Source organism: Paraburkholderia sp. J11-2 (assembly GCF_905220185.1).
In the GTDB taxonomy this organism is placed as follows: Bacteria; Pseudomonadota; Gammaproteobacteria; order Burkholderiales; family Burkholderiaceae; genus Paraburkholderia.
The window spans coordinates 1-115,343 of sequence record NZ_CAJMYY010000019.1 but is presented as its reverse complement, the minus strand read 5'-3'; the positions used below and the strand labels follow the sequence as shown (position 1 = coordinate 115,343).

General features: G+C 64.3%; 89 protein-coding genes and 1 pseudogene (1 of these 90 running past the window's edge). 60 read left to right on the top strand and 30 right to left on the bottom strand.

Annotation, left to right across the window (positions count from 1 at the left end; translation table 11 throughout):
* On the bottom strand, positions 1–707 hold the 5' portion of the coding sequence (locus tag U5A57_RS25525) for a DNA-binding transcriptional regulator (protein ID WP_321914408.1). It extends 97 nt beyond the left edge of the window; only the first 707 of its 804 coding nucleotides appear in the window; it begins with the start codon at positions 705–707; the stop codon falls past the left edge of the window.
* Positions 708–899: 192 nt separating this feature from the next.
* Between U5A57_RS25525 and U5A57_RS25520 the strand changes: the two genes are divergently transcribed.
* From U5A57_RS25520 to U5A57_RS25470, 11 genes are all read left to right on the top strand, one after another.
* Positions 900–2,750: a bifunctional 3-(3-hydroxy-phenyl)propionate/3-hydroxycinnamic acid hydroxylase gene (locus U5A57_RS25520; protein ID WP_321914407.1), complete on the top strand. Its 1,851-nt coding sequence runs from the start codon at positions 900–902 to the stop codon at positions 2,748–2,750.
* Positions 2,751–2,752: 2 nt separating this feature from the next.
* A complete protein-coding gene (locus tag U5A57_RS25515; RefSeq protein ID WP_321914406.1) occupies positions 2,753–3,697 on the top strand; it encodes a 3-carboxyethylcatechol 2,3-dioxygenase in 945 nt (314 codons plus the stop codon).
* A 29-nt stretch (positions 3,698–3,726) separates the two neighbouring features.
* Entirely contained in the window at positions 3,727–4,515 is a 789-nt protein-coding gene (mhpD, locus tag U5A57_RS25510) for a 2-keto-4-pentenoate hydratase (protein ID WP_321914405.1), read from the top strand.
* A gap of 13 nt (positions 4,516–4,528) precedes the next feature.
* Positions 4,529–5,479, top strand: a complete 951-nt coding sequence (locus tag U5A57_RS25505) for an acetaldehyde dehydrogenase (acetylating) (protein WP_321914404.1) — start codon at positions 4,529–4,531, stop codon at positions 5,477–5,479.
* 4 nt (positions 5,480–5,483) lie between these two features.
* A complete protein-coding gene (dmpG, locus tag U5A57_RS25500) occupies positions 5,484–6,509 on the top strand; it encodes a 4-hydroxy-2-oxovalerate aldolase (RefSeq protein ID WP_321914403.1) in 1,026 nt (341 codons plus the stop codon).
* A gap of 95 nt (positions 6,510–6,604) precedes the next feature.
* Positions 6,605–7,852, top strand: a complete 1,248-nt coding sequence (gene mhpT / locus U5A57_RS25495) for a 3-(3-hydroxy-phenyl)propionate transporter MhpT (protein ID WP_321914402.1) — start codon at positions 6,605–6,607, stop codon at positions 7,850–7,852.
* A 65-nt stretch (positions 7,853–7,917) separates the two neighbouring features.
* Entirely contained in the window at positions 7,918–8,787 is an 870-nt protein-coding gene (locus U5A57_RS25490) for an alpha/beta fold hydrolase (protein WP_321914401.1), read from the top strand.
* 296 nt (positions 8,788–9,083) lie between these two features.
* Positions 9,084–10,964 (top strand): alkaline phosphatase family protein, encoded by a 1,881-nt coding sequence (locus tag U5A57_RS25485; protein ID WP_321914400.1) that lies wholly within the window; start codon positions 9,084–9,086, stop codon positions 10,962–10,964.
* 75 nt (positions 10,965–11,039) lie between these two features.
* Complete coding sequence (locus tag U5A57_RS25480; RefSeq protein WP_321914399.1) at positions 11,040–12,281, top strand: cytochrome-c peroxidase; 1,242 nt, start codon at positions 11,040–11,042, stop codon at positions 12,279–12,281.
* Positions 12,282–12,582: 301 nt separating this feature from the next.
* Positions 12,583–13,929, top strand: coding sequence for an MFS transporter (locus tag U5A57_RS25475; RefSeq protein ID WP_321914398.1), 1,347 nt, complete (start codon positions 12,583–12,585; stop codon positions 13,927–13,929).
* Between the two features lie 80 nt (positions 13,930–14,009).
* A complete protein-coding gene (locus U5A57_RS25470) occupies positions 14,010–15,563 on the top strand; it encodes a tetratricopeptide repeat-containing glycosyltransferase family protein (RefSeq protein WP_321914397.1) in 1,554 nt (517 codons plus the stop codon).
* Here the strand turns inward: U5A57_RS25470 and U5A57_RS25465 are convergent.
* The 3 genes from U5A57_RS25465 to U5A57_RS25455 form a co-directional block, all read right to left on the bottom strand.
* Positions 15,550–16,452, bottom strand: coding sequence for an NAD(P)-dependent oxidoreductase (locus tag U5A57_RS25465; protein ID WP_321914396.1), 903 nt, complete (start codon positions 16,450–16,452; stop codon positions 15,550–15,552). The two genes, U5A57_RS25470 and U5A57_RS25465, sit on opposite strands and share 14 nt — an antisense overlap.
* Before the next feature lie 48 nt (positions 16,453–16,500).
* Positions 16,501–17,802, bottom strand: coding sequence for a cation:dicarboxylate symporter family transporter (locus U5A57_RS25460; protein WP_321914394.1), 1,302 nt, complete (start codon positions 17,800–17,802; stop codon positions 16,501–16,503).
* Positions 17,803–17,948: 146 nt separating this feature from the next.
* Positions 17,949–18,866, bottom strand: coding sequence for a LysR substrate-binding domain-containing protein (locus U5A57_RS25455; RefSeq protein WP_321914393.1), 918 nt, complete (start codon positions 18,864–18,866; stop codon positions 17,949–17,951).
* A 115-nt stretch (positions 18,867–18,981) separates the two neighbouring features.
* Between U5A57_RS25455 and U5A57_RS25450 the strand changes: the two genes are divergently transcribed.
* Positions 18,982–22,044: an FAD-binding and (Fe-S)-binding domain-containing protein gene (locus tag U5A57_RS25450; RefSeq protein ID WP_321914392.1), complete on the top strand. Its 3,063-nt coding sequence runs from the start codon at positions 18,982–18,984 to the stop codon at positions 22,042–22,044.
* A 6-nt stretch (positions 22,045–22,050) separates the two neighbouring features.
* Here U5A57_RS25450 and U5A57_RS25445 read toward each other — a convergent pair whose 3' ends face one another.
* Entirely contained in the window at positions 22,051–22,326 is a 276-nt protein-coding gene (locus tag U5A57_RS25445) for a hypothetical protein (protein ID WP_321914391.1), read from the bottom strand.
* 277 nt (positions 22,327–22,603) lie between these two features.
* On the opposite strand from U5A57_RS25445, the gene U5A57_RS25440 reads away from it, so the two are divergent.
* Positions 22,604–22,939 (top strand): response regulator, encoded by a 336-nt coding sequence (locus U5A57_RS25440; RefSeq protein WP_321914390.1) that lies wholly within the window; start codon positions 22,604–22,606, stop codon positions 22,937–22,939.
* A gap of 152 nt (positions 22,940–23,091) precedes the next feature.
* Positions 23,092–24,828 (top strand): ATP-binding protein, encoded by a 1,737-nt coding sequence (locus U5A57_RS25435; protein ID WP_321914389.1) that lies wholly within the window; start codon positions 23,092–23,094, stop codon positions 24,826–24,828.
* Between the two features lie 17 nt (positions 24,829–24,845).
* Here the strand turns inward: U5A57_RS25435 and U5A57_RS25430 are convergent, their stop codons facing one another.
* Positions 24,846–26,090, bottom strand: coding sequence for a DUF1479 domain-containing protein (locus U5A57_RS25430; RefSeq protein ID WP_321914388.1), 1,245 nt, complete (start codon positions 26,088–26,090; stop codon positions 24,846–24,848).
* Positions 26,091–26,189: 99 nt separating this feature from the next.
* Here U5A57_RS25430 and U5A57_RS25425 point away from each other — a divergent pair, with 99 nt between their 5' ends.
* From U5A57_RS25425 to U5A57_RS25400, 6 genes are all read left to right on the top strand, one after another.
* Positions 26,190–27,161, top strand: coding sequence for a helix-turn-helix domain-containing protein (locus U5A57_RS25425; RefSeq protein WP_321914387.1), 972 nt, complete (start codon positions 26,190–26,192; stop codon positions 27,159–27,161).
* Between the two features lie 256 nt (positions 27,162–27,417).
* Positions 27,418–28,662 carry a branched-chain amino acid ABC transporter substrate-binding protein gene (locus U5A57_RS25420; RefSeq protein WP_321914386.1) on the top strand — a complete coding sequence of 415 codons (1,245 nt, stop codon included), beginning with the start codon at positions 27,418–27,420 and terminating at the stop codon, positions 28,660–28,662.
* Between the two features lie 40 nt (positions 28,663–28,702).
* The gene (locus U5A57_RS25415) at positions 28,703–29,650 is read left to right on the top strand and encodes a branched-chain amino acid ABC transporter permease (protein ID WP_321914385.1); all 948 of its coding nucleotides are present in this window, start codon (positions 28,703–28,705) and stop codon (positions 29,648–29,650) included.
* Positions 29,651–29,689: 39 nt separating this feature from the next.
* Entirely contained in the window at positions 29,690–30,964 is a 1,275-nt protein-coding gene (locus tag U5A57_RS25410; protein ID WP_321914471.1) for a branched-chain amino acid ABC transporter permease, read from the top strand.
* The gene (locus tag U5A57_RS25405) at positions 30,961–31,728 is read left to right on the top strand and encodes an ABC transporter ATP-binding protein (protein WP_321914384.1); all 768 of its coding nucleotides are present in this window, start codon (positions 30,961–30,963) and stop codon (positions 31,726–31,728) included. The genes U5A57_RS25410 and U5A57_RS25405 overlap by 4 nt, the downstream gene beginning before the upstream one ends.
* The gene (locus tag U5A57_RS25400; protein ID WP_321914383.1) at positions 31,728–32,447 is read left to right on the top strand and encodes an ABC transporter ATP-binding protein; all 720 of its coding nucleotides are present in this window, start codon (positions 31,728–31,730) and stop codon (positions 32,445–32,447) included. The genes U5A57_RS25405 and U5A57_RS25400 overlap by 1 nt, the downstream gene beginning before the upstream one ends.
* A gap of 39 nt (positions 32,448–32,486) precedes the next feature.
* On the opposite strand, the gene U5A57_RS25395 is transcribed toward U5A57_RS25400, so the two are convergent.
* The gene (locus U5A57_RS25395) at positions 32,487–33,674 is read right to left on the bottom strand and encodes a DUF2235 domain-containing protein (protein ID WP_321914382.1); all 1,188 of its coding nucleotides are present in this window, start codon (positions 33,672–33,674) and stop codon (positions 32,487–32,489) included.
* A 449-nt stretch (positions 33,675–34,123) separates the two neighbouring features.
* On the opposite strand from U5A57_RS25395, the gene U5A57_RS25390 reads away from it, so the two are divergent.
* The 7 genes from U5A57_RS25390 to U5A57_RS25360 all read left to right on the top strand — a co-directional run bounded on the left by U5A57_RS25390 (position 34,124) and on the right by U5A57_RS25360 (position 42,785).
* Positions 34,124–34,315: a hypothetical protein gene (locus U5A57_RS25390; protein WP_321914381.1), complete on the top strand. Its 192-nt coding sequence runs from the start codon at positions 34,124–34,126 to the stop codon at positions 34,313–34,315.
* Between the two features lie 458 nt (positions 34,316–34,773).
* Positions 34,774–35,820 (top strand): ABC transporter substrate-binding protein, encoded by a 1,047-nt coding sequence (locus U5A57_RS25385; protein WP_415774663.1) that lies wholly within the window; start codon positions 34,774–34,776, stop codon positions 35,818–35,820.
* Between the two features lie 45 nt (positions 35,821–35,865).
* Complete coding sequence (locus U5A57_RS25380) at positions 35,866–36,759, top strand: branched-chain amino acid ABC transporter permease (RefSeq protein WP_321914379.1); 894 nt, start codon at positions 35,866–35,868, stop codon at positions 36,757–36,759.
* Positions 36,752–37,639 carry a branched-chain amino acid ABC transporter permease gene (locus U5A57_RS25375; protein ID WP_321914378.1) on the top strand — a complete coding sequence of 296 codons (888 nt, stop codon included), beginning with the start codon at positions 36,752–36,754 and terminating at the stop codon, positions 37,637–37,639. Before U5A57_RS25380 ends, U5A57_RS25375 begins: the two co-directional genes overlap by 8 nt.
* Positions 37,636–38,427, top strand: a complete 792-nt coding sequence (locus U5A57_RS25370) for an ABC transporter ATP-binding protein (RefSeq protein WP_321914377.1) — start codon at positions 37,636–37,638, stop codon at positions 38,425–38,427. Before U5A57_RS25375 ends, U5A57_RS25370 begins: the two co-directional genes overlap by 4 nt.
* A complete protein-coding gene (locus tag U5A57_RS25365; protein ID WP_321914376.1) occupies positions 38,424–39,143 on the top strand; it encodes an ABC transporter ATP-binding protein in 720 nt (239 codons plus the stop codon). The genes U5A57_RS25370 and U5A57_RS25365 overlap by 4 nt, the downstream gene beginning before the upstream one ends.
* 168 nt (positions 39,144–39,311) lie before the next feature.
* Positions 39,312–42,785: an indolepyruvate ferredoxin oxidoreductase family protein gene (locus U5A57_RS25360; RefSeq protein ID WP_321914375.1), complete on the top strand. Its 3,474-nt coding sequence runs from the start codon at positions 39,312–39,314 to the stop codon at positions 42,783–42,785.
* A gap of 131 nt (positions 42,786–42,916) precedes the next feature.
* On the opposite strand, the gene U5A57_RS25355 is transcribed toward U5A57_RS25360, so the two are convergent.
* Both U5A57_RS25355 and U5A57_RS25350 read right to left on the bottom strand, forming a co-directional pair.
* On the bottom strand, positions 42,917–43,561 hold the full coding sequence (locus tag U5A57_RS25355) for a GntR family transcriptional regulator (RefSeq protein ID WP_321914374.1): 645 nt from the start codon (positions 43,559–43,561) through the stop codon (positions 42,917–42,919).
* A gap of 370 nt (positions 43,562–43,931) precedes the next feature.
* On the bottom strand, positions 43,932–45,173 hold the full coding sequence (locus U5A57_RS25350; protein ID WP_321914373.1) for a D-amino acid dehydrogenase: 1,242 nt from the start codon (positions 45,171–45,173) through the stop codon (positions 43,932–43,934).
* 215 nt (positions 45,174–45,388) lie between these two features.
* Between U5A57_RS25350 and U5A57_RS25345 the strand changes: the two genes are divergently transcribed.
* A complete protein-coding gene (locus tag U5A57_RS25345) occupies positions 45,389–45,736 on the top strand; it encodes a RidA family protein (protein ID WP_158760630.1) in 348 nt (115 codons plus the stop codon).
* A gap of 85 nt (positions 45,737–45,821) precedes the next feature.
* A complete protein-coding gene (locus U5A57_RS25340) occupies positions 45,822–46,610 on the top strand; it encodes an Asp/Glu racemase (protein ID WP_321914372.1) in 789 nt (262 codons plus the stop codon).
* Positions 46,611–46,743: 133 nt separating this feature from the next.
* Here the strand turns inward: U5A57_RS25340 and U5A57_RS25335 are convergent, their stop codons facing one another.
* Entirely contained in the window at positions 46,744–48,144 is a 1,401-nt protein-coding gene (locus U5A57_RS25335; protein WP_321914371.1) for a GntP family permease, read from the bottom strand.
* A gap of 172 nt (positions 48,145–48,316) precedes the next feature.
* Between U5A57_RS25335 and U5A57_RS25330 the strand changes: the two genes are divergently transcribed.
* Positions 48,317–48,916, top strand: a complete 600-nt coding sequence (locus U5A57_RS25330) for a BON domain-containing protein (RefSeq protein WP_321914370.1) — start codon at positions 48,317–48,319, stop codon at positions 48,914–48,916.
* A gap of 391 nt (positions 48,917–49,307) precedes the next feature.
* Here the strand turns inward: U5A57_RS25330 and U5A57_RS25325 are convergent, their stop codons facing one another.
* A complete protein-coding gene (locus U5A57_RS25325) occupies positions 49,308–50,822 on the bottom strand; it encodes a helix-turn-helix transcriptional regulator (RefSeq protein ID WP_321914369.1) in 1,515 nt (504 codons plus the stop codon).
* Positions 50,823–50,954: 132 nt separating this feature from the next.
* On the opposite strand from U5A57_RS25325, the gene U5A57_RS25320 reads away from it, so the two are divergent.
* From U5A57_RS25320 to U5A57_RS25305, 4 genes are all read left to right on the top strand, one after another.
* Positions 50,955–51,182: a hypothetical protein gene (locus U5A57_RS25320; protein ID WP_321914368.1), complete on the top strand. Its 228-nt coding sequence runs from the start codon at positions 50,955–50,957 to the stop codon at positions 51,180–51,182.
* Positions 51,183–51,287: 105 nt separating this feature from the next.
* The gene (locus tag U5A57_RS25315) at positions 51,288–51,581 is read left to right on the top strand and encodes an H-NS histone family protein (protein WP_321914367.1); all 294 of its coding nucleotides are present in this window, start codon (positions 51,288–51,290) and stop codon (positions 51,579–51,581) included.
* 575 nt (positions 51,582–52,156) lie between these two features.
* On the top strand, positions 52,157–53,758 hold the full coding sequence (locus U5A57_RS25310) for a peptide chain release factor 3 (RefSeq protein ID WP_321914366.1): 1,602 nt from the start codon (positions 52,157–52,159) through the stop codon (positions 53,756–53,758).
* A gap of 237 nt (positions 53,759–53,995) precedes the next feature.
* Entirely contained in the window at positions 53,996–56,359 is a 2,364-nt protein-coding gene (locus U5A57_RS25305) for a GNAT family N-acetyltransferase (RefSeq protein ID WP_321914365.1), read from the top strand.
* Between the two features lie 20 nt (positions 56,360–56,379).
* Here the strand turns inward: U5A57_RS25305 and U5A57_RS25300 are convergent, their stop codons facing one another.
* The gene (locus U5A57_RS25300; RefSeq protein WP_321914364.1) at positions 56,380–56,925 is read right to left on the bottom strand and encodes a hypothetical protein; all 546 of its coding nucleotides are present in this window, start codon (positions 56,923–56,925) and stop codon (positions 56,380–56,382) included.
* A gap of 224 nt (positions 56,926–57,149) precedes the next feature.
* Here U5A57_RS25300 and U5A57_RS25295 point away from each other — a divergent pair, with 224 nt between their 5' ends.
* Complete coding sequence (locus tag U5A57_RS25295; protein ID WP_321914363.1) at positions 57,150–59,141, top strand: tetratricopeptide repeat protein; 1,992 nt, start codon at positions 57,150–57,152, stop codon at positions 59,139–59,141.
* A gap of 56 nt (positions 59,142–59,197) precedes the next feature.
* Here the strand turns inward: U5A57_RS25295 and U5A57_RS25290 are convergent, their stop codons facing one another.
* Complete coding sequence (locus U5A57_RS25290) at positions 59,198–60,031, bottom strand: IclR family transcriptional regulator (protein WP_321914362.1); 834 nt, start codon at positions 60,029–60,031, stop codon at positions 59,198–59,200.
* 264 nt (positions 60,032–60,295) lie between these two features.
* On the opposite strand from U5A57_RS25290, the gene U5A57_RS25285 reads away from it, so the two are divergent.
* From U5A57_RS25285 to U5A57_RS25245, 9 genes are all read left to right on the top strand, one after another.
* Positions 60,296–61,378: a sugar ABC transporter substrate-binding protein gene (locus tag U5A57_RS25285; protein ID WP_321914361.1), complete on the top strand. Its 1,083-nt coding sequence runs from the start codon at positions 60,296–60,298 to the stop codon at positions 61,376–61,378.
* Positions 61,375–62,973, top strand: a complete 1,599-nt coding sequence (locus U5A57_RS25280) for a sugar ABC transporter ATP-binding protein (protein WP_321914360.1) — start codon at positions 61,375–61,377, stop codon at positions 62,971–62,973. Before U5A57_RS25285 ends, U5A57_RS25280 begins: the two co-directional genes overlap by 4 nt.
* Positions 62,963–64,003, top strand: a complete 1,041-nt coding sequence (locus U5A57_RS25275; RefSeq protein ID WP_321914359.1) for an ABC transporter permease — start codon at positions 62,963–62,965, stop codon at positions 64,001–64,003. The genes U5A57_RS25280 and U5A57_RS25275 overlap by 11 nt, the downstream gene beginning before the upstream one ends.
* A 15-nt stretch (positions 64,004–64,018) precedes the next feature.
* Entirely contained in the window at positions 64,019–64,351 is a 333-nt protein-coding gene (locus tag U5A57_RS25270; RefSeq protein WP_321914358.1) for a UxaA family hydrolase, read from the top strand.
* Positions 64,352–64,390: 39 nt separating this feature from the next.
* Positions 64,391–65,695, top strand: a complete 1,305-nt coding sequence (locus tag U5A57_RS25265) for a UxaA family hydrolase (RefSeq protein ID WP_321914357.1) — start codon at positions 64,391–64,393, stop codon at positions 65,693–65,695.
* 57 nt (positions 65,696–65,752) lie between these two features.
* Positions 65,753–66,790, top strand: coding sequence for an aldo/keto reductase (locus tag U5A57_RS25260; protein WP_321914356.1), 1,038 nt, complete (start codon positions 65,753–65,755; stop codon positions 66,788–66,790).
* Positions 66,791–66,793: 3 nt separating this feature from the next.
* Entirely contained in the window at positions 66,794–67,681 is an 888-nt protein-coding gene (locus tag U5A57_RS25255; protein ID WP_321914355.1) for an amidohydrolase family protein, read from the top strand.
* A 157-nt stretch (positions 67,682–67,838) separates the two neighbouring features.
* On the top strand, positions 67,839–68,582 hold the full coding sequence (locus tag U5A57_RS25250) for an SDR family oxidoreductase (protein ID WP_321914354.1): 744 nt from the start codon (positions 67,839–67,841) through the stop codon (positions 68,580–68,582).
* 68 nt (positions 68,583–68,650) lie between these two features.
* Positions 68,651–69,499 carry an ureidoglycolate lyase gene (locus tag U5A57_RS25245; protein WP_321914353.1) on the top strand — a complete coding sequence of 283 codons (849 nt, stop codon included), beginning with the start codon at positions 68,651–68,653 and terminating at the stop codon, positions 69,497–69,499.
* A gap of 93 nt (positions 69,500–69,592) precedes the next feature.
* Here the strand turns inward: U5A57_RS25245 and U5A57_RS25240 are convergent, their stop codons facing one another.
* Entirely contained in the window at positions 69,593–70,027 is a 435-nt protein-coding gene (locus U5A57_RS25240; RefSeq protein WP_321914352.1) for a PaaI family thioesterase, read from the bottom strand.
* 279 nt (positions 70,028–70,306) lie between these two features.
* On the opposite strand from U5A57_RS25240, the pseudogene U5A57_RS25235 reads away from it, so the two are divergent.
* Positions 70,307–71,865 (top strand): annotated as a pseudogene (locus tag U5A57_RS25235) (methyl-accepting chemotaxis protein).
* 91 nt (positions 71,866–71,956) lie between these two features.
* On the opposite strand, the gene U5A57_RS25230 reads toward U5A57_RS25235, so the two are convergent.
* Complete coding sequence (locus U5A57_RS25230) at positions 71,957–73,042, bottom strand: AGE family epimerase/isomerase (RefSeq protein ID WP_321914351.1); 1,086 nt, start codon at positions 73,040–73,042, stop codon at positions 71,957–71,959.
* Between the two features lie 137 nt (positions 73,043–73,179).
* Here U5A57_RS25230 and U5A57_RS25225 point away from each other — a divergent pair, with 137 nt between their 5' ends.
* From U5A57_RS25225 to U5A57_RS25205, 5 genes are all read left to right on the top strand, one after another.
* Positions 73,180–73,866, top strand: a complete 687-nt coding sequence (locus tag U5A57_RS25225) for an MgtC/SapB family protein (protein WP_321914349.1) — start codon at positions 73,180–73,182, stop codon at positions 73,864–73,866.
* A 186-nt stretch (positions 73,867–74,052) separates the two neighbouring features.
* The gene (locus U5A57_RS25220) at positions 74,053–74,964 is read left to right on the top strand and encodes a hypothetical protein (RefSeq protein ID WP_321914348.1); all 912 of its coding nucleotides are present in this window, start codon (positions 74,053–74,055) and stop codon (positions 74,962–74,964) included.
* Between the two features lie 200 nt (positions 74,965–75,164).
* Positions 75,165–75,320, top strand: coding sequence for a hypothetical protein (locus U5A57_RS25215; RefSeq protein ID WP_199272121.1), 156 nt, complete (start codon positions 75,165–75,167; stop codon positions 75,318–75,320).
* Positions 75,321–75,576: 256 nt separating this feature from the next.
* Entirely contained in the window at positions 75,577–76,191 is a 615-nt protein-coding gene (locus tag U5A57_RS25210) for a flavin reductase family protein (protein WP_321914347.1), read from the top strand.
* Positions 76,192–76,311: 120 nt separating this feature from the next.
* Positions 76,312–76,608, top strand: a complete 297-nt coding sequence (locus U5A57_RS25205) for a hypothetical protein (RefSeq protein WP_321914346.1) — start codon at positions 76,312–76,314, stop codon at positions 76,606–76,608.
* Here the strand turns inward: U5A57_RS25205 and U5A57_RS25200 are convergent, their stop codons facing one another.
* Positions 76,609–77,781 carry a porin gene (locus U5A57_RS25200; protein ID WP_321914345.1) on the bottom strand — a complete coding sequence of 391 codons (1,173 nt, stop codon included), beginning with the start codon at positions 77,779–77,781 and terminating at the stop codon, positions 76,609–76,611.
* A gap of 281 nt (positions 77,782–78,062) precedes the next feature.
* Between U5A57_RS25200 and U5A57_RS25195 the strand changes: the two genes are divergently transcribed.
* The gene (locus U5A57_RS25195) at positions 78,063–80,594 is read left to right on the top strand and encodes a penicillin-binding protein 1A (RefSeq protein WP_321914344.1); all 2,532 of its coding nucleotides are present in this window, start codon (positions 78,063–78,065) and stop codon (positions 80,592–80,594) included.
* Between the two features lie 223 nt (positions 80,595–80,817).
* On the top strand, positions 80,818–81,702 hold the full coding sequence (locus U5A57_RS25190) for a peptidylprolyl isomerase (RefSeq protein ID WP_321914343.1): 885 nt from the start codon (positions 80,818–80,820) through the stop codon (positions 81,700–81,702).
* 124 nt (positions 81,703–81,826) lie between these two features.
* On the opposite strand, the gene U5A57_RS25185 is transcribed toward U5A57_RS25190, so the two are convergent.
* A complete protein-coding gene (locus U5A57_RS25185) occupies positions 81,827–83,821 on the bottom strand; it encodes a Cache 3/Cache 2 fusion domain-containing protein (protein WP_321914342.1) in 1,995 nt (664 codons plus the stop codon).
* A 265-nt stretch (positions 83,822–84,086) separates the two neighbouring features.
* Complete coding sequence (locus U5A57_RS25180) at positions 84,087–86,579, bottom strand: heavy metal translocating P-type ATPase (RefSeq protein WP_321914341.1); 2,493 nt, start codon at positions 86,577–86,579, stop codon at positions 84,087–84,089.
* 305 nt (positions 86,580–86,884) lie between these two features.
* On the opposite strand from U5A57_RS25180, the gene U5A57_RS25175 reads away from it, so the two are divergent.
* Positions 86,885–88,348, top strand: coding sequence for a DUF1254 domain-containing protein (locus tag U5A57_RS25175; protein WP_321914340.1), 1,464 nt, complete (start codon positions 86,885–86,887; stop codon positions 88,346–88,348).
* Between the two features lie 329 nt (positions 88,349–88,677).
* Complete coding sequence (locus tag U5A57_RS25170; protein ID WP_321914339.1) at positions 88,678–92,472, top strand: DUF748 domain-containing protein; 3,795 nt, start codon at positions 88,678–88,680, stop codon at positions 92,470–92,472.
* A 38-nt stretch (positions 92,473–92,510) separates the two neighbouring features.
* Here U5A57_RS25170 and U5A57_RS25165 read toward each other — a convergent pair whose 3' ends face one another.
* Positions 92,511–94,046: a PLP-dependent aminotransferase family protein gene (locus tag U5A57_RS25165; protein WP_321914338.1), complete on the bottom strand. Its 1,536-nt coding sequence runs from the start codon at positions 94,044–94,046 to the stop codon at positions 92,511–92,513.
* A gap of 159 nt (positions 94,047–94,205) precedes the next feature.
* Here U5A57_RS25165 and U5A57_RS25160 point away from each other — a divergent pair, with 159 nt between their 5' ends.
* The 4 genes from U5A57_RS25160 to U5A57_RS25145 all read left to right on the top strand — a co-directional run bounded on the left by U5A57_RS25160 (position 94,206) and on the right by U5A57_RS25145 (position 98,688).
* Positions 94,206–95,297 (top strand): ABC transporter ATP-binding protein, encoded by a 1,092-nt coding sequence (locus U5A57_RS25160; protein ID WP_321914337.1) that lies wholly within the window; start codon positions 94,206–94,208, stop codon positions 95,295–95,297.
* A 127-nt stretch (positions 95,298–95,424) separates the two neighbouring features.
* The gene (locus U5A57_RS25155; protein WP_415764486.1) at positions 95,425–96,468 is read left to right on the top strand and encodes an ABC transporter substrate-binding protein; all 1,044 of its coding nucleotides are present in this window, start codon (positions 95,425–95,427) and stop codon (positions 96,466–96,468) included.
* An 89-nt stretch (positions 96,469–96,557) separates the two neighbouring features.
* On the top strand, positions 96,558–97,835 hold the full coding sequence (locus tag U5A57_RS25150; protein ID WP_321914469.1) for an ABC transporter permease: 1,278 nt from the start codon (positions 96,558–96,560) through the stop codon (positions 97,833–97,835).
* 13 nt (positions 97,836–97,848) lie between these two features.
* Positions 97,849–98,688 (top strand): ABC transporter permease, encoded by an 840-nt coding sequence (locus U5A57_RS25145; protein WP_028202887.1) that lies wholly within the window; start codon positions 97,849–97,851, stop codon positions 98,686–98,688.
* Positions 98,689–98,750: 62 nt separating this feature from the next.
* Here the strand turns inward: U5A57_RS25145 and U5A57_RS25140 are convergent, their stop codons facing one another.
* The 6 genes from U5A57_RS25140 to U5A57_RS25115 form a co-directional block, all read right to left on the bottom strand.
* Positions 98,751–100,226 (bottom strand): amidase, encoded by a 1,476-nt coding sequence (locus tag U5A57_RS25140; protein WP_321914336.1) that lies wholly within the window; start codon positions 100,224–100,226, stop codon positions 98,751–98,753.
* Positions 100,227–100,346: 120 nt separating this feature from the next.
* Positions 100,347–101,858, bottom strand: a complete 1,512-nt coding sequence (locus U5A57_RS25135) for an efflux transporter outer membrane subunit (protein WP_321914335.1) — start codon at positions 101,856–101,858, stop codon at positions 100,347–100,349.
* A gap of 16 nt (positions 101,859–101,874) precedes the next feature.
* On the bottom strand, positions 101,875–103,017 hold the full coding sequence (locus tag U5A57_RS25130) for an ABC transporter permease (RefSeq protein WP_321914334.1): 1,143 nt from the start codon (positions 103,015–103,017) through the stop codon (positions 101,875–101,877).
* Positions 103,014–103,967, bottom strand: coding sequence for an ABC transporter ATP-binding protein (locus tag U5A57_RS25125; RefSeq protein ID WP_321914333.1), 954 nt, complete (start codon positions 103,965–103,967; stop codon positions 103,014–103,016). The genes U5A57_RS25130 and U5A57_RS25125 overlap by 4 nt, the downstream gene beginning before the upstream one ends.
* Positions 103,964–104,914: an HlyD family secretion protein gene (locus U5A57_RS25120; protein WP_321914332.1), complete on the bottom strand. Its 951-nt coding sequence runs from the start codon at positions 104,912–104,914 to the stop codon at positions 103,964–103,966. Before U5A57_RS25120 ends, U5A57_RS25125 begins: the two co-directional genes overlap by 4 nt.
* Positions 104,911–105,630 (bottom strand): TetR/AcrR family transcriptional regulator, encoded by a 720-nt coding sequence (locus U5A57_RS25115; RefSeq protein ID WP_321914331.1) that lies wholly within the window; start codon positions 105,628–105,630, stop codon positions 104,911–104,913. The genes U5A57_RS25120 and U5A57_RS25115 overlap by 4 nt, the downstream gene beginning before the upstream one ends.
* Positions 105,631–105,807: 177 nt before the next feature.
* Here U5A57_RS25115 and U5A57_RS25110 point away from each other — a divergent pair, with 177 nt between their 5' ends.
* Positions 105,808–106,410, top strand: a complete 603-nt coding sequence (locus U5A57_RS25110) for a response regulator transcription factor (protein ID WP_321914330.1) — start codon at positions 105,808–105,810, stop codon at positions 106,408–106,410.
* A gap of 100 nt (positions 106,411–106,510) precedes the next feature.
* Here the strand turns inward: U5A57_RS25110 and acnA are convergent, their stop codons facing one another.
* The 5 genes from acnA to U5A57_RS25085 form a co-directional block, all read right to left on the bottom strand.
* The gene (gene acnA / locus U5A57_RS25105) at positions 106,511–109,228 is read right to left on the bottom strand and encodes an aconitate hydratase AcnA (protein ID WP_321914329.1); all 2,718 of its coding nucleotides are present in this window, start codon (positions 109,226–109,228) and stop codon (positions 106,511–106,513) included.
* A 76-nt stretch (positions 109,229–109,304) separates the two neighbouring features.
* Entirely contained in the window at positions 109,305–110,756 is a 1,452-nt protein-coding gene (locus tag U5A57_RS25100) for a bifunctional 2-methylcitrate dehydratase/aconitate hydratase (protein ID WP_321914328.1), read from the bottom strand.
* Between the two features lie 22 nt (positions 110,757–110,778).
* Positions 110,779–111,297: a hypothetical protein gene (locus U5A57_RS25095; protein WP_321914327.1), complete on the bottom strand. Its 519-nt coding sequence runs from the start codon at positions 111,295–111,297 to the stop codon at positions 110,779–110,781.
* Positions 111,298–111,584: 287 nt separating this feature from the next.
* Positions 111,585–112,610 carry an HpcH/HpaI aldolase/citrate lyase family protein gene (locus tag U5A57_RS25090; RefSeq protein WP_321914326.1) on the bottom strand — a complete coding sequence of 342 codons (1,026 nt, stop codon included), beginning with the start codon at positions 112,608–112,610 and terminating at the stop codon, positions 111,585–111,587.
* A gap of 210 nt (positions 112,611–112,820) precedes the next feature.
* A complete protein-coding gene (locus U5A57_RS25085) occupies positions 112,821–113,807 on the bottom strand; it encodes a malate dehydrogenase (protein ID WP_158760585.1) in 987 nt (328 codons plus the stop codon).
* A gap of 601 nt (positions 113,808–114,408) precedes the next feature.
* Between U5A57_RS25085 and U5A57_RS25080 the strand changes: the two genes are divergently transcribed.
* The gene (locus tag U5A57_RS25080; protein WP_158760584.1) at positions 114,409–115,206 is read left to right on the top strand and encodes a GntR family transcriptional regulator; all 798 of its coding nucleotides are present in this window, start codon (positions 114,409–114,411) and stop codon (positions 115,204–115,206) included.
* The last annotated feature ends 137 nt before the right edge of the window (positions 115,207–115,343 follow it).

The following is a 115,343-nucleotide window of genomic DNA, read 5'->3' as shown; positions in this document are numbered from 1 at the left end:
GGATTGATGGCCTGTTCCAGGTAGATCACGTTCAGGCTCGCGAGTACGCGTCCGTGCGCCTCGATAGCCGTTGCGAGCGCACCGATCTTGCGCTGGTCCGCCCAGTCGCCATGGTTCGAGCCAAAGCCGTCCGCGCGGGTCTGGCGCACGAGATTGCGGATAAAGGCCTTGTCGCTGGCGAGTTTTTGCTGCTGTTCGCCGCCGGCACCGGCGCGCAATAGTTCGAGAATGTCTTCGCGCTCCGCCTCGGGGCACATGGCGAAGTACACGCGCCCCGCCGCTGTGAGCAGGATCGGCAAGCGGCGGCCCACCATCGCTCGGTGAAACGACAGCGGGCTGAAGCGGTGCGTGGTCTCGCGGATCACCATGGAGTCGCCATCGGGCGTCGTGAGGTCCGATGGCCACACGGTGCGCTGGAGCATTTGCGCCATGATCGGCGGCGCGATGGTCGCGATCAGCTCGTCGTCGGTGAAGCCTTCGCTCAGGCCGCGTACGTTCATCGTCAGACGAAAGCTGTCGTCGGAAGCGCTGCGGCGCACGAACTTCTCCTCTACCAGGGTTTCCAGCAGGCGCCTCACTGTCGTGCGGTGCAGACCGGTTGCCTCGCTCAGTTGCTGGCTCGTGGCGCGCCCGTTCTCCATGGCGTTGAGCGCCTGGAGCACCTGCAGGCCGCGCGCCAGACCCCGCACGTTTGCATACTTCGTCATCGAAAATGCCTTAAAAATCAACTGTGTGCATTCTATGCACATTTCTCTAAAAATGTTGAGCGCACATCGGGCGGAACCTAGACTCGCTTCCATTCACCGGACTGTGACAAAACGTCCAACCGGGTGATCCGTTTTCAGGCACCCCCTGTCAGCATCCGCAGCGGTTCCATAAGCCGCGCGAGAAGGAGACACATGAACACCCCCCTCGCCCACGCGGCGGATACCGTCCGCCCTCGCCAGATTGCCACCGACGTCGCCATCATCGGCGCGGGTCCGGTCGGCCTCATGATCGCCAACATTCTCGGCCTGCAAGGCGTGCGTGTCACGCTCGTCGAGAAGCTCGACCAGATCATCGACTACCCGCGCGCGATTGGTCTGGACGACGAAGCATTGCGCGTGTTCCAGTCGATCGGCCTGGCCGACGCGCTGCTGCCGCACACTACGCCCGACCACTGGATGCGCTTCGTCACGAAGGACGGCCATTGTTTCGCCTCGATCGAGCCGCGCACCGACGAGTTCGGCTGGCCGCGCCGCAACGCGTTCATTCAGCCGCTTGCAGACCGCGTGCTCTATGAAGGGCTCGCGCGCTTCGAGCATGTGAACGTGTTGTTCGGCCACGCCGTCAACGCATTCGAACAAGACACGCAGGGCGTGACGATCGATGTGAGCGATGCGAACGGCGAGCGCCGCTCGATCCGTGCGGCGTACCTCGTGGGCGCGGACGGCGGCAACAGCTTCGTGCGCCGCGCGCTCAATGTGCCGTTCGAAGGCCGCACGAAGCCGAATCAATGGATCGTGGTGGACGTGCGCAACGATCCGATCGGCTCGCCGCATATCTACATGCATTGCGATCATCAGCGCCCGTATGTGTCGGCTGCGCTGCCGCATGGCATTCGCCGCTTCGAATTCATGGTGATGCCGGGCGAGACGGAAGAAGAACTCTCGAAGCCCGAGAACATGGCCGCGCTGATCCGCAAGGTGGTGGCCGACCCCGACAAGGTCGACTACATCCGCAAGCGCGTGTACACGCACAACGCGCGCCTGGCCGAAACGTTCCGCGTGGACCGCGTTTTGCTCGCTGGCGACGCTGCGCACATCATGCCCGTGTGGCAGGGGCAGGGATACAACAGCGGCATTCGCGACGCGAACAACCTGGGCTGGAAGCTCGCGATGGTCGCGAAGGGCCAGGCCGACGGCCGCCTGCTCGACAGCTATACGGTGGAGCGCCGTGCGCATGCGCGCTCGATGATCCACCTCTCCGAAGTGGCGGGCGATATCTTCGCGCCCACCACGCGCTTTGGCGCGCGCTTTCGCGACACGTTCGTGCGCTGGATGAATGTATTCCCCTCGGTCAAGCGCTACTTCGTGGAAATGCGCTTCAAGCCGATGCCGCGCTATGAAGCGGGCGTCGTGCTGCTGCCGCCGCCGCAGAAAACGGGTGGCTGGCTCGCAAGCCTGCTGGAGCGCTCGGGCAACTCGGCGCCGGGCCGCCTGCTCGGCTTGATGAGCCAGAAGCGCGACTCGCTGATCGGCCGTCTCGCGTATGGTCGCGATCCGCTCGCGGCTTCGCCCGTGGGCCGCATGTTCATTCAGCCGCGCGTGCGTCTTGCCGATGGCCGCGTGGTGCGCCTCGACGACGCGATCGGCAACGGCTTTGCGGTGCTCGCCTGGGGCGCGGACCCGACTTTCGGCCTTACGCCGCAGGCTCGCGCGCTGTGGGAGCGACTGGGTGCGCGCTTTATCTTCGCGAAGCCCGACGTGCAGCTCGAATACGCCGACGACGTGCCCGAGGGTGTGCTCGCGCTCGGCGACGTGCAGGGCCGCCTGAAGGAGTGGTTCAGCCGCCTGCCCGAGTCTGTGGTGCTGCTGCGTCCGGACCGCTTCGTTGCGGGCGTGTGCACGCCGCAACAGGTATCGGACTCGATCGTCGAACTCGCGGGCAAGCTCGGCATGACCGAAGCCGCCTTTCATGAGGCGAGCGCCGCTGCCCCGCAAAACCGTCCCGTGCGCGGCGTAGCCGTAGCGCGCACAGCAGGAGCATGAGCATGCCGATTCACCTCGAATGTCTTTCGCACACGCCGTTGCACGGCTATTTCGATCCGCTGCCCGAAGTGGTGGAGGAGGTCGAACGCGTAGGCCGCGCCGCGCGCGAACGCGTGGAAGCGTTCAACCCCGACCTGATCGTTGCGTTCGCACCCGACCACTACAACGGCTTCTTCTATGACGTGATGCCGCCGTTCTGCATCGGCGCGCGTGCCGAGGCCATCGGCGACTTCAAGAGCATGGCCGGTACGCTGCCGGTGCCCGAAGACCTCGCGCACAAGCTCGCCGAAAACGTGCTCGAAGCCGATATCGACGTAGCGCTTTCGTACCGCATGCAAGTCGATCACGGCTGCGCGCAGGCGCTGGAAGTGCTCACCGGCGGCCTGGATCGCTACCCGGTCATTCCCGTGTTCATCAATTCCGTGGCGCCGCCCATGGCGACGCTGCGCCGCGCGCGTTTGCTCGGCGACGCGATTGGCCGCTTCTTCTCGCGCGGCGACAAGCGCGTGCTCGTGGTGGGCTCGGGCGGCATTTCGCATGAGCCGCCGGTGCCGGAACTGTGCGGCGCGACGCCCGAAGTGGCAGAACGTTTGATCGCGGGCCGCAACCCGACGGCCGACTCGCGTGCCGCGCGCCAGGCGCGCACCGTGGCCGCGGCGAAGTCGTTCACCGCGGGCGACAGCCATTTGCATCCGCTGAACCCCGAATGGGACCGCGCGTTCCTCGCGCGCCTTGAATCGGGCGAGTTGACGTCCGTGGACGGCATGACGAACGCGGCCATTACGCGTGATGGCGGCAAGTCGGCCCATGAAATCCGCACGTGGGTTGCGGCGTTCGGGTCACTGGCCGCCTACGGCCCGTATCGCGCGACGCTGGACTATTACCGCGAAATTCCCGAGTGGATCGCGGGCTTTGCCACCATGCACGCCACGCCCGACGCGGCTTGATCGATCAATACGGACTCCGGAGAATCAACATGTCAGATTCGAAACTCGCCGCGGCACTCGCTGCGCGCCTGCGCGAGGCGGAAGCGTCGCGCAACGTGATCGAGCCGGTGCGCGGCGAGATCGCGATCGATGATATCGCCACCGCTTATGCGGTGCAGCAAGCCAACGTCGACCTGCGCGTGGCGGCCGGCGAGCGCATTGTGGGCCGCAAGATCGGCCTCACGTCGCTTGCGGTGCAAAAGCAACTGGGCGTGGATCAGCCCGACTTCGGCGCGCTGTTCGCGTCGATGGCTTACGGCGACGCCGAAGCCATTCCCCTCTCGCAACTGATCCAGCCGAAGGTGGAAGCGGAAATCGCGCTCGTGCTGGAGTACGACCTCACGTTCGAAAAGCACACCTTCGTCGATATCCTGCGCGCGAGCGCCTATGCGCTGGCGGCTATCGAAGTGGTGGACAGCCGCATCCAGAACTGGGACATCCGCTTCGTCGACACGGTGGCCGACAACGCCTCGAGCGCGCGCTTCGTGGTGGGCAGCCGCCCGGTGCCGCTCTCGCAGATCGACCTGACCGCTTGCGCGATGGAGCTTTCGCGCGAGGGCGCTGTGCTCTCGCGCGGCAACGGCGCCGCGTGTCTCGGCAATCCGCTCAACGCCGCCGTGTGGCTCGCAGACCGCATGGTTCAACTCGGCACGCCGCTGCGTGCGGGCGACGTGGTGCTCACGGGTGCGCTTGGGCCCATGGTCGCCGTGAAGGAACCCGGCACCTATACCGCGCAGATCGAAGGCCTCGGCAGCGTTCGCGCGACTTTCTCCGCCTGATACAGGAATTCATATGGCTTCCGAAAAACTCAAGGCCGCGATCATCGGCTCCGGCAACATCGGCACGGATCTGATGATCAAGATCATGCGCAACAGCCAGCATCTGGAGATGGCGGCGATGGTCGGCATCGACCCGAACTCCGATGGCCTCGCACGCGCGGCGCGTCTGGGCGTCGCGACCACGCACGAAGGGGTGGTCGGCCTCACGCGCCTGCCGGTGTTCAACGACATCGACTTCGTGTTCGATGCGACCAGCGCTGGCGCACACGTGAAGAACGACGCGCTGCTGCGCACGCTCAAGCCGTCGATCCGCGTGATCGACCTCACGCCTGCCGCGATTGGCCCGTACTGCGTGCCGGTCGTGAACATCGATGCGCATATCGAAGCGCTCAACGTCAACATGGTCACGTGCGGCGGCCAGGCCACGATTCCGATGGTCGCCGCTGTGTCGCGCGTCGCGAAGGTCCACTACGCGGAGATCGTCGCTTCGATCAGCAGCAAGTCGGCTGGCCCCGGTACGCGCGCCAACATCGACGAGTTCACCGAAACGACTTCGAGAGCGATTGAAGTGGTGGGCGGCGCCGCGAAGGGCAAGGCCATCATCGTGCTGAATCCGGCCGAGCCGCCGGTCATGATGCGCGACACGGTGTATACGCTTTCCGAAATGGCCGACCGCGAGAAGGTCGAGCAATCCATCGAAGAGATGGCCGCGAAGGTGCACGCCTACGTGCCGGGCTATCGCCTGAAGCAAAAGGTGCAGTTCGACGAGATTCCCGCGAGCGCGCCGCTCAACATTCCGGGCCTTGGCAAGTTCAGCGGCCTGAAGACCTCGGTGTTTCTCGAAGTGGAAGGCGCCGCGCATTATCTGCCCGCTTATGCTGGCAATCTCGACATCATGACTTCCGCCGCGCTGGCCACCGCCGAACGCATGGCGCAAACGCTCTTGAGCGTACAAGGAGCGTAAAGCGATGAGCAAGAAACTCTATATCTCCGACGTGACGCTGCGCGACGGCAGTCATGCAATCCGCCACCAGTACTCGATCCAGAACGTGCAGGATATCGCTCGCGCGCTGGACAAGGCGAAAGTGGACAGCATTGAAGTCGCACACGGCGACGGCCTGCAAGGATCGAGCTTCAACTACGGCTTCGGCGCGCACAGCGACCTCGAGTGGATCGAGGCCGTGGCCGACGTCGTCACGCACGCCAGGATCGCGACGCTGCTCTTGCCCGGCATCGGCACGATTCACGACCTGACGGCCGCGTACAACGCGGGCGCGCGCGTGGTGCGCGTTGCCACGCATTGCACGGAAGCCGACATTTCGAAGCAGCACATCGAATACGCGCGCGAACTGGGCATGGACACGGTGGGCTTCCTGATGATGAGCCACATGACCACGCCGGAAAACCTCGCTGTCGAAGCGAAGAAAATGGAAAGCTACGGCGCGACCTGCATTTACGTGGTCGATTCGGGCGGCGCACTCACGATGAATGACGTGCGTGACCGCTTTCGCGCAGTGAAGGCCGTTTTGAAACCCGAAACGCAAACGGGCATGCACGCGCACCACAACCTCTCGCTGGGCGTGGCGAACTCGATCGTGGCCGTGGAAGAAGGTTGCGACCGCATCGATGCATCGCTTGCGGGCATGGGTGCGGGCGCGGGCAATGCGCCGCTCGAAGTGTTTATCGGCGCGGCGGAACGCATGGGCTGGAATCACGGCACCGATCTCTACACGTTGATGGATGCCGCCGACGACATCGTGCGCCCGCTGCAGGACCGCCCGGTCCGCGTAGACCGCGAAACGCTCGCGCTCGGCTATGCGGGGGTGTATTCGAGCTTCCTGCGCCACTCGGAAGTGGCCGCGAAGAAGTACGGCCTGAAGACGGTCGACATTCTCGTCGAACTGGGCAAGCGCCGGATGGTGGGCGGCCAGGAGGACATGATCGTCGACGTGGCGCTCGATCTGAAGAAGCGCCAGGAAGCATTGCAGTCCTGATCAAGCGCGCCGCGCATCGCCTTTCGGGTGATGTGCGGCGTTGCCACATATAGCCGCCGGAAAGAGTGGCTTGCTTATACATACGGAGACTTTTTATGACGTCGCGAAACAGTAGTGCTGGAGGAAGTGCAACGAGCAGCAAGGCAACCATTGCCCTGTGTCTGGCGGTTGCGCTGCTCGAAGGGCTGGACCTGCAATCGGCGGGTGTCGCGGGACCGCGCATGGCGAAGGAGTTTCATCTCGCCGTGGCGCAAATGGGCTGGGCGTTCAGCGCGGGTGCGATTGGCCTCTTGCCGGGCGCGGCGCTGGGCGGGCGGCTTGCCGACCGCTTCGGCCGCAAGCGCGTGCTCATGTGGTCGGTCACATTGTTCGGGCTGTTCTCGCTCGCCACGACCATGGTGTGGAATTTCGAAAGCCTGCTGGTCGCGCGTCTGCTCACGGGTCTCGGTCTCGGTGCGGCCATGCCGAACCTGATCGCCCTGTGCGCGGAGGCAGCGGGTGAGCAGCAGCGCAGCACGGCGGTGGGCGCGATGTACTGCGGCATGCCGTTCGGCGCGGCGATCGCCGCCGTGATCGGCATGCTCGGCACGGGGGACGCGAGTTGGCGCCACGTGTTCTACGTTGGCGGCCTCGGTCCGATCGTGATGGTGCCGTTGCTCGGCGCATTCCTGCGCGAGTCGCAGCAATTCGTGGCTACGCAGGCTTCGAAGATGGTGAAGGAAGGTGCGCCGAGCGTGGCGCAAGCGCTGTGGCGCGAGGGCCGCGCACGTACGACCATCGCGCTGTGGATCAGCTACCTCGGCACGCTGATCGTGCTGTACTTCCTGATGAACTGGCTGCCCTCGATGGTGCTGGCGCGCGGCCTCACGCGCGTGCAGTCGAACCTCGTGCTGATGCTGTTCAACATCGGCGGCGGTATTGGCGCTGTTGCGATCGCAACGATCATGGATCGCTTCGGCCGCCGCGGCACGGTGATCGGCATGTACATCGGCGTTGTGGTGGCGCTCACCGTCCTCGCGGGCGCGGGCGGTGCAGGCTCGACGGCCGTGGGCGGCCTGCTGTGCGGCTTCTTTATCGTGGGTGGCCAGTCGGTGCTTTACGCACTCGCAGGCCATGCCTATCCCACGGAAGTGCGCGGCACGGGCGTGGGCGCAGCCGTGGCCGTGGGACGTCTCGGTTCGATTCTCGGGCCGCTCGTGGCGGGCCAGTTGTTCGCACTCGGTCAGAGCCCGTCGATGCTGGTGGGCTCGAGCATTCCGCTCGTTGTGATCGCGGCGCTTGCCGCGCTGAGCGTGGTGGGCGCATTCAGGCAGCGCGGCGCATTGGGCGCTCAGGGCGCATGAATTTGAAGGGGAGAAGGCATACGCTTTCTCCGGCATGGGTTATCACGTTTTAAAGGATGGTCATCATGACTGGTACGGCACAAGCAATCACCGAAGCCTCGACGAGCCAGTTCGCCCGCGTGAAGGACGGCGAGGTCGAGTTCCAGATTCACTACAACGACGCAGGCGTTGGCGCCGAAACCGTTGTGATGCTGCACGGCTCGGGTCCGGGCGCGAGCGGCTGGGCCAACTTCAACCGAAACGTCGAGCCGCTCGTCGCGGCCGGCTACCGCGTGATCCTGATGGACTGCCCGGGCTGGAGCAAGAGCGACCCGATCGTTTGCACGAGCTCGCGCTCGGACCTGAACGGCCGCGTGCTCAAGGGGCTGCTCGACGTGCTCGACATCGAGCGCGTGCATATTCTCGGCAATTCGATGGGCGGTCACAGCGCCGTTGCCTTCGCGCTGGCGAACCCGCAACGCGTGGGCAAGCTCGTGCTGATGGGCGGCGGCACCGGCGGCCCGAGCAACTTCGTGCCGATGCCGACCGAAGGCATCAAGCTGCTGCAAGGTCTCTATCGCGATCCGACCATCGAGAACCTCAAGCGCATGATGAACGTGTTCGTGTACGACGCGAGCGCGCTCACCGACGAGCTGATGCAAACGCGGCTCGACAACATGCTCGCGCGCCGCGACCACCTGGAAAACTTCGTGAAGAGTCTCGCCGCGTTCCCGAAGCAGTTCAGCGACTACGGCGCGCGCCTTGGCGAAATCGCCGCGCCCACGCTCGTGATCTGGGGCCGCGACGACCGCTTCGTGCCGATGGATATCGGCCTGCGTCTGCTGGCCGGCATGCAGAACGCGCAACTGCATGTGTTCAACCGTTGTGGGCACTGGGCGCAGTGGGAGCACGCTGAAGCGTTCAACCGCATGGTGATCGACTTTTTGAAGCACTGAAGCACGCGTAAGCAGTTGCAGCAACGAAGCGGCGCACCTCATGGTGCGCCGTTTTTATTGGGGGGCTCTGACCTCCCGTGAGAAGCCATTCCAGCACGGTTGTGTCTTTGAAAGCATGCCGCACGTAGCCGAAGGTCTTTTCCTTTCTCGTCGAGCCTCAATTTGCCGGAGGGGCATCGAAGCCAACGTCGATCTGTTGCGCTCACAACATCTTAACAATCATGTAACACAACTTACATATACTTTCCGCGACTTAAAAACTGTCGGGTATACCCGGCATATAACAAGGAGAAGTTGTGAAAAATGCACGGTTGCGCAGGGGCACGCTCACGATACTGGCAAGTATCGGTGTAATGGCAGGGTTGTCTGCCTGCGGAAGCAACGACAGTGGCTCGAACGGGCCGAAGGTCACTGGCCAGGTGCTCGGCAGCTATATCCAGGGGGCGGCGGTCTGCCTCGATGTGAACAACAACGGCAAGTGCGACCAGGGCGAGCCTGTCGCGCGCTCGGATGCCCAAGGCAAGTTCTCGATCACCGATACGAGCAACGGAGCCTGGAAGTATGTCGTTGCTGACCTGAATGGTGCAGCGGAGAACGACGCATCGGGCAAGAACATGGGCACGACGTTCAACAGCACGGCTACGTTCCGTTCGCCGCGTGGTGTCAGTTCCGTGAGTGCGATCACCACGCAGCTTTCGCAACTGATTGACAGCGGCCTGTCGCAATCGGACGCTCAAACGCAACTGGCGAACAAGATCGGCACGACGCCGGACGCCCTGCTGGGCGACTTCAACACCAACGGCAACGTCGTGGTGAAGGCAGCGAGCGACCAGTACATTGCAACCGTCGCTTCGAGCAAGGCGATCAAGCACGTCTGGGTTATCGTGCTCGAAAACAAGAGCGCGGAATCGACGTACGGCACGACGGCCTCGGATTCGAACCAGGACCCGTATCTGAAATCGCTGATGCCGCAGGGCACGTTCCTCTCGAACTACTACGGCACCGGCCACGTTTCGCTGGACAATTACATCTCGATGGTCTCAGGTCAGCCGTCGACGCACGACACCGAAACGGACTGTTTCCAGTTGTGGTCCGATATTGTCGACGCCGGCAGCGACTCGGCGAACGCCAAAGTGCTCAAGGCAGGCACGGACGCAAACGGCCATCAAAGCGGCGGCTGCGTATTCCCGGCTCGCGTTCAGCATATTGGCAATCAGATGGAGCAAGCCAAGCTCACGTGGCGCAGCTACAACGAGGACATGGGCAACGACCTGAACCGTGACGGCACGAGAACCTGTTCGTTCCCGCGCCGAACCGCCCAGCTCGCGGGCGCCGACCCAACGAAGGCTGTGGATGGCACGCAGGCCGCGCAGGCTCCTTCGGCCTCGGGTGACAAGCCGGGCGATGAGTACGCGACGCGTCACAATCCGTTCCCGTATTTCCATTCGACCATCGATGATCTGGCGAACTGCGACGCGCACGTGGTCAACCTGCAAGACGACCTGGCAACGGATCTTCAGTCGATCGACACCACGCCGAACTTCTCCTTCATCACGCCGAACCTGTGTGACGACGGTCATGATGGTGACGGTACGGGGACTGCGGGCAAGGGCTGCGCGAACGGTCAGCCTGGCGGTTTGGCTTCGATCGACGCGTTCCTGAAGAAGACGATCCCGATGATCCAGGCTTCGCCCGCCTACAAGCAGGACGGCCTGATCATCATCACCACGGATGAAGGCGTCGTGACCGGACTGACACCGACAACGCAAGTCAGTGCGGATGGCAAGACGCTCTCCCTGCTGGAGCCGGAGATGGGCAACCAGTGCCCTGGCTGCAACCAGCAAACGGGTCCGAACGTGACGCGTCCGGAACAGGTCACGATGTCCACGCTGCCGGTGGCTGAAGCAAGCCTGCTCGGTATCAACCCGGCGACGCTGCCTGCATCCGTGCAGAACGTGTCGATTGCGTTGAACTACCTCGGAGTCGGTGGCGATCAGATTGGTACGCTTTTGCTGTCGCCGTTCATCAAGGGCGGTCACGTGGACAGCACGGGCTACAACCACTACGCGCTGCTGCGATCGCTCGAAGACAACTTCGGCATGGGCTCGTATCTCGGCTACGCCGATGATGCGTCGCTCAAGCCGATCTTCACGTCGGCCAACATCGATAACCGCTAATCCCTGGCGGTCTCACAAGAACTCTGTTGTCTTTGCCCGGTTCTCTGTTCGAACCGGGCTGTTTTTTTATCCGTCATGCGCCAATTTCCTTCAAAGGCTGTTTTCGCAACGGCCCTTTGCATTTTCCTTCTGTCCGCCTGCGACAAACATGCAGCGGACGCTCAAGCCGCCCCGGTCAAGGCTGCTGCCCCTGATCTGGCAGCGATCGGCAAGGCAGCGTTCTTCGATCCGTCGCTGTCGGCCTCCGGCAAGCAGTCGTGTGCCTCCTGTCACAGCCCCGCGAATGCCTATGGGCCGCCGAACGGTCTGCCTGTCCAGTTGGGCGGCCCAAACCTCGATCGAGCCGGACTGCGCGCGGTGCCGTCGCTGCGTTATCTGCGTGCGGTGCCTTACTGGACGTACACGCAGGCAAATAGCCTGAAAGAGCGTCTCGAGGATGGAGATAATCAGCCCATCGGCGGATACACCTGGGACGGGCGCTACAACACCCCCGCGGATCAGGCTGCATTCCCCCTGCTCAATCCGGATGAAATGGCCAATAGCAGCGCGGAGGACGTGGCGCAGAAGTTGAGCAAAAGCGCCTACGCACAGCCGTTCCGGGAAGCATTCGGCGAGGACATTTTCTCGCGACCGGCGCAGGCGCTGGCGGACCTTGGAAAGGTCTTGCAGGCGTTCCAGTTCAATGATCCGTCGTTCGCGCCGTACTCCAGCAAGTTCGACCGCGTGCTCGACGGCAAGGATCAATTCACGCCACAGGAAGCGCACGGATTGATGCTGTTCAGCGACCCGGACAAGGGCAACTGTGCAAGCTGTCATTTGATCAACAAAGGCGCTCACGGCTCGCATCCGGCACTGACGGATTACAACTTCCAGACGCTGGGCGTGCCGCGCAACATGGACATTCCGGCCAACCGCGATCCGAACTTCTTCGACATGGGGTTATGTGGGCCGCTGCGTGAAGACCAGACGAAGCAGCAGAAGTGGTTCTGTGGAATGTTCCGCACACCTACGCTTCGCAACGTCGCCACGCGACGCGTGTTCTTCCACAATGGCATGTTCCATACACTTGAAGACTCGATGCGCTTCTATGTTGAGCGCGACACGAACCCGGAGAAGTGGTATTCGAAAGACGCGCACGGCCATGTCGTGAAGTTTGACGACCTGCCGAAGAATCTGCGCAGTAACGTGGATATCAAGACGGAACCGCTGACGAATCACCGGGGCGGCAAACCGGTCTGGTCGGACTCGGATATCCGCGACGTGGTGGCGTTCCTGAATACCCTGACCGACGCGGACGCAAAGACAGTGCCTCGCTAACGTTGCGCAGAGAAAAGAAAAACCCGGTCAGCTTTTGAACCGGGTTTTTTTATATGCGATTCGCTACGGCTTTTGTGTGACGAAAGAGCGCCGCGCAACTAAAGACAAACCCGCATTAGCGTAAAACGAAACGATTCGCCATTGACAAATTAAACCTGCCCCACCTATGATCGGCTCACTGCCTGGAGACGCGCGCACCGCAAGCGTCCCGGCGAGCCGCGCAAGGCGCGCAAGACGCCGCGCATCAACGGTTTGCCCGGTTCCGACCGGGTGAGCCGCAGTCATGTTTGGAGACAGGCAGATGCCCCAATCGATTGCCACGGACCGCGGGTCCGAAGCCGCGCGCACGTATGCCGCGCCCGCGCTGAATCCTTCGCAGCAAGACGACGCGCTGTATCGCAAAGTGTCGGCGCGCGTCATCCCGTTCCTGTTCGTTTGCTATGTCGTATCGTTTCTAGACCGCATCAACATCGGCTTCGCGCAATTGCAGATGAAGCACGACCTGGGCTTCAGCGACGCGATGTACGGCCTTGGCGCCGCGGTGTTCTACGTGGGCTACGTGCTGTGCGAAGTGCCGAGCAACATGTTGCTCGCGCGCTTCGGCGCGCGCCGCACGTTCATGCGCATCATGCTGCTGTGGGGCGTTGCCTCGACCAGCATGATGTTCGTGGCGAGCCCCACGCAGTTTTACGCGCTGCGCTTCCTGCTGGGCGTGTTCGAGGCGGGCTTCTTTCCGGGCATCGTGCTCTATCTCACGTACTGGTATCCGGCGCGCCGCCGCGCGGCCGTGTTTTCGATCTTCTTCGCGGGCGTGGCGGTGGCGGGTGTACTGGGCGGCCTCATCTCGGGATGGATCATGCGCGACCTGGCCGGCGTGGCGGGTCTTGCGGGCTGGCGCTGGATGTTCCTGATCGAAGGTCTGCCGGCCGTGCTGCTTGGCCTCATGGCGGCGTTCTGGCTCGTGGACGGCCCCGAGAAGGCGAGGTGGCTGACCGATGCGGAGAAGGACCACCTCCTTGCGCAACGCGACGGCGAAGGCGGGCACGCGCATTCCACGCGGTCGTTTGGAGCGGCGTTGCGCAATCCGCGCGTGTATCTGTTCGCGTTCATCTATTTCTCGCTGACGTGTGCCTCGCTCACGTTGAACTTCTGGATGCCGCTCATGATTCGCGACTTCGGCGTGCACGACGTGCTGGCGATCAGCCTCTACACCGTCATTCCGAATGCGGTGGGCGCGGTGGGCCTCATGTGGATCGCACGCCGCTCGGACCGGCGTGGCGAACGGCGCTGGCATTTCGCGGCGTGCACGATAGGCGGCGGCATCGCATTGGCGCTGCTCACGCTGCATCTGGCGAGCTTCGCCGCGATGATGGCGATCCTCTCGATCGCAGCGGTGCTGATCTTCGCCGCGTTGCCGATCTTCTGGGCAGTGCCTTCGGCGTATCTCTCGGGCAAAGCCGCAGCAGCGGGGATCGCGCTCATCAGCAGCATTGGCATTACGAGCGGCATTGTGAGCCCGTGGGCGATCGGGCTCATCAAGACGCATACGGGCAGCATGGATAACGCGCTTTATCTGCTCGCGGCGTTGCTGGTGGTGAGTGGGGCCGCGTTGGTGGCGGGTGTGCCGGCTGTGAAGGCTGGCCGCTGAGGTGGGATGCCCTGCGTTGCGGGGCAGTTTGATTTGAGACGGCAGTATGGTCCGGGCAAACTCATTCATCGAGGATACCCGTGTCGTCCCCCATCAACCACACGCAGTCATATCTGGAAGGCGCCGATCGCGCCTACGCCGCAGGCGATTGGCAAAGCGCATTGGAGCTTGCCGACAAGGTCATCGAGGCGAATCCGCGCAACAGCGACGCGCTCCACAGGCGCGGGCTGCTCGCGCTCGCAATGGGCTCACCGGCCGAAGCACAACACTGGCTGAGGCGCGCCGTTCAGCTACGCCCGCACCCCGTGTACTGCAACAGCCTTTGCGTGACGCAAACGCGTCTAGGTGACTACGCGGCGGCGGCCGAAACGGCGCGTCTCGGCCTGCGGCGCGCCCGCGAACGCTTTCCGGCAGTCGATACATCGCTGCTTTCGTATAACCTCGGCGTCGCCCAGCAGCTCGACGATCAGCCCGCCGCGGCGGCGCAGAGCTACCGTCAAACCCTGGCGCGTCAACGCGATCACGCGGCGGCGCATAACAATCTCGGCACGGTCACGAAGGATCTTGGCGATCTCGCCACCGCCATCGCCCATTTCGAGCGTGCTATCGCACGCGATCCGCGCAATGTCGAAGCCCACAGCAATCTGGGTCACGCGTTGCTTGCAGCGGGCCGTTACGAAGAAGCATGGCCATACTTCGAGCAGCGCTGGGCGAGCTTTCAGGTGGGAGAGCGGCCAGCGGCGCAGGGCGCCCCCACGCTGCCAATTCCGCGTTGGCGAAGCGGCCCGCTCCCAGGCGAGCGCCGTTTGCTCGTGCTGCACGAGCAGGGCTTTGGCGACGCGCTGCAATTCTGCCGCTATCTGCCCATTGCGCTTGCGCGCGGCACGCGAGTTGGCTACATCTGCCCCAGGCCGTTGCGCCAGTTGCTCGAACAGTCGCTTTGCACGCGTTGGCCGAATATCGTGCTGCTCGACGAAGTGCCGTCAGACCTTGGCGCGTGGGACGCCTATTGCTCACTGCTCTCGCTGCCGATGCTGCTCGGCACGCGCCTCGACAACATTCCCGCGCCTATACCGTATCTACACGCCGAACCGCAGCGCGCGCGCATGTGGGCCGATCGGCTCCGCGCGTGTGGCGACGACATGAAGCCGCGCATTGGCCTTGTTTGGGCAGGCGGTCATACGGGCACGGCGGCCGATCGCCGACGCAGCATCGCGCCTGACGCGTTTGCGAAGCTGCTGTCCTGGCGAGGCGCGCACTGGATCAGCCTGCAAAAAGCCGAAGACGCATCGAAGCAATTGCCATCGGTATATCGCGTGCAAATTACCGACTGGATGCACGAAGCCGGCGACTTCGCCGATACCGCGGCGTTGATCGACGGCCTCGATCTCGTCATCTCGGTCGATACGTCGGTGGCGCATCTGGCTGCTGCAATGGGCAAGCCGGTATGGCTGCTCAATCGCTTTGCCGGCTGCTGGCGTTGGCTGCGCGATCGCGACGACAGCCCGTGGTATCCGGGCCTGCGTCTCTTCACGCAGAAAGAGCGAGGCAATTGGGACGACGTACTAAACCGCGTGCTCGACGCACTCGCCACACGCTATTCAGTGAACGGCAACCCCATCACGAAGGCTTGAGCAGCGTGCGCCACTCCGGCAGTCTGCCTTTTTCGTCTAGCGCCGCGACGAGCGGCGCAGCACGTTCGGCCAGCGCCTGCTGGACATTCGCAATGGCGTTGGCCAGCTCACTCGACATGCCGAGGCCGTCGAGCATGGCCGCCGCCTCGCGCATTTCCTCGGAGCGCCGCTGGCCATGCTCGACCACGCGGCCAATCAAGTACGACTCATAGCCCGTGTCCCAGCCCATGCCTGGGAAGCTTGCCGCAAGCGAGGCAAGCACGCGGTCGTCCACGCCGAACTGCTTCGCGGCGAGCATCGATTGCACGCACATCGCTTCCATGCCTTTGATCATGATGCTGCGGCACAGCTTGATGGCGGAGGCGAGGCCTACCTCGGCGGCCACGCATTGCGCGCGCATGCCGAGCGCGTTGAGCACGTCGGCGGTGTGCCCGGCAACGCGTCCGCCCAGCAGCATCGGCACGCGTATGCCTTGCGGCGGCACGGGCGCCATGACTGCGGCCTCCACGTAATCGGCGCCCACGCGCTCCACGGCCTGGCTGTTGCGCTGCTTGACGGCGGGCGAGACGGAGTTCAGGTCGATAAATGTTTGACCGGCAAGCAAATACGCGGCGCATGCACTTGCCACCGCTTCGGCCTGGCTCGCCGTGACGGCGGAAAACACGAGCTGTGCGCCCACTAGCGCCGATGCGAGATCGTCGGCGACATGAGCGCCGCTCTCGCTCGCGCGTTTGAGGATCGTCTCGCGCGTGGCGCTGTCCTGTAGCTTGATGTCGTAAGTCGAAACGTGCAGTCCGGCTTGCGCGAGCGCGTGCGCAAAAATCGGCCCCACTTCGCCAAAGCCAATGATCGCAACGCGCGTTACCGGCTGTTGGGTTTGCTGTTCCATGCTTGACACTCTCTCGATGGCGTTGATGAAGAGACAAACGTTGCAGGCTCACACGCGAGGCTCGCTGGCCTGAGCTGGCGGCGGCTCCACGCGCGCCGTGTGCCGCCGGTTCATGTGGGATTCGAACTTGTTCTTGTCGAACATCTTCTCCCATTTCGACAAGACGAGCACGGCTACCGAGTTGCCAATCACATTGGTCGTGGAAGTCGCAATGGCAAGCACGCGGTCGATGCCGAACAGCAAGCCCACGCCGGCAAGCGGCAGCACACGCGAGGTTTGGATGGTGGCCGCGAGCTTGACGAGCGCGCCGCCTGCAGCGCCCGCTCCGCCCTTGGACGTGAGCATCATCACCGCGAGCAGCGCGAGTTGTTGCGAGAGGCTCAAAGGCGTGTCGGTCGCCTGTGCGATGAAGCCGACACCGCAGGCCATGTAGAGGCACGCGCCATCGATATTGAAGCTATACCCCGCCGGCAGCACGAAGCCCACCACGGCTTCGTCGCAGCCCGCCTGTTCGAGCTTGCTGACGAGGCGCGGCAGCGCGACTTCGCTCGCGGCCGTGCCCATCGCGAGAATGGCTTCTTCCTTGATGAGCGAAAGGATCCTGAAGATCGAGAATCCAGCCAGGCCAGCCACGACGCCGAGCACGACGAACACGAAGCACAGCGTGCTTGCGTAATAGGTGAGCACATAGCGCAGCAGGAACAGCAGCGTGACGCTGCCGTAGCTGCCCACGGCCGCGGCCATTGCGCCGAATGCGCCAATTGGCGAGAGCCGCATGATGAAGCCGAGCATCTTGAAGACGACGGTTTGCGCTTCCTCGATCAAGCGGAACACGCCCCAGTCGGGCTTCGCGCAAGTGGCGAGCGCGAAGCCCGTGAGCAGCGAAACGAACAGCACGGGAAGAATGTCACCGCTCACGAACGCCGAGACGAGCGTATGCGGAATGATGGAGGTGAGAAAGTGCGTGAACGAGAAATCGCCGGTCGTGCCTGCCTTGATTGCTGCCGCGGCGCCTTCGCTTGCGCTGAGTGAGCGCGCATGGAGCCCGTCGCCGGGGCGCACGATATTAACGACCGCAAAGCCAGTCAGCATGGCGAGCGTGCTGACCACTTCGAAATAGAGCAGCGTCTTCACACCGAGCCGGCCAAGGCGCTTGAAGTCCTTGATGTGCCCCACGCCGTGCACGACCGTGCAGAAGATGATGGGCCCGAGCATCATCTTCAGTAGCGCGATGAAGCTCTCGCCCAACGGTTTCATTTTTACGGCCTCGTGCGGCGCGAGCAGGCCGAACGCAATGGCCAGCGCGATCGCAATCAGCACCTGGATGTACAGCTTGCGCAACAGCCTCACTGTCTCCTCCGTTGTGATTATTCATACGGAATTATGGAGGGGGAGGCTGGTCTTCAGGCTTTGCGAAACGTTAATAAAGCCATCTGTTCTATTTATCGATATGGCTTAAATCATGCGTTGTGCGTGCAGCAAGATTCATTCCGCAGTCACTGCTGCCCGGCAAGCTCCTCCAGCAGCCAGTCCCGGAACGCAACCAGCACGGGGTGGCGCTGAGCACGCTCCGGGTAGACCAGGTAGTACGAACGCGAGCTTGGCACCGCCTCGAACGGGCTGAGAAGCCGCTTCTCGTTCAATTCGTCTTCGACCAGCATACGCGGCACGAGGCCCACGCCGATGCCGGCGACGACCGCCTGGATCAAGTGCGAGGTCAGCTCGAAACTCGGGCCCGGGCGCAGCGCGTCGTGAGGCAAGCCGAAATGCGCGCACCATTCGCGCCATGCGTCGGGAAAGCTGCGCACGCGCAGCAGTGTGAGGCCGTCGAGCGATTCGATGGTTGGCGCGGCGGCCCGTCGCTTCGGTTTTCTCGCGAACGGCAACGCAGTGGGGCTGCCAACCAGCACCAGCTCTTCCGCATAGAGCCTGTGCGCCGTGACGCCGGGCCAGCGCCCGTCGCCCACCACGATGGCGGCGTCGAGATCCTGAGTCGAAAAATCGGCCGCCTCGATGCGCGAGTCGAGATCGATCTGCAAATCGGGGTGTGCTTGATAGAAACGGTGCAGGCGCGGCAGCAGCCACTTGGCGCCGAACGTCGGCAGGGTCGCAACGCGCAACTGCGTTTTTGGCGCGCTCGCCGTGAGGGCTTGCAGCGTCGCGCTACGGATCAGCGTAAGCGCATGAGAGATCTCGGCCATATAGGCTCGGCCGATATCGGTCGGGACGATGCGTTTGCCCTCGCGCGTGAAGAGCGGCAGGTCGAGCATCGCCTCGAGCGCTTGAACCTGGCGGCTCACAGCGCTCTGCGTGAGCGACAGTTCCTCGGCGGCACGCGTAAAGCTCTCATGGCGCGCGGACGCTTCGAACGCGAGCAGCAGCGACATGGAGGGCGTGAGCTTGCGGTAATTCATTCATAAACCTCATGATCAACCCAATCTTTTTACGTTTGCCCGGTGCCGGTTGGGAGGCGACAATTTCATGCCAGAAAAGGGTCGATAGCGCCCAGTACGAGACTTCGAGAGCCACATGACCATTGCCCAGCTTACCATCGGCGAATTCGGCAGCCCCCTGATCCGTCAATTTTTGCATGAACTGGAGGCGTCGGGCTTCGAAGGCGAGGTGGATGCGAGTCACGCCACGCGCACGGTGCTGGCCACGGACAATTCGATCTACCAGCGCTATGCGCAGGCGGTGGTGTTCCCGCGCCACGCGCAGGACGTCGCACGGCTCGCGAGCCTGCTCGGGCGCGACACATTTCGCGGCGTGGCGGTCGCGGCGCGCGGCGGCGGCACGGGTACGAACGGGCAGTCGCTGACCGAAGGCGTCGTGGTCGATATGTCGAGACATATGAATCGAATCCTCGAAATCGATCCGGTGGCGCGTACGGCGCGCGTGGAGGCCGGCGTGGTCAAGGATCAGCTCAATGCCGAATTGAAGCGCCACGGGCTCTTTTTCGCGCCGGAGCTGTCGACGTCGAACCGCGCGACCATCGGCGGCATGATCAGCACGGATGCGAGCGGGCAGGGCAGTTGCACCTACGGGAAAACGCGCGACCACGTGCTCGCGCTGGAAACGGTCCTCGTTGGCGGTGAGCGTTTGTCGAGCGAGCCGGTCGATCGTGCCGCACTCGGCGCGCTTTGCGCGCGCAAGGACAAGGTCGGCGAGGTTTTCCGCACCGCGCGCGATATCAGCGAGCGCGAAGCCGGTCTGATACGCGAGCGTTTTCCCGCGTTGAACCGTTGCTTGACGGGTTATGACCTCGCTCATCTGCATGACGGCGAAGGGCGCTTCGACATCAACAGCGTGCTGTGCGGCTCGGAAGGCACGCTCGGCTTCATCGTCGAGGCAACGCTGAACGTGCTGCCTGTGCCCAGGCACGCCGTGCTCGTCAATGTCCGCTATGAGAGCTTCATGGATGCCCTGCGCGACGCGCGCGCGCTGATGGCGCATCGCCCACTCTCGATCGAAACCGTGGATTCCACGGTGCTGCGGCTGGCGCGCGAGGATATCTTCTGGCAAAGCGTGGCCGAGTATTTCCCCGCCGACGAAGGAGTGCAAGGCGGTGCGAACGGCATCAACATGGTCGAATTCAGCGGCGACGATGCGGACGCATTGCGCGCGCGCGTGGCGGCGTTCGCCGAGCACCTGGGCGCGGACGCGAGCGTGAAGCGTCTCGGCCATACGATTGCCGATGGCGAGGCGGCAATCAATCGCGTCTATGCGATGCGCAAGCGCGCGGTGGGCCTGCTGGGCAATGCGCGCGGCGCGAGCCGCCCGCAGCCCTTCGTGGAGGACACGGCCGTGCCGCCCGAAAATCTTGCCGACTACATTGCAGAGTTTCGCGCGCTGCTCGATGGTTTCGGTCTGCGTTATGGCATGTTCGGCCACGTCGATGCGGGCGTGCTCCACGTGCGCCCCGCGCTCGACATGCGCAATCCCGACGAGGCCGCGCTCGTGCGCCCCATTTCGGATGCCGTGACTGCCTTGACGATGAAGTATGGCGGCCTGCTGTGGGGCGAGCATGGCAAGGGCGTGCGCTCCGAGTACGTGCCCGAGTATTTCGGGCCTTTGTATCCGGCGCTGCAGCGGCTCAAGGCGGCATTCGATCCGTACAATCAGCTCAATCCAGGCAAGATCGCGACGCCTGCCGGCGCGAGTGCGGCGCTGCTGAAGATCGACGCGACGACACTGCGCGGCGAGCTGGACCGGCGCATAGACGAGCGCGTCTGGCAGGCCAACGCCGACGCCGTTCATTGCAACGGCAACGGGGCGTGCTACAACTTCGACCCGAACGACGCCATGTGTCCGTCGTGGAAAGCCACGCGCGAGCGCGTGCATTCGCCAAAGGGCCGGGCTTCGCTGATGCGAGAATGGTTGCGCAGACAACAAGATGCCGGAGCGGATCTTGTCGCGCCGCCGGTTGCGGCGGCGTTGCCGGTGCGCATCGTCAACAGCGTGCGCAAACGCCAGGGCGAGCAGGACTTCTCGCATGAGGTTTATGACGCCATGGCGGGTTGTCTGTCGTGCAAGTCATGCACGGGGCAATGTCCGGTAAAGGTAAGCGTGCCGGAGTTTCGCGCGCGCTTTCTGGAGCTTTATCACACGCGCTATTTGCGTCCGCTGCGCGACTATTTGATCGGCGCACTCGAATTCACGGTGCCGCGCGTGGCGGCGGTGCCTGGCGCAAGTGGCGCGTACAACGCGTTGATGAAGGCGCGCCTCGTCAAATCGTTGCTCGCACGCTGCATTGGCCTTGTCGATAGCCCATTGTTGAGCCGTGTGTCATGGCGCGGGGTGTTGCGCAAGGCGGGAGCGGAGATCGCGACGCCCGAACGGCTCGCATCGCTTGGCGAAACCGAACGCCAGCGCAGTGTGATCGTGGTGCAGGACGCGTTCACGCGTTACTTCGAGACGCCGGTTGCCTCCGCGTTTCTCGAACTAGCCGCACGTCTTGGATTCAAGGTATTCGTCGCGCCTTATTTCCCGAACGGCAAGCCGCTGCACGTCCAGGGGTTTCTGCCGCGGTTTCGCCGCGCCGCGCGGCGCAATGCGGCGCAACTGGCCTCGCTTGCCAGCTCGGGTGTGCCGCTCGTCGGCATCGACCCGGCCATGACGCTCGTGTACCGCCAGGAGTACCGCAAGGTGGAAGGCATCGAGGCGGCGCCAGAGGTGCTGCTGCCGCAGGAATGGTTAATCAGCGTAATGCGCGGCGCGCTGCGCAGCCGCGAAGCGGCGCATCGCGCGACGGCGTCGTTCCGCCTGCTGCCGCATTGCACCGAGCGCACCAACGCAAGCGCCGCCACGCTCTTGTGGAATGACGTATTCGCCGCAGCGGGCCTCGCGCTCGCGACGCCGGCTAGCGGGTGCTGTGGCATGTCGGGCACCTATGGCCACGAGGCGCGCAATCGCGCGACTTCGGAAGCGATCTTCGAGCAATCGTGGGCGCAGCATGTCGATGCGGCATCGACGGCGGCGCAAGGGGCGGAAGAGCTGATCGCCACGGGTTATTCGTGCCGCTGCCAGGTGAAGCGCTTGCGCGGGCGTCAGTTGCGCCACCCGGTTCAGGTGTTGCTGGACGCCCTGCGCTGAAACAGATCAATAGTCCCAGCGGCCCCGGTCGTGCCACTCGCGTTCGCGCCACTGCCGTTCGCGCCATGCGTGCTCGCGGCGTTCGTGCTCGCGCCACTCGTGTTCGCGCCACTGCCGCGCGCGCCAGTCGTCGTCGCCTCTCCAGTCTGTCTGGATGGGAGCCGGGGCATAGACCGCGCCTGGCACGCCAACGCCCACGGCGACATCCACATGGGCCAATGCAGCGGTCGAAGCCGCCAGTGCCGTTGCGCCCAGTACCAGGCCGAGAATGGTCTTCTTCATATCGCGACTCCTTCGCACGTTGTGTGCGTTCTTGATGAGCACGGTTCGGAGTCTAGGCGTCGCCCCCGGACACAGGTGAAACGGTGCTGCGAGATTCGTAACAACGAGTTAAGCGCGCGACGCGGCGTTGTCATGAGCATCGCGCAGCGCATTGTTCAGTAGCACGATGGATTTATCGTGATGCAGCAGGTACACTCGAAGGCGAACCGCGAGTCGACCCGGTGTTTATTGCGTCCCCGCTCCAGCCAGCTTTTTGCACCCGATGCCAAAACGAATCTTGTTCGTCGACGACAACCGCGACGTCGCAGATGCGCTTGCGGCGCTCGTCGAGTTCGAAGGCCATCAAGCCCAATGTGCGGCAGATGGACAAGAGGCCCTGCTCGTTGCCGGGTCGTTCCTTCCCGAACTCGCCTTCGTGGACTGGAAGCTGCCTGACATGAGCGGCGGAGAGCTGGTGAGTCAGCTTCAGCTCAACCCCGCTCTGTCGAATACCCGGTACGTTCTGCTCTCGGGTCACACCGATCCGGATATCGCGGCCAGGGCCGCAGCCGCCGGTTTCGTCAAATGTCTGACGAAACCGGTGCGGCTCGAAGACCTGCTGGCCTGCCTGTGACGCCGATTGTGCGTTGTAGCTAACTCGACCGGCTTCCACCGGAAGCCGGGAACAATAATTGCGCACTTCGTCTCACTCGCGGCGAGCCTCGAATCTCCACGAGCCTTGTCGTTCCGGTATTCCGCAGCGTCTCCTCGGAGCAGAGTCGCGTCATGAACAAGGAAGTTCCACCGCAGATCGAGCGCCCCTCGACCCGCTGGCCCGGTGAAATGGCGGAGCGCATCGCCGTGTTCGACTGGAGCGATACGGCGCTCGGCGCGCGCGCAACCTGGTCGGCGAGCCTCGTTGCCGCGATCAACATGCTGCTCGCCGCGCCTTCTCCGCTCGTCATGCTATGGGGCCGTGAAGGGACGATGGTCTACAACGACGCCTACGCGGTTTTCGCGGGCGGCCGGCATCCGTTCCTGCTGGGCAAGCCAGTCGAAACCGGCTGGCCAGAGGTGGCCGCGTTCAACCGGAATGTCGTCGATACGTGCCTGGCCGGCGGGACCCTCGTCTTTCAGGACAAGCAGCTCGTGCTGTATCGCGAGGGTCACGCCGAAGACGTGTGGCTGGACCTGAGCTATAGCCCGGTTTTCGAAGACGACGAGCGGCCGGCGGGCGTCCTCGCCATCGTGTTCGAAACGACGGCGAAGATGCAGGCGGAAAAGCAGCGCAAGGTGGCGGAAGACGCGCTGTTGCAACTGACCCAGACACTGGAGCAGCGCGTAGCCGAGGAAGTGGGCGCGCGCGTGGCGATGGAGGAGCGGCTGCGTCAGGCGCAAAAGCTGGAAGCGATCGGCAGTCTCACGGGCGGCGTGGCGCACGACTTCAACAACGTCTTGCAGGTCATTTCCGCCAACCTGCAGCTCATCGAGCTTTCGACGAAAGGCAACGCCGCGCTCGAGCGGCGCGTGGCCGCGGTTAGCAATGCGGTGTCGCGCGGTGCGAAGCTTGCCGCGCAACTGCTGGCCTTTGCGCGCAGGCAACCGCTCGCGCCGGCCGTTCTGAACCCCTTCCGGCTGGTCGAAGGCATGGCCGAGATGCTTCACCGCACGTTGCCGGAGACGATCGAACTCGCCATTGTGCCGGCGCACGAGAGCTGGAATATCTGTGCGGACCGCAGTCAGCTGGAAAGCGCGCTGTTGAATCTGGTCATCAACTCGCGCGACGCAATAGACGGACCAGGACGCATCGGCGTTTGCCTCGCGAACGTCGACGCACAGAACGATGAAGCGGCGCGCAGTGACGGCGTGCCCGCAGGCGAATACGTTCGCCTGCGCGTTTCGGACTCGGGCTGCGGCATGCCCGAGCACGTGAAAGCGCGCGTGTTCGAGCCGTTCTTCACCACGAAGGCCGTGGGCCAGGGCACGGGACTCGGCTTGAGTATGGTGCATGGGTTCGTGGCGCAGAGTTCGGGCCACGTCTTCATTGAAAGCACGCAAGGCCAGGGCACTACCGTCAACCTCTATTTTCCGCGCAGCCTGGAAGCGGAATACGACGCGTACAAGCCAGGCGTTGCGAGACAGGAGCGCGGCGGCGAGACCATTCTCGTTGTCGAAGACGACGCGGAGGTTCGCATCGCCGCGATCGAAATGCTGGCGCAGCTCGGCTACAAGGTGCTCTCCGCGCAGGACGGCGAGCACGCCCTCAAACTGATCCAGAGCGGCCAGCGTTTCGACCTGCTGTTCACCGATGTCGTGACGCCCGGTACGGTGAGAAGCAGCGAACTGGCTCGCATTGCGAGCGGGCCGCCTTATCACGCCGAGGTCCTGTTTGCCTCCGGCTATACGCGCGACGTTATTTTCCACGACGGCAAGCTCGACGAGGGCGTTGCGCTCATTAGCAAGCCTTATCGATTCGATGAGCTTGCCGTTGCGGTGCGCAACGCGCTCAACAAGGCCGATTGATTGACGTTGCCGCTGCGTCAGGCTTGCATGCCGATCTGCGCGCGCCCGAGCGGTGTCAGGTCGTCGGCGGTTGCGCGCCCAACGAAATCGACTTCGAAATGATCCGTCGGGAAATCGGGCGGGCTCTTGCCCTCGAGGAAGCTCGGCAACTGCCGTGCGAGATACGCGTCGTTCTTGGCGCAAGACGGCGCGGAAGCGATGTACATCACGTTGCTGTAGCCCTTGCCGCGATGCGCATCTTCCACGGCATGAATGACGTCGCTATGCCAGAAGACGGTGTCGCCTGGCTGCATTAGCGGAATCGACGAAAGCGCGTGGAAAAGCGGCGCGTGGTACTCCGGCTTGATCGACAGCGCGCGGCCCGGCATCGCGCCGCACAGGTCGTCGTCCGCAATGTCGTCCTGCAGCGCGCGCAGCAGGATATAGACCATCGCGTTCGCAATGGGCACGAGTTGCAGCGTGCCGTCGCCGGGGCCCTGCTGAGTGAGCGCCGTCCAGCCCTGAAACGTGCGGAACATCGAGCAGACAGCGGGTGACGGAATCTCTTCGACCTCGGTGCGCCACGCGGCGTCGAACGCGTCATAGTCGCGCCAGTTTCCGGAGAAGACATGGCGATAGACCTTGCGGAAGTTCGCCTCGATCCAGCGCTCGACCGAGCCGCCGTCGCAGTGGGCGGAGAGGCCGAGCGACTCGGAGCCAGGCGGGCGGCGGCGCAGACGGTCCGCATAAACCGGCACGTGATTCGGGTCGAAATGCACGCGGCCTTCGCTCTCGGCGCGCCACAGGCGGTTCAGGAACACGCGCGCCTGTGTGAGTTCCGGCGACTGGCGCGCGAGCACTTGCGGCTTCGACCAGTACACGCCGTAGATCTGCGGCTTGCTCGAGGCCAGCTGGCCGAAGTATTTGTCTTCGGCGCGATGAAGCAGCTTGCGGTCGAGGTCGTTGCGCTCGACATAGTCCGCAATGTCGTCGTCCCACTGCGCCACGCGCGAGCGGTCGAACACCTTGCGGATCACACAGGCGCCGCGCGCCTTCACGAGCGCAATCTGCTCCGCGCTAACCCGGTTGCCGACGATGTCCGAAAACGCAATTTCGGGGATCACGGGCTCACCCCGGTCGCGAAGCTGGGCAATGCGATGCGCCTCTTCCTGCATGGCCGATTCGACTTCGGCGAACACCGCCTTGTAGTTGGGCAGTTTTTCCCGCAGTTCCTGCTTCGCCCGGCGAATAGCCGCGGGCAGGTCGTCGATATGCAATGCCATTTTGTTGTCTCCACCGTGGTGTTTTCGAATGATGGGAGCGTACGCCGGCACGGCCCTGGCCAGTGATATTATCGGGTCAATCTTTTTGCAGTTTCGGCCATGAAAGCAGCGTACGAGCACGTCGACTTCGGCAGCAGCTGTTCGGTGCGGGTTTACCACCGGCGCTTGCCGCGCATTCCGTTCGAATGGCATCACCATCCGGAATACGAACTTACGCTGACGATGAACAGCCAGGGCAAGCGCTATATCGGCGACTCGGTCACCGTTTATGGCGCTGATGATCTTGTGCTCGTCCCGCCGGACATGCCGCACACCTGGTCGTCCAATCGCTCGATCGATCCGGCGGATTCGCAGGTGGCCATCGTCATCTGGTTCGAAGGCAACTGGGTGCAGCGCCTCGCCGACGTTTGCCCGGAATACGCGAGCCTGCGCAATCTGTTGCGCCGCGCGGCCTGCGGGCTGGTCTTCGAAGAAGGCGCCGGCGCGCATATGCGCGGTTATCTTGATCGTCTATTGTCGGCGGACCCGCGCGAGCGTCTGGCTGCCGTGCTGGATATCCTGGTCTGGTTGACCGGGTTGCCTGCCACCCAGCTCGCGACGCCCAGCGCGTTCGAGGGTCGCGTGGGCGCATCTGCAGGCTATGAGCCTGAGCAGTTGAACCGCGTACTGGCGCTGATCGAAACGCAGTTCTCGCAACCCTTGCGGCTTTCGACGCTAGCCAAGGCCGCAGGTCTTTCTGAGCGCACGCTGACGAGACATTTCGTGCAGCACACGGGCGAAAGTGTGGGGCAGTACATCGCGCGGGTTCGAATCGGCCATGCCTGCCGGATGCTGACCGATACGCAGTTGCCCGTTTCCGTGATCGCCGTGCGCTCAGGCTTCCCCAACGCGGCGAACTTCAACCGGCAGTTCAAGGCCACCAAAGCGCTCACGCCGGTGGCTTACCGGCAGCAATTCACGAGCGCGAAACGCGCCGAAGATCATGTGGCGCCGCCGCTTACGGAGCGCTCGCCATCGCTCGAGCTTGCGCGGCGAACGGCGAGCAGAAAGCGTCGCGTGCGCCGCGCCTGAACTGCTTGCGCGGGGCGCGCATTGCCGTTTCTATTGCCCAATCGGCCGAACGCGGGGTTCAGTCATCACAAACGGACCCGACGTGACCTAAGCGAACCGTAAGCCAGTCGTTATGACTCGCTATGCCCGGTCGTCTCAGCGATTTCCCTGGAGTGCTGTCATTCGCCTCGGGAATGTGTTGATATAGCGAAAAATCGCACGGTCGGACAGAAAATTGCACGCACGATAAGAAATGCCCAAACAAAGGAGACAGTCCATGAGGATGTTGCGCTCGTTGGTGGTTGGTGCGGTTGTATCGTCAGCGTTGGCAGCCGGGGCCGCGCAAGCGGAGACGGTCAAGATTGCCTTCATCGATCCGCTGTCCGGCTTGATGGCATCGCTCGGCACGAATCAGCTGCACAGCTGGCAATACACGGCCGATTTCGCCAACGAGCATAACTGGGCAAACGGCACGAAGTTCGAGGTCGTGGGATTCGACAACAAGCTTTCGCCGCAGGAAAGCCTGACGCTGCTGAACCAGGCCGCCGATCAGGGCATTCGCTATATCGTGCAGGGTAATGGTTCGTCGGTGGGCCTCGCGCTGGAAGACGCGGTCGCCAAGTACAACTCGCGCAATCCGGGCAAGGAAATCGTCTACCTGAACTACGCCGCGGTGGACCCGGCCATGACCAACGCACGCTGTGACTACTGGCACTTCCGCTTCGACGCGAACGCCGACATGAAGATGGATGCGCTCACCACGTTTCTCGCGCGCGACAAGGACATCAAGAAGGTCTACCTCATCAATCAGGACTACTCGTTTGGTCACGACGTCTCGCGCGTGGCGCGCGAGGACCTGAAGAGCAAGCGCCCCGATATCGTGATCGTCGGCGACGACTTTCATCCGCTCGCGCGCGTGAAGGACTTCTCGCCTTATGCCACCAAGATCAAGGCGTCCGGCGCAGACACGGTGATCACGGGCAACTGGGGCAGCGACCTCGCGCTGCTCGTGAAGGCCAGCAAGGACGCGGGCGTGACGTCCAACTTCTATACCTATTACGCGGGCACGACCGGCGTGCCGACGGCCATGGGCGCGTCCGGCGCCGACCACGTGAAATACGTGGGCGTGTTCGGCCCGAACAACACGAACAACCCCCCGGTGGTCGGCCAGATCATCGAGGGTTACAAGAAGAAGTACAACGACGACTACTACCTGGCGACTGCCTATGCCGCCATCGAAATGCTGAGCAAGGCGATGAACGCGACGAAGTCGACCGATCCCGTCAAGGTGGCCAAAGCCTTGGAGGGCATGACAGTCGACGGCATGAACGGCCCCGCGACGATGCGCGCGGCCGATCACCAGGCGCAGCAGTCGCTCGTGATCGCGACATGGACCAAGGCGGACGGCAAAACGGTAAAGTACGACCAGGAGAACACCGGCTATGGCTGGCGCACCGACGTCCAGCTTGGGCCGACCGCGGCAACGCAGCCGACCACTTGCCAGATGAAGCGCCCGGGCTGAGCGTGCTCTCGCTACGACACTTCACAAGGATCATCGGGCAGTGGAATTCCTGACCATCTCTCTGTTGAACGGCATCGGCTACGGGCTGCTGCTGTTCATGCTCTCATCGGGCCTCACGCTGATTTTCAGCATGATGGGCGTGCTCAACTTCGCGCACGCCAGCTTTTACATGCTCGGGGCCTACTTCGCCTACACCATTGCCAGCAAGATCGGTTTCTGGCCTGCGCTGGTGGCGGCGCCCGTGCTCGTGGCGTGTGTCGGCGCGCTCGTCGAGCGGTTCGGCTTGCGTACTGTGCACAAATACGGGCACGTGGCGGAGTTGCTGTTCACCTTCGGCCTGTCGTATCTGATCGTGGAGGGTGTGAAGCTGGTCTGGGGTCTCGCCGCCGTGCCGTACGCCGTTCCGCCCGAACTGAACGGGGCGCTGTTCAAGGTGTACACGTCGGAATTTCCGAAGTATCGCGCCTTCATGATGCTGATCTCGATTGCAATGCTCGCGGCGCTGTATCTGGTGTTGACGCGCACGCGCATCGGCCTCGTCATTCAGGCGTCGCTCACGCACCCGGAAATGGTCGAGGCACTCGGGCACAACGTGCAGCGCGTGTTCATGCTGGTGTTCGGCGGCGGCGCCGCGCTGGCGGGCCTCGCCGGCGTGATTGGCGGCAACGCGTTCGTCACTTCGCCTTCGATGGCCGAGTCGGTGGGCACAATCGTGTTCGTGATCGCCGTGGTGGGCGGCATGGGCTCGCTGCCTGGCGCGTTCATCGCGTCGCTGCTGATCGGCATCATGCAGACATTCGCTGTCACGATCGATGCGTCGCTCTCCGATCTGTTCTCGCTCGTCGGCATGACGGTGACGGACAGCACGGCGCTCTCGTCGTTGTGGCGCATGCCGGTATCGCAGGTCGCGCCGATTCTGCCTTACCTGCTGATGGTGCTCATGATGATCCTGCGACCGCGCGGGCTGCTCGGCAAGCGGGAGGGCTGAACGATGAAACCGCTCATTCAGGCCAGCGCCGGTTCGGGCATGCAACGCAACGGAATGCGGCAAACCGCGCATTCGCTGCGCTGGATCATTTGGGGCGCCACGGTGCTCGTGATGCTGGTGCTGCCGCTCGTGTTTTCCAGCGGCTTTGCCATCGCGCTGCTTTCGCAGATGGGCATCATGATCATCTTCGCGCTCTCGTACAACATGTTGCTCGGGCAGACCGGCATGCTCTCGTTCGGGCACGCGGTGTACTCCGGGCTCGGCGCGTTCGTGGCGGCGCATGTGCTCAACCAGATCGGCGCGAACCATTTCCCGTTGCCTGTTTCGCTGCTGCCGCTCGCGGGCGGGTTCGGCGGCATGCTGTTCGGCGTGCTGTTCGGCTATGTGACCACGCGCAAGTCGGGCACCACCTTCGCGATGATCACGCTTGGCATCGGCGAAATGGTGGCGGCGAGTTCGCTCATGTTTCCCGGGTTCTTCGGCGGCGAAGGCGGTGTGCCGACCAACCGCACGGTGGGTCATGCGGTGCTCGGCATCACGTATGGACCGGCGATCCAGGTGTACTACCTGATCGCGGCGTGGTGCCTCGTGTCGATGATCGCCATGTACGCGTGGACGCAGACGCCGCTCGGCCGCATTGCCAACGCCGTGCGCGACAACCCCGAGCGTGCCGAATTCGTCGGCTACAACACGCAGCGCGTACGCTTTTTCGTCATGGTGCTTTCGGCGTTCTTCGCGGGCATTGCGGGCGGCCTCTCGGTAATCGACTTCGAGATCGTGACGGCGGAGAACGTCGGCGCTGCGCAGTCCGGCGGCGTGCTGCTGGCGACGTTCATCGGCGGCGGGGCGTTCTTCTTCGGGCCGATCATCGGCTCTGTTTTGTTCGTGCTGTTTGCGGTGGCGTTGTCCAATCTCACGCCGGCATGGCTGCTTTACCTCGGGTTGTTCTTCGTGCTCGTGGTGATGTATGTGCCGGGCGGCGTGTCGAGCCTGCTGATGAAGCAGGTGCCTCTCATCGCGGCGCGCAAGCTGCATCGCATGGTGCCTTCCTATGCAGCGACGCTGGGTGCTGCGCTGATTTTGCTTGGCGCGCTCGTGCTGACGGTCGAACTCGTCTACAAGGTGCAGATCGATCGTGACAACGGCACGGCCATGGCGTTCTTCGGCCTTACCTTCGATGCCGCTTCATGGAAACCGTGGGCCGTCGCGGCGGTGCTGTGGGCGCTGGGCGCGCAGGCGGGACGCCTCGCGGCTGCGCGGGTGCGCGAAGCGTGGGATGGCGTGCAACGGGAAATCGCAGGGAGCAACGCATGACGGCCGCACTGGAGTTGCGTGAAGTCCGCAAGAATTTCGGGCGCACGGAGATCATTCGCGGTGTGGACCTGACTATTGCGAAGGGCGAACGCCATGCGCTGATCGGCCCCAACGGCGCGGGCAAGTCGACGACGTTCAATCTGATCTCGGGCCGCATGGCGCCGAGTTCCGGCACGGTGAAACTGAACGGCGTCGATATCGGGGGGCTGCCGCCGTACAAGATCAACCGCATGGGGCTCTCGCGCAGCTTTCAGGTGACGAACATCTTTCATCGCCTGTCGGTGTTCGAGAATTTGCGCTGCGCCGTGCTGTGGTCGCTCGGCTACCGGTACTCGTTCTGGCATCGCCTCGAACAATTACGCGACGCGCGCGAACGCGCCGAAGAAGTGCTCGAGCTGATCGGTCTGCAGGGGCGGCACGACACGCTTGCCGGGCTGCTCACCTATGCCGAGCAGCGCGCGCTCGAAATCGGCATCACGATTGCGGGCGGCGCCGAGGTGATCCTGCTCGACGAACCCACGGCGGGCATGAGCCGCTCCGAGTCGGATCACGCGGTGGAGCTGATTCGCCGGGTCACCGTCGGCAAGACGCTGGTGATGGTCGAGCACGACATGAGCGTCGTCTTCGGCCTCGCCGACCGCATCTCGGTGCTCGTGTACGGCGAAGTGATCGCCACGGACACGCCGCAAGCCATCCGTAACAACCGCCGCGTGAAGGAAGCCTATCTGGGCACCACGCTCGACGAACCCGCAGGTGCACATTGATGGCGACCGCTAATTCCATGCTCGAGGTGCGCGGCCTGCATGCGTACTATGGCAAGAGCCATATCCTGCACGGCGTCGAAATGCAGGTGGGCGAGGGCGAGATCGTCGCCCTGCTCGGGCGCAACGGCGTGGGCCGCTCTACGTTGGCCAAGGCCATCATGGGGCTCGTGCGGTGCGAGGGGCAGATTTTGCTGCGCGGCGAAGAAGTGCGCGGGCTGCGCACGTTCGAGGTTGCGCACCGGGGCATCGGCTATGTGCCGGAAAACCGCGATATCTTCCCGACGCTCACCGTGCGGCAGAACCTGATGCTCGGCGAAAAGCGCACCAGGTCGCGCCAGAAGCCGCGCTGGCAGTTCGACGACATGTACCGCATGTTCCCGCGCCTGAAGGAGCGCGAGGACACGCCCGCGGGCCTGCTCTCCGGCGGCGAGCAGCAGATGCTGACGCTGTGCCGCACGCTCATGGGCGACCCAGACCTCATCATCATCGACGAACCGACAGAGGGGCTCGCACCGCTCGTCGTCGCGCAGGTGGGCGAGTACCTGAAGGCGCTGAAGGCGCGCGGCATTTCGGTGCTGCTCGTCGAGCAGAAGCAGGCCATTGCGCTCGATATCTCGCAGCGCGTCTACGTCATGGGGCACGGCCAGATCGTGTTCGAGGGGACGCCGCAGCAGCTCAAGGCCGATGCGCGCGTGCGCCAGGAATGGCTCGAAGTGTAGGGCGCGCTTCGACCGGTTGCTCTGCGGCGCAAATTCCGCCTAGCGTGCAGGCAAGTTATTCGGCGAGTAAACGGGCTGCTGACCGACAGCGCCAAAAAGATCCTCGGGCTGGCCGTTCATACGCTGCCGGATGGTGTCGTTGACGACCATGCCCACAGGGAAGGCCCGCGGCCCCACTCCGGCGACCAGCCAGCCACGATCCGCTACCCATTCCCGGTGTCGCGGGCCCAATGGATTGGATTGGACGGCAACGGGAGGCTGCAGGGCGAAGTGCAATCCCACGTCTGCGTGCTGCAACCTGTCCACGATCCAGAGCAGGGCGCCGTCGGAGAGCCCGTGATCGGGATAGCCGCCGCCGACATCGCAATGGCCGCCGGGAAAGAGCGCTTGCGTCACGTTCGGGTTGGGATTCCACAATGTCGGCTCGAACGGCTTGCGTTGCTCGTCGAGCGAGACCGCATGGATGCCTATGCCAATTTTCGGGCTGAGATTCAGATCGCAGAACCGGAACAGATCGATCGCGGACCCCTGATAGTAGATTGGGATGCCGAGCGAACCCACCGTATCCCAAACCGCCACCGCGGCGATGTTCGCGTCCACAAAGGAATTGGCGTCCAAAGGCTTGGGGTTGGAAAAGGCGTTATGGATAGTCAAAAACTCCAGCACACCGTCCGCTATCTTCTGGAACGTTGTTTCGTTGCCGTGTCTCCATCGATACCAGGCCGCCACCGCGGTGTCGTAACGATTCTGATCGTCGAGGGCAGCGAGTTCCGGCCGAAGCAGCCCCTGCCCGGCAATCAGTCCCGCCAGGGCTCGCGCGGTGTACGCGCCGCGGCTGAATCCGACGATCACAATGCTGTCGCCCGGCTCGTAGTTGCGCGAAATATAGGTATAGCCACGAGCAATGCGCGCGACGACGCCGACACCGAACGCGCCGCCCGCGACTTTATCGATCAGTTGCTGGGAATTTCCAACCCCGTGAATGTATTTCGCGATTTGTATCGGTTGGCCATTCGCGTCTAAGAGGCCCTTTTCCATCTCGGCGCCGCCCCACACGGTTTCTGGAGGCAGCATGTTCCCATCGAGCCACGCGAAAAGCTTGCATACATTGGTCAGTTCAGGCTGGCATCCCGCTGCCGCTTCAGGAGCGGCGCCATCGCCTTTTCCTGCCGGATCTTCGGGTCCGTTCCACGTGCCGTCTGCGCAAAAGACGATCGTCTTGGACATCGCTGGCTCCTTGCACGCAATTTTGACGTCAAGCTTGTTCGCAATCCTGAGCAACGTGTCCGGCGTGAGCGCCGCAAATGCTGTACGACGTGCGATGCGCGTGCCGAACGTTTGTCCTACAAATATAGCTTCTGCGCCTCCGATTGCGAGGTGCAGGAGTGTGCGTTGGCGCACGTACGACCGGAATCGACAGGGCGCGCACTCGCTGAATCAACTGACCGGGCCTAAGGGCGTCCTGCAGACGCTCCACGTGCACATTCCAGGCGTTGCCAGTGTTGACATCCATTTTTTTTCGGGTAAAAGTGTCGACAGATGTGTGGCCAATTGGCCTTGTCCGCGGATAGGGAGTCCCGGGTTTGCCCGGCAACCGGGGGTGTACAGCCGTTGAGATTGCAGTGGGATTCGTTGAATCTCGTTAGCCGGTGGTTCTTGACGATCGGAGTGGAACTATGCGTTTTGAACGTAATTCTCTGTCCTTCGATGTCGCCCGAGAGCGCCTCATCAGCCCATTTCCAGGCGCGTACGCGACTGGCAGCGCCGCACAGACCGAACTGAGCACACGTATCGTCGTCGTTCTGCTGGCGTTCGCAGCGGTGCTGACTGGGGCGTTGCTTTTCATGCTGGTGAGCGGCGCTCACTAGCTCGTGCGTGAATGTCTTCGCGAGCGAACGCAAGGCGGCGATCAGATTTGGGTGTCGTTGCCGTGAGGCTCGATGCTCTCACTCCTGGCCGATGCCAGCGTGAGCGAAGCAAGGGAGGAAACTGGGGAAAACTAGAATACAAAAGTGTAGACAATCCGCTAGTCTGATTTCACTTTGAGCCGAGAAAGTGCGGTTGCTTTCGAGCGTCGCGGCAGCGACATGCAGCGCCCGGGTCAGGCAGGAACGAAAGCGCCGGGTTGTCCGGGCGCTGAGCGTGCGTAGGTTCTGGGGCTTGCCGCGATGTTGTATCCGGGTGTCGATGTTTCTATTGACGCCGTTTTTTTTGCTATAGAGTGTCGACACTTGTGTAGTCTAATTTCCTCATTGACTAAAGGGGTGGCACCATGAAGTTTGCGAAAGAGCTGTGCATCAGCGTTGCCGCGAGCGCGTTGTTTTCCATGGCGGGCGGGGCGCTCGCGCAGACGGTGTCGCTTGGCGCGGTGCTGCCCTTGACGGGAGCGAGCGCTTCGGTTGGAGATGACCAGCGGCGGGGAATTGAGCTTGCTGTCGAGCAGGTCAATGCGCACAACGGTGTGCTCGGGCAAAAGCTGCAAGTGATCGTCGAAGACTCAGGTGGTGTTGCCGCGACCGCGCTAAGTTCTGCACGCAAGCTGGTGTCGGTCAACAAGGTCCCAGTGGTGCTCGGCGAGTTCTCGTCGGGAATCACGATTCCCGTCGGCGAGTATGTGGTCCAGCAGGGCGACGTTCATATCAACATCGGCTCGTCCAGTCCGCAGATTCGCAAAATTGGCAACGGCTCGTTTAGCGTTATCGGGCTGGACGACCTGTCGGCACGTTTCGCAGCAGGCGATGTCTTTGGGCAAAACCTGAAGGACGTGGCGTTCATTGCGCCGAACAATTCGTATGGACAGGGCGTTGCCAACGAGTTCAAGAAGCGCTTCGAATCGCTGGGCGGCAAGGTGTCCTCCGTGGTGCTCTACAGCGAGGGGCAATCGACCTACCGGCGCGAATTGCAGCAGATGTCCCGTTCGTCGCCTCAGGCTTATGTGTACAGCGCCTATGGGCAGGAAGCGGCAACGATCAACCGCGAGGCCTACGAACTCGGCCTGAACAAGCAGAAGTGGTACGGCATCTACTTGACGATGTGCACGAGCGATACCCTGCCGCAAGCTGCACAGGGGCAGGAAGGCCTCGAAGTCGCTTCGGTCGGCGATGGCGGCAAGTCGTACGAGCAAGCGTATCGCGCCAGGTACAAGGAGGCTCCCAAGTCCTCTTTTGGTAGCTATGCATACGACGGCGTCATGGTTGCTGCGGCCGCAATCAATAAGGCCGGTAGCGCCGACCCCGCCAAAATCCGCGCGGCAATGAAGGCGATGCCCGCTTACAGCGGCGCGACTGGAACGGTCGCGTTTGATGAGGGTGGTCAGCGCAAGGAACAGCCGTACGACAAGGTGAAGTTCGATAGCAAGGTCGTTTCCCGATAAGCTTTGCCGCGCTGCCTCGCAGCGCGGTAGCTCCTGGAGAGTTCCATGCTGCAATTTATCGTCGACGCCCTGATACGCACTTCGGACATCATGCTGGTTGCCGTGGGGCTCAGCGTCGTGTACTCGCTGGTCAAATTTCCGAACATCGCGCATGTGCAGTACGCAATGCTGGGCGCGTTCGGTACGCTTGGGCTGACTCGCGTGGGCATGCCGTTCGCGCTCGCACTATTGGGTTCCTGCGTTGGGATGGGCATCCTTGCCGTGTTGCTCAACGTGCTCGTATTCAAGCGCTTGCTCCGCTCAGGCAGTTCAATCGCGATGATCGGCTCGCTCGCCATCTCGATGATTTGCATTGCGGTCGTCCTGGGCGTCGCCGGGTCTCGCCCGTTCCGGTACTCGTCGGGGCTCCCTCGTCCCATCTCACTGGGGTCGACAACCATCTCAATCGATCAGCTCACGTCGATTGGATGTGGTTTTGGCTGCGTAGCGCTGTTGGCTGTGTTGCTCTTCAAGACAGGCGTTGGACGTTCAATGCGCGCGATGTCTTCGAATGCGGCGCTTGCCGCCGCAACCGGAGTTGATGGTTCGCGGGTGGTGAACGGGATTACCTTCCTGAGCGGAGCGCTGGCTGCACTCGGCGGAACCATGCTCGGTCTGACCGAGACAGTCCACGTTGGGCTTGGCACGAACCTGCTACTGCCCGTGTTCGCCGCAGCGATTCTTGGTGGACTGGGTAATCCGCTTGGTGCGGCGGCCGGCGCGCTGCTGATATCAATCGCGGAAACACTCGTCACGAACCTCGACTTCGGCTGGTTGTTCGGAACGTCGGACGTTTATGTTCCGATTACCTATATCAGCGCGGCGTCGTTCCTGATACTCCTTATCGCACTGTTGTTCAAGCCGTACGGCATCTTTGACCGGGAGGTGCGTCGTGTATAGCTTTCTCTTGCACGTAGCAACGCTCAGTTGCATTTACGCGCTTCTCGCGCTTGGGCTGAACCTTCAGGCAGGATTTGCTGGACTACTGAACTTCGGCTTTGTCGCGTTCGCCGGAGTGGGCGCCTATGCCTCTGCCATCACAGCGTCGCTTGGATATCCCGTTGCGGTCGGAATTCTGGTCGGCGTCGTGGCCGCAATGGTGGTGGGATTCGCCATGGCACGACTAGGGCGGAATCTCGCATCGGACTACTGGGCGATTGCGACTCTCGCTGTCGCTGAACTCATCAGAACCGTGGCGCTCAACGAGAACTGGCTCACAGGCGGTGCGCAGGGAATCAGCGGGGTCCCGGAACTCTTCCGGGCCGCCGCGGGCGCGCAGAACGACCTTGCGTTCTTCGCGCTTGCTCTTGCGATGGTGGCGATTGCGTTCCTTGCTTGCATGCGGCTCACGCGTGGCCGGTTCGGCCGCGCAATCCGTTTGATGCGTGAAGAGCCGGCGTTGGCGACGAGCCTTGGATACCAGCTTGTGCCGCTCAAGGTGAAGGCGACAGTCACGAGCGCGGCAATTGCGTCTGTTGGCGGTTCGCTGCTCGCTCACTATATGAGCTTCGTTGGGCCAGACTACATGCTGGCGTCGGAGACCTTCGTCATCTGGACGATGGTCATGATCGGCGGGTTAGGCAACAACCTTGGAGTGGTGCTTGGTGCGGTGCTCGTCGAAGCCATCTACAGCGCCGTGCCGTTCGTCAAAGACTATCTCGACATCAGTAGCGATATCGCTGGTGCGGTTCGGCTCGGCACAATCGGCGTCATTCTGCTCGCGTGCCTTCTTGCCCGTCCGGGTGGCCTGGTTCCCGAAAGAATTCGGAGCGTATCATGAGCACGATGCTTCGCTTGCAAGACGTCTATAAGGCTTTTGGCGGCAACCAGGTATTGACCGGTCTTAACTTCAACGTGCGCCAGGGCGAAATCGTTGGTCTGCTCGGGCCGAATGGTTGCGGAAAGAGTACCGTGCTGAACGTCATAACCGGATACTGTTCCATAGACCGCGGCGTCGTGGAGGTTCGCGGAGAGCGCGTGAGTGGCCTGGCCGCTCATCAGATTGCCGCGAAAAGCGTGCGCCGCACTTTTCAGTTGCCGTCCATGCCAAGCCGAATGACCGTGGCAGAAGTCGTAATGGCTGCGTCAACGCGAAGCCACGGTCTATTCAGCACGCTATGGCGGTCCGCCGCAATAAGGCGACTTGAGGAGGAAACGCGTGAACGCGCGCGTCAGCTTCTCGATGAGCTACTCCTCACAAAGGTCGCCCATCTTCCCGCTGCGTCCATCTCAGGTGGACAAAAGAAACTCCTTGGTATTGCTTGCGCAATGATGGAACAGCCCTCGCTCTTGTTGCTCGACGAGCCTATGGCCGGCGTTCACCCGAACCTGCGCGCGGAACTCGTCACTACGCTCAAGCGAATAAACAGTCAGGGTATTACCCTCGTCATCATCGAACACGATATGCACTTCATTTCCGAAACGTGCAGCCGTTGTATCGTTCTCGACAAGGGCAGAACGGTTGCCGAATGCCTTCCCTCGGAACTTGAAACGCACGAGAGCGTTGTCGAGGCCTACCTCGGCAAGAAGCCCGGCAGGCAATACCAGGTCGCGGGAGCAGTCGCATGATAGCGGTCAACAACGTCGTCGCTGGCTACACGCGCGAAGTCGACATCCTTCGCGGTATCTCTATCCACGCGCGGCAACTGGAGATTGTCACCATCCTCGGCCCCAACGGCTGCGGTAAGTCGACGCTGCTGAAGACGGTCGCCGGGTTTCTTCTGCCCCGGCAAGGCACGGTCACCTTAGGCGATATCGATATTGGGCAGGTGCCCGTGCACAAGAAGATCAGAAAACACGAAATCGGATTCGTGCCTCAAACGGACAATGTGTTCGGCGCGTTGTCCGTTTGGGAAAACCTCATGCTCGGCGGGCAGTTTATGCAGGAGAAAGACAGGAGGGAGAGGCTCGACGCGTTGTGCGACGCTTACCCGGTGCTCAAAAGAAAACTCCGGGCGCGGGCGTCGAGTTTGTCGGGGGGCGAACGGCAGATTCTGTCTCTCGCTCGTGCGTTAATGCCAAAGCCTCGCTTCCTTCTGCTCGACGAGCCTTCGGCGGGGCTGTCGCCCAAAATGCTCGGCGAAGTGTTCGATGCAATTATCGAACTGCGCAATACCGAGCGTATCGGTGTCTTGATGGTGGAGCAGAATGCGACGGAGGCGTTGCGCATTTCCGATCGCACTTACGTTCTCTCGATGGGGCAGGTCGCACTGGAAGGAAAGGCCTCCGACCTGCTCGAAAGCGAAGAGATGCGTCGTCTCTACCTGGGCGGTCGGCCACATTGATCGCTCGCCCGCTCGTAGCACGACGCTATGCACGGCAGGCCCGCATGGTTGAAGGGGCCTCTGAAGTCCACAACAAGATGGTCGTTGCGCGCACGCTCCTCAAAATCGGGAGCGATAGGTGGGCCTGGATGTCCCGTCCCGCGAACATGCCGCTTCGAAGGAGACACTGTGACACTACGAACCGTAACGCTCGACGACAAGTACACCCTCGACAGCGGGCGCATTTTCCTGACCGGCGTGCAGGCACTCGTTCGCCTTCCCTTGATGCAGCATCGGCGCGACAAGGCCAACGGCCTGAACACGGCCGGCTACGTTTCGGGGTACAGAGGATCTCCGCTTGGCACTTACGATGCCGAGTTGGGAAAGGCAAGCCCGTTTCTCAAGGCAGCCAATGTCGTATTCGTACCTGGTGTCAATGAGGACCTGGCGGCCACCGCGGTTTGGGGCACGCAGCAGGCCGAAGTTGGCGGAGAAGGGAAGTACGACGGCGTCTTCTCCATCTGGTACGGCAAGGGCCCAGGCGTCGACCGGAGCGGCGACGCCTTTCGTCACGCCAATCTTGCCGGAAGTTCGAAGCAAGGCGGCGTGCTTCTGCTCATGGGCGATGACCACACATGCGAGTCGTCGACCACGTGCCATCAGTCGGAATTCGCGTTGGTCGACGCATCGATTCCCATTCTGAGCCCGAGCGGTGTGCAGGAAATTCTCGACTACGGTTTGTACGGTTGGGCCATGTCGAGGTATTCGGGCTGCTGGGTGGGTCTCAAGTGCGTGAAAGACACGGCGGACGCATCGGCAGCCATCGATGTCGACCTCGACCGCGTCACACCGCAATTTCCCGCCACTGTGGAAATGCCTGCGGGCGGACTCAACCTTCGGCATCCCGACACGCCACAGGAGCAGGAATTCCGGCTTCACAACTACAAGCTCGATGCCGTTCGCGCGTTCGTTCGAGCCAACGGGCTCGACCGGGTCACGCTGGGCAAGCCGGGTGCGCGACTCGGCATCGTGACGCATGGCAAGAGCTATCTGGACCTTTTGCAGGCGATCGATGACCTGAACGTTACCGAAGCGGACCTCGAGTCCATGGGTGTCGTCATTTACAAGGTCGCGTGCACGTGGCCTCTCGAGCCTCAGGGTATCCAGAAGTTCGCTGAAGGGCTTGACCTTCTCATGGTCGTTGAAGAGAAGCGCAGCCTCGTTGAGTCCCAGATCAAGGACATTCTGTATCGCGCGCCGCACGCGCCAGTGGTGATCGGGAAGCATGACGAGAGCGGCAAGAAGCTCTTCCCGGTTGAAATGTCACTGAGTTCGCTGCAGATCGCTATCGCGTTGGGACAGCGGCTGGTGCCGTACGCGCAAGGTCAAGGCATCGCGCAACGTGTCGAGTTCCTGACGGAACTGAGCAAGGTCGAGTTTGCTCCCGAAGCGATGCTGCGCAGTTTTTACTTCTGCAGTGGCTGTCCGCACAACTCATCGACGGTCATTCCAGAAGGAAGCAAAGCCTACGCCGGAATTGGCTGCAGCTGGATGGCGCAGACGATGGACCGCAACACGATGGGCTACACGCAAATGGGTGCGGAGGGAATGGCATGGGTTGGCGAGGCGCCTTTCTCCCGGCGCGCTCACATGTTCCAGAACATGGGCGACGGCACGTATTTTCATTCTGGACTGCTTGCCGTCCGTGCGGCGGTCGCTGCCGGAACGCATATCACGTTCAAGATTCTATACAACGATGCGGTGGCGATGACCGGTGGCCAGCGGCACGATGGTCAACTCAGTCCGATGACCATCACAACGCAGGTGCATTCGGAAGGCGTTAGCCGCATTGCCGTCGTATCGGACGACCCGTCGAAGTACCCGGCAGATGCCGGCTGGGCACAAGGCGTGACGATCCATCACCGCTCCGAGTTACAAAAGGTTCAGGAACAGCTTCGCGATGTTGCGGGGGTGACAGTGCTGGTCTACGACCAGACTTGTGCGGCAGAGAAGCGTCGCCGTCGCAAGCGCAACCAGTTTCCGGACCCGGCGAAGCGCCTGGTCATCAACGACCTCGTCTGCGAGGGCTGTGGCGACTGCGGCGTGAAGTCGAACTGCGTTTCGCTGGTGCCGCTAGAGACGGAGCATGGGCGCAAACGCGCCATCGACCAGTCGGCCTGCAACAAGGACTTTTCATGCAACAACGGCTTTTGCCCGAGCTTTGTCACGGTACTTGGCGGGAGTCTGCGAAAGGCTGGAACCGTTAAGCCGAACATCGAATTGTTCCCGGCACTGGTCGAACCTGAACTGCCTTCGGTCGAGAACGGCGTCTATTCAATCATCGTGACGGGTGTGGGCGGCACCGGTGTTGTGACCATTGGAGCGGTTCTCGGCATGGCGGCGCATCTTGAAGGCAAGGGCTGTGGAATTCTGGACATGGCCGGTCTTGCTCAAAAGGGCGGCTCGGTATGGTCGCATCTGCGGTTCGGCAAGAGCCCGAGCGCTATCAAGGCTATCCGTATCGCTGCAGGCGGTGCCGATGCCGTACTGGGTTGCGACATGGTCGTGGCCGCGAGCCGAAAGACACTCGCCGCGACGCGAAAGGGCGCAACGCGCATGCTTGTCAACACGCATGAAGTGATGACGGGCGAATTTACGCGTCACCCCGACCTCACGTTCCCAGCGCAGGAACTGCGCAAGGGCATTGCGGATGCCGTCGGTAGTGATCGTGTCGAGTTTGTCGATGCGACGAAGTACGCCCTCGATATTTTCGGCGACACGATTGCGGGCAATATGTTCATGCTTGGCTATGCTTATCAGCGTGGTCTCATCCCGATTGGCGCTGAGGCAATCAACGCCGCCATAGAGCTTAATGGCGCGGGCGTCAAGATGAACAAGGAAGCCTTTCTGTGGGGGCGCCGTGCGGCTCAGTCGCCCACTTCGGCTGAACGAGTACTCGCCACGGCAAAGCCGGTGCACGAGTCCCGGCGCATGTCGTCATCGCTCGACGAGTTTATCGAACGCAAGGTCAAATACCTGACTGACTATCAGAATGCCGCATACGGCGAGCGCTTTCGCAGGCTCGTTGGCAAGGTTCGCGACTGGGAGCGCACGGTTATGCCGCGTGAGGAGACCATCACCCGCGCGGTAGCGAGCGGTTATTTTAAGGTTCTCGCCTATAAGGACGAGTATGAAGTCGCAAGGCTCCATTCTTCGCCTGAGTTCGTCGAGAGCATCAAACAGCAGTTCGACGGCGACTTCCGTATTGCATTCAATCTGGCTCCACCCCTTTTCGCGCGCAAGGACGCATTGAGCGGTGAGCCGCGCAAAAAGGAATACGGCGCCTGGATTCTGCCCGCGTTCCGGATGCTCGCAAAGATGAAGGTGTTGCGAGGAACGGCGTTCGACGTATTTGGCTACACGGGCGAGCGCCGGATGGAGCGAAGCTTGATATCTCGCTACGAGCAAACGGTCGACGAGATTCTCCGTCATGGCACGTCGCGCAATTATCAAACCGCAGTGCGCGCAGCGAGCATGGTGGAGAAGATTCGTGGGTACGGACACGTCAAGGAGCGCAATCTGAAGTCCGTCGACGTCGAATGGACGAACGCCGTTGCCCAACTGTCGAAGTCCGCCGTGATTGAACTCAAGCAGGTCGCTTGAAACGCGTGAAGACCGCAAAGCGCCTGGCGATGACGGAATCCGGCATGTGATGCGATTCCGCCATCGAAGCTTTGAAACAGGCGGTGTGCTTCGTGGGGAAAAGGCCAGGAAACTGGCCTGCGTCTTGATGTTTATTGCGAGTAAAGCTTCACAACGCCTGCATCCACGACCTTGGCAATTTCTTCCATGCGCCAGGTGATGTGCTTCTCGGTGAGCTCGCGGCAACGCTTCGCGTCGCGCGCCTCGATCGCGTCGAGGATATCGAGGTGTTCCGCGAATGCATCGTGGCCGCGCTGCTCGAGATCGACCCAACGGACAAAATGAATGCGCGCGTTGATGTTATAGAGCGCGCGAACCATTTCGTTATTGCCGGATAACGCCACTAGCCGCACATGAAATTCTTCGTCGCGTGCGACCAGTTGAGCGGCAGGAGCCTGCGCGGCCTTGTTCTTCATCACGTCTTTCCAGAACTTGCGCAAGGCACGGACATCTTTGGGGTCGGCGCGCTCGACGGCGAGCTGTACGGCCGACGCTTCGATGCTGCGCCGAAGTTCGAACAGGTCGAAAATGTCCTGACGATTCAGCTCCCGAATGAAAAATCCCCTGTTGGGCACAAAGGTCAGCAGGTTTTCCGCAACAAGGCGGTTGAGCGCCTCTCGAAGGGGCGTGCGGCTCACGTCGAACTTCTCTGAGAGTTCGAGTTCGTTCACCCGCTCGCCAGGCCGAATCGTGTACAGGACGGCCATCTCCTTCAAATGCTCGTAGAGGTCATTCACTGTGAGTCCGGCTCGCTTTGGAGCGCTGGTCTCCCGCACGCGCGGCTTGGAATCACGAATGAGCGAAGTGTAGCCAGCCATTTTCCGTTCCCTTTCTAATGCATTACGCCATTTCTATTTCTGTCCGAGCGCCTCGCGCCTTCGATTGGCCGATGTCAACATGCGGGGTGCTCGTGAGATGCTACGCGGACGTCTCCCGTCCTTGCTGCCTGAAAGTGTAGGCAATACTGTATTCTACAATACGCGCGCCCGCCGCCAGGCGGCTCCTCCAGGCGCGGGATGGTGCGCGCTGCCACCATCCCATTTAACACCGCAATGCTGGCGACACACGCTGGACTTGTGCGTGAGCCATTCGAGATTCAACGGGTAATCAGGACACCAAACCCTCCATCGGGATTCCCGGCACACGCCCCGCAATCAGGTCAGCAGTGATACGCGCCGAGCCGTGAGACATCGTCCATCCAATGTGACCGTGACCGGTGTTCAGGTACAGATTGCGATATTTGCGTTGACCAAAGAATGGCAGGTTGTTGGGAGTCATTGGCCGCAGGCCTGCCCACATTTCAGCGCGTTCGTAATTGCCACCGTCGGGATAGAGTTCCTGCGTGACTCGCTTCATGAACGCGAAGTCCGACGGCTTATGTGCGGTGTCATACCCGGCAAACTCCGCGGTGGCGGTGACGCGAATCCGGTCCCCAAATCTCGAGATGGCAACCAGGTTGTGTTCGTCGACCGCCGCCACATTGGGCGGCTGCGCATGTCCTTCAATCGGGATAGTGAGTGAGTATCCTTTGACCGGGTAGATTGGCAAATTGATACCAATGCGTCGCGCGAGTGTCGGGCTGTAGCTGCCCAAGGCCAGCACGTACGCATCGCCTTTCACAATGCCCTTGTCCGTGCGCACTCCGGAAATCTCTCCGCCCGAGACCTCGAGCGCTTCGATGTTCGTGCTGTTCAGAATCGTCGCGCCTCTTGCGACCACAATATCCGCCAGTGCACGCGTGAATTTCGCCGGGTCGCCCGTTTCGTCTGTTGGGCAATGTATTGCGCCGACAATGCCGTCCTTCGCCGACGAGAGCGAGGGGTCCAGGGAGATCACTTCCTCGCGGGTCAATACCTTGATAATTTGACCGTCCGACTCTAGAAGCTTCATCTGCGCTACGCCGCGGTCCAGCGCCTCCTGACTCCGATGGAAGTAGAGAATTCCCCTGTCATTGCGGTCGTAGCTCACGGATTCAGTCTTGATGACGTCCTGAAGCACGGACTGCGAATAGGCGGCGAGCCGATGTTTGAGCAGCGTATTGCGCCGTGCCTTTTCTGAGTTGCACTCCATCAGGAAGCGCCATGACCAGCTGTACAGCCTCGGATCGGTAGAGAATTTGAAGCGAAGCGCCTGGTCCTTGAGCACTAGCGACTTGAGCAAAATCAGTGGCGCTTTCGGTGAAGACCAGACGAATGAGTGTCCTGGCGCAACCATGCCGGCGTTACCCCAGCTGGTTTCGCCGGCGACGACCGGCTGCCTGTCAACGACCGTCACGTCATGCCCGTCCGCTTGCAACTGGTACGCGGTGGTCACGCCGACTACGCCACCGCCAAGCACAATTACCCTCATGATGCCCTCAGTCTCAAAGGTTGAATGACTTCGCGTCGAGCAGCCGTCGCGCTCGAAGTGTCGACACAAATGTATATTACTAACAAAAAAGAAACGCAATGAGAGCTATCGATTACTGGGGACTTTACCTGAATGTGTCGATAAAAGTGTCGACAATTGTGTGTGATGTGGGCTAGTCTATGTGCTGTACTTCACATGACCAGACGGAGGAACCGATGCAAATCAAGCGTTACGAGAGTGGCAAGCGAATGAGTCAGGCCGTTGTCTACGGTGGTTTCGCGTTCCTTGCCGGACAGGTCGCCGATGACCCGAGCCAGGACGTGAAGGGGCAGACCGAGCAGATTCTCGCGAAGATTGACCGCCTGCTGCAGCAGGTCGGCTCGGACAAAACCCGAGTTCTGACTGCAAGCATCTGGCTCGCCGACTACAAGACGTTTAACGACATGAATGCGGTGTGGGACGCGTGGGTGCCAGAAGGCGAGGCTCCTGCTCGCGCTTGCGTTGAATCCAGGCTTGCGTTCCCCCAATACACCGTCGAAATCGGAGTCATCGCCGCAGTCTGATATGTGGCGCATGAATGAAGCGCTCGCGAGCGTCACTTAACCTGGTGTCAGCATGAACGGACAACGTTGAAGGGGCAGGCACAGAATGGAAACCCTTGAAACTGCAGAGCGCTATGTGAAGCTCGACTTCACCCTCGATGATGGGATTTCACATCGCGCTGCAATCGGTCTGGTCGTTCTCGCGACCGACCACACGATCGAATACGAATGGCGCAAGCTGCTCGCCGTCGAAGGCGTGGGATTCTACGAGAGTCGAATTCTGAATTCGGCAGAAATCACACCGGCGACGCTTAGAGAGATGGATAGCCTGATTGCTCCGGGCGTTGCCGTCATCCGTCCTGGCGAGCGGCTTGACGTCGTAGCGTTTGGCTGCACGTCGGCATCGATGGTGCTCGGCGAAGGTCACGTCATGGAGCGAATCAGGGAGTCCCGGCCCCATGCTGCATGCACGACACCCATCACAGCCGCCAGAGTCGCGCTCAATTCGTTGGGCGCACGACGGGTCGCGCTCCTGACTCCGTACGTGCGCGAGATTACCGAGTCCATGAAGGACTACCTGATCGCTCGCGGCGTGAACATCGTACGAATGGGTTCGTTCGAGCACTCCGACGACAACGAGGTGGCGCGAATCGACGCACAGTCAGTTCGCAATGCCGTTCTCGAACTCGGCCGGCACGAAGACGTCGATGCGGTGTTTGTCTCCTGCACCTCTGTCCGGTTGGCAGACGAGGTCGCCGCAATTGAGCGGGAACTCGGCAAGCCGGTCACGTCCAGCAATCATGCAATGGCGTGGCACGCGTTGAGGCTGGGTGGCGTGAAGGACGAGCTGCCTCAGTTCGGACGGCTGTTCACGGTGCAAAGCGTCGAGCAGTAGTTGTTGCTTTCTTCGTCGATTTTGCACGCACCGCGCGAACTACCTGGCGCGGATTCATCGAAGCGCCTGAAAGGGCTGGCTGGTTAGCCGGCCCTTTCTACGACGATAAGCGCCTGTCTGCGAGCGCTTCACCTCAAACAATGCCCGTCGCGTAGTACACAGCGATAACGAAAAAGACGGCCAACGTCTTGATCACGGTCACCGCAAAGATGTCCCGATACGACTGGCGGTGCGTGAGCCCCGTGACTGCAAGCAACGTGATGACCGCGCCATTGTGCGGCAGTGTGTCCATGCCGCCGCTCGCCATGGCGACCACGCGATGCAGCACTTCCATCGGAATATGCGCGGCCTGCGCGCTCTTGATGAAGAGATCCGACATGGCCGCGAGCGCGATGCTCATGCCGCCCGATGCCGACCCCGTGATACCCGCGAGCGCGCTCACCGAAACGGCGGCGTTGACGAGTGGATTCGGGATGCTCTTGAGCGCATCGCTCACCACGATGAAGCCGGGCAGCGCCGCGATCACACCGCCGAAGCCGTATTCGGATGCGGTATTCATCGAGGCCAGCAGCGCCCCGGCCACTGCCGCCTTCGTGCCGTCCGCAAAGCGGCTTTTCACGCGGCCGAACGCCGTGACGATCACGAGCACGATGCCGGCGAGCAGCGCACCCTGAACCGCCCAGATCGCCACGACCTGCTTGACCGTGGCGGTGACCGGCGTGTGAACGCCGGGCAGCACTTCCGGCGGCACGGTGACGGTGTCGCCGTACCAGACGGGAATCCAGTGTGTGAGCAGGAAGTTCGCCACGCCCACCAGCACGAGCGGCGCAACGGCCAGCACCGGGTTGGGCAGGTGCTCGGTCTTCACGTGCTCGGGTTCGTTCACGAGCGAGGTGCCGTAGCCTTCGCCCTTCGCCATCGCGGCGCGGCGGCGCCATTCGAGGTACGAGAGGCCGACCACGATGATGAAAAGCGAGCCGGTCACGCCCAGCGCGGGCGCGGCCCATGCCGTGGTCTTGAAGAACGTGGTCGGGATGATGTTCTGGATCTGCGGCGTGCCGGGCAGCGAATCCATCGTGAACGAAAAGGCGCCGAGCGCAATGGCGCCGGGCATCAGGCGTTTGGGAATATCGCTCTGGCGATAGAGTTCGGCGGCGAACGGGTACACGGCGAACACCACCACGAAGAGCGAAACGCCGCCGTACGTGAGCAGCGCGCACACGGCCACGATCACGGCGTTGGCACGCGAGCGGCCGATATAGCGGATGGCGGCGTGCACGATCGCTTCGGAGAATCCCGATAGTTCGATCACCTTGCCAAATACCGCGCCGAGCAGGAACACGGGAAAGTAGAGCTTCACGAAGCCCACCATCTTTTCCATGAAGATGCCGGAAAAAACGGGTGCAACAGCGGCGGGCTCGGTGAGGAGGACCGCGCCGAGCGCGGCGATGGGCGCGAAGAGAATCACGCTGTAGCCGCGATACGCGGCGAGCATGAGGAACGCGAGGGCGGCGAGAACGATAACAAACGACATGGAGTCTCCTGCGGATCGATCGTGTTGCGCGATGCGGTTTTTAATGCGGCACGGCCATGATGCGTCGCAGCGATTGTAGCGAATGGATGTGTCTCGTTATTGCGAGCGTGGCCGTGCGGTCCTATCGTTGCGCAAGAGAGCGAGCCGCAACGGGCCGATAAGGGGGCAGTCGATGAGTGCGATGGGTATGCGAGGCGAAAGCGGGGCGCGCGCGTGGGCGGTGCAGACAGCGCGGCTTGCGGTGGCGCTTGCCTGCGTAAGCGTTTTCGCGGGCTTCTGGGCGCATGCAGCGGCGCAGTCGCAAACCGGAGCCTCGGCGCCTGCGTCGGGCACGGCGGATACCCAACGCAAGAACTGGTACAACGACCCGTTCTTTGCGCTGTCTAGCGCGATCGGCGCCTGTCCGCAACCGCTTGGCCCGCTGATGACGAAAGCCGAAGCCGACGACGACGCCCACTATCGCGTGGAGCGCGGCACGACGTGCTGGCTCGCGCACAAGTGCTCGAAGCCGAACTCGTATCTCTACGACGCCGACATCGCCGCGGCGATTCGTCAGCAACTGCAAGGCGATGCCCTGTTTGCGGGCACGAGCATCTGGATCACGGTGCAGCGCCGTTTTGTCTATGCGGAGGGCTGTGTGGGTGCGGGCTTCGACAGCGCGGCGCTGGAACGCAGGCTCGCCGCGATTGCCGACGTCGAGCAGGTCTTCGTGCGCGTGAGTTCGGACCCGCACGGCGCGCTGCCTTACAAGACGCTCTCGAGTGCGCCCTGAGCGCGCACAGTGTGCGCTCGCGTCGATGCATCGCACATGGCTCGCGGCATGGCACAATCGCAACGTCGAAAAACTAGAAGCCCATCGGGTGCTCCAAATGACTCTTCCTGGTTCGTCGTTGTTCCGTTTGCGCAGATTGCCGTTCGTGGCAGGCGCGTTGACCTTGATCGCAGGGCTTGGTGCGTGCAGCAGCGGGCCGCCGCTGTTCCTGTCGGACGGCCGACCGACGGTCCAGGTCCAATGCCCGGCCTCGGGCGATCGCGATTCTTGCGCGCAGCAGGCGCGTGCTCGCTGCGCCGGCGCGGGTTACGACACCGTGACGTCATCGACCGACAACGGCAACTACACACTCGTATTCGCTTGCCGCAAGGCTCAATAAGCCTCGCGCCGCTCAGCCCTCGGCGGCGGCGCTTGTGCCACGCGCCGGCAGATTCAGCAAAAGGCGCAGCAGGTCAGGCTGGCGGCGCGTCGCCGTCTTCTGAAAGATCGATTGCAATTGTTTGCGCACGGTGTCGTGCTGCACGCCCACGTGTGCGGCGATCTCCTTTTGCGTGAGACCCTCCGCGAGCAACAGCGCGATACGGCATTCGGCCGGCGAGAGGTCGAAGGCCGTGGCGAGCACTCGTTCGTCGACTAGCGGCGCGGATCGCGGGTGATAAAAGGTCAGCGCCGCGAAGGCGCGCAATTCCGAGGCCGAGGGGTCGTCGGCCGTCACCACGTTGTAGAACGCGTAGAGCACCTCCTGCTGGCTCGCAGCAGGCTTCGCCAAGGCTTGCTCATGGCCCGGCTCGTCATGGGTCTGGCCGTGCGGGTGCGTTGAGGCGGCGCCGTCGGGTGCGAGCGTCGCGACCGTGCCTTCTACAGCGCCGACAATGCGTAACGCGCGAAAGCGCGCCGCTGCCGCCCGCGCGCCGCTTGTGCGGCTACGCAGCCTGGCCTCGCTTACGGCGATGTCCTCGAGCAGGCGCGCGTGGTGGGGCGCCGCGAGCGTGAGCCGCCGTCCGCGCACCCGCACGAGCGAGGTCGCTTTCAGAAGCCGCTGCGCGGGCTCGTTGCTATGCAGCACCTCGCCCAGCGCACTCACGAGCATGGCTGGCGGGCGTGAGCGGTTTGCAAGCGTGTCTGCGTTCAAGGTGAGGCGGCGCGTGTAAAGGCGCACCGCGCGCACGAGGTGCGGCGTGAGCCGCTCGAGCAGTTCGCGGTGCCCGGCCGGGAGCGGCCCGGCCTCGGCGCCCGCGCTGCACGCGAGCATGACCGTGAGCCCGTGCTGTTCGAGCAGTTTGCACAGCGCCGCGCAGTGATGGCCTTCCTCGAGCGGACCGAGTTCGAGGCCGGGTGCACAGTCGCCTTCTGCGCAGTCGAATTCCACGTCGCAATGCAGCCACTTGCCCGCCGGGAAAGCACGCAGCCATGCAAGGCGCGCGTCGTCGCGATAGAGCGGCCGAATGCGCTCCAGCGGTTCCGCACCGGAGAGGGCAAAACCGTCGCTCCAGGAAAAAAGATCGCGCTGCCGTTCAAAGGCAAACAGATGAATCGACGCCACGCCAATCGTTTCGCGCAATTGCGCGCAGAAATCCTTCCAGGCGCAAGGATTATCGAGTGTGTCGTAAATAAGGTGCAGCAGGCGATCGTATTGTGATTCGTTTGTTGTCACGCCATTCTCATAGTTCGCATTGTGAAAGACTATCGGCAGCAAAATGCGCTCCGCATAACGTTCCACAATTGAGGAATATACAGATGCAATACCCCCCGTTAATCTGCTTTCCGATATGGATGCGGATACAACCGTCAGCGTGGACGAGCAGCATTTGAATTTCCGTGCGGTATCCAACGGATCGGCGGGCTCGCTGGCCTTATTCTGGTCTGACAGTACGAACAAAAGCCGTAAATCCGCTGCGGCGTGCATTTTGTGCGGCCGGAAGGCGCGATTACCAAACTGACCGATTATCCGCTGCGTGCGGAAAAGCGGCGATGCGATGAAAGTGAGTGCGCGCTATTTGCGCGCGCTCCATAAAACTTGTCATTACCGGGGGCAGCGATGAATCATCACCAACTCGAAAAGGACATTGAGCATCTCGAGCACATCATCGGGCGGCTCTCCGGGCGCGACCGTATTCCGCTCTCTTATTGGCGCGGCCGGCTCGAATCGGTTTCCAGTGAGAACCTCGTTCCTTCGCAGATGCTGCGCGTGAAGCGGCTCAACGAAGCGTTGCGCGCGCTCGAAAGCCGTCTGTCGCACGAATCGCTGCAGCATCGCGAGCGTTAACGCCAACGTTTGCGGCAGTTTTGTAAAAAAGCGCCCCTTCATCGTCGCTCGTGCTCCAAACCGGTCACAATGGCAGTCTCGTGACCGAACTGGAGATGACGTTTCATGCCGAGCTACAAGCAATTGACCGCCCAGCTGGAGAAGCTTCATAAGGAAGTTGCTGCGGCGCGTGAAAAGGAAATCGACCAGGCGATCGCCGAGATCAAGGAAAAGATCGCGGAATACGACATCACAGCGGAAGAACTGGGTTTCGCGAGCCGGCGTGCGGGCCCCGCGCGCAAGAAAGCGCTGCCGGCCCGCTACATGAACCCGAAAACCGGCGAAACCTGGAGCGGCCGTGGCCGTGCGCCGGGCTGGCTGGCGGGCAAGAACCGCGAACGCTTTCTCATCAAGGAATAACGGGCCGATCCTCACGGGCCCATACAGGCGGGTAGGCCAGGGTGCGTGAAGCACCCGGCGCGAGTGCCGCCCCGCTTCAAGCCTCCCGAAAAAGCTCACCTCACACGTTGTGCCGCGCGCCGCGGCGTGCCGCAATGAGCAGGGCCAGAGCGTCAACGCTGCGGTCGCATGCCTGACGCGAAAGGAAATTTTCGTGAAAACGGGGGGCGTCTCGTGAGCGTGCCGGCTGCATAACAGCGCCGATGGTGCCTTCACATCGAGCTCCTGTAAAAGCTCACCTTTGGCAAAGCTGCGCCAGCCTGCACGTCTAACCCGTTCGAACCCCATCAAACCTTTAGTCGGCGGGCCGAATGCCGTGTATCATTCGGTCCCGGCGCCTTTTCGCTTTTTTTGCGCGGACATCCCGGGACATTCCCGATCGCTCGTGCTATTTGCCGCGCGTCGCGGTCCGCACAGGATCGCCCTATGCGCCGCAAGCGTGACTTGAAAACGCGCCCGCAAGCGCCGCCGCGCTCGCCGCAACCCCCGCTGCGCGGCCCGGTTGCCCGAATTCATCAGTGATACCCGCCCTATCCATGTCAGTAGCCGAACTCAGACGCCGCCGCACGTTCGCGGTCATTTCTCACCCGGACGCGGGCAAGACCACGCTCACCGAAAAACTGCTGCTGTTTTCGGGTGCGATCCAGATCGCCGGTACCGTGAAAGGCAAGAAGAGCGGCCGCTTTGCGACCTCCGACTGGATGGAGATCGAAAAGCAGCGTGGCATTTCGGTCGCAAGCTCGGTCATGCAGTTCGAGTACGGCGACGCCGTCATCAATCTGCTCGACACGCCGGGCCACGAGGACTTCTCGGAAGATACCTATCGTGTGCTGACGGCCGTGGACGCGGCCGTGATGGTGATCGACGGCGCGAACGGCGTGGAAGCGCAGACGCTCAAGCTGCTCGAAGTCTGCCGCAGCCGCAAGACGCCCATTCTCACGTTCATCAACAAGCTCGACCGCGAAGTGCGCGAGCCGCTCGACCTGCTCGACGAAATCGAGCAGCACCTGGGCGTGGCCGCCGTGCCGTTCACCTGGCCCATCGGCATGGGCAAGGAATTCCAGGGCGTGTACGACATCCAGCGCGACCAGGTGCGCGTGTTCCGCGCAGGCCAGGAGTCGCTTGGCGGAGCGGTGGAAACGCTGCAAAACATTAGCGAAGAAGAAGGTGAAGCGCGTTTCGGCTATCACTGGAAGCGCACCAAGGAAGAAGTCGAGCTGATCACGGGGGCGACGCCCACGTTCGATCGCGACGCCTTCCTCGCGGGCGAGCAGTCGCCGGTGCTGTTCGGTTCGGCCATCAACAACTTCGGCGTGAAGGAAATTCTCGACGCGCTGGTCGATCTCGCGCCGCCGCCGTCGCCGCGTATGGCCGTGCAGCGCCCGGTCTCGCCTGAAGAAACGAAGTTCACCGGCGTTGTATTCAAGGTGCAGGCCAACATGGATCTCGCGCACCGCGACCGTGTGGCGTTCATTCGCGTGTGCTCGGGGCATTTCGAGCGCGGCATGCAGTTGAAGGTCACGCGCAACAACAAGACCTTCCGCGCCAACAACGTGGTGAGCTTTCTGTCGCAGCGCCGTGAAACCGTGGCTGAGGCGTACCCTGGCGACATCATCGGTATTCCTAATCATGGCACGCTGAGTCTCGGCGACACGCTCACCGAAGGCGAAGACCTGCAATTCACGGGTCTGCCGTTCTTCGCGCCGGAAATCTTCCAGACCATCGAAGTGGTCGATCCGATGCGCGCGAAGCAACTGGGCGAAGCGCTCAAGCAGCTTGGCGAAGAGGGTGCGATTCAGGTGTTCCGCCCGATCCACGGCGGCGCAACGATTCTGGGCGCGGTTGGCCAGCTGCAGTTCGAAGTGGTGTCGCACCGCCTCGCGGCCGAGTACAAGGTTGCCGTGCGCCTGATGCCCGCGCGCTATCGCCTCTCGCGCTGGGTCACGTGTGACGATCCCGCAGAGCTGCGCCGCTTCACCGATTCGTACGAAGCCCGCATGGCCTACGACGCCTCGAACGCGCCCACATACCTCGCCTCGCACGTCTCCGAAATCGAGGTCGCGCAAAAGGCCTGGCCGAAGATCGTGTTCAACGAACTGCGCGAGCATTCGGGCGCGCCGTTCCGCAAGTCGATGTAAAACACGCGGCGCGCTCGCGCCGCGTTTTCAAACCAGCGAAGTCCTTTCTCGCGCATCGTCGTGGCGCACGCCCCAGGGGGCGTGCGACGCCATGCCGCCGCATCTGCGCGCATACGCGCCGGGCGAAAAACGCGCATCGCCTGCGCGCTTGCCCTATCCTCTTCTCGTAGCGATAAACGAAGACAAACCGGCGCTTGCCCGTACGGCCAGCGCGTGTCCGACCGACGAGGAGTGCCTGTGACCGTACGCAATCTCGATGCGGTATTCCAGCCCAAATCCGTGGCCGTGATCGGCGCTTCGCAGCGCCCCGGCAGCATCGGCAGCATGGTGTGGCGGCGGCTGATCGAAGGCGGCTTCACGAGCCCGCTGTGGGCCGTCAATCCGCGCCATGCGGGCGACTTCGAAGCCTTCGACGGCCGCCCCGTGCTTGCCGACGCAGGCGATCTGCCTGAAGCGCCCGGCGTCGCCATCATCTGCACGCGGCCCGCCACGTGGCCCGCGCTCGTGCATCGCCTCGGCGGCATGGGTACGCGCGCGGCGATCATCGTCGGCGAGGTGCGCGACGAGGCCGATCAGGCCGACCTGCGCCACGCGCTGGCGGCGGCACGCCCGCATCTGCTGCGCATCGTCGGCCCCGGCAGTCTCGGCGCGCTCACGCCCGCGCTCAACGCGCAACTGGGCGCGGCGGCATCGATCGCGCGCAAGGGCGGCGTGGCCTGGGTTTCGCAGTCCAACGCCCTCACCAACGCCGTGTTGCGCTGGGCCGCGCCGCGCGGCCTCGGTTTCTCGCACGTGATCGCGCTCGGCGACGAAGCCGACGTCGATGTGGGCGACGTGCTCGACTATCTCGCGAGCGACCCGGGCACGCGCGCCATCCTGCTCGAAGTGGACACGATCCGCGCGGCGCGCAAGTTCATGTCGGCAGCGCGCGCGGCGGCGCGCAACAAGCCCGTGCTCGCGTTGCGCAGCGGCCGCGACGACAAGGGCGACGCGCTCTACACGGCGGCGTTCCGGCGCGCGGGCCTCGTGCGCGTCGATACGCTCGACGACCTGCTCGACGAAATCGAAACGCTTGGCGTGGGCCGCGTGGCCGCGAGCGACACGGCCACGCTCATCACGAGCGATCGCGGCGTGGCGACGCTCGCGCGCGACGCCTTCATGAAGGCCGGCGACACGCTCGCGCGTTGGGATGACGAAGCGCTTGCGGCCATCCAGGCCGCGCTGCCGCATGCTCAGGCGGGCAATCCGCTCGTGCTCGGCGACACCGCGAAGCCCGAGCACTTCGGCCTCGCGCTGCAAACGCTTGCCACGCACCGCTCGAGCGGCACGGCGTTCGTCGTGCACGCGCCCACCCACAGCGCGCCCGTGGACGCGGTGGCGCGCACGCTGATCGAGCAGCAGCGCTATGCGTATCGCGGCATGCTCGCGTGCTTCTTTGGCGGCGTGGACGAGAAAACGCGCGACGAGTTGCACGCGCACGGCATTCCGGTGCACACCACGCCGCGGCGTCTGGCGCGCGCGTTCGCGCGTCTCGTCGATTACCGGCTGGGTCGCGAGCTATTGATGCAGACGCCCGAAACGATGCCCGCCCAGGGGCCGGCCGCGATCGAGGCCGCGCAAGGCGAGGCACGCGCGGCGCTGGCGGCCGGGCGCACGGAACTGAAAGGGGAAGAGGCGGCCAGATTGCTGGCCTTGTTCGGGCTCACCACGCAGGCGCAGGACGAACCGGGCGTAAAACCGGTGGTGGACGTGACGGTGGAGTTTCGCGACGACGACAACTTCGGTCCGGTGTTCCGTTTCGCCGCGCCTTCGCCGGACGATTTTTCGCCGCCGCTGCGTGTGTATAGCCTGCCGCCGCTCAATCCCGTGCTCTCGCGCGACATCGTCGCGCACTCGCCGTATGCGCGCTACACGGCGCCCGAGCCGACGCTGGCGGCGCTCACCGAGCTGTCGCAGTTCGTGTGCGAGGTGCGGGAGGTCGTGGGCTTGCGTTTGACGCTGCGCGTGCTGCCCGAGGCGGTCGTGGTTGTCGCGCCCTGCCTGCAGCTTGCGGAAAAGCGCAGCCGTTTCGCGATCATGCCGTATCCGCGGCGGCTCGAAGAAACGCTCGACTGGCACGGCGAGCGCCTCACGATCCGGCCGATCCGTCCCGAAGACGAGGACATGCATCGCACGTTCGTCGAATCGATGACGCCCGACGATTTGCGCTTGCGCTTCTTTTCGGCGGTGCGCAGCTTCGATCACTCGCAGCTCGCGCGCATGACGCAGATCGACTACGACCGTGAGATGGCGCTCATCGCAGTCGTGCACGGTGAAGACGGCCAGCCGCGCACGCTGGGTGTGGTGCGCGCGGTGGCCGACCCGGACAACGAGACCGCCGAATTCGCGGTCGCGATTCTGTCGAATCTCAAGCGCGGCGGCCTTGGCCGCCTGCTGATGGCGCGCATCATCGAGTACGTGCGCTCGCGCGGCACGCACTGGCTGCTCGGCGAGGCGCTGCGCGAGAACGCACCGATGATCGGCCTCGCGCGCGCCTGCGGCTTCACAGTCACGCCCACCGAAGACCCGGGCGTGGTCGGGTTTCGCATGCCGCTCGACTGAGCGGCAACTGAGCGGCAGCGTCAGGCGGCCAGCTTCGCGAGCGCGTCGTCGATCTGGCCGCGCGTGAGCGCAAGTTCTTCGAGCCAGGCTTCGCCGTACTGCGCGCCGGTTTCCTTCTCCAGCCGCGCGATGGTCGCGGCGCAGCGCGCGGCGTCTTTCGGCGTGGCGATGAACGCCTTGACCGACTGGCCGCCCTGGAAGGCCTCGAACAGCGGCGTGCGGATGTCGTCGGGCAGCGCGCGCGTGGTCCACTGGTGCGTCTTGCCGTTGAACGTGAGCGAAGGCGGCAGCACGCGTTCCTTGCGCGTGGCCGGAATCAGGCCGAAATTGCGCGCGGCTTCGGCGATCTGCTCGGCCGTGAAAAGCTCCTCGGGAGCGATCTCGAATTGCGCGATGGCGGTTTCGACGGTCTTCATCGCGTCGGCGCGGTCGTCGCGCTTTTTCTGCGCGCGCGCGACGATGTCGCGCAGCTCGTCGGCTTCTGCGGGCGTGATCGTGAAGCTCGCCTGTTTCTGCTGAAGCTCGGAAAAGCGCTGGAATTCTTGATCGGTCAGGAGTTTCGCCATGGGTTTTCGAATACGCGGTCGCCTTGCAAGGCGCACGGGTTTTTTGAGAGGGCCGCCATTCTAACCGTTTTGCGTGGCGGCCTTCCATTTGCGCGGAACGGGCAGGCATGCTCGCGCGGCGCACATGTAGGACGTGTCCGATTTCATCATGCGATGGCGCTCCCTATCATCGCCGGATGAACTCATCGCGCCCCTCATCTCAAGCCGATTCGCGTCCAGAGGCTTTGCTTCAACGCGGCATCGGGCACCTGAACGACGAAAAATACAGCTTCGCCGAAGCGCTGTTTCGCGAAATCCTCGCACAGGCCCCGCATCATGCCGAAGCGCTCCATCAACTCGGCGTGACGCTCGCGCGGCAATCGCAGTTCGAGGCAGCCGAACACTGGCTGCGCGCGTCGCTTGCCCAGCGCGAAAGCGGGCCGTGCCAGCGCGATCTCGCTTGGGCGCTGCTATGGCAGGGCCGCGACGGCGAGGCGATCGAAGCGTATCGCGCCGCGATCGGCGCGGGCGTGCGCGAGGCGCGCGTGTTCAGCAACCTTGGCAATCTGCTCAAGAAGCGCAACTCGCTGTTGCAAGCCGAGGCCTGCTACCGCGAGGCCATTGCGACGGACGCCAGCTACGCGCTCGCCTACAGCAATCTCGCGATGCTTCAGCAGGACGCCGGCCAGCTCGAAGCCGCCGAGGCAAACCTCAAGCAAGCGCTCACGCTCGCGCCGAATTCGCCGCATCTCTGGCAGTGCTATGGCGGTTTGCTGGAGCGTCTGAACCGCATCGACGAAGCCGATGAAGCGTATTGCCGGGGCGGGCGCTGGGAGGCCGCGCAATTCGTGCGCCGCCGCGAGGCGCACTGGCAGCAGCTTGCCGAGATCGACGCGGCGGCGCTCGCCATGGTGTCGGCGGGCACGGCGGACAACCTTACGCCGTGGTGCCTGCTCGGCATTCCGGCGCTCACGCCGCAGTTGCATCGCGAAGCGGGGTTGCGCTTCGCGCAGAGCCGCTGGCGCGGGGAACTGGCCGCGGCGCCGCTCGTGGCGCGCGGCGCGGGGCTCGCCGCCGCGCTTGCACGCTGCGAAGCGGGCGAGCGGTTGCGCATCGGCTATCTCTCGGCCGACTTTTACGACCACGCCACGCTGCGCTTGCTGGCGGGCGTGCTCGAACTGCACGACGCCACGCGCTTCGACGTTCATCTGTACTCGTACGGGCCCGACCCCGACGCCGCAACGCGTGCGCGCTTCGCGCATGTGCCGGGCACGTGGCACGACATCGGCGCGCTGTCCGACGCCCAGGGGGCCGCCCAGATCGCGCGCGACGGCATTCACCTGCTCGTCGACCTGAAAGGCTATACAACGGGCGCGCGGCTTGGCATCACGGCGCTGCGGCCCGCGCCCGTGATCGTGAGCTGGCTGGGCTATCCCGGCTCGCTCGGCCACACGCGGCTGGCCGACTATCTCATCTCCGACGCCATCGTCACGCCGCCCGATTCAACCTCGCACTTCAGCGAGACACTGGCGCTGATGCCGCATTGCTATCAGCCTGTCGATCACCGCCGCGAGAGCGCGCCGCCGCCCTCGCGCGTGCAAGCGGGCTTGCCCGAAACGGGTTTCGTGTTTTGCAGCTTCAACCAGACCTTCAAGCTCAACGCGCCGATGTCGGCGTTGTGGGCGCGGCTGCTCAAGGCCACGCCCGGCAGCGTGCTCTGGCTGCTCGACCCGGGCTCGGTGCGCGCGAAAGCGAACCTGCGCAGCTTCTACGAAACGCAAGGCGTCGACCCCGCTCGCGTGATCTTCGCGCCGCGCGTGTCGCAGCAAGCGCACCTCGCGCGCCTGTCACTCGCGGACCTCGCGCTCGACACGCTGCCTGTGGGCTCGCATACCACGGGCAGCGACGCGCTCTGGGCGGGCGTGCCGATGGTGACGGCGCCGGGCACGTTGTTCGCGGGCCGCGTGGGCATGAGTCTGCTGCACACGGTGGGCCTCTCCGAACTCGTCGCGCGCGATCTCGACGCGTACTTCCAGAGCGCGCTCGGCTTTGCCACCGACGCGGCCTGGCGGGCGAGGGTGCGTGAAAAGCTCGCGGCCGCGCGTAGCGCGTCGCCGTTGTTCGACACGGCAGGATTCACGCGCGACTTCGAGCGACTCTCCATGGCGATTGTGGAGCGGGAGGCGCAAGGCATAACGGAGGAAACGGGCGGTCGTACGCCCGTGGTCGTGCAGTAGACGAGGCATGCGCCAGCATGAACCCGCGCCCGGCGGGCAGCACGCAGCGCTGAACGTTACGCCGCGCCGTCTTCGCGAAACATCGACAAGGTCTGCACGGTTGCGCTCAGCATTTGCGTGGCCTCGTCGAGCGAGGGCGCGACATAGTCGTCGATGCGCTTGAGGAACGGGCAGGTCAGCGCCGCGATCGCCTGACCCGAAGGTCCGAGCACAGGAAACGTCACGTCCGTCACGCCGAAAATCTGCTGGCTGTCCTTGCGCGAGAAGCCCACCTCGCGCACCTGCTCGCATGCGGTTTCCAGCGCCGCGTGATCGATCGCCACCTCGCCCTTCACCTTCGTATGCTCCGCGAGCATGTGCGCGCGCTGCTCCGGCGTTTGCCACGCGAGCAGCGTGCGGCCCGAACTCGTATCGACGAGGCCCACGCGCGAACCCAACCGTACGGCAATGCCCCACGTGCCAGGCCCGTCCACCTGTGCGATCACCAGCAGGTTGCCGCGGTCGTACACGGTGAGATGGCAGGACTGCTCGGCTTCGTCGGCGAAGCGCTGCATGAGCGGCAGCGCTTCGGAAATCAGGCGCTCCATGGGCGGGTGGCGGTGCGCGAGCGCAAAGAGCTTCAGGCTCAGCGCATAGCGGTCGCCGCCTTCCGAGCGGATCACGTACTGACGCGCCACCAGCCGCTCGAGCATGCGGTAGATCTCGCTCGCGTTGCGGCCTAGCGCCTTCGTGATCTCGGCGCGCGTCAAGCCGGCGCGTTGCTCCGCGAGCAGTTCGAGGATGTCGAGCCCCTTGTCCAGCGCGGGCGCGCGATAGCGATCGGCGTCGTCTTTCTCTTCGGCTTCTTCGGGCACGTTGTCCATCTGGCTTTTTTTCGCGTTCTTTTCCATCTGATCGTCCCCAGGGAAATCACGGACCCATGCTGCACTGCACATCGCTTGACCTTGTGATGTGCGTATATGAATAATACGTTCACTGGTGAATAAACACCAGCGTCGTCAGGTAGGGAAGAGGCAGTTGCAACGGGTCGCCGGCGCTTCGAGCATTCCACGTGGGCGCGGCGAACACATGTCATTCAACAAACGAGAGATCGATCGCGCCGGGCACTCAGTTGCCGCGATTAGTTGCCGCGATCGATCCAGAAGGAGACACACATGGCGTTCGCATCCGGGCTCTTGAAGGCCCGCCGCTCCACCGCAATTCACCACACGCGCGGCGCCTTCGCCCGCGCCGCCACAACATCGCTTTGCATCGCCGCGGCCTGCGCTGCGGCGTTAGGCGCGTCGAGTGCGGCCAACGCCGCCGAACTCGGCAAGGTCGGCCTCGGTCTGCCGCTCCTGACTTCGCCGTTCTGGCAGTCGTACAACAACTACCTCGGTGCTTACGCGAAGCAGGACGGCATCGACGTTCTCGCGCCCGTGAACTCGAATAACGATCCCGCCCAGCAGATCACGGACATGAACAACATGATCAATCTGGGCGCGAAGGGCATCGTGGTCGGGCCGATCGATTCAGCCGCGATTAGCCGCGCGCTCGGCAATGCCGCCCAGAAAGACGTGAAAGTCGTGGCCGTGGACGTCGCGCCCACGCAGGGCAACGTCGCCATGGTCGTGCGCGCCGACAATCACGCGTACGGCGAGCAGGCCTGCAAATACATTGGCGAGCACGTGAAGTCGGGCAAGGTCGTGCAGATCATGGGCGACCTCGCCTCGGTGAACGGGCGCGACCGTTCGGAAGCGTTCCGCGCGTGCCTGAAGCACTACCCGAATCTGTCGCTGCTCGAAATTCCGGCGGGCTGGAAGGGCGACGTGGCGGCGAGCGCGCTGGACAGCCTGCTCACCGCGAACCCCGATGTGAAGGGCATCTACATGCAGGCGGGCGGCGTGTATCTCTCGCCCACGCTGCAAACGTTGCGCCGCAAGCAATTGCTCTTTCCCGCGGGCGATCCGAAGCACATCGTGATCGTTTCCAACGACGGCATTCCGCAGGAGTTCGAAGCAATCCGCAAGGGTGAGATCGATGCAACGGTTTCGCAGCCCGCCGACCTCTACGCGAAGTACGGTCTCTACTACATCAAGGCCGCGCTGGAGGGCAAGACGTTCAAGCCGGGCAAGACCGATCACGACAGCACCATCATCCAGTTGCAGTCCGGCATTCTCGAAGACCAGTTGCCGGCGCCGCTCGTGACGAAGCAGAACGTCGACGACAAGAACCTGTGGGGCAACACCGTCAAATGAACGATCGAACCAGCGATCGGACCGTAGCGGATACCGCGCCGCCGTGGGGCGGCGCGGTATTTGTGGGCAGCCGCGAGGCGGCTGCGCGGGCACTCGCGCCTGTGGTCGAGGCGAGCGGCGTGACGAAGCGTTATGGCTCCACGGCAGCGCTCGCCGACGTGAGCCTGCGCGTGATGGCGGGCGAGTCGCATGCACTGGTGGGGCGCAACGGCGCAGGCAAGTCCACGCTCGTTTCGATCCTCACCGGACTGCGCAAGCCCGACGAAGGCAGTGTGCGTTTCAACGGCGAGAGCGCGCCCGCGCTCGCCGACCGTGACGCCTGGCGCGAGCGCGTGGCCTGCGTGTATCAGCACTCGACCATCATCCGCGATCTCACGGTCGCGGAAAATCTCTTCATTAATCGCCAGCCGCGGCGGCGCGGCGTGATCGACTGGCCGACCATGCGCCGCGACGCGCGAGCGCTGCTCGACCACTGGCGCATCGACGTGCGCGAGGACGCGCGCGCGGGCGACCTCACGGTCGAAGCGCGCCAGCTCGTGGAGATTGCGCGGGCGCTTTCGTATGGTGCGCGGTTCATCATCCTCGACGAACCGACTGCGCAGCTCGACGGCGAGGAAATCAAGCGCCTCTTCCGGCGGATCGACGAATTGCAGCGCGAAGGCGTGACGTTCCTGTTCATCTCGCACCATTTGCAGGAGGTGTACGAGATTTGCCAGGCAGTCACGGTGCTGCGCGACGCGCGTCATATCGTGAGTGCGAGCGTGGCGCAATTGCCGCGCGAGAAGCTCATTGAAGCCATGACGGGCGAGCGCGGCGGCCTGAACGTCGCCGATGCGGCGGCGCGCGCGGCGCTCCCCGCCAACGCGCCGCTCGCGCTCGAAGTGCGTGGCCTCACGGGCCGCGACTATCACGACGTGTCGTTCACGCTAAGGCGCGGCGAAGTGGTAGGACTCACGGGCGCGACGAGCAGCGGTCGCACGAGCGTGGGCGAGGCGATTGCGGGACTCACGGCGCAGCGCTCGGGCGAGATCCGCGTAAAAGGCGCACCGCTCACGCCCGGCGACGTGCCCGCGGCGCTTGCGAGCGGCATAGGTTGCGTGCCAAAGGACCGTCATCACGAAGGGCTCGTGCTCACGCAGTCGGTGGCCGAGAACGCTTCCATGACGATTGCGGGGCTACTGGGGCGCTTTGGTTTCGCGCCGCCGGCGAAGAAGCAGGCATTCGGCAGGCGCATGATCGAGTCGCTCGGCATTGTTGCGCAAGGTCCGGACCACGTGGTTTCAGGTCTCTCGGGTGGCAACCAGCAAAAAGTGGTGATGGCGCGCGCATTGGCAAGCAGTCCCGACGTTCTCGTGCTGATCGATCCCACGGCGGGCGTGGACGTGAAATCGAAGGAAGCGCTGCTTTCGGTCGTGGACCGCGTGCGCGACGAAGGCAAGGCCGTGCTGGTGGTGTCGAGCGAACTCGACGACTTGCGCACCTGTGACCGCGTGCTCGTGATGTTTCGCGGCGAAGTGGTCACCGAGATGGCGGCCGGATGGCAGGACCACGAACTGATCGCATCGATTGAAGGAGTCGATCTCCATGAAGAATAGTGTTTCGACGCCCGCGTTCGCGACGGCGCAGTCCAATGCGGCCGCGAACGCTCGCCGTGCCCGTCCGCGCATAGAACTGGCGCGCCTGCGCGATTTCGCGCTGCTGCCTGCGCTCGTGTTGTTGCTCGTGATCGGCGGCTTCGTGAGTCCGAGCTTTCTCACGCGCGCCAATCTCATCAGCGTGCTCGGCGCGTCCGCCGCGCTCGCGCTCGTGGTGCTCGCCGAATCGCTTATCGTGCTCACGGGCAAGTTCGATCTTTCGCTCGAATCGACCGTGGGCATCGCACCCGCCGTTGGCGCGATGCTCGTCATGCCGGCCGCGTCGGCGGGCTTCGGCACGCAGTGGCCTGCGTTCGTCGGGCTCGCCGCCATCGTGCTGGTGGGTGCGCTGATCGGCTTCATCAACGGCTTTCTCGTGGTGCGGCTGCGCCTGAACGCGTTCATCGTGACGCTCGCCATGCTGATCGTGCTGCGCGGCATGCTTGTGGGCGCAACGAAAGGCGGCACGCTCTTCGACATGCCTTCGTCGTTCTTCTCGCTCGCCACGACCATCGTGCTCGGCCTGCCGGTTTCCGTGTGGCTCGCCGCCGCTGCGTTCGCGATCGCCGCGTTCATGCTGCGCTATCACCGCGTGGGCCGCGCGCTCTATGCAATCGGCGGCAATCCTGATGCAGCGCGCGCCGCCGGTATCCGCGTGGAGCGCATCACGTGGGGCGTGTTCGTGCTCGGCAGCGTGCTTGCCGCGATTGGCGGCTTGATCGTTACCGGCTACGTGGGCGCGATCAATGCGAATCAGGGCAATGGCATGATTTTCACGGTGTTCGCGGCGGCGGTGATCGGCGGCATTTCGCTCGATGGCGGCAAGGGCACGATGCTGGGCGCACTCTCGGGCGTGCTGCTGCTTGGCGTGGTGCAGAACCTGCTCACGCTCGCGCAGGTCCCGTCGTTCTGGATTCAGGCGATTTACGGGGCGATCATCCTCGGCTCGCTGATGGTGGCGCGGCTTGCGGGCGGCGAGGCACAGAACTAAAGGCGGAGACTCTCTGTGAACAGCAATGCACCCCAAACGGACGCTCGCCTCATTCTGCTTGCCCCTGAGGACAACTGCCTGATTGCGGCGGCGCACTTGACGCAGGGCGAGACCGTTGAGATAGAAGGCGAGCGCGTGACGCTCGCGAAGACGATCGAACTCGGTCACAAGGTGGCGCGCTACGCGCTCGCGAAAGAGGAGAAGGTGCTGCGCTACGGCGCGCGCATCGGCCACGTGAACGGGCCGGTGGCGCGCGGCGAGCATCTGCACACGCATAACCTGGAAAGCGATTATCTGCCGACCTATACGCACGACGCAGGGCACGAGTTTGTGCCGCACAAGTCGTGATCTCATGATGCGGCATGCGCCCGGAGCAGGATTCAAGTTATGAGCCATAGCAACGTCACACCTTCACAAGCCGCCGAACCCATGATCGAAGGCTGGCTGCGCAACGACGGCCGCAAGGGCATTCGCAACGTGGTTGCGGTGGCCTATCTCGTGGAATGCGCGCACCATGTGGCGCACGAAATCGTCGCGCAGTTTCGCGAACCATTCGACGCTTTCGACGATCCAGACAGGCAACATGAGCCGCCTGTGCATCTCATCGGCTTTCCCGGCTGCTACCCGAACAGCTACGCCGAGAAGATGATGAAGCAGCTCACTACGCATCCGAACGTGGGTGCGGTGCTGTTCGTGTCGCTTGGCTGCGAGAGCATGAACAAGCACTATCTCGTGGAGCAGGTTCGCGCGAGCGGTCGTCCGGTAGAAGTCCTGACGATTCAGGAAAAGGGCGGCACGCGCAGCACGATCCAGTACGGCCTTGACTGGGTGCGCGGCGCGCGCGCGCAACTCGCCGCGCAGAAGAAGGTGCCGATGCGTCTGGACGAACTCGTAGTCGGCACGATTTGCGGCGGCTCGGACGGCACGAGTGGCATCACCGCGAACCCGGCAGTGGGTCGCGCCTTCGATCAACTGATTGCGGCGGGGGCGGCCTGTATCTTCGAGGAAACCGGCGAGCTGGTGGGCTGCGAATTCCACATGGAGAGCCGGGCGGCCAGGCCCGAACTCGGCGCGGAGATCGTGGCATGCGTGGCCAAGGCGGCGCGCTATTACTCGATTCTCGGCCACGGGTCGTTCGCCGTTGGCAACGCGGACGGCGGGCTCACCACGCAGGAGGAGAAGTCGCTCGGCGCATACGCGAAAAGCGGCGCCTCGCCGATCGTCGGCATCGTGAAGCCTGGCGACGTGCCGCCCACGGGCGGGCTTTATCTGCTCGACGTGGTGCCCGACGGCGAGCCGCGCTTCGGCTTTCCGAATATCAGCGACAATGCGGAAATCGCGGAGTTGATCGCGTGCGGCGCGCATGTGATCCTGTTCACGACGGGGCGCGGGTCGGTGGTGGGTTCGGCGCTTGCGCCCGTCATCAAGGTGTGCGCGAACCCGCAAACCTACCGCAATCTCGCCGGCGACATGGACGTGGATGCAGGCCGCATTCTGGAAGGCCGCGCAACGCTCGACGAAGTGGGGCGCGAAGTGTTCGAGCGCACGCTGGCGGTAGCGGGCGGCGAGCGCTCGAAGTCGGAAGGGCTCGGGCACCAGGAGTTTATCCTGACGTACAAGACCTTCGAGCCAGTCGGTCCCGCATGTCTGCCCGCCAGTGCGCGCGTGCCGATTGTCGAAGCCGTGAACTAAAACGTGCTTTCAAACCGTTTCGTTGTGGATACAACCATCTCCCGGAGGTGACGAGCCATGGCGCAAGAACAGCATCCCAAGGTGGCGCACACGCGCCGTATCGGACGCACGGCGCTCGAAGTGAGCGCACTGGGTCTAGGCACCGCGCCGCTCGGCGGCCTGTATCGCGACCTGACCGAGGAAGAAGCGCAGGCCACTGTCGACGCCGCGTGGCAAGCCGGCATCCGCTTTTTCGACACCGCGCCGCACTATGGCCACACCAAGGCCGAACACCGGCTGGGCGCGGCGTTGCGGCGCTATTCGCGCAACGAGTACGTGATTTCCACGAAGGTGGGCCGCCACTTCGTGCCGCGCACGCATCCGTACGACGGCAGCGAGGGCTGGCAAGATCCGCTGCCCTTCGAGGCGATCTTCGACTACACGCGCGACGGCATTCTGCGTTCGTTCGAAGACAGCCAGCAGCGGCTCGGCATTCCCGAGATCGACGTCCTGCTCGTGCACGACATCGGCCGCTACACACACGGCGAGCGCAACGAGCACTACTGGCGGCAACTGAGCGACAGCGGCTTCAAGGCGCTCGACGAATTGCGCAAGGCGGGCGCGATCAAGGCGATCGGCTTCGGCGTGAACGAACGCGAAGTGATACTCGAGGCCATGCAGGAATTCGATATCGACTGCGCGCTGCTGGCGGGCCGCTATACGCTGCTCGAACAGGCGCCGCTCGACGATCTGCTGCCGGAGTGCGAGAAGAAGGGTGTGAGCATTCTGCTGGGCGGTGCGTTCAATTCGGGCATTCTCGCGCATGGTCTGCTTGGCGAACTCAAGTTCAACTATGCCGATGCGCCGAAGGACGTGGTCGAACGCGTGGCGCGGCTCGAAACGATTTGCCGGACCTACGACGCGCCGCTCGCGGCCGCGGCGCTGCAGTTTCCCTATGCGCATCCGGCCGTGGCGACCGTGCTCAACGGCGCGCGCAGCCCCCAGGAAGTGCGCGAGAACGTGGCGTCGTTCGAAACGAAATTGCCCCGCGAGTTGTGGCTCGCGCTGCGCGACAAGGGGCTTCTCGATCCGCGCGCACCGCTTCCGCAGGCTTGAGCCATGGCCACGATCGAACGGATCGACGCCCATCAGCACTATTGGGACCCCGCGCGCGGCGATTACGGCTGGCTCACGCCGTCGATGACCGCGCTCTATCGCGCGTTCGGCCCCGCCGATCTCGCGCCGCTGCGCGCGTCGTGCGGCGTGTCGCGCACGGTGGTCGTGCAGGCCGCGCCCACCGTCGAGGAAACGCGCTGGCTGCTCGATCTCGCGCGCAACGAGCCCTCGATTGCGGGCGTGGTGGGCTGGGTGCCGCTCGACGACCCGCACGTAGGCACGCTGATCGCCGAGCTTGCGCGTGAGCCGAAGCTGCGCGGCGTGCGGCCGATGCTTCAGGACCTCCCGGATGACGACTGGATCGCAACCGCCGATACCGCGCGCGGCATACAAGCGCTCATCGCGCACGATCTCGCCTTCGACGCGCTCGTTTTCACGCGCCACGCGCCCGCGCTCGCCACGTTCCTCGCGCGGCATCCGGATTTGCGGGTGGTGATCGATCACGGCGCGAAACCGCCCATCGCGGCTGGCGGCGCGAGCGGATTCGCAGCGTGGTCGCAGGCCATCACGCGCTTCGCGCGGTTCCCGCAAGTGCATTGCAAGCTCTCGGGGCTCGCGACCGAAGCCGCGCCAGGCTGGGACAACGCCACGTTGGCGCCCTGGGTCGCGCATCTGTTCGCGTCGTTCGGTCCGCAACGCCTCATGTGGGGCAGCGACTGGCCGGTGCTGAACCTCAATGGCGACTACGAACGCTGGCACGCCTGCGCGCAACAGCTCACTAAAACGCTTTCGGCGGACGAGCGCGCCGCCCTGTTTGGCAGCAACGCCGCGGCTTTCTATCGGCTGAAGACCGACCTTACGACCAACCTTGAGGCCGGTCCAGCCGGTTAGACAACGTCCGCCGAACGCCACGAGGCGCGCCTGCGTCGCCATAATGGCCGTTTGCGTCATCCCGACTTCTTTCCGCGATTTCATCGCTCGATCGCGGCATGGGGCGCTTCCTGCAATGTCGGGTATCGCCGTGCCGCGCATCCAACCGGAGTGGCAGATGGTACAAAGACTGGCCGGCAAGACGGCCTTGATCACCGCAGCGGGCCAGGGCATCGGCTACGCGGCCGCCGAATTGTTCGCACGCGAAGGCGCGCGCGTGATCGCCACGGACCTGCGCATCGACGCGCTTTCGGCGCTACCGGTCGAGGCTCGCAAGCTCGACGTGCTCGACGGCGCAGCCATCACGGCGCTCGCGCAGGAACTGGGCGCGATCGACGTCCTGTTCAACTGCGCGGGTTTCGTGCACGCGGGCTCGATACTGGAAGCAAGCGAAGAAGATTGGGACTTCGCGTTCGATCTGAACGCGAAGGCGATGTACCGGACCATCCGCGCTTTCCTGCCGGGCATGCTGGCGAAGGGCGCAGGATCGATTATTAACATGTCGTCGGCGGCGTCGAGCGTAAAGGGTGTGCCCAACCGCTTTGTGTACGGCGCCTCGAAGGCTGCCGTGATAGGGTTGACGAAGGCCGTGGCTGCGGACTTCGTGACGCGCGGCATCCGCTGCAACGCGATCTGCCCGGGCACGGTGTCGTCGCCGTCGCTCGAGGAGCGCATCGCCACGCAAGCGGCGGCGCAGGGCACGAGCGTCGAAGCGGCGCGCGCCGCGTTCGTCTCGCGCCAGCCGATGGGGCGCGTGGGCAAGCCCGAGGAAATCGCCGCGCTCGCACTCTACCTCGCCTCCGACGAATCGGGGTTCACGACCGGCCAGGCGCATGTGATCGATGGCGGATGGTCTAACTAGTTAGCTCCAAAATTCTCCCAGGCGATGCTGACCGACAGCAACGCACAGACACACGAGGAACACAGACGATGAAACTGCTTCGCTATGGCCCGAAGGGCCACGAAAAACCGGGCCTGCTCGACGCCGAAGGCCGCATTCGCGCGCTCTCGGGCAACGTGGCCGACATTGCGGGCGACGTGCTCTCCGACGCCGGCCTCGCGCAACTGCGCACGATCGACCCGGAAACGCTGCCGCTGGTCGAAGGCAATCCGCGTATCGGGCCCTGCGTGGGCCATATCGGCAAGATGGTGTGCATCGGCCTGAACTATGCCGACCACGCGGCCGAATCGGGCATGCCGGTGCCGAGCGAGCCGGTCGTCTTCAACAAGTGGACGAGCGCCATCGTCGGCCCGAACGACGACATCGAGATCCCGCGCGGCTCGAAGAAGACCGACTGGGAAGTGGAGCTGGGCGTGGTGATCGGCAAGCACGCGAAGAACGTGAGCGAGGCGGATGCGCTCAACTACGTCGCGGGCTACTGCGTGATCAACGACGTGTCCGAGCGCGAATGGCAGATCGAGCGCGGCGGCCAGTGGGACAAGGGCAAGGGCTTCGACACCTTTGGCCCGACCGGCCCGTGGCTCGTCACGCGCGACGAAGTGGCCGATCCGCAGAACCTCTCGATGTGGCTCGAGGTGGACGGCCATCGCTACCAGAACGGCAGCACGCGCACCATGATCTTCTCGGTCGCGAAGCTCGTTTCGTACCTCTCGGAGTGCATGAGCCTGCAGCCGGGCGACGTGATCTCCACCGGCACGCCGCCGGGCGTGGGCATGGGCGTGAAGCCGAACCCCGTGTTCCTGAAGGCGGGGCAGACCGTGCGTCTGGGCATCGAGGGCCTCGGCGAACAGCAGCAGAAAACGCGCGCGGCTGAGTAAGCGCCGCTGAAGCACGAAAAAGCGCGCGAGGGGAGGCGGGGCAGACCCGCTTCCCCTCGCGCGTTTCGTTTTGCGGAGCAGGCCCTGGTTCGTCTAACCTTTCTCTTCCGGCCCACCGCCTTCCGGCAGCCGGTTCACCGTCCCCTGCGCGAGCGCCACGAGCTTTTCGTCGCCGTTTTCCATCACGTAGACGCTGCACTGGCAGGTGGCCTGGTACCGCCCCGCGTGCACCACGCGCGCGCGCGCCATCAGCGTGCCCTTGAGTGCCGGGCGCAGATAGTTGATCTTGTATTCCCCCGTCACCACCCGCGGCCCGAGCGCCAGCGCCCCCGCGAAGGTCAGCGCGTTGTCGGCGAGATAGCTGATCACCCCGCCATGCACGAAGCCGTGTTGCTGCTTGAGCTCGTCGCGTACCGGCAACCGCAGGGTCAGCTCGTCGGCTCCCACGTGCGTCAGTTCGGTTCCGAGCAGCACGCTGAACGGTTGGGCATGCAAAGCGCCGCGTGCGCGATCCACAAGATCTGTCATCGTGGCATTCCCTGGGTCTATCCCCGTGTGGTTTCCTAACCACTCTAGGAAGCATCGGCGTCGAGTCAAGGTGAATCGAATCGAGGCGGCATTTTATTGTTGCGAAAAATGCTGGGAATGATCGTGCAACCATTGCTGAAATGATTCGTTGCGCATTTTGGGCCGTTTTTTCACGGTTTGGGGCTCAAAAATGGCCTTTGCGTGGCCGTAAACGCAGTGCGGGCCCGGGCGATCACATGCTCGCGCCTCACTCATTCACTGCCATCCCAGGTGTCCCCGATGTTCAGCAAGATCAAGGTCGCATCCGGCCTGTTGTGTGTCCTCGTCGCGTTCTGTGTACTGCAGCTCGTGACGGCAGGACTTGGTTACTGGTCGCTCACGCGCACGCACGACGACGTGGCCGACCTCTCGAAAGTGGCGTTGCGGCAGGCAAGCGCCGCCAACGTCATCACCCAGCAGTTGATGGACGCCCGTATCAATCTCTCGCGCGCGGGCACGCGCATGGTCCGTGGCGGCACGGTGCCGACCGACATGGTCAATCACGCGCGCGACCAGCTGGCCGCCGCCGACACCACGTTCGCAGCGCTCATGGCCGTACCGCCGATCAACGACGACGACCGCGCGCGCGTCGCCGCGCTCGGCGAGCGCTTCCAGGTCTACCGCAAGGCGCTCGGCGAGCTGATCGATGACCTCAACGGCAACAATCTGCAAGCCTTCCTCGACCAGCCTACGCAGTCTTACCAGGATGCCTATCTCGCAGAGCTGCACTCCTTTGTGCAGTTCAGCTCCGCGGCGAGCCGCGCATCGCTCGACTCGATCGACTCGCGCCTCGCGCTCTTCCAGGGCGTGGGCATCTTCATCGTGCTGCTGCTGGTCGCACTGGCGAGCGGCGTGCACTTCGCGTTGCGGCGCGGCGTGGTGGAGCCGCTCGAGGAAGCGGGCCGCCATTTCGACCGTATCGCGCGCGGGCGCCTCGACGAGCGCATCGCCGCGCGCGGCGAAAACGAGATCGGCCGGCTGTTCCAGGGTCTTGCGCTGATGCAGGCCAGCCTCGCGCGCACGGTCCACACCGTGCGGGAAACGGCGGGTTCCATCAACGTGGGCGCGGACGAGATCGCCACCGGCAACGCCGATCTTTCGGCGCGCACCGAATCGCAGGCGGCGTCGCTGGAGGAAACGGCGGCGAGCATGGAGGAATTGACGGGCACCGTGCGCAACACGGCCGAAAACGCGCGCGAGGCGAACGCGCTGGCGGAGGCCGCGCTCGACGCGACCGCGCGCGGCGGCGCCGTGGTGGGCGAGGTGGTCGAGCGCATGCGCGGCATTGCGCAAAGCTCGGACAAGATCGCGGAGATCATTGGCGTGATCGACGGCATCGCGTTCCAGACCAACATTCTCGCGCTCAACGCGGCTGTGGAAGCGGCGCGCGCGGGCGAGCAGGGCCGCGGCTTCGCGGTCGTGGCGGGCGAGGTGCGCGGGCTCGCGCAGCGCAGCGCGCAGTCGGCCAAGGAGATCAAGACGCTGATCAGCGAGTCGGTTTCGCAGATTCGCGGCGGCTCGGAGCTGGTTGAGCGCGCGGGCGAGTCGATGCGCGAGGTGTCGAACTCGATCTCGCGGGCCACGCAGATGATGGCGGGTATCAGCGCCTCGTCGCTCGAGCAGAGCACGGGCATCGATCAGGTGAATCAGGCCGTCTCGCAGATGGACCAGATGACCCAGCAGAACGCGGCGCTCGTGGGGAGGCCGCGGCTGCCGCGGCTTCGCTGCATCAGCAGACGCGCCAGCTTTCCGAGGCCGTGGCGGCGTTCGAGATTTCGCCGGCCGTGCTGGCGGCCTGAGCAGCCTGAGCCGCTTTAGCCGCTCGAGCGCCTCGGCGGCGGGCCTGCGCCCGCCCGCCTTGGTGTTTCGCGCTGTGACGTATCGGGCGTCTCAGATGCCCATGCCCTGATAAGCGGTCAAGAGGTGATACGGCGTCGTGGACGGCATGTCCGCGCGCGCCACGTCGCCGTTTGCGCTGCGGCATTCCACCCAGCCCTGCGGCGTGAGAAAGCGCGGTGCGAAGCGCGCGACTTGCGGCGCGAGCGCGGCGCGCACCTCGGCGTCGCCGTGTGTGGCGAGCGCGCGCAAGTATTCCGTTTGCGCCCAGATCCGCTGCGTGGCATCGATTACACGGCCGTGCTCGTCGAGCGCGGCCGCCACGGCTCCCGTTTCCGGGTCCACGCCGTGCTTCTGCGCAAAGGCGAAGGCGCGCGCAAGCGCCTCGTCCAGACCCGACGCACCCAGCCGCGCGCCCGCACGCGTTGCCAGCCAGAACCACTCGAACTGATGTCCGGGCTCGAGACGGTTGTCCGCCGCGCCGAGCGGCAATTCGGCGATGCAGCCCGTCGGCTCGTGCAGGAAACCGCGCGCGAGCGCTTCGACGAGCTTCGTGATGGCGGTGTCGAAGGCGCTGTCGCCGGTCGCTTCGCTCGCGACGAGCCAGGCTTCGGTGAGGTGCATGAGCGGATTCTGCAGCGGAGCGCCGGTCACGCTCGCAAAGGAAGCGTCGAGCGCCGCGTTCAGCAGCCCGTCGTGGGCGGCGAAGCGATCGACGATCAGCGAGGACGTTTCGCGCGCGACGCCGAGCGCTTCGTTCACGCCGAAGCGCTGGCCGTAGGCCGCGGTTGCGAAGACCACGAAGGCGTGCGTGTAGAGGTCCTTGGTGGTGTCGAGCGGCGCGCCGGCGGCGTCGACGCTGTAGAACCATCCGCCGTGTTTCGGGTCCTGAAAAGTGTGGCGCAGCGTTTCGAAGAGCGTTTGCGCGTGCGCGGCGTCGCCGGCCTGCGAGAAGACGAACAGCTGGCGGGCGCACGCCATCGCGCGGTAGCGCGTGACGGGCAGGGGCTTCGCGCCGGCCGCATCGATCGCCTCGTAGGGCAGGCGCAGGTCGGCGTTGAAGCCCGGGCCGCGCCACATCGGCAGGACGATGCGGTCGAAATGCTCGCGCAGGCTGGCTGCGCTCGTAGGTGTGTTCATGGCGAAAAGGTGCGGGGGACCGCGTCACTTCAAATGAGCAATGCCGGCGATTGTACGCATTCGCAAATTGCGCGGGAGATTCCCGCCTGCCGCGGGGCGACCGCGCCCACGACAACAAGACCAGGAGGGTGATAACAATGATCGGAAACTGGGAACTCATTTCGCGGCTGGTCCTGGCCGCCCTGCTCGGCAGCGTGATCGGCTTCGAGCGCGAGCGGCTTTCGTGGGCGGCGGGCCTGCGCACCCATATGCTCGTGTGCGTGGGTTCGGCGCTCATCATGCTCGTCTCGGCCTACGGTTTCGCCGATGTGCTCAAGGAAGACCACGTCGTGCTCGATCCTTCCCGGATGGCGGCGCAGGTCGTCTCGGGCATCGGCTTTCTCGGCGCAGGCTCGATCCTGTTGCGCGGCGAGATCGTGCGCGGCCTCACGACGGCGGCGAGCCTCTGGTCGGTCGCGGCCGTGGGGCTCGCGGTGGGCGGCGGGCTCTATACAGGCGCGATTGCGGCGACCGTCATCATTCTCATCATCCTCGCGGGCATCAAGCCGCTCGAGCGGCGCTTCATCACGTTCCGGCAGCGCCGCCAGCTCACGCTGCTCGTGAGCCGCGGCGCCCTCACGTTTCACTCGCTGCACGACGCGCTCGGCACGTCGAGCCCGCGCGTGAAGCAGTTCGTCGTGCAGCAGAGCGACGACTCGCCCGAGCTGGACGAAGTGATGATCACGCTCGCCCGCGTGTCGTCGATGGAGTACGAGGCGATTTGCGCGACGCTGCGGCGCTTGCCCGACGTGAAGGAGTTTCGCGAGGACGGCGTGCAGAGTTGACCTGCGTGGGTTGTCCGGTCGATGCCTGGTGGGTAAGTGGGGGAAGAGCATCTGGCCACGCGTTCTGGCATGCGACAATGGGCGTTCGAACCAGAACACGAGGACGTCGCCAAACGGCCGTGAACGGCCGGCGCGCGACGCGAACCGCATCGCTGACCCATGGCTGATTACGCAGATACCGCATCCTTGAGCTCTTCGCATCCTGAACGCACCGCACCGTGGCAACCGCGCGCCACATCGGCGCCGTCCAACGTTACTGAATCCCCTGTTGCTTCCGAATTCGATGGTCCGCAAGCGCTCGACGGCGAGAGTCTCGCCGCGGTCGCGCAAGCGGATGCTCCCGTGCGCCAGGGCACGTTGAGCGGCTTCGAAAACCCGGAGCCCGCCCAGGCGGCGGCAGCGTCCGGCGATGAGGCCAGCGTGGCGAGCCCCGTTGCGGGGGCAACGACCGCGCGCCGCGCGCCGCGGGCGAAGCGTGCCGCTGCTCCGGCCGGAGCCGGGGCTGGGATCGATCCGGTGGCGCCGGGCTTTGGTGAAGCGCAGGGCCCGGCTGCTGCGGCCTTCGTCGCCGAACCGTCGTTTGCCATCGACAACGCAGAACGCGTCGAACCCGCTGGGTTCGCGCCCGAAGCCGCTCAAGCGGCCGCCGAGCCAAACGCGCTGGCGCAGCGCCTCGACGCGCTTCAGGGCGCGCTCGCCGAGCAGCGCCATATGGCCGCCGCGTCGTCGCGGCAACTCAAGTGGGTGCTCACTGCTGCCTCGGTGGCGGTGCTGGCATCGGTGGGTTTCGGCGTCGCGCAGTCGGTGCGGCTCGACAGTCTCGCGAACGAGTCTCGCGCAAACGAAGCGCGCCTCGAGCAGTTCATCCTGAAGCAGCAGTCCTCGGTCGACGACCTGTCGCAGCGCGTTGCCGCGCAAACTGCCGCGGTCACTGCCGCAACGGCGGCGGCTGCTGTTGCCGCGGATACCCCGGCGGCCCCCGCACGAGCGGTGGTCAAGGCGCAGCCCGCCAAGGCTGCACCCACGCCCGCGCGCCGTGCCGCGGCGCATTCCACGCGTGCGGCGCACGCCAAAACCGCCCAGAAAGCCACTCGCTGAACGGCTTCGTCGCGCGATCCCGCCCCTGTATCCGAAATATCGATGCGTTGTTTTGCTGCAACGCATCGATTGCGCGCGACCCCGTGCGACGGTGCGTCGCAGTTTTTTTGCTGCGTTGCACTAGCGTTGTCCTAGGGAAAACCCTATAATCGATTCTGTCTTAGGGAAAACCCTGAACCGCAGCCTAACTGGGAGTCGCCATGAGCTTCATCTTTGCACTGATCCAAAAGGTGAGCGATCTCTTCGCGTCGCCGTACCTGCCGATGGATTCGGAATATTCGTACGAAGCGCGTCACCGCGAAGCAGAGCGCGTTCGCCGTTCGCACTACATGCCGTTCGGCATGCCGCGTGACTGATCGAAGCTGAGGCGCTTCGGACGGCGCTCGCCTTCCAACGCGTTTCTCCGGTCAGACCGCAAGGTCATCAAACAAGGCCGGCTCTCGAAAGAGAGCCGGCCTTGTTGCGTTTGGGGCCGATATGGGGCCGATATGGGGCTGGTTTGGGGCTGGTTTGGGGCTGCTGCGAGCCGAAGCCGCTTCGTCTGGCGTGACGACAGCCGCGCGCCGCCCGTGTCATAGTGATGCCGCTTCGAAATCGCTACGTCTTATCCACATGTCCAATAGCTACTTCTACGACCCCGCCCAGGGCCACGGCCTGCCGCACGACCCGTTCAAGGCGATCGTCGCGCCGCGCATGATCGGCTGGATCTCCAGCCGCGCGAAGAGCGGCATGCTCAATCTCGCGCCCTACAGTTTCTTTGGCGCGTTCGCCACCTTTCCGCCGATCATCGGGTTCTGCAGCGAAGGCCGCAAAGACAGCATCAGCAACATCGAGGAGACCGGAGAGTTCGTCTGGAATCTCACGTCGAAGGCGCTCGCGCCGCAGATGAACCGCACCTCCGCGCCGGTCGCCGCCGACGTCGACGAATTCGCGCTCGCGGGCCTCACCGCCGCACCGGGCCGCAACGTCGCGGCGCCGCACGTGGCCGAAGCGCCGGCCGCGCTCGAATGCAAGCTGCTGCAGATCGTGCGGCTCAAAACGCTCGACGGCACGCCCATGGACAACTGGCTGGCGCTTGGGCAGGTGGTGGGCGTGCATATTCGCGAGGCGTTCCTGAAGGACGGCCTCTTCGACACGCACGCCGCCCAGCCCGTGATGCGCGCGGGCTATCGCGCCGACTACGCGCAGATCGGCGAGATGTTCCAGATGGTGCGGCCAGGCGCGTAAGCCGCTTCCGGCGTGGGCAGGCCGCGGCGTTGCCGCCTCCTGCCCGCCCGCCGATAATGGCCCGACCTGGTGGGCCAACCTGGTGGCCCAACTGCGCGAGGCGCGCGAGGGAGACATTCGATGCAATCTCCGACGGGATCGGTGGTGGCGCTCAGTTCGGCCGCCTCGACGATGTTTTCGATCGGCATGATCGCGCTGGGCTACTGGGGGCTGCACGAGCCCTCGGCCTGGCGCATCGGCGACCGTGTGGTCGTCGGCATTGCGCTCCTGGGCTTCGCGTGCCTCGGCAGCGTGCCCTGGCTCGCCACCTCGCCCGCGAAGCCCAACGACGAGTCGCGCTTCCTGATGGCGCGCCGCGCCTTTCTGTGCGGCGCGACGGCCGTGTGGGTGTCGATCGCGCTGTCGCTGGTGCTGTGATTAGAAGCGCGCGCGCAAGCCCACCGTGCCCACCACCTGATTGGCCGTCGACGACGCGCCGCCCGCCGTGTTGATGAACGCCACGTAGTTGTGCCCCGTGGCGTGCTGGTACATCGCCTCGCCGTACAGATCGGTGCGCTTCGAGAGGCGGTACACGACCTGTGCGTCCACCTGGTTCCACTTCGGATCGGCGCCGAACGTGGTCGTGTTGCTCACGTGGCCATCCGTGAAGGTGTAGGCGAGACCCAGGCTCCACGCCGGGTTCAACTGATATTTCCCGTTCACTTCGTAGTTGTTGAAGCTCATGTCGCCGCCCTGCGAGCCGAACGAGCTCGTACCCGTGTATTCGCTGCGCGTGAACACGAAGCCCGCCGTGGCCGGGCCGAACGTGTAGTTGATGCCGCCGCCGAACGAACGCAGGCGGTCGGCGCCGAGCGAGAAGCCGCCCTTGCCGTTGGCCGTCGATTCCGCGAGATCCACTGCGCCCGGGCTGCTCGCCGTGGCGCCCTGGGTGCCGTTCAGTTGCAGATAACCGGCCGCGATGGCAAGCGGCCCGTTGGTGTAGCTCGCGCCGAAGCTGTAGGCGCGGTTCACGGCGAAGTCGGTGTTGTTCGAGAACGCGTAGAGCGCGCCGAACTTCAGGCCGCTATACGTGTTGCTCGTGAACTTGACCGCGTTGCTCATGCGCAGCGAGTGGTTCAGGTTGTCGTTGTCGAACGGGTGCGCGAAGCCCGTGTCGCCAAAGGTGCCCGCCGTGGCCGAAAGCGGCGCGACGAAGTCGACGAGCGAGTCGTACTGGCGGCCGAGCGTGAGCGAGCCGAACTGGTCGCTCGCGAGACCCACGTAGGCCTGGCGGCCGAACATGCGGCCGTCCTGGCCGAGCTTGCCGTTCTGCACGTTGAAGCCGTTTTCGAGCACGAAGACCGCATGCAGGCCGCCGCCCAGGTCCTCGCTGCCGCGCACGCCGAAGCGGCTGCCGTTCACGTTGCCGCTCGTCGCCTGCCAGAGCGCGCCGCCGGACTTGCCGCTCGCGACATTGTTCGTGTACATGATGCCGGCGTCGATCAGGCCATACAGCGTGACCGAGCTTTGCGCGTGGGCGGCGGGCGCCGCGAGCGTGCCGAGTGCGCCGAGCACGGCGGCAGCGGTGGTGAGCGAGACGGTGTTCTTCATTCGAGGTTCCTGTAGCGTTGTTGTTTCGTACCGGTTTGCAACAGGGACAGGAGTGTAGGGAGGGAAAGGCGCCGGAAAACCGGCTGTGACTGGAGAGGATTCTTCCGCGATCTGGAAGGATGATTTCATCTCCCTGTCATAAATCGACTTATGGCGATGTCGGGCTTGCGCCCGGCCCGATGAAGGGGCGGCCTTGCGAGTTTGGTACGATTCACGCTTTGCCAGCCGACCCTACCTGCCGCGTGAAGCGTTACGTGCCGTTGATCCGCGATCGAATCGCGATGTCGTTGTCCCGCCTGAAGCCTGCCGCCGCGCGGCTTGGCGGCTTTGCCCGCTTGTGCGGCGCGCGTGCGCTCCACCATTTGCGGCATCCCACGCGGCGCGGCGTGCTCATGACCATCGGCGCGCTGCCGGCGCTCGTCGTGCTCTACGTGCTCGTGCTGATTCCGTTCACGCCGAGCATTGGCGACATCCGCAAGGCGCGGGTGGACGAGCCGGCCCAGATCCTTTCCGCCGACGGCAAGGTGCTCGCCGAGTTCAAGCCCTCGAACCGCGAATGGGTGCCGCTCGCGCAGATCTCGCCGCACATGGTCGATGCGCTGGTTTCCACCGAGGATCACCGCTTCTACGAACACCACGGCATCGACTTCAAGCGCACGGCGGGCGCGGCGCTGCACACGTTCTCGGGCGACCGCCAGGGCGGCTCGACCATCACGCAGCAGCTCGCGCGCAATCTCTATCCCGATGAAATCGGCCGCGCGCCCACGCTCACGCGCAAGATCAAGGAAGCGATCACGGCGTTCAAGATCGAAGCGGTGTATAGCAAGCAGCAGATTCTCGAGACGTATCTGAACACGGTGCCGTTTCTCTATAACGCATACGGTATCGAGATGGCGGCGCGCACCTACTTCGGCGTGTCGGCGGATCAGCTCGACATCCTGCAGGCCGCGACGCTCACGGGCATGCTGAAGGGCAACGCCTATTACAACCCGGTGATCAACCCCGAGCGCGCGCTCGCGCGGCGCAACACCGTGCTCGGCCAGATGGTGAAGTACGGCAAGCTCAGCGAGGCGCAGTACGCCACGCTCTCGAAGAAGCCGCTGCGCCTCGACTTCGAGCGTCAGACCGAGCCGCCGGGCCCCGCGCCGCATTTCGCGCTGCAACTGCGCAAGTGGCTGATTTCGTGGGCCGACCGCAACGATTACAACATCTATTCCGATGGCCTCGTGGTGCGCACCACGATCGATTCGCGTCTCCAGCAGATGGCGACCGCCGCGCTGCGCCAGCACGCGAACCAGCTTCAGGGCATCGCGAACGGCGCGTGGAGCGGCCGCAGCGGCTGCACGTCCGGCAACGACCTGTTCGCGACGTTCATGCGCGAAACGCAGGACTACAAGAGCGCGCGCGACGCAGGCGCAAGCGACGCCGACGCGCTCAAGCAGCTCGCCGCCGACCGCACCTTCATGCGCAACCTCTGCAAGAGCAAGACGGCGGTGGAGGCGGGCTTCCTCGCCATCGACCCGCGCAATGGGCAGATCAAGGCGTGGGTGGGCAGCCGCGATTTCACCGAGGAACCGTTCGACCACGTGCAGCAGGCGCGCCGTCAGCCGGGCTCGACGTTCAAGCCGTTCGTGTATGGCGCGGCCTACGCGGCGGGCGCGAAGCCGAGCGACACGTTCATCGACCAGCCGGTGGAAATTCCGCTGGCGGGCGGCGAAATCTGGAAGCCGACCGACGACGTGCAGCCGAGCATGCGCCCGATGACGCTGCGCGACGCGATCGCGTTTTCGCGCAACCGCATCACCGCGCAGCTGATGCAGACGGTGGGCCCGGACAAGGTCGCGCGCCTCGCTCGCGCGATGGGCGTGCGCGACAGCCAGCTCGATCCGGTGCCTTCGCTTGCGCTCGGCACGAGCCCGGTCACCCTGAAGGAGATGGTCTCGGCCTACAGCACCATCGCCAACGATGGCGTGTACCTCGAACCGCGCATGGTCACGAGCATCGAGGACCACAAGGGCAACGTGCTCGCGCAGTTCGAGAGTGCGTCGCCCGAGCGGGCGCTTTCCGCAGAGGCGGACCGCACGCTGCTCGACACGATGCGCGACGTCGTGAACCGCGGAACGGGCGCGGCCATCCGCACGCGCTTTGGCATTCGCGGCGACGTGGCGGGCAAGACCGGCACGACCCAAGGCAACACGGACGGCTGGTTCATCCTCATGAATCCGCAACTCGTCGCGGGCGCATGGGTTGGTTTCGACGACGGCCGCGTGACGCTCGACGACTACTGGGGCCAGGGCGCGCGCAGCGCGCTGCCGATCGTCGGCGACTTCTTCCAGCGCGCGCTGCGCCAGCGCCTCGTCGATCCGCGCGCGCGCTTCGACACCGAAGTGACGCCGGGCGCGTTCGAAACCTTCCGCGAGAAGCTGCGTGCGTGGATGGACAAGCTGGTCGGCACGCACGAAGCGCCGCCGCAGAGCGCGCCGGTTCGGCGTGCGCCGCCACCGCGTGTCAGCGCCCCCGCACCGGCATCGGTGGCTTCTGCGGCTTCGGAAGCGGGGGCATCGGCGCCTTCCGCGGTTCCGGCGCCTTCTGCCGTTTCGGCGGCGGCTGCGGAAGCCGCCGCGCGCGCGATCATGGGCGTGCCGCCGATCGTCGCTCCGTCCAGTACGCCGCCGGCACTTGCGCCGCAGCCCTCGTATCCGGCGCAGGAGCCGGCGCTTGCCCCGACGCCGACACCCGACGACGCGGAGCCTGGCACGCCGGGCGCGAGCGCGAGCTACACGCCGCCGGTGGCGCAGCCACAGGGACAATGAGCGCGCCGTCCCGCGCCGTCGCCTGAGCGTGACGGCGCGGGTGGACGTCTCGCGCTTGACCTGCCGCAAGCTTCCAATCCGGCCCCGCGTCCGTTTGACACTTCCTGACAACAGCGCTTCGAGATTCCGCTAGATTCGCGCGGATCAAAGCTTGCCCCTGGCGCTTCCTGCACCGTTGCGCCGCGGCTTTCCGAATACGCTGGAGTCAATCGAAATGTCACGCATGTCCCGATCCATCCGCACGCTGTGCCTGCTCTCGTTCGCCTCGGTGGCGGTGAGCACGCTCGCGCCCACGCTCGTCCACGCAGCCGAAGCCGCAACCCTGGCGTCCGCGGCCGCCGCGCTGCCTGCGGGCGCCGCTGCGCTCGTGAACGGCCATGTGGTTCCGCAATCCGCGCTCGACACGGCAGTGAGCAACGTGGTCAGCCGCACCGGCGCGCCCGACACGCCGCAACTGCGCGCCGCGCTCAAGGACGACCTGATCGCACGCGAACTGCTGCGCCAGCAGGCCGTGCTCGGGCACTACGACCAGCGCCCCGAGGTCGCGCAGTTCCCCGACGCCGAAAAGACCGACGCCGGGATCCGCGGGTGGATTCTGGACAACGTGCACGCGCCGAAGATCACGGACAGCGAGATCAAAGCGCGCTACGAATCGGTCGTCGCGACGTTCGGCAAGGAAGAGTACAAGCCGGCGGTGATCGCCGTGGCCGACGAGGCAACCGCGAACACCGTGCTCGCGGCGGTGAAGGGCGGCCAGCCGTTCGCCGAGCTCGCGCGGCAGTACGGCATCGGCGCGACGAAGGCCACTGGCGGCGAGATGCCGTGGGTGAGCTTCAGGCTGCCGCTCACCGAAGGCAACACGCACGGCATCCCCATGCCGCTCGCGCAGCTCATTACGGGGCTCGCGCCCGGCGCAACTGCGCCGCAGCCGCTGAAGGCCGGCGACGGCTGGCTGGTTGTGCGCCTCGAAAGCAAGCGACCGATGCAGGTGCCGACGTACGATTCGGCGAAAGGGGACATTCGCCGTCAGTTGCAGGACGAGGCCATGCAGGCCGCGCTCGGGCAACGCGTGGCCGAACTGGCGCGCTCGGCGACGATCGTGGAGTGAGGCGGTGCGCGGCATCTGCCGCGCAGCCAACAAAAAAGGCAGCGTCCTTGGGCGCTGCCTTTTTTCGTTTCGCCTTTTCCTTTTATCTTGCACTGCGAAGCATGCCCTGACGGTACCGTGCGCGTTACTTGTGCACCTTGAACACGGAAACGAGCTCGGCGAGCGCCGCCGCGTGATCGTTGAGCGCGGCGGCGGCGCGCTCGGCGTCGCCCACGAGCGCGGCGTTCTGCTGCGTCGCCGCGCCGATCTGCGAAACCGCGATGTTCACCTGCTCGATGCCGCCCGACTGTTCGCGCGAGGCCACACTGATCTCGCCGATGATAGACCGCACTTCATCCACGCGCGCGACGATCCCGCGCATGGTCGTGCTCGCTTCGCCGGCAATGCGATAACCCGTCTCGACGGTCGACGACGATTCGGTGATGAGCGCCGAGATTTCCTTCGCCGCCGCCGCGCTGCGTTGCGCGAGCGCGCGCACTTCGCTCGCGACCACCGCGAAGCCCTTGCCGTGCTCGCCCGCGCGCGCCGCTTCCACAGCCGCGTTGAGTGCGAGGATGTTGGTCTGGAACGCAATGCCGTCGATCACGCCGGTGATCTCGGCGATCTTCTGCGAGGAGCGGCTGATGTCGTTCATCGTTTCCACGACGCGGCTCACGGCGCGGCCGCCGTCGAGAGCGGCTTCTGCGGCGCTCGTCACCACGCTGTTCGCACGCGTCGCGTGGTCGGCGTTCTGCTGCACGGTCGAGGTCAGCTCTTCCATGCTCGCCGCCGTCTCTTCCAGGCTGCTCGCCTGGCTCGCGATGCGCGAAGCGATCTCGCCGCTGCCTTGTGCGATGCGCGAGGTGTCCTCGCTCATCTGCGCCGTGGCGCTGCGCACCTGCGCCACGATTTGTGCGAGTCCCACGCCGATGCCGTCGATGGCGCGCGTGAGCCGGCCGATCTCGTCGGCATTCGTTGCATCGCCGCTGCCGATGCCGCCGCGGCCGCTGCCGCCGTTGCCGATGCGCACCGTGAGGTCGCCCGCAGCGAGCTGGCCGGCGGCTTGTGCTGCGGCGTCGAGCGGCTGGCTCACGAGGCGGCGCGCCGCGTAGATCGAAAGCGCCGCGAACAGCGCGACCAGCACGAGGCCGATCGCGGCGAAGCGGTCGCGCGTGGCGTTCACGTCGGCCATGATCTCGTCGCGTACGGCGACGCCGCCGACGAGCCATTGCCACTGCGGCACGCTCACGAACGACACGAACTTCGCGCGCGCGTCGCGCTCGTCGCGCGTCGAGTCGGCGGAGGTGTAGTCGAGCGTGCCTTCGCGCGCCTCGAGCATGCGCGACCAGGGCGCGTTCGCGTCGTCGTAGTGCTTGCCGGCGGCGCTCGGATGCACGAGGAAGGTGCCGCGCGCCGAGCCGTTCGAAGCGTCCATCACGAAGTAGTAGCCGCTTTCGCCGATCTTGAGCTTGGCGATCTCGCTCTTGAGCGCGTCGATCTGCGCGCCCACGTCGACGCCGACGAAGAGCGCGCCGATCACATGGCCGCTCGCGTCGAGAATCGGCTTGTACTGCGTGATGTACTGTTTGCCGAACAACTGGGCAAGGCCTGTATACGTGCGGTTGGCCAGAACCGGGCCGTACGCGGGCCCGTTGCGATCGAGCAGCGTGCCGATCGCGCGCGAGCCGTCCTGCTTCTTGAGCGAGGTGGTCACGCGCACGAAGTCGTCGCCGCTACGCGCGAAAATCGTGGCGATTTCGCCGCTGCGCGCGAGAAACTGGTCGGGGACCGTGAAGTCCATGTTCAGCACGTGGTCGCCGGACTTGAAGACCGGCGTGGCCTTGCCGCCAATGTCGACCGTTTGCGTGGGATCGAGCGTGAAGGCGCCGGGCAGGAAGCTCTCGAAGAGCTGCATGGCGCGGTCGACTTCGGCGTCGAGCGCGCCGTCGATCAGCGAGATCGACGAGGCGACCGACTGGTCCTTTTCGGTGATGCGCGCGCGCACCTGGTCGCCGACCTGCGTTGCCGCCGAGTGCGTGATCGCCCACGTGAAGGCGGCAAATATTGCCGCGACGAGCACGCACGATAGCAAGGCGAGACGCACGCCGACGCTCGCGCGGCTTGATAAGCGTGAAAGCATGAGTTCGGTTCCGGAGTAGCTTGTGAGGAAGGAACCTGCGCCTTCGAGGCGCTGGCATGACGCATTACGGCGCGCGCGAGCGATCCTTTAGGGGTAAACGCGAAAATCCTTACAATTTCATACGGCATGCGAATGGTCATGCGATCTTGTGTCGCAAAAAATGGGACGATTCGGATTCCAAAGAGAAGGCCGGAATGAAGAAAAGGGCGCATGAAGCGCCCTTTCGTTATATTCAGCACGATACGTCGCGTGGTGAATGGCTGCGTTAGCGCTTTGCCCGCCACGTTCTGAGCAGCAGCGCGTTGGTCACGACGCTCACGCTCGAAAACGCCATCGCCGCGCCTGCGAGCATGGGGTTGAGCAGGCCGAAGGCGGCGAGCGGAATGCCGATCAGGTTGTAGATGAACGCCCAGAACAGGTTCTGCTGAATCTTGCGCCACGTGCGCCGCGAAATATCGATTGCGGCGGCCACGAGCGCCGGGTCGCCGCGCATGAGCGTAATGCCTGCCGCGTGCATGGCGACGTCGGTGCCGGTGGCCATGGCGATGCCGATGTCGGCGGCGGCGAGCGCGGGGGCGTCGTTGATGCCGTCGCCGGCCATCGCGACGATGCCGCCGCTTTCGATCTTGAGGTCGCGGATCGTGCGCGCCTTGTCGTCGGGCAGCACCTGCGCGTGGACTTCGTCGATGCCGAGCTGCGCGGCCACGGCCGCCGCGCTGCCCGCGTTGTCGCCGGTCACGAGCACGCTGCGGATGCCCATCGTCTTGAGGTTAGCAATGGCTGCGCGCGCCGTGGGCTTCACCGTGTCGCCGAACGCGAGCAACGCGAGGACGCCGCCGTGCGGATCGAACAACCACGACACCGTATTGCCCGCCTCTTCGAGCGAACGTGCGCGCGCCGCGAGCGTGGGCGGCACGGCCAGCGCCAGCTCGTCGAGCCAGCGGCTGCTGCCGATCGCGAGACGCCGCCCGTTCACTTCGGCTTCCACGCCGCGCCCCGGCACCGCGCGCGCGTGGGCCGCGGCGCTCCAGGCGGCGGCGCCTTGCGCTTGCGCCTCATACGCCTGCACCACGGCCTTCGCGAGCGGGTGGTCGCTTTGCCGCTGCACGGCGGCGGCGAGCGCGAGCGCCTCGTTGCGATCAAGTCCCTCGGCCGCCTCGAACGCAGTGAGCGACGGCTGGCCGAGCGTGAGCGTGCCGGTCTTGTCGAAGGCGACCACGCTCACGTTGTGGGCGGTTTCCAATGCTTCGGCGTCCTTGATGAGCACGCCATGGCGCGCGGCGACGCCGGTGCCCGCCATGATCGCGGCGGGCGTGGCGAGGCCGAGCGCGCACGGGCAGGCGATCACGAGCACGGCCACGGCGTTGAGAGTTGCCGTTTCGGCGCTCGCGCCCGCGAACAGCCAGCCGCCCAGCGTGATGGCCGCGATCACGAGAATCGCGGGGACGAACACGGCGCTCACGCGGTCGACGAGACGCTGGATCGGCGCCTTTTCAGCCTGCGCGCTTTCCACGAGGCGGATGATGCGTGCGAGTGTGGTTTCCGCGCCGATGGCCGTGGTGCGCACGGCGATCGCGCCTTCGCCGTTGATCGAGCCGGCGGTGACAGGATCGTCGGGCGCTTTCGGCACCGGCAGGCTTTCGCCGGTGATGAGCGATTCGTCGATATGGCTGCGGCCTTCGAGCACGACGCCGTCCACGGGCAGGCGCTCGCCGGGACGCACGACCACGATCGAGCCCACGCGCACCTGGGCGAGCGGGACTTCGCGCTCCTCTGCTTGAGCGCCATTAGTGCCAGCGACGCGGATGCGCGCGCGATCGGGCCGCAGCGCGTTGAGGGCGCGGATCGCGTCGGTGGTCTGCCGCTTCGCGCGCGCTTCGAGCCACTTGCCGAAGCGCACGAGCGTGATGACCACCGCCGAAGCCTCGAAATACAGATGTGCCATGTCGCCAGCGCCGTTGCCAGCGCCGTTGCCAGGATCGGCGAGCATCGCGTAGACGCTCACGCCGTACGCGGCCGAGGTGCCGAGCGCAACCAGCAGATCCATGTTGCCCGCACCCGCCCGCACGGCTTTCCAGGCGGCGCGGTAGAAGCGCGCGCCGAACACGAACTGCACGACGCTCGCGAGCGCGAGTTGCACGGCTGCGGGCAACATCCAGTCGAAGCCGAGCCAGTGGCCGAACATCGGCACCACGAGCGGGGCCGTGAGCACGGCCGAAACCAGCACGGCGCGCCATTCGCGGCGTGCCTCGTCGCTGGCGGCGGCGCTTTTCGCCGGGGTGGCGTCGACGTCGGCGGCGAGCGGCGTGGCTTCATAGCCGGCCTTCCTGACGGCCGCGACGAGCTGATCCTGCAGTTCGCCCGTGAGTGGCGAGCGTGTGTTGACGGTGGCCTGCTCGGTGGCAAGGTTCACGCTCACGCCGGCTACGCCGGGCACGCGCGCGAGCGCCTTCTCGACGCGGTTCGCACAGGACGCGCAAGTCATCCCGCCGATGGCGAGCGTGGCGGTTTCCGTGGCGACCGGCACGGCTTCGTAGCCGGCCTTTTCGACGGCGGCGACGAGCGTGGCGGCCGCGACACCGCCGCTCGCCTCGACGGTGGCCTTTTCGGTGGCGAGGTTGACCGAGGCGCGCGTGACGCCCGGCACTTTGGCGAGCGCCTTTTCGACGCGCATGGCGCACGAGGCGCACGTCATGCCGTGGACCTCGAGTTCGGCCACGGCGGTATCGGCGCGCTCTGCAACGAGGGGGTCGTTCATGGTGAGGGTGCGAGGCTGTAATCGATGTTAAGCAGTATCTACGTTCCCATCGTGGGAAGGTCAAGGGGCAGCGACACTGCGTCACTTTCGTTTCAGATAGAGGGCCTGAGAGCAAGCTACACGGCTGTAAGGCAATATTCCACGCTGTAGTCTTTTCAGGCCCATGCGCGAGCGATACGATACCAACCGGCGGCATTGGCGCCTTGCCGCGCGCCTTTCACCACGGCCCTGGGGGGGCCCGCGCGCGGAGTGGGTAGCCGGTCGACGTCACTTCATGGACCGCCCGCACCGAATACAACACACAAATGACAACAATACATCGAGCATTCTCGTCGTACCGTAGCGGCTCCGTGCTTGCCTGCGTTGCCCTGATCGCCGGATGCGCCTCGGCGCCGAGCGACGTCGCGCCGAAGAGCAACGGCTGGATGAAGGACGAAGTTTCCGACTCGTACGTGTTCGGCTATCCGCTCGTGCTGATGGACCTGTCGCGTACAGCCGCCACGGGCACGGGCCCCGGGCAGGCTGCGCCGAACACGCTGCGCCACGCGCAGTCGTTGCCGCCCGTCGGGGCTTCGAACCCGCCCGAACCCAATCTCGACACGCTGGCTTCCAGCGGCTGGCTCGACGTTTCGAGCGAGCCGGTGCTGGTCACGCTGCCCGATACGCACGGCCGCTACATGGACGCGCGTGCGCTCGACATGTGGACGAATGTCGTCTGGTCGACGGGCGCCGCGCAAACCGGCGAACGCGTCAGCGGTCTGAAAGCGCAAACGATTGCATTCGTTCCGGCCGGCTGGAAGGGCACGCTGCCCGCGCGCGTGAAGCGCGTGGACGTGACGACGCGCTACGTGTGGTTCCTCGCGCGCATCCAGACGCGCGGCGGCGGCGACCTCGCGGCCGTGCGGCGGCTGCAGCACGGTCTGCAAGTTACGACGCTTTCCGACTGGGACGATCGCGGCGCGCGCGGCAAGGCAGGCGCTCGCGGCAACGGGGGCGCACGCGGTAACGAGCCGTCCGGCGCCACGCAGAGCGGCGATCCGGTGGCGCCGGGCACGCCTTCCGCCCAGGTCGCGGCGCTCGACGCGAACGGTTTCTTCAACCGGCTCGCGCAGGCACTGGAAGACAACCCGCCTACGGCGGACGACGCGCACGCGATCAAGATTCTCGGCGACATTGGCGTGCATCCGGGCGACCCGGCCGAACTGCCCTCGGGCACGAAGGACGCCGCGGTCGTGAAGGCGGGTCTCGCGGACGGCCGCGCGCGCCTCGCGACGCCGCCAAACAACCTGCTGGCGGGCAACGGCTGGCTCTGGGTGGGTGACGACGCGGGCAACTACGGCCCCGACTACGCGCTGCGCGCCTACGCCGCGTATACGTCGCCGGGTCTTCCGACTACCCGCGACGAAGTGCGCGCCCGCGTGAGCCAGGACAGCGACGGTCATGCGCTCAACGGCGCGAACCGTTACACGATGCACTTCACGGCGAAGCAGTTGCCGCCGGTGCGCGGTTTCTGGTCGATCACGGCTTATACGACCGACGGCGCGCTCGACGCCGACACGCCCGTGCGCGTGGCGTTCGGCGACCGCAGCGGCGCGCGGCGCAACCGCGACGGCTCGCTCGACGTGCACGTGAGCGCCGAACGGCCGCGCGGCGGCGCGAACTGGGTGCCGGCGCCGCATGGCGACTTCCGCCTGGTGATGCGGCTCTACGCCGCGAAGCCGCAAGCGACCGATGGCAGCTGGCAGCCGCCCGCCGTCGAGCGCCAGTAAGCGCTGAGCCGGGCCGAGCCAGGCTGAAACACGCGTTGGCGGGACTTTGTCCCGCCAACGCTTTTTTTGCGCCGCATAAGCCTGCTCAAACGCGCAACGCCCGCGCTCCCCGCCCGCATTCTTATGCATCGCGCAACACGCGCGACAGATACCGGGCAATCTCACTTCCGTTGTTACGTCTTGTTGCGCAAATCCTGCGCCGCGGGCGGCGTTTTCCCGCCGTCCGATCTTCTATCGGACCTATACTTCCGGCTGTCGGCATCCCCGGATTTCCGACTTCAGACCCACATTCCGCGGCGGGCCTGTTGCCGCCTCATCCGCAAGCAAGCATGGCAAGCCTCAACAAAGCGTCGCTCAACTCTTCCTTGCAATCGCTGCGCGCCGTCGCGCGTGCGCCCCGCACCCGGCGCATCCTCACGGGCGTCGTCATCTTTCTCATCGTGTTCGGCCTGGTCGGCTTCTTCGCCGCGCCGCCCATCATTCGTCACGTCGCCGAACAGCAACTGAGCAAGCAGCTCGAGCGTCCCGTCACGATCGGCCGCATCGCGCTCAATCCGTATACGCTGCGTCTCGAAGCGGACCGCGTGCATATCGGCGAGCGCGGTGGCAATGGCGACTTCTTCGATGTGTCGCGTGCCGTTGTGCAGGCGTCGTGGTCGTCGATCTTTCGCGCGGCGCCCATCGTCGAAGAGTTGCGGCTCGACTCGCCGCAGGCCACGATCGTGCGGCTCGACGCGCAGCACTTCAACTTTTCGGACCTCATCGACAAGTTCTCGACGCCCTCGAAACCGAACAGCAAGCCCGCGCAGTTTTCGGTTTCCAACATTCGCGTCGAGAACGGCCAGATTACTTTCGACGATCGCCTGCTCAATGAAAAGCACGTGATCGACCGCTGGTCGCTCGGCATCCCGTTCATCGCCACGCTGCCTTCCAAGACCGACATCTTCGTCGAGCCGATGCTGCGCGCGCGCATTGACGGTGCGAGCACGCTCGCCATCGACGGCAAGACCAAGCCGTTCTCCGCGACGCGCGAGTCGGAAGTGGAACTGCGCCTGACCGATCTGGACGTGCCGAAGCTGCTCACCTACGCACCGACGAAGCTGCCGGTCATGGTAAAGAGCGGCAAGCTCTCGACCAACCTCAAACTCGATTTCGTGATGTCGGGCGAGAAGCCCACGCTGCGCGTGACGGGCACGACCGACCTGAATGACTTCGACTCGACCGACAACGCCAACGCGCCGTTTTTCGGCGCGCGCAGCCTGCACGTGGCGGCGGCCTCGCTCGAGCCGTTCAGCAACGTCTATCGCTTCGACGATATCCGGCTCGACGCGCCTACCGCTTGGGTCGCGCGCGACAAGCAAGGGGTGCTGAGCGTCGAGAAGCTGCTGGGCGCGCCGGCGGCGCAAAATGCGCCGGCTGGGAGCAAGGCTGCTGCGAGCGCCGCGCCGGCATCGGGCGCCACGGCTGCCTCGGGTGCGGCGAACGCGCAGGCGGCGGCCGAAGAGGCGAAGCCCGCGCCGCTCGATCTCTCGATCCGCCAGTTCGCGCTCACGAACGGCACCGTGCACGTGCGCGACGACGTGCCTTCGCGCACGGTGAACATCGACCTCACCCAGCTCTCCACCACGCTCGAAAAATTCTCGAGTACCGCGAAGGAAGGCGCGCCGTTTACGTTTGCCACGACCGCGAATGACGGCGGCACGGTCAAGGCGTCGGGCACGCTGAGCATGGCGGGCAAAAACGCCGAAGCCAACATCGCGCTAGCGGGCCTGGGCCTGCCGCAGATGCAGCCGTATATCGACAACCTGAGCAGCGCGCAGGTCGTGGACGGCAAGCTGAACCTCACGTCCACGCTCAAGGCCGATTGGGCGCAGCAGCCTGCCGTCGTGCAGGTCGGCCAGAGCACGCTCGGCCTCGAGTCGCTCAAGCTCGCGGCGCGCGGCGCGAAGGCGCCTGCTATCGCGCTCGCGCAGGGCACCGTGCAGGTGACGGGCATCGACCTCAACGCACGCAAGGCGCAGATCGCGTCGGTGGACCTGACCGGCCTCGTGGTGGATGCCGAGCGTCAGAAGGACGGCAACATCGACCTGGCGCAGCTCGCCTCCACGCATCAGGCGGCGCCCGAGCGCACGGCGATACACGCGGCCCAGAAGTCGGTGCAGGAAGGGCCGGCCTGGCGCTATACGATCGACACGTTCACGCTGAACAACGGCACGATCAACTTCACGGACAACTCGACGCAGCGCCCGGCGAAGCTCGCCGTCACGCCGCTCGACCTGAAGATCCAGCAGATCAGCGACGACCTGCGGCACCCGCTGCCGATCGACCTGAAGGCGACCGTCAACCGCAAGGGCACCCTGGCGCTGAGCGGCAAGATCAACCCCACGCCGCTTACGGCGCAACTCAAGATCGACGCGAACCGGCTCGACGCCGCCGCGTTCGAGCCTTACTTCGGCAACCAGCTCAATGCGGTGGTCGCAAGCGCGCTGCTCAACATGAACGGGCAGCTTTCCGTGGAGCAGGGCAAGGCGCTCAAGGCCAACTATCGCGGCGACGCGGCGCTCGTGGACGTGCGCATGCTCGACAAGGCCACGTCAGGCCCGTTCGCAGGCTGGCGCTCGCTCGCGCTCACGAACCTGAAGGCGAACTACGACGACGCGCGCGGCACCGACGTGGACGCGAGCCGCGTGACCTTCTCCGGCTTCTATGGCCGCGTGCTGCTCGACGCGCAAGGCAAGCTCAATCTCAAGGACGTGGTTGCGCATCAAACCGGCGCGGCACAGTCGCTCACGCAGGACACGAGCGCGAAGCCCGGCGCGCGCGAACCCGTGCCGCTCACGCCGCAAGCGGCGAGCGCGCCGGTGCAGACCGCTTCCGCGCCCGCGCCGGGTTCCGCGCCTGCCACGGTCGTGGCCGCGCAGGCGCCGAAAACCCCCGTGCGCCTGCACTTCGGCGAGCTCGTGCTGCAAGACGGCCGCGTGAACTACACCGACAACTTCATCAAGCCGAATTACACCGCCGACCTCGTGCAGATCCACGGCACGGTGGGCGCGTTCGGCACGGAGTCGACGACGCCCGCGCCGGTGGACATTTCCGCGAAGCTCGCGGCGAACGGTCCGCTCTCGATCAAGGGTACGGTGAACCCGCTCATCGAGAAGCCCTCGCTCGACCTCACGGCGAGCGCGCATGACATCGAGCTCACGAACCTCACGCCGTACTCGGCGAAGTACGCGGGCTACCCGATCACGAAGGGCAAGCTCAACGTCGACCTGCATTACCAGCTCGCAAACGACCAGCTCTCGGCGAACAACCATATCTTCATCGACCAGCTCACGTTCGGCGATCACATCGACAACGACACGGCGACCAAGCTGCCGGTGCGTCTCGCGATCTCGCTGCTGAAGAATCGCAAGGGTGAGATCGACGTGAACATTCCGGTGTCGGGCTCGCTCTCGAACCCCGAGTTCAGCCTGGGCGGCCTGATCTGGAAGGCGGTGCTCAACCTGATCGCGAAGGCCGTGACCGCGCCGTTCACGCTGCTCGCCAACGCATTTGGCGGCGGCGGCGAAGATCTGGGCTATGTCGAATTCGCAGCGGGCACGGCAAAGCTGACCGATGACGACCAGAAGAAGCTCGACACGATCGTCAAGGCGCTCGACGACAAGCCCTCGATCAAGATCGACCTGATCGGCCGTGTCGATCCGGCTGTGGACACACCCGCGCTGCGCGAGCAATACGTGGATCGCCTCGTGCGGCTTCAGAAGGTGAAGGACACGGTGGGCAACGGCGAGAGCGTGGATACCTCGCAGGTGAAGGTCGACGACAAGGAGTACGAGAAGTACCTCACCAAGGTCTACAAGGATGCGGACTTCAAGAAGCCGCACAACATGATCGGCTTCACGAAGACGCTGCCCGTGGACGACATGAAGCAGGCGCTGGCCGAGCACGCGCCCGTTGACGACGCGACCTTGCGCAATCTCGCTCAGCAGCGCGCGCAAGCGGTGCAGCAGTACTTCGAAGGCAAGGTGGATCCGAGCCGCGTGTTCGTCGTGGCGCCGAAGCTGGATGCGAAGGGTATCGACGACAAGGGCGCGACTACGCGTGTGGATTTCGGGCTGAAATAGGCATTTTTTCGCGACTCAACGCAGCGGCGCGCTTCGGTTCAACCGGCGCGCCGCAGTTTTTCCGGCCTCGCAAACGCGTGTTTCTCGATCACTTGCGCGAGCGTTGCAAAGGCCGGCGCGATTTCCTCGTGTGGCACGCACGCGTAACCCGTTAGCAATCCTTTACGATCCTGGCGCATGCTGTAGTAGGCCGCAAGCGGACGCACGATGACGCCCGCATCGAAGGCGGCTGTGGCGACGACGCGATCGTTGGCGTGATCGGGCAGGCCGAGCACGAAGTGCAGGCCCGCTTCGTCGCCCATGACCGGCAGCGCGTCGCCGAAATGGTGCGTGACCGCGTCGATCAGCAACTGGCGGCGCTCGCCATAGAGCGTGCGCATGCGGCGCACGTGCGAGGTGAGATAGCCGTCCATGATGAATTCGGCGAGCACGGCTTGCTGCATGAGCTGGCCTTCGCGATACAACTCAGCCACGCCCGTGCGGAAGGTGGCCGCGAGCCGCTCGGGCACGACCATGTAGCCGATGCGCAGGCCCGGAAACAGCAGCTTGCCAAGGCTGCCTACGTAGATCACGCGGTCGGATTCGTCGAGACCCTGCAGCGACGCAAGCGGGCGGCTGCCGTAGCGGAACTCGCTGTCGTAGTCGTCCTCGATGATCCACACCTTGTGCTGACGCGCGTATTCGAGCAGCGTGCGGCGGCGCGCAAGGCTCATGACCATGCCGAGCGGGTATTGGTGCGAGGGCGTGACTAGCGCGATGCGCGGCGGGTCGCGCAGGTCCTGTTCGCGCGGATTGAGCCCTTCGTCGTCGACGGGAATGGGCGCGAGCTTCAGCCCTGAGGACTGCAACACACTGCGCGCGCCCCAATAGCACGGTTCTTCCACCCACGCGGTGTCACCCACGTCGGCGAGCAGGCGCACGGCCAGATCGATGGACTGGTGAATGCCGGTCGTGATGATGATCTGGTCCGGCGTGCAGCGCACCGAGCGCGCCACGCGCAGGTAGTCGGAAAGCGCGCGCCGCAGCGGCCGGTAGCCGCCGCCTGGCGCGTAAGTTAGCAAACCATGATTCGCCGATTTCCACAGCCGCGCCTGCAGGCGGCTCCACGTGCGCGCGGGAAATTCGGCCACGTCGGGCACGCCCGGCATGAACGCGCCCCACTGCTTGGCGGACACGCCCGCCTCGTCGATGAGCCGCTGGCCGCGCATCGACATGTCGCCGCGCGGGGAGGCGCCGTTCGCATCGTCTTCCTCGTTGTCGTCGGCGGCGGCGGCCGGTGCCGCCGTGCTCACGGCGGCCGAGTCCGGGCGTGTGTCGGCGACATAGGTGCCGCTGCCCGTCGTCGAGATCACGTAGCCTTCGGCGCTCAGCTGGTCGTACACGTGCAGCACGGTATTGCGCGCCACGCCGAGGTCGCCGGCCAGCGTGCGCGAGCTGGGCAGCTTGGTGCCGGGCGCGAGCCGGCCCGTCAGGATGGCCTGCTGCATGAGCTGCAGCAGCTGACGGTAGGCGGGCTCGGCGCTTTCCTTGTCGAGTTGCGCGGCGAGCCATTCGGACAGGATGACCATGGCCAAGTGGTTCCATCGATAATAATGAAATGGCTCCATTGAATAGAGCCGGGACCATCTATAGTAATTCGCACGTCAGTTTCGGTTAAAGCCTGTGACAGCATTTATTTAATCGCGTCAGAAGAGGCGGGCCGGGAGAAAGAGCATGCAATGGAGACAGGGCGAATGAAGACCTCGGATGTGATCGTCAGCTTTCGCGGCGTACGCAAGACGTACGACGGCGAGACACTGGTCGTCAAACAACTTGACCTGGATATTTACCAGGGAGAGTTTCTGACGCTGCTCGGACCTTCCGGCTCGGGCAAAACCACCTGCCTGATGATGCTTGCCGGCTTCGAGTTTCCCACCGGGGGCGAGATCCGCCTCGAAGGCAAGTTGCTTAACAACGTGCCGCCGCACAAGCGCGACATCGGCATGGTGTTTCAGAACTATGCGCTCTTTCCGCATCTCACGGTCGAGCAGAACGTGGCTTACCCGCTGGGCGTGCGCAAGGTGCCCACTGCGGAACGCGCGCAGCGCGTAGATGACGCGCTCAGGATGGTGCGCATGGAAGGCTTCGCGAAGCGCTATCCGGCGCAGCTTTCGGGCGGCCAGCAGCAGCGCATTGCGCTCGCCCGCGCGCTCGTGTTCCAGCCCAAGCTCGTGCTGATGGACGAGCCGCTCGGCGCGCTCGACAAGCAATTGCGCGAACATATGCAGTACGAACTGAAGTCGCTGCACGAGAAGCTCGGCGTTACCTTCGTCTACGTGACGCACGACCAGGGCGAGGCGCTCACGATGTCGGACCGCGTGGCCGTGTTCGACAAGGGCATCGTGCAGCAGCTCGACACCGTGGACCGGCTTTACGAATCGCCTTGCAACGAGTTCGTGGCGAACTTCATCGGCGACAGCAACCGGCTGCGCGGCACCATCGCCGCCGTGGATGGCGAGTACTGCGAAATGCATCTCGCCGACGGCACGCGCCTGAAGGGCCGCAATGTCGCGGGGGCGCAGGCCGGTGCCGCGGCTATCGCGTGCATTCGCCCCGAGCGCATGAAGCTCGCGAACGGTTCGAAGGGCTATGGCGCAAACGCGCTGGCGGGCGAAGCGCGCGGCCTCATCTATTTCGGCGACCACGTGCGCATGCGCTGTGGCCTGCCCCAGCAGGACGAGTGCTTCGTGAAGGTGCCGCTCGGCACCGAGGCGCTCGATGGCTTCGCGCCCGGTCAGCCGGTCGCACTCGAATTCGCGCCTGAGCATTTGCGCGTGTTCGCATGAGGCGTGCGGGCGCGGCGCGCAATCTCGCGCGCCGTCGCTTCGCGAAGCAAGCGTCTCGACGACCGGGTCACGTTTCTCGCACCGAAGGGCCCGGCAAGACAAACCACCAAGGAGAAGGGACTCAACCATGAAGCAGATCGGCAACATGCGCGTTGCAGCGGTCGCGGCCGCGCTCGCACTCTCGTTCGGCGTGGCGAATGCCGCGGAACTGACCGTCGTGAACTTTGGCGGCGCCAATGGCAATGCGCAGAAGGCGGCGTTCAACGAGCCGTTCCAGGCGCAGACGGGCAACAAGATCACCGCTGTCGAGTACAACGGCGAGCAGGCCAAGGTGAAGGCCATGGTCGACGCAAAGCACGTGGACTGGGACGTGGTGGAAGTCGAAACCGGCGACATCGCGCGCGGCTGCGACGAAGGGCTCTACGAGAAGCTCGACTGGGCCAAGCTCGGCAACAAGGGCGATTTCATGCCGGCGGCGCAGCAGCCCTGCGGCGCAGGCTTCTTCGTGTGGTCCACGGCGCTCGCCTATAACGCCGACAAGCTCAAGACGGCACCTGCGAACTGGGCCGACTTCTGGGACGTGAAGAAATTCCCGGGCAAGCGCGGCATGCGCAAGGGCGCGCGCTACAACATGGAATTCGCGCTGATGGCCGACGGCGTGGCGCCCCAGGACGTCTACAAGGTGCTCGCGACGAAGGCCGGTCAGGACCGCGCTTTCAAGAAGCTCGATGAACTGAAGCCGAACATCCAGTGGTGGGAAGCCGGCGCACAGCCGCCGCAATTCCTGGTCGCGGGCGACGTGGTGATGTCCACGGCGTACAACGGCCGTATCGATGCCGCGCAGCGCGAAGGCAAGAATCTCAAGGTCGTGTGGACCGGCAGCATTTACGACCTCGACTACTGGGCGATCCCGAAGGGCGCGCCGAACAAGGCGCTGGCCGAGCAGTACATCGCCTACACGCTTTCGCCGAAGCCGCAGCAAGCGTACGCACAGCACATCGCCTACGGCCCGGTGAACGCGAATGCGATCAAGGCGCTCGACGCGAAGACGCTCGCCAACCTGCCGAATTCGCCGGCCAATGGCAAGAACGCCATTCAGGAGAACCTGACGTTCTGGACCGACCACGGCGACGAGCTGGAGCAGCGCTTCGCCTCGTGGGCCGCGAAGTAAGCGTGAAGTAGCGACGCTCCGGTGCGCCATGCGCCGGAGCGTTTGGCCGCTTCGTGCGGCCCAGAGGCTGGAGACAGTAAGTGACCACAATGACGACCGTGACCAACGTTACCGGCGCGGCACGCGAAGAAACCGCGCGCCTGAAGCGCGAACTGCGCGTGGCGCAAGCGAAGAAGCGCACGATGGCGCTCATGCTGATCGCGCCGCTCGCGATCTTTTTGCTGCTGATTTTCGTGGTGCCGATCGCCGCGCTCCTCACACGCGCGGTGCAGAATCCCGAAGTGGCGACGGCGCTGCCGCATACCATCACGGCGCTGCGCGACTGGGACCGCAAGAGCGCGCCGCCCGACGCGGCCTACGCCGCGCTTGCGCAAGACCTCATTGTCGTGAAGGACGGCGACGCGATGGGCGCGCTGGCACGACGCCTGAACGTGGAAATCGCGGGCTTCCGCTCGCTGGTCGCGAAGACCGCGCGCGCCATGCCGCTTGCCGACGACAACGGCAAACCGCTCACGCTCACCCCCGCGCAAACGCGCGCCAAGATCGTCGAACTCGACGACCGCTGGAACGACGTCGCGTATTGGCAGGCCATCGCGAAGAATAGTTCGCGTTACTCACCGTTCTATCTGCTCGCCTCGCTCGACCACCGGCAGGACGCATTCGGCAATATCGTGGCCGCCGACCCCGATCAGCAGATCTATCTCGACGTATTCGCCCGCACCTTCGTCATCAGCGTGTTCGTGACGCTGTTCGCGCTGCTGCTCGGCTACCCGCTCGCCTACTGGATTTCGACGCTCTCCGAGCGCCGCGCGAATCTCGTGATGATCCTCGTGCTGATTCCGTTCTGGACATCGATTCTCGTGCGTGTGGCCGCGTGGATCGTGATTCTCCAGGGCGAGGGCCTCGTCAACAAGGCGCTGCTGGGCACGGGTCTGATCTCGCAGCCATTGACGCTGCTGTTCAACCGTGTGGGCGTCTATATCTCGATGACGCACATCCTGCTGCCGTTCATGGTGCTGCCGCTCTACAGCGTGATGAAGTCGATTCCGCCCACGTACCAGCGCGCGGCGGTGTCGCTCGGCAGCCATCCGTTCGCGGCCTTCTGGCGCGTGTACGTGCCGCAGACGTACCCTGGCGTGGGCGCGGGCGTGCTGCTCGTGTTCATTCTCTCGATTGGCTACTACATCACGCCGGCGCTGCTCGGCGGCCCGGGCGACCAGATGGTCAGCTATTACGTGGCGTACTTCACCAACGTGTCGATCAACTGGGGCATGGCCTGCGCGCTCGGTGCGCTGCTGCTCGCGGCGACCACGGTGCTCTATTTCGTCTACGCGCGCTTCACGCGCACGCAACTGAGCCTTGGCTGAGGAAGGCGCAATCATGAAATTCGCCAAACCGCTTTTTGCGCCGCATACGTCCGCCGTCGAACGCGTGTGGTACTTCGCGTTGCGCGCGCTCGTCGTGCTCACGTTGCTGTATTTGATCCTGCCGGTGCTCGCCATCGTGCCGCTGTCGTTTTCGTCGAGCACGTTCCTGGTTTATCCGATTCCGGGCTGGTCGCTGCGCTGGTACGAAAACCTCGTGATGTCCGACGAATGGCGCATGGCCGCGAAGAACAGCTTCATCGTGGGCCCGGCGGCAACGTTCGTTGCAACCGTGCTCGGCACGCTCGCGGCCATCGGTATCACGAAGGCCGATTTCCGCGGCAAGGCGCTGCTCATGGCCGTGCTCATCTCGCCGATGATCGTGCCCGTGGTGGTGGTGGGTGTGGGCATGTACCTGTTCTTCGCGCCGCTCGGCCTCGCCAATACGTATCTCGGGCTGATCCTCGCGCATGCGTCGTTGGGCGTGCCGTTCGTCGTGACGACTGTCGCGGCCACGCTGCAAGGCTTCAATCACAATCTCGTGCGTGCGAGCCTTTCGCTCGGGGCCAATCCGGTCACGACGTTCTTCCGCATCACGCTGCCCGTGATCGCGCCGGGTGTGATTTCGGGCGCGCTCTTTGCGTTCGCGACGTCGTTCGATGAGGTGGTCGTGACGCTGTTCCTCGCGGGCGCCGACCAGACCACCTTGCCGCGCCAGATGTTCACGGGTATTCGCGAGAACATCAGCCCGACGATCGCTGCGCTTGCAACGATCCTGATCGTGTTCTCCACGTGTCTGCTGCTCGCGCTCGAATGGTTGCGCGGCAGGAATGCGGCGCGCGCGGTGAAGGCTTGATCGTGTGAGCGGTTGACGGAAAAAAGGCAGCGCCGCGGCGCTGCCTTTTTAGTTTCCGCGCGTTACGCCTGAAGCAGCGCCGGCACGCGTCGCTTGACCCAATGCGTGGCCTGATCGTACGCATGGGCGAGTTGCAGCACCGAAAGATCCGCCTGCGGCTTGCCGATCACCTGCAGCCCCATCGGCAGGCCTTGCGCATTGAAGCCCGCAGGCACGCTGATCACGGGCAGTCCGGCAAGGCTGCCGCCAATCACGACTTCCATCCAGCGGTGGTAGGTGTCCATCGTGCGGCCCGCGATCGACTTCGGCCAATGCTCGCTCGCGTCGAACGGGAAGACTTGAGCGCTTGGCAGCACGAGGTAGTCGTAATGCTCGAAGAGGGCGAGCAGCGCGTTGTACCACTGGCTGCGCGTGACCGTGGCGTTCCACACGTCTTCGCCCGAGAGCTTCAGGCCGCCTTCCACTTCCCATTGCGCTTCCGGCTTGAGTTGCGCGCGCTTTTCCGGGTCGCGATAGAGCGCGCCCAACGTGCCCGCGCACGAGAAGTGGCGCAGCGTGAGCCAGGTTTGCCACAGGCGCTCCATGGCGAAGTCGGGGCGCGCGGCCTCGACCTTGCAGCCGATCGATTCGAAGTCCTTGAGCGCCGTTTCGCACAGTGCGAGCACGCCGTCTTCCATCGGCAGATAGCCGTCGTAATTGCCTAGCCAACCGATGCGCGCGCAACCAAAGTCGCGTTCGAGCGGGCCCGCGAACTGCGCGGGATCTTCGGCAATGGAAAGCGGTGCGCGTGCATCGTAGCCCGCCTGGGTGGAGAGCAGCATTGCGAGGTCGGGCACGTTGCGGGCCATCGGCCCCGCATAGCCGAGCTGGTGGAAGAACAGTTCGTGGGCGGGCACGGAAGGCACGCGCCCTTGCGACGGACGGAACCCGAACACGTTGTTCCAGCCGGCGGGGTTGCGCAGCGACCCCATCATGTCGCTGCCGTCCGCCACGGGCAGCATGCGCAGCGCGAGCGCCACTGCGGTGCCGCCGCTGCTGCCGCCCGCGCTGCGCGTGGGATCGTAAGCATTGAGCGTGGTGCCGAAGACCGTGTTGTAGGTATTCGAGCCGAGGCCGAATTCCGGCGTGTTCGTCTTGCCGATGAAGATCGCACCCTGCGCGCGCATGCGCGCGGCCATCAGGGAATCGGCAGCGGGCACTTCGTTGCGGAACAGCGGCGAGCCCTGCGTATAGGGAATGCCGGCCGTGGCCGTGAGATCCTTCGGCGCTTGCGGCATGCCGTGCATCCAGCCCAGGTACTCGCCGCGCGCGAGCTGGGTGTCGCGTTCGCGGGCCTGCGCGAGCAGCGTGGCGCGCTCGCGCAGCGAGACGATGGCGTTGGCCGGCGTATTCACGCGCTCGATATGATCGAGAAACGCGGTCATCACCTCGCGGCAGGACACCTTGCGCAGCCGTATCCATTCCGAAAGCTGGAGCGCGTCGGCCGCGACGAGATCGTTGGGGGACAGTTGTGCGGGGGACGGCTGTGCCTGGTTCATACGTGTCTCTCGTTTGCGGATGGAACAAGGGGAGGGTCATTGTCGCGCAGGCACGGCGCAAGCGAAAGGAAACGAATGGTTGCCGTTATGGGCAGATGGTTGCCGCGTGGGGCGGCCAGGCTATCGTACGGGTGCAATGGGTGCTGATGTGTCGTTGCCCGCTGTAGCTGGCTCTACAGCAGGAAGTGGGGCGCCACCGAGCGCTTGATAGAGCGCTGCTGTGTCCGTTAGCCGGTCCGCATGAACGCGCGTGCGATCGAGCATCGTCTGGAGTGCCTGGCGTTGTGCATCGATCAGCGAAAACTCGCTCACACCGCCTGCGCTGTAGCGAGTGTGTGTGATCGCCGCGTTGGCCTGCGCCTCGCGGGCGGCGTCGTCGCGCGCCTGCAGTTCGGTCGCATCGTTCTGGAGCGCCTGCAGTGAGTCGGCGACCTGCTGCAAGGCTTGCAGAACAGTCTGACGATAGTCGGCGAAGGCGGCTTCATATGCGGCTTCCGACGCGCGCTTCTTCGCGCGCAATTCGCCGCCATGGAACAGCGGCTGTGTGAGGCCGAGACCCAGGTTCCAGATATTGAGTCCGTTGACGACGTCCTCGATGTGCGTGCGCTCCGATCCTATGCCTGCGGAAAGCGAGATCTGTGGAAAGAGATTGGCGGTGGCCACGCCGACGTTCGCGCCAGCCTGGTGCAGCAGCGCTTCGGCGGCGCGTATGTCGGGACGCTCGCGCGCCAGCGTGGAAGGCACGGTGAGCGAGACCGTGTCGGGCAGATGCAGGGTATCGAGAGCCAGTGCGTCGAGCGGCGCGGCGAACTGCGAAGGCGCAACGCCCAGCAGCGTTGCGAGCTGATGCTCCGCGGCGTCACGCTGCGTTTCGAGCGGCGGCAGCGAGGCGCGTGTTTGCGCGAGCAGCGTGCGCTGGCTTCGCACGTCGATCTCCGCTGCGCCGCCGGCCGTGTAGCGCGCTTGCATGATCGCGAGCTGGCGTGCCTGTGTCTGCGCGAGTTGCGTTGTGAGGTCGATCTGGCGTTGGAGCGACGCACGGCGTATGGCCGTAGCGACCACGTTGCCGGCCACCGAGAGTCGCGCAGCCTCCATTTCGTATGCCTGATAATCGACCTGGGCGAGTGCGGCTTCGAGCGCACGACGGTTGGCACCGAACACGTCGAATACGTACGAGACGCTCACCGATGCGCTGTAAAGCGTAAACGGCGGTGGATTCGGCACTTGTGTAATGCCGAACGCGGCGAGATCGACCTTCTGGCGCGTGCCGGAAAGCTTCAGATCGACGGAGGGAAAGTTTGCCGCGCCTGCTTGCGCATTGTAGTTTTCGCGCGCCTCGACGAGCTTCGCGCGCGCCGAGTCGAGCGTAGGGCTCGCGCGCAAGGCCTGATCCACGAGTGCGTTCAACTGCGCGCTGCCGAATTGCGTCCACCACGCGTTCGGCGCGTGTTCCGCCGTGGCGAAGGTCTGCGCACCGCCGCCGGGTCCTGTTGCACTAGCGGTTGTCGCGGGCACGGGCTTACGCGTCCAGCCCGTGGCGTCGGGAGCGGCTGGCGTATGGAAATCGGGGCCCACGGTGCAGCCCGAGAGCGTGAGCACAAGCAGGCAGGCAAAGGCGGCGTCGCGCGTCATGATGATGGGCCTCGCGCTAATCGAGCGTGCGCCGGTAAAAGCGCACGGCGATCGCCATGACCGCGACCGTGAAGATGGCGAGCGGCCAGACCGCCGGCCACAGGTCGGTCCAGCCGTTGCCCTTGAGCAGGATGCCGCGCACGAGCCGGTTGAAATATGTGAGCGGCAGCAGATTGCCGAGCCACTGCGCCCAGCGCGGCATGCCGCCGAACGGGAACATGAAGCCGGAGAGCAGCAGGCTTGGCAGGAAGTAGAACATTGTCAGCTGCATGGCCTGCAACTGGTTTTGCGCGAGCGACGAGAGCGTGATGCCCACTGTGAGGTTCGCGGCGATGAAGAGCAGCGCTGAAAGATAGAGCGTCACGAGACCGCCCGCGAACGGCACATGAAACACGTAGCGCGCGGCGAGCACGATGATGGTCGCCTGGATCAGTCCAATCGCCACATACGGAATGATCTTGCCCGTCATCACCTCGATAGGCAGCACTGGCGTGGCGAGCAGATTCTCCATCGTACCGCGCTCGCGTTCGCGCGTGATGGCAAGGCCCGTCATCATCACCATCGTCATTGTGAGGATCACGCCCATGAGGCCTGGCACCACGTTGTATTGCGTAATGCCCTCGGGGTTATAGAGCCGGTGCACCTGCACGTCGAACGCGGCAGGCGTGCCGTTCAGGTGCGCGAGTGGGCCGGTGAGGTCTTTCGCGGCCACGGGTCCAACAAGGCCCGGCAATGCGGCGAGCGCAGTGGTAATGGCGGTGGGATCGCTCGCATCGGCTTCGACGAGCAGCGAGGGTCTTTCGCCGCGTAGCAGGCGCCGCGAGAAATCGACAGGAATGCTTAGCACGAACTGCACCGTGCCGCGCGCGAGCGCGCGGCGCGCCGAGGCTTCGTCGGGCAGCGTTTCGACCACGTCGAAATAGGCGGAATTGCGCATGCCCGCGACGAAGCTGCGCGCGAACACGCTGTCCTCGCCCACGACAATGGCGGTGGGCAGATGCTTGGGGTCGGTGTTGATCGCGTAGCCAAACAGCGTGAGCTGGATGATCGGCAGGCCGACGATCATCGCGAACGTGATGCGGTCGCGCTTGAGCTGCAAGAACTCCTTGAGCACGATGCTCCACCAGCGCGCCACGGAAAACGGAAACGACGCGCTCACGACGTCACTCCGTAGTTGTCCTGGGCATGGCTCATCAGATAGATGAAGACATCTTCGAGACCGGTGTCGATGCGTTCGGCGCGCAACGGCTGGCCCTCCACCGCGTGCGCGACCGCTGTAGCGAGCGCGGCATGATCGCGTCCGCTCGCATGCAGCGCGGAGCCGAACACCACTGTCTGGTCGATTCCCGGTGCGTTGCGTAACTGCGCCGCCAGCGCGGTCAGGCGCTCGCCATGAATCGCCCACGTTTCGAGGTTCTGTTCGGCGATCACCTCGGCGGCGGTGCCCTGCGTGAGCAGCTTGCCGTAGGCGATATAAGCGAGCTTGTGGCAGCGCTCGGCTTCGTCCATGTAATGCGTGCTCACGAGGACCGAAATGCCCTGCGCGGCAAGCCGGTGCAACTCCTCCCAGAAGTCGCGGCGCGCGGTAGGATCGACGCCCGCAGTCGGTTCGTCGAGCAGCAGCAGTTCGGGCTCGTGCAGCATGCAGGCCGCGAGCGCGAGACGCTGTTTCCAGCCGCCCGAGAGCGCGCCGGTGAGCTGGCTCGCGCGGCTTACGAGCCCGAGCGACTCGAGCGCGCGATCGACAGCTTCGCGGCGGTTCGGCATCTGGTAGATACGCGCGACGAAGTCGAGGTTCTCGCGAATCGTCAGGTCTTCCCAGTACGAGAAGCGCTGCGTCATGTAGCCTACGTGACGCTTGATCTGCGCGCTCTCGCGCAGGATGTCGTAGCCAAGGCACGTGCCCGAGCCGGAATCGGGCGTGAGCAGACCGCACATGAGCCGGATCGACGTGGTCTTGCCGCTGCCGTTAGGGCCGAGAAAGCCGAAGATCTCGCCGCGCGCCACGCGCAGCGACACGTCGTTCACAACATGCTTGCTGCCGAAACGCTTGTTGAGATTGCGCACGTCGATGGCGTAGTCGCCGGCCGATTGATCAGGTGTGCTCATTGCAGCGTCACCTCGACCGGTTGGCCCGGATGCAGCTTGACGGCATCTTGTGTGGAAGGCCGCGCCTCGATCATGAAAACGAGCTTCGCGCGGTTCTCGTTGCTGTAGATGACAGGCGGCGTATATTCGGCGGCGTTCGAGATCCAGGTGATGGTGGCGGGGACGTCGGCGGCGCAACCGTCGCAACGCACGTTGACTTTGCGGCCTGGCGCGAGCGAGCCGACGATCGTCTCCGGTACGAAAAAGCGCACCTTCACGTTCTGCGGTGGCAACATCTGCACGACTGGGTTGCCCGTCTGCACCCACTCGCCCACACGAAATAGCGTGTCGTAGACGAGGCCGCCGCTCGGCACGCTCACGCGCTTCTGGTCGAGCCGCCACTGCGCCTGCGCGAGTGAGGCGCGCGCGGCCTCGACGTCGGCGGCCTGGGCGGCGATTTGCGCGGTACGCCCCGGCAGATTCGCCACGCGCACCTGATTTTGCAGCTCGCGCACCTGGGCAGCTGTGGAGGCCGCCTGCGCACGCGAATCGTCGAGTTGTGCCTGTGCAATGCCGCCTGCGCGCAGTTGCGTCTCGTCGCGCGTGAGCTGGAGCGCGGCCTTGTGCGCGTTCGCCTCGGCCTGCGCGAGCTGCGCCTCGGTCACGCGCACTTCGGGTGGGCGCTTGCCGGTCTGGAGATCGGCGAGTTGCTGCTGCGCGGCCGTGAGCCGATGCTGCGCCTCGTCGCGCGCGGCGGCTTCCTCGACGGCGTCGAGCGCGAAGGCAGGTGCGTTGGCGGCCACGGTTTGTCCGCGTTGTACTTCGAGGTGCGTGAGCGTGCCCGACTGCGACGACGCGAGGTAGACATACTCGCCCTCTGCGTAGCCCTGCCAGCCGGACGGTTCATGCCGGGAGCAAGCGGCGAGCACGAACGCCATGGCGCACAGGCAGGCCATGCCAAGCTTCATGACGCGTTCTCCTTGCGGGCCGCCGCGCGGCGCCCGCGCTTGTCCTGCGGCGCCGGGCGCAAGGCCGCGCTCAACAGCGCGCTCACATGCCGATGCAGTGCCTCGCGCTCGATTTTCGGAAAGCCGCGCGTGCTTTGCCAGATCTTCGAAGTCGCGAGCGGCAGCATGACGAGCGCAAGAATAGAGATGAAGAGCAGCGGTGCTTCGAGTTCGGCATTCACGCTGCCGTCGCGCTGCGCCTCGCCGATGCGCGCGGCAAAGCGCTGTAAATGCTCAATGGGTAGCCGCTTGAGCATGCGCTCGCGCAGCAAGCCACCTTCGTTGACGATTTCGCGCAGCCAGAGCGGCGGCAGCCAGGGCATGCGCGAGGTGACTTCGAAGAGCCGCGCGACCAGTTCCTCCACGAGCGCGTGAGGGTCTTGCGCAACGTCGCCCTCCACACTCTCCCACACGAACGCAATCGAGCGCGCAATGCGCTCGTCGACCACGGCGTCGAGCAGCTTTTCGCGGTTCGTGAAGTAGTAGTGAACCATGGCGGACGTCACGCCCGCGGCCTCGGCGATCTGCGCCATGGTGGTGGCCGCAATGCCCTGCTCGCCGAACAGTTGCGTGGCGCTGGCGAGCAGCCGCTCGCGCATGTCGAGGTCGGCGGCGGCGCGGCGCCGGCCGCGCGGGCGGGGCGCCACAGCGGCGGCGGTGCGAGAGCGCGTGATCATCGTCTTACTTTAATTCACGCGTTAGTTAAATTCAAACTCCGCGCGCAATGGGTTAACCCTGCGGCGGTGCCTCATGAGCCGTTTCAGAACTTTCCTATACAAAAACAATGGCGCGTCGTTCAGGCTGTGAGATTCCCGCTGAAGGCTTAAATAAATAACTCCGCCATGGAACAAAAAATGAAACGCATCGTTGTCATCGACGACCATCCCATCGTGCTGAAGATGCTCGCCAACGTGCTGAATACGGAGTACGAACTGGTCGGAGAGTGCAGCGACGGCGAAGAGGGCCTGCGTCTCGTGCAGGAATTGCATCCCGATCTGGTGATCCTCGACCTCGAATTGCCGAAGCTCGACGGCCTTTCCGTCATCCGAGGCATTCGCGCGAAGCAGCCCGGCGCGCGCATTCTCGTGCTCTCTGCGAAGCCCGAGCTGGTCATGGCCAATCACACGCGCGTGGCGGGTGCGAACGGCTATGTGAACAAGAATCGAGGCGTCGAGGAGCTGTGCGGCGTGGTCAAGGCAGTGCTGCTCGGCTACGACTGCTTCCCGGCGGGCAGTTGCGGCGGCGGCCGCGACGTGGCGCTCAATGGGCTGTCGCCACGCGAAGTCGAAGTGTTGCAATACCTTGCGCGCGGCATGAGCAACAAGGGCATTGCCGGGCGGCTCGGGCTTTCAGATAAGACCGTCAGCACATATAAGACCCGCGTGCTGGACAAGCTCGGCGTGTCGTCGCTCGCGGCGTTGATCGAGTTTGCGACGTTGAACAAGCTGATCGAATAGCTGAACCGGAAGCGCGGTCGAAAAAAAAGCCCGACTTGCGTCGGGCTCCAAGTGTGACCGCACCCGTTGCCGGGCGCGGCACCTGCAAAAAACGGCTTGCTTACGCCGCGAGCAGCGAGCGCAGCACGAACGGCAGAATACCACCGTGCTTGTAGTAGTCGACTTCGATCGGCGTGTCGATACGCAGCAGCACTTGCACGCGCTGATCCTTGCCGTCCTTGTGGTGGATCACGAGCGTCAGGTCCTGTTGCGGCTTGAAGTCGTCCGTCAGGCCTTCGATGTCGAACGTCTCGTCGCCCGTCAGGCCGAGCGATTGCACGCTGTCCGCGCCCTTGAACTGCAGCGGCAGAACGCCCATGCCGACCAGGTTCGAGCGGTGAATACGCTCGAAGCTGCGTGCGACCACGGCCTTCACGCCGAGCAGCTGCGTGCCCTTGGCTGCCCAGTCACGCGACGAACCCGTGCCGTACTCTTCGCCTGCGAACACCATGGTCGGCGTGCCGGCGTCGATGTACTTCATGGCGGCGTCGTAAATCGATAGCTGTTCGCCGCTCGGCTGGTGAATCGTCAGGCCGCCTTCCACGCGCGTGCCGTCCGCCTTTGCCGGGATCATCAGGTTCTTGATACGCACGTTCGCGAAGGTGCCGCGCATCATCACGTCGTGGTTGCCGCGGCGCGAGCCGTAGCTGTTGAAGTCGGCCTTCTGCACGCCGTTTTCCTTCAGCCACTTGCCTGCGGGCGAGTCTTCCTTGATCGAGCCAGCCGGGCTGATGTGGTCGGTCGTGACCGAGTCACCGAAAATGCCCAGTGCGCGCGCGCCCTTGATCTCGGGCACTTCCGACGACGGCGTCATCGAAAAATCGCTGCCGAAGAACGGCGGCTCGGCGATGTAGGTCGACTTGGGCCAGTCGTAGACCTGACCTTCTTCGCCTTCGATCTTGCTCCACAGGTCGCCCTTCTTCGTGAGCTGGCTGTAGTTCTTCTGGAACGCTTCCGGGTCGAGCGCGAACTTGAGCAGCGCGTTGACTTCGTCGCTCGTCGGCCAGATGTCGCCGAGGTAGATGTCGCGGCCGCCCTTGCCCTTGCCAACCGGCTCCGTCATCAGGTCGCGCGTGATGTTGCCCGCGATCGCGTAAGCGACGACGAGCGGCGGCGAGGCCAGGAAGTTCGCGCGGATGTTCGGGTGGATACGCGCTTCGAAGTTGCGGTTGCCCGAGAGCACCGCAGCCGCGACGACGTCGTTCTTGACGATCGACTCGTTCAGCTCGGGCGTCAGGTCGCCGGCGTTACCGATACAGGTCGTGCAGCCGTAGGCCGCGAGTTCGAAGCCGAGCTTCGAGAGGTAGGGCAGCAGGCCCGTCTTCGTCAGGTATTCCGTGACGATGCGCGATCCCGGCGCGAGCGACGTCTTGATGTGCGGCGCGACCGTCAGGCCCGCTTCCACGGCCTTCTTCGCGAGCAGACCGGCGGCCAGCAGCACGCTCGGGTTCGACGTGTTCGTGCACGACGTGATCGCGGCGATCAGCACGTCGCCGTTGTGCAGCTTGACCTTCTCGCCCGCCGCGTATTCGGCGGAGAGGTCGGCGGCCTTCTTGTTGAAGCCGTTTTCGGCGACCGGCTTCGAGAACAGGTCGGTGAAGGTCGACTTCACGTGGCCGATTTCGATGCGGTCTTGCGGGCGCTTCGGGCCGGCCAGCGAAGGCGCGACCGTGCCGAGGTCGAGCACGAGCGTCTTCGTGTAGTCGATGTCGCCGGCCTTCGGCACGCCGAAGAGGTCCTGGGCCTTGAAGTAGTTCTCGAATGCCGAGATCTCGGCTTCCGTTCGGCCCGTGCCCTTGAAGTAGTCGATCGTCTTTTCGTCGACCGGGAAGAAGCCCATCGTTGCGCCGTATTCCGGCGCCATGTTGCCGATGGTCGCGCGGTCGGGCACGCCGATCGAGGCCGTGCCTTCGCCGAAGAACTCGACGAACTTGCCGACGACCTTTTCCTTGCGGAGCATTTCGGTGATGGTCAGCACGAGGTCGGTTGCCGTGCAGCCTTCGCGCAGCTTGCCCTTCAGCTCGACGCCCACGACGTCCGGCGTGAGGAAATACACCGGCTGGCCGAGCATGCCGGCTTCGGCTTCGATGCCGCCCACGCCCCAGCCGACCACGCCGATGCCGTTGATCATCGTGGTGTGGCTGTCGGTGCCGACGAGCGTGTCCGGGTAGTAGACGGTATCGCCGCCTTCAGCCTTCTTGTGCACGCCGCGCGCGAGATATTCGAGGTTGACCTGGTGGACGATGCCGATGCCCGGCGGCACGACCTTGAACGTGTCGAACGCCTGCATGCCCCACTTCATGAACTGGTAGCGCTCGTTGTTGCGCTGGAATTCCAGCTTCATGTTCAGGTCGAGCGCGTCCTTCTGGCGGAAGTAGTCGATCTGCACCGAGTGGTCGACGACGAGGTCCACCGGCACGAGCGGCTCGATGACCTTCGGATCCTTGCCGACCTGCTTGGCCACGCCGCGCATGGCGGCGATGTCGGCGAGCAGCGGCACGCCGGTGAAGTCCTGCAGCACGACGCGGGCGACGACAAACGGGATTTCGTCGACGCGCGTGGCGTTCGGCTTCCAGTTCGCGAGTTGCTCGATGTGCTCTTCCGCGATCTTCTTGCCGTCGTAGTTACGCAGCACAGACTCGAGCACCAGACGGATCGAGACCGGCAGGCGATTGATCTTCACGCCAAGCTGCTTGCCGAGCTGCGGCAGCGAGTAGAACTTGCCTTTACCGGAACCGCTGTCGAAATCTTTTAGCGTTTTGTGGAGATTGTGGGCCATAGTGTTTTCCTTCGTTTAATCGCGGAAATAACGCTTACTGCTCATTTGCTGCTGTCACGGATACCTGCCTGATTGCTCAGATCACATACATGTCGACGTACTCGTTGACGGGCAGGGCGCACAGCCGTGCTTCGTCGAGCGAGACATCGAGAATCGCCTGCTGCTGCTTCGCGGGGAAGCGGCGCGCGAGGTTGATTCGAAACTTCTCGATCAATAGCGGGATGCCTGCTTCGCGGCGCCGCTTGTGGCCGATCGGGTACTCCACGACGACCTCGTCGAGCGTCGTGCCGTCGCTTAGCGCTATGGTGAGCGCATTTGCGATCGAACGCTTGTCCGGATCGTGATAATCCTTCGTGAACTGCGGGTCTTCCACGCATACCGTTTTTGCGCGCAGGGCGTCGATACGCGGGTCGCTCGCGACTTCGTCTTCATAGTCGGCGGCGGTGAGACGCCCGAAGATCAGCGGCACGGCGACCATGTACTGGATACAGTGGTCGCGGTCGGCCGGGTTGGCAAGCGGGCCGCGCTTGTCGATGATGCGGATTGCCGCTTCATGCGTGCGGATGGTGATGCGCTCGATGTCCGCAACCGTCTTGCCGCGTTGCGCGAGCACGCCGTGCAGCGTCATCGCAGCTTCGGCTGCGGTCTGCGCGTGGAATTCAGCGGGGAACGAAATCTTGAACAGCACGTTTTCCATCACGTACGTGCCGTAGGGGCGCTGGAAGCTGAACGGCTGTCCCTTGAACGAGACGTCGTAGAAGCCCCACGTTTTCGCCGTGAGCGCCGAGGGATAGCCCATCTCGCCCGTTTTCGCCATGAGCGCGAGGCGCACGGCGCGCGAGGTGGCGTCGCCGGCGGCCCACGACTTGCGCGAGCCCGTATTGGGCGCATGGCGGTAGGTGCGCAGCGACTGGCCGTCGACCATCGCGAGCGTGACGGCGTTGATCAGCTCGTCGCGCGTGAGCCCGAGCAGGTGGCCGACCACGGCGGTCGAGGCGAGCTTCACGAGCAGCACATGGTCGAGACCGACCTTGTTGAACGAGTTCTCCAGCGCAATGCAGCCCTGGATCTCGTGCGCCTTCACCATGCCTTCGAGCACGTGCCGCATGGTGAGCGGCGATTTGCCCTGAGCGATGGCGGTGCGCGAGAGCCAGTCGGCGGTCGCGAGAATGCCGCCCAGGTTGTCCGACGGATGGCCCCATTCGGCGGCGAGCCACGTGTCGTTGAAGTCGAGCCAGCGGATCATCGCGCCAATGTTGAACGCGGCCTGAACCGGGTCGAGCTGGAATGACGTGCCTGGCACCTTCGCGCCGTGAGGGACGATCGTGCCCGGCACGATCGGTCCCAGCAGCTTGGTGCAGGCAGGGTAGGAGAGCGCCTCGAGTCCGCAGCCGAGGGTGTCGATCAGGCAATGCCGGGCCGTTGTCAGCGCGAGCGCGCTGTCTACCCGGAAATTCAGCACATAGTCGACGATATCGACCAGTACCTGGTCCGGATGCGGCCTGACGTTGGAGATCAGGGCGGACATCGAGGCGGTCCCTGGCCGAGGCTTACTGGCCTGCTGCGCCGCTAGCCGGTGCGGCGCGGTTGGCCGGGTTCAGCGCGTTGGCCTGCGTCGGCGCCATGGCGCCTTGTTGCATGGCAACGGTCTTGCACTCGTCGGCGAGGCGCGAGCTGTCCTTGTCCGAGAACAGCATGGCCTTCGTCGGGATCACGACGAGGTCGAGGCCGGTGGCGGCGTCGTGGAAGCGGTCGGCGCCCGTGGTCGTGGTCTGGCGCGGCAGGTTGTAGTTCTTGTTCGCCCAGTGAACGGTGACGATCTGGTCACGCGCCATGTCGCCCTTCAGGTCGAATTGCACGCCTTCAGCGCAGCTCCAGTGCTCCGAGCCTGCCGGGACCGGATCGACCTTCGCTTCCTTGGCCGGATTGGCCTTGCGCTTGATGATGCGATGCTTCGGAGCAGGCTTCTTTTCGGTCGTGGTCGTGCCTTGTGCGGCGGCGTCGGTAGCGGCCAGCATCAGCGTCGAGGACAGCGTGCCGATGACAGCGGCGATCAGCAGTTTCTTCATGAGTGTCAAACCTTTATCTATCTAAATGCGGTTGATCAGTGCGCGGTTGAACAGGCAACCGCCGTTTGCACTGCGCGCGCCCCGAAAGCGCGCAGCGGACGCTATTTTCACCTATTTATCGCCATGAACTTCAATTTCTCAGGCCCGGTGTTGTTTGCGCCTTGGTTCGCTAGTAACTGCCTGTAACTGTGCGTGACTGCCGGTGCTGCGCTATGCGGTGCGCGCCCCGCGTTGCTGCTCTGGCGCAATACGTTGAAAACGTTTTCCGCGCCCGTTCGTGGCGCACGTCACGCCTTCTGCGCCTTCTCGCCGGATGTAGCGACGCCCGACGCGAACAGCGGTGCCGCTTCGGCCGGCACGGCACGGCCGGTGGCGCGCGCGCGGCGCAGCACGGACCAGTAATAGCGGTAGCTCGCGCGGTCGTGCAGCGTGTCGCCGTGGCGTGTCGGACCCCATTGTGCGTGCTGCGCGGCCAGCAGGATTTCGGCGGCCAGGGCGATTTCCTCGTCGCGCGGCGCGAAAGCGGCCACGATCGCGGGAATCTGCGCCGGGTGAATGCTCCACATGCGCGTGTAGCCGAACTCGTTACGCGCGCGGCGCGCGTCGTTCGCCACCACTTCCATGTCGCGCACTTCCGTGCTCACGTTGTGCGAGGGGACGCGGCCAAAAGCGTGGCACGCGGCCGCGATTTCGAGCTTCGCGCGGCGCACGAGCGGGTGATCGAACTGGCCGGGCGAGCGCATGGCCGTGTCGGGAATGGCGCCGTCGTGCGCGGAGACGAAGTCCATCAGGCCGAAGCTCAGCGACTCGACGCCGCGCAGCGCAGCGAGGTCGAATACGCGCGCGAGCGCGCCGTGCGTTTCGACTAGCAATTGAACGGGAATGGGCGTGTCGATGCCCATCTCGACGCGCGTGGCTTCGATGAAGGCCGTCATTTCGGCGGCGTCGCCCACGGCGCGGATCTTCGGCAGCGTGATGAAGGCCGGCGCACGTTTGGCGGCGCGCAGGATCATGCGCACGTCGTCGCGCCAGTGCGGGTGATGAAAATCGTGGATGCGCACGCCAACGCGGCCAAAGCGGTCGTGCTCGCCGCCGATGAACGACGCCACGAGCTCGGCGTGTTCGGCCTCGCGGCCTACCTGCGCGCCGTCTTCGCAGTCGAGCGTGATGTCGAATACCGGGCCCAACTGCTGCTGCAGCGCGAGCGATTTGAGCATCAGCTTCTCACTGCCAGCGTAGTGGTCGCATGCGGGCAGGATGGCAGGCGGCGCTTCGCCGTCAAACAGCACTTCGGCTGGGAGCATGGCGCGCATCTTCGGCGTCGGGAGTCGAGTTTTGTAGGAGATACCGGATTCGGATGCGTCCTGCGAGCAAGGCGCATGCGGATCGGGCGGCCCGCGTCGGGGGGGCCGCCTGGGGCGGCCCGCGCAGGTCGGCCCACTCAGGCCCGCGGAGCTAGCCCCGCGCGCCCATAAAGCAGAACGGAACGGGCGTTAATCGCGCGTTCCGTTCATACAGCAGGCTTACTTGCCGAGCAGGTGAGCCACGCCTTCGCGCTCTTCGAGCAGCTCGTTCAGCGTGCCGTCCATCTTTTCACGCGAGAACGCGTCGATTTCCAGGCCTTCCACGCGCTTGTATTCGCCGTTTTCGCAGGTCACCGGCACGCCGTAGATGATGTCTTCGGGAATGCCGTACGAGCCGTCCGACGGGATGCCCATCGTGACCCACTTGCCGTTCGTGCCGAGAACCCAGTCACGCACGTGGTCGATGGCTGCGTTGGCGGCCGACGCTGCCGACGACAGGCCGCGCGCTTCGATGATCGCAGCGCCGCGCTTGCCGACCGTCGGGATGAACGTGTCGCGGTTCCACACGTCGTCGTTGATCAGCGCGTTGAGCGACTGGCCGTCGACCGTGGCGAAACGGAAGTCGGGGTACATCGTCGGCGAGTGGTTGCCCCACACGGCGAGCTTCTCGATCGAAGCGACCGGCTTGCCCGACTTGGCGGCCAGTTGCGAGAGCGCGCGGTTGTGGTCCAGACGCAGCATGGCGGTGAAGTTCTTCTTCGGCAGGTCCGGAGCCGACTTCATGGCGATGTAGGCGTTCGTGTTGGCCGGGTTGCCGACGACCAGCACCTTCACGTCGCGGCTGGCGACGTCGTTCAGCGCCTTGCCCTGAACCGTGAAGATTTCAGCGTTGGCCGAGAGCAGGTCCTTACGCTCCATACCCTTCGAGCGGGGGCGTGCGCCAACCAGCAGGGCGACGTCGGCGTCCTTGAACGCGACCTTCGGGTCGTCGGTGATGACCACGCCCGCGAGCAGCGGGAATGCGCAGTCGTCCAGTTCCATCACGACGCCCTTGACGGCGGCTTGCGCTTGCGGAAGGTCAAGCAGTTGCAGGATGACGGGCTGATCCTTGCCGAGCAGGTCGCCATTCGCAATGCGGAACAGCAGGGAGTAAGCGATCTGACCTGCGGCGCCGGTGACGGCAACGCGCTTTGCGGGCTTAGCCATTGAAAATCTCCAGGATGATGCGTTAGACGCCAGGGTAAAACGCCATTCTATATGCGCGATACACGAAGCGTAGGTGAAACCGGCGGTCTTTCTCGCTGGCGTGCGCGCTTCACTGGAACAACAATGACTGACAAGCCGTGACGCGTGCGCCGCCGGCGCGGACCGCCGTGCCGGTAACCTGTGCAACATGGCAAGAGGTGAACGGAGCGCCCTTCGAGGGACGCCGGACGCTGGCCGCTTCGCGTGTGCCGACTCCTGCAACAGCTCGCTCGGGCTCTCCCACAGATGCGCGGCGCGCGATGACTCGCGCGTGCCGGCTGGGCGGATGAAACCTCTACTGCGTTTACTGCGTGAGGGAACAGCATCGTGCAAGGCGGCTCGCAGCGCATTCGCCACGAGGTGGATGCCGCCGGCGGCTCCTCTTCGTCATGCCGGTTTCATGTCCTGAAATTAGCATGCAGCCTGCCCGCAAACCCTTGCTCGATCGGGAGTGTAGGAGTCGTCAGGGTCAAAGTCAACAGTATCTTATGTCTTATATAAGACATAACTATTGCAGGCAAAACGCTTGATGCGTGGGGGGCTTTATGTTGAAATGCGCGCCATGAGTGCAAACCCGGCCAGCAACGCGAATTCCACCGCTCCCGAGAGCGGGGTTCCAGCGTCTGCGCCCGCGGTGCCCCCGTCCCCGACCTTCAGTCCGCTGTACCAGCAGATCAAGGGGCTCATTACACAGAGCCTCGAGTCCGGCGAGTGGAAGCCCGGTGAAATCATCCCCAGCGAAGTCGAACTGGCCGCCCGTTACAAGGTGAGTCAGGGGACCGTACGCAAGGCGATCGACGAACTGGCTGCCGACAATCTGCTGGTGCGCCGTCAGGGTAAGGGCACTTTTGTTGCAACGCACAACGAAGAGCGCGCCCAGTTTCGCTTCCTCAGGTTGCTCGCCGATGACGGCGCGGAGCACCCGCACGTGAGCAAGCTGCTCGAGTGCCGGCGCCTGCGCGCTTCGGCCGAGATCGCGCGCCAGCTCGACCTCAAGCCCTCGGACCCGGTGGTGCTGATCCGGCGTCTGCTGCAGTTCGATGGCGAAAGCACCGTGCTCGACGAAATCTGGTTGCCGGGCGGTGTGTTCCGCGGCCTGACGAGCGAGCGCCTCGCCGACTACAAAGGCCCGCTCTACGCCATGTTCGAGGCGGAGTTCGGCACGCGCATGATACGCGCGACCGAGAAGATCCGCGCCGTGGCCGCCGAGCCTACCGTGGCCGATCTGCTCAAGGTGCCGGCGGGTTTTCCTTTGCTATCGGTCGAGCGGGTGTCCTATACCTATGGAGACCGGCCGGTCGAGGTACGCCGCGGATGGTATGTCACAACCGGGTACTACTATCAGAATGATTTGAGTTGACGAGCGCCGCGCGAAAGACGCGCAGCCCTTCCCCAGAGTGCCTTTGCTTGCGCGCACCACCGCCGTACCCGACGTGGATTTCGCTGCAGCGCGATATGAAAAGGCGCTAAAATTGCGAATTAGTGTTAACACATAGT

Excerpts from the sequence above, each read along its gene's own strand:
- U5A57_RS25520 (WP_321914407.1), top strand. The coding sequence starts at position 900 with ATGAACACCCCCCTCGCCCACGCGGCGGATACCGTCCGCCCTCGCCAG.
- U5A57_RS25515 (WP_321914406.1), top strand. The coding sequence starts at position 2,753 with ATGCCGATTCACCTCGAATGTCTTTCGCACACGCCGTTGCACGGCTAT.
- mhpD (WP_321914405.1), top strand. The coding sequence starts at position 3,727 with ATGTCAGATTCGAAACTCGCCGCGGCACTCGCTGCGCGCCTGCGCGAG.
- U5A57_RS25505 (WP_321914404.1), top strand. The coding sequence starts at position 4,529 with ATGGCTTCCGAAAAACTCAAGGCCGCGATCATCGGCTCCGGCAACATC.
- dmpG (WP_321914403.1), top strand. The coding sequence starts at position 5,484 with ATGAGCAAGAAACTCTATATCTCCGACGTGACGCTGCGCGACGGCAGT.
- mhpT (WP_321914402.1), top strand. The coding sequence starts at position 6,605 with ATGACGTCGCGAAACAGTAGTGCTGGAGGAAGTGCAACGAGCAGCAAG.
- U5A57_RS25490 (WP_321914401.1), top strand. The coding sequence starts at position 7,918 with ATGACTGGTACGGCACAAGCAATCACCGAAGCCTCGACGAGCCAGTTC.
- U5A57_RS25480 (WP_321914399.1), top strand. The coding sequence starts at position 11,040 with ATGCGCCAATTTCCTTCAAAGGCTGTTTTCGCAACGGCCCTTTGCATT.
- U5A57_RS25475 (WP_321914398.1), top strand. The coding sequence starts at position 12,583 with ATGCCCCAATCGATTGCCACGGACCGCGGGTCCGAAGCCGCGCGCACG.
- U5A57_RS25465 (WP_321914396.1), bottom strand. The coding sequence starts at position 16,452 with ATGGAACAGCAAACCCAACAGCCGGTAACGCGCGTTGCGATCATTGGC.
- U5A57_RS25455 (WP_321914393.1), bottom strand. The coding sequence starts at position 18,866 with ATGAATTACCGCAAGCTCACGCCCTCCATGTCGCTGCTGCTCGCGTTC.
- U5A57_RS25450 (WP_321914392.1), top strand. The coding sequence starts at position 18,982 with ATGACCATTGCCCAGCTTACCATCGGCGAATTCGGCAGCCCCCTGATC.
- U5A57_RS25445 (WP_321914391.1), bottom strand. The coding sequence starts at position 22,326 with ATGAAGAAGACCATTCTCGGCCTGGTACTGGGCGCAACGGCACTGGCG.
- U5A57_RS25435 (WP_321914389.1), top strand. The coding sequence starts at position 23,092 with ATGAACAAGGAAGTTCCACCGCAGATCGAGCGCCCCTCGACCCGCTGG.
- U5A57_RS25430 (WP_321914388.1), bottom strand. The coding sequence starts at position 26,090 with ATGGCATTGCATATCGACGACCTGCCCGCGGCTATTCGCCGGGCGAAG.
- U5A57_RS25425 (WP_321914387.1), top strand. The coding sequence starts at position 26,190 with ATGAAAGCAGCGTACGAGCACGTCGACTTCGGCAGCAGCTGTTCGGTG.
- U5A57_RS25420 (WP_321914386.1), top strand. The coding sequence starts at position 27,418 with ATGAGGATGTTGCGCTCGTTGGTGGTTGGTGCGGTTGTATCGTCAGCG.
- U5A57_RS25410 (WP_321914471.1), top strand. The coding sequence starts at position 29,690 with ATGCAACGCAACGGAATGCGGCAAACCGCGCATTCGCTGCGCTGGATC.
- U5A57_RS25405 (WP_321914384.1), top strand. The coding sequence starts at position 30,961 with ATGACGGCCGCACTGGAGTTGCGTGAAGTCCGCAAGAATTTCGGGCGC.
- U5A57_RS25400 (WP_321914383.1), top strand. The coding sequence starts at position 31,728 with ATGGCGACCGCTAATTCCATGCTCGAGGTGCGCGGCCTGCATGCGTAC.
- U5A57_RS25395 (WP_321914382.1), bottom strand. The coding sequence starts at position 33,674 with ATGTCCAAGACGATCGTCTTTTGCGCAGACGGCACGTGGAACGGACCC.
- U5A57_RS25390 (WP_321914381.1), top strand. The coding sequence starts at position 34,124 with ATGCGTTTTGAACGTAATTCTCTGTCCTTCGATGTCGCCCGAGAGCGC.
- U5A57_RS25385 (WP_415774663.1), top strand. The coding sequence starts at position 34,774 with ATGGCGGGCGGGGCGCTCGCGCAGACGGTGTCGCTTGGCGCGGTGCTG.
- U5A57_RS25380 (WP_321914379.1), top strand. The coding sequence starts at position 35,866 with ATGCTGCAATTTATCGTCGACGCCCTGATACGCACTTCGGACATCATG.
- U5A57_RS25370 (WP_321914377.1), top strand. The coding sequence starts at position 37,636 with ATGAGCACGATGCTTCGCTTGCAAGACGTCTATAAGGCTTTTGGCGGC.
- U5A57_RS25365 (WP_321914376.1), top strand. The coding sequence starts at position 38,424 with ATGATAGCGGTCAACAACGTCGTCGCTGGCTACACGCGCGAAGTCGAC.
- U5A57_RS25350 (WP_321914373.1), bottom strand. The coding sequence starts at position 45,173 with ATGAGGGTAATTGTGCTTGGCGGTGGCGTAGTCGGCGTGACCACCGCG.
- U5A57_RS25345 (WP_158760630.1), top strand. The coding sequence starts at position 45,389 with ATGCAAATCAAGCGTTACGAGAGTGGCAAGCGAATGAGTCAGGCCGTT.
- U5A57_RS25340 (WP_321914372.1), top strand. The coding sequence starts at position 45,822 with ATGGAAACCCTTGAAACTGCAGAGCGCTATGTGAAGCTCGACTTCACC.
- U5A57_RS25335 (WP_321914371.1), bottom strand. The coding sequence starts at position 48,144 with ATGTCGTTTGTTATCGTTCTCGCCGCCCTCGCGTTCCTCATGCTCGCC.
- U5A57_RS25330 (WP_321914370.1), top strand. The coding sequence starts at position 48,317 with ATGAGTGCGATGGGTATGCGAGGCGAAAGCGGGGCGCGCGCGTGGGCG.
- U5A57_RS25325 (WP_321914369.1), bottom strand. The coding sequence starts at position 50,822 with ATGCACGCCGCAGCGGATTTACGGCTTTTGTTCGTACTGTCAGACCAG.
- U5A57_RS25320 (WP_321914368.1), top strand. The coding sequence starts at position 50,955 with ATGAATCATCACCAACTCGAAAAGGACATTGAGCATCTCGAGCACATC.
- U5A57_RS25315 (WP_321914367.1), top strand. The coding sequence starts at position 51,288 with ATGCCGAGCTACAAGCAATTGACCGCCCAGCTGGAGAAGCTTCATAAG.
- U5A57_RS25310 (WP_321914366.1), top strand. The coding sequence starts at position 52,157 with ATGTCAGTAGCCGAACTCAGACGCCGCCGCACGTTCGCGGTCATTTCT.
- U5A57_RS25300 (WP_321914364.1), bottom strand. The coding sequence starts at position 56,925 with ATGGCGAAACTCCTGACCGATCAAGAATTCCAGCGCTTTTCCGAGCTT.
- U5A57_RS25290 (WP_321914362.1), bottom strand. The coding sequence starts at position 60,031 with ATGGAAAAGAACGCGAAAAAAAGCCAGATGGACAACGTGCCCGAAGAA.
- U5A57_RS25285 (WP_321914361.1), top strand. The coding sequence starts at position 60,296 with ATGGCGTTCGCATCCGGGCTCTTGAAGGCCCGCCGCTCCACCGCAATT.
- U5A57_RS25280 (WP_321914360.1), top strand. The coding sequence starts at position 61,375 with ATGAACGATCGAACCAGCGATCGGACCGTAGCGGATACCGCGCCGCCG.
- U5A57_RS25275 (WP_321914359.1), top strand. The coding sequence starts at position 62,963 with ATGAAGAATAGTGTTTCGACGCCCGCGTTCGCGACGGCGCAGTCCAAT.
- U5A57_RS25265 (WP_321914357.1), top strand. The coding sequence starts at position 64,391 with ATGAGCCATAGCAACGTCACACCTTCACAAGCCGCCGAACCCATGATC.
- U5A57_RS25260 (WP_321914356.1), top strand. The coding sequence starts at position 65,753 with ATGGCGCAAGAACAGCATCCCAAGGTGGCGCACACGCGCCGTATCGGA.
- U5A57_RS25255 (WP_321914355.1), top strand. The coding sequence starts at position 66,794 with ATGGCCACGATCGAACGGATCGACGCCCATCAGCACTATTGGGACCCC.
- U5A57_RS25250 (WP_321914354.1), top strand. The coding sequence starts at position 67,839 with ATGGTACAAAGACTGGCCGGCAAGACGGCCTTGATCACCGCAGCGGGC.
- U5A57_RS25245 (WP_321914353.1), top strand. The coding sequence starts at position 68,651 with ATGAAACTGCTTCGCTATGGCCCGAAGGGCCACGAAAAACCGGGCCTG.
- U5A57_RS25240 (WP_321914352.1), bottom strand. The coding sequence starts at position 70,027 with ATGACAGATCTTGTGGATCGCGCACGCGGCGCTTTGCATGCCCAACCG.
- U5A57_RS25230 (WP_321914351.1), bottom strand. The coding sequence starts at position 73,042 with ATGAACACACCTACGAGCGCAGCCAGCCTGCGCGAGCATTTCGACCGC.
- U5A57_RS25225 (WP_321914349.1), top strand. The coding sequence starts at position 73,180 with ATGATCGGAAACTGGGAACTCATTTCGCGGCTGGTCCTGGCCGCCCTG.
- U5A57_RS25215 (WP_199272121.1), top strand. The coding sequence starts at position 75,165 with ATGAGCTTCATCTTTGCACTGATCCAAAAGGTGAGCGATCTCTTCGCG.
- U5A57_RS25210 (WP_321914347.1), top strand. The coding sequence starts at position 75,577 with ATGTCCAATAGCTACTTCTACGACCCCGCCCAGGGCCACGGCCTGCCG.
- U5A57_RS25205 (WP_321914346.1), top strand. The coding sequence starts at position 76,312 with ATGCAATCTCCGACGGGATCGGTGGTGGCGCTCAGTTCGGCCGCCTCG.
- U5A57_RS25200 (WP_321914345.1), bottom strand. The coding sequence starts at position 77,781 with ATGAAGAACACCGTCTCGCTCACCACCGCTGCCGCCGTGCTCGGCGCA.
- U5A57_RS25195 (WP_321914344.1), top strand. The coding sequence starts at position 78,063 with ATGTCGTTGTCCCGCCTGAAGCCTGCCGCCGCGCGGCTTGGCGGCTTT.
- U5A57_RS25190 (WP_321914343.1), top strand. The coding sequence starts at position 80,818 with ATGTCCCGATCCATCCGCACGCTGTGCCTGCTCTCGTTCGCCTCGGTG.
- U5A57_RS25185 (WP_321914342.1), bottom strand. The coding sequence starts at position 83,821 with ATGCTTTCACGCTTATCAAGCCGCGCGAGCGTCGGCGTGCGTCTCGCC.
- U5A57_RS25180 (WP_321914341.1), bottom strand. The coding sequence starts at position 86,579 with ATGAACGACCCCCTCGTTGCAGAGCGCGCCGATACCGCCGTGGCCGAA.
- U5A57_RS25175 (WP_321914340.1), top strand. The coding sequence starts at position 86,885 with ATGACAACAATACATCGAGCATTCTCGTCGTACCGTAGCGGCTCCGTG.
- U5A57_RS25170 (WP_321914339.1), top strand. The coding sequence starts at position 88,678 with ATGGCAAGCCTCAACAAAGCGTCGCTCAACTCTTCCTTGCAATCGCTG.
- U5A57_RS25160 (WP_321914337.1), top strand. The coding sequence starts at position 94,206 with ATGAAGACCTCGGATGTGATCGTCAGCTTTCGCGGCGTACGCAAGACG.
- U5A57_RS25155 (WP_415764486.1), top strand. The coding sequence starts at position 95,425 with ATGAAGCAGATCGGCAACATGCGCGTTGCAGCGGTCGCGGCCGCGCTC.
- U5A57_RS25150 (WP_321914469.1), top strand. The coding sequence starts at position 96,558 with ATGACGACCGTGACCAACGTTACCGGCGCGGCACGCGAAGAAACCGCG.
- U5A57_RS25145 (WP_028202887.1), top strand. The coding sequence starts at position 97,849 with ATGAAATTCGCCAAACCGCTTTTTGCGCCGCATACGTCCGCCGTCGAA.
- U5A57_RS25140 (WP_321914336.1), bottom strand. The coding sequence starts at position 100,226 with ATGAACCAGGCACAGCCGTCCCCCGCACAACTGTCCCCCAACGATCTC.
- U5A57_RS25135 (WP_321914335.1), bottom strand. The coding sequence starts at position 101,858 with ATGACGCGCGACGCCGCCTTTGCCTGCCTGCTTGTGCTCACGCTCTCG.
- U5A57_RS25125 (WP_321914333.1), bottom strand. The coding sequence starts at position 103,967 with ATGAGCACACCTGATCAATCGGCCGGCGACTACGCCATCGACGTGCGC.
- U5A57_RS25120 (WP_321914332.1), bottom strand. The coding sequence starts at position 104,914 with ATGAAGCTTGGCATGGCCTGCCTGTGCGCCATGGCGTTCGTGCTCGCC.
- U5A57_RS25115 (WP_321914331.1), bottom strand. The coding sequence starts at position 105,630 with ATGATCACGCGCTCTCGCACCGCCGCCGCTGTGGCGCCCCGCCCGCGC.
- U5A57_RS25110 (WP_321914330.1), top strand. The coding sequence starts at position 105,808 with ATGAAACGCATCGTTGTCATCGACGACCATCCCATCGTGCTGAAGATG.
- acnA (WP_321914329.1), bottom strand. The coding sequence starts at position 109,228 with ATGGCCCACAATCTCCACAAAACGCTAAAAGATTTCGACAGCGGTTCC.
- U5A57_RS25100 (WP_321914328.1), bottom strand. The coding sequence starts at position 110,756 with ATGTCCGCCCTGATCTCCAACGTCAGGCCGCATCCGGACCAGGTACTG.
- U5A57_RS25095 (WP_321914327.1), bottom strand. The coding sequence starts at position 111,297 with ATGAAGAAACTGCTGATCGCCGCTGTCATCGGCACGCTGTCCTCGACG.
- U5A57_RS25090 (WP_321914326.1), bottom strand. The coding sequence starts at position 112,610 with ATGCGCGCCATGCTCCCAGCCGAAGTGCTGTTTGACGGCGAAGCGCCG.
- U5A57_RS25085 (WP_158760585.1), bottom strand. The coding sequence starts at position 113,807 with ATGGCTAAGCCCGCAAAGCGCGTTGCCGTCACCGGCGCCGCAGGTCAG.
- U5A57_RS25080 (WP_158760584.1), top strand. The coding sequence starts at position 114,409 with ATGAGTGCAAACCCGGCCAGCAACGCGAATTCCACCGCTCCCGAGAGC.